This is a genomic window from Agrobacterium vitis (assembly GCF_013337045.2).
Taxonomy (GTDB): Bacteria; Pseudomonadota; Alphaproteobacteria; order Rhizobiales; family Rhizobiaceae; genus Allorhizobium; species Allorhizobium vitis_B.
The window spans coordinates 920,587-1,033,434 of the sequence record NZ_CP118259.1; the positions used below are offsets into that span (position 1 = coordinate 920,587).

At 57.8% G+C, this 112,848-nt stretch carries 104 protein-coding genes and 1 tRNA gene (2 of these 105 cut by a window edge); 56 read left to right on the forward strand and 49 right to left on the reverse strand.

Annotation, left to right across the window (positions count from 1 at the left end; translation table 11 throughout):
• Positions 1-1,089, reverse strand: partial view of an LPS export ABC transporter permease LptF gene (gene lptF, locus G6L01_RS04270; protein ID WP_070167375.1) — the 5' portion only. The gene continues 96 nt to the left of window position 1, outside the view; 1,089 of the gene's 1,185 nt are visible here — the first part of the coding sequence; it begins with the start codon at positions 1,087-1,089; its stop codon lies off the left edge, out of view.
• A 126-nt stretch (positions 1,090-1,215) separates the two neighbouring features.
• Positions 1,216-2,022 carry a phosphatase PAP2 family protein gene (locus G6L01_RS04275; RefSeq protein ID WP_174089193.1) on the reverse strand — a complete coding sequence of 269 codons (807 nt, stop codon included), beginning with the start codon at positions 2,020-2,022 and terminating at the stop codon, positions 1,216-1,218.
• A gap of 355 nt (positions 2,023-2,377) precedes the next feature.
• On the opposite strand from G6L01_RS04275, the gene G6L01_RS04280 reads away from it, so the two are divergent.
• Complete coding sequence (locus G6L01_RS04280) at positions 2,378-3,871, forward strand: leucyl aminopeptidase (protein WP_070167374.1); 1,494 nt, start codon at positions 2,378-2,380, stop codon at positions 3,869-3,871.
• Positions 3,872-3,885: 14 nt separating this feature from the next.
• The gene (locus G6L01_RS04285; protein WP_070167373.1) at positions 3,886-4,335 is read left to right on the forward strand and encodes a DNA polymerase III subunit chi; all 450 of its coding nucleotides are present in this window, start codon (positions 3,886-3,888) and stop codon (positions 4,333-4,335) included.
• Between the two features lie 103 nt (positions 4,336-4,438).
• Here the strand turns inward: G6L01_RS04285 and G6L01_RS04290 are convergent, their stop codons facing one another.
• Both G6L01_RS04290 and G6L01_RS04295 read right to left on the reverse strand, forming a co-directional pair.
• Complete coding sequence (locus tag G6L01_RS04290) at positions 4,439-6,346, reverse strand: HAMP domain-containing methyl-accepting chemotaxis protein (RefSeq protein WP_070167372.1); 1,908 nt, start codon at positions 6,344-6,346, stop codon at positions 4,439-4,441.
• 609 nt (positions 6,347-6,955) lie between these two features.
• Positions 6,956-8,839 carry an ABC-F family ATP-binding cassette domain-containing protein gene (locus tag G6L01_RS04295; RefSeq protein WP_070167371.1) on the reverse strand — a complete coding sequence of 628 codons (1,884 nt, stop codon included), beginning with the start codon at positions 8,837-8,839 and terminating at the stop codon, positions 6,956-6,958.
• Between the two features lie 160 nt (positions 8,840-8,999).
• On the opposite strand from G6L01_RS04295, the gene G6L01_RS04300 reads away from it, so the two are divergent.
• Positions 9,000-9,878 carry a hypothetical protein gene (locus G6L01_RS04300; protein WP_139190323.1) on the forward strand — a complete coding sequence of 293 codons (879 nt, stop codon included), beginning with the start codon at positions 9,000-9,002 and terminating at the stop codon, positions 9,876-9,878.
• A gap of 118 nt (positions 9,879-9,996) precedes the next feature.
• On the opposite strand, the gene G6L01_RS04305 is transcribed toward G6L01_RS04300, so the two are convergent.
• Positions 9,997-10,719, reverse strand: coding sequence for a Crp/Fnr family transcriptional regulator (locus G6L01_RS04305; protein WP_070167369.1), 723 nt, complete (start codon positions 10,717-10,719; stop codon positions 9,997-9,999).
• Positions 10,720-10,940: 221 nt separating this feature from the next.
• Between G6L01_RS04305 and G6L01_RS04310 the strand changes: the two genes are divergently transcribed.
• From G6L01_RS04310 to ndk, 4 genes are all read left to right on the forward strand, one after another.
• Entirely contained in the window at positions 10,941-11,660 is a 720-nt protein-coding gene (locus tag G6L01_RS04310) for a hypothetical protein (RefSeq protein WP_070167368.1), read from the forward strand.
• A 188-nt stretch (positions 11,661-11,848) separates the two neighbouring features.
• Positions 11,849-12,451 (forward strand): hypothetical protein, encoded by a 603-nt coding sequence (locus tag G6L01_RS04315; protein WP_070167367.1) that lies wholly within the window; start codon positions 11,849-11,851, stop codon positions 12,449-12,451.
• Between the two features lie 77 nt (positions 12,452-12,528).
• On the forward strand, positions 12,529-13,209 hold the full coding sequence (locus tag G6L01_RS04320; protein WP_070167366.1) for a glutathione S-transferase family protein: 681 nt from the start codon (positions 12,529-12,531) through the stop codon (positions 13,207-13,209).
• Positions 13,210-13,315: 106 nt separating this feature from the next.
• A complete protein-coding gene (ndk, locus tag G6L01_RS04325; protein ID WP_041696404.1) occupies positions 13,316-13,738 on the forward strand; it encodes a nucleoside-diphosphate kinase in 423 nt (140 codons plus the stop codon).
• 61 nt (positions 13,739-13,799) lie between these two features.
• Here ndk and G6L01_RS04330 read toward each other — a convergent pair whose 3' ends face one another.
• From G6L01_RS04330 to G6L01_RS04350, 5 genes are all read right to left on the reverse strand, one after another.
• On the reverse strand, positions 13,800-14,258 hold the full coding sequence (locus tag G6L01_RS04330; RefSeq protein ID WP_070167365.1) for a molybdenum cofactor biosynthesis protein MoaE: 459 nt from the start codon (positions 14,256-14,258) through the stop codon (positions 13,800-13,802).
• A gap of 4 nt (positions 14,259-14,262) precedes the next feature.
• Complete coding sequence (gene moaD, locus G6L01_RS04335) at positions 14,263-14,520, reverse strand: molybdopterin converting factor subunit 1 (protein ID WP_070167364.1); 258 nt, start codon at positions 14,518-14,520, stop codon at positions 14,263-14,265.
• Entirely contained in the window at positions 14,517-15,107 is a 591-nt protein-coding gene (gene pgsA / locus G6L01_RS04340; protein ID WP_070149510.1) for a CDP-diacylglycerol--glycerol-3-phosphate 3-phosphatidyltransferase, read from the reverse strand. Before pgsA ends, moaD begins: the two co-directional genes overlap by 4 nt.
• 194 nt (positions 15,108-15,301) lie before the next feature.
• Positions 15,302-17,362 carry an excinuclease ABC subunit UvrC gene (gene uvrC, locus G6L01_RS04345; RefSeq protein WP_070167363.1) on the reverse strand — a complete coding sequence of 687 codons (2,061 nt, stop codon included), beginning with the start codon at positions 17,360-17,362 and terminating at the stop codon, positions 15,302-15,304.
• On the reverse strand, positions 17,359-18,150 hold the full coding sequence (locus tag G6L01_RS04350; protein WP_070167362.1) for an SDR family oxidoreductase: 792 nt from the start codon (positions 18,148-18,150) through the stop codon (positions 17,359-17,361). The genes uvrC and G6L01_RS04350 overlap by 4 nt, the downstream gene beginning before the upstream one ends.
• 412 nt (positions 18,151-18,562) lie before the next feature.
• Here G6L01_RS04350 and G6L01_RS04355 point away from each other — a divergent pair, with 412 nt between their 5' ends.
• Positions 18,563-19,201: an outer membrane protein gene (locus G6L01_RS04355; protein WP_071204672.1), complete on the forward strand. Its 639-nt coding sequence runs from the start codon at positions 18,563-18,565 to the stop codon at positions 19,199-19,201.
• A gap of 89 nt (positions 19,202-19,290) precedes the next feature.
• Here the strand turns inward: G6L01_RS04355 and G6L01_RS04360 are convergent, their stop codons facing one another.
• On the reverse strand, positions 19,291-19,887 hold the full coding sequence (locus G6L01_RS04360; protein ID WP_070167361.1) for a glutathione S-transferase: 597 nt from the start codon (positions 19,885-19,887) through the stop codon (positions 19,291-19,293).
• Positions 19,888-19,919: 32 nt separating this feature from the next.
• Positions 19,920-20,771 carry a 23S rRNA (adenine(2030)-N(6))-methyltransferase RlmJ gene (locus tag G6L01_RS04365; protein WP_070167360.1) on the reverse strand — a complete coding sequence of 284 codons (852 nt, stop codon included), beginning with the start codon at positions 20,769-20,771 and terminating at the stop codon, positions 19,920-19,922.
• Between the two features lie 75 nt (positions 20,772-20,846).
• Between G6L01_RS04365 and G6L01_RS04370 the strand changes: the two genes are divergently transcribed.
• From G6L01_RS04370 to G6L01_RS04400, 7 genes are all read left to right on the forward strand, one after another.
• Complete coding sequence (locus G6L01_RS04370) at positions 20,847-22,961, forward strand: molybdopterin-containing oxidoreductase family protein (RefSeq protein ID WP_070167463.1); 2,115 nt, start codon at positions 20,847-20,849, stop codon at positions 22,959-22,961.
• Entirely contained in the window at positions 22,958-23,542 is a 585-nt protein-coding gene (locus G6L01_RS04375; RefSeq protein ID WP_070167359.1) for an NUDIX domain-containing protein, read from the forward strand. The genes G6L01_RS04370 and G6L01_RS04375 overlap by 4 nt, the downstream gene beginning before the upstream one ends.
• A gap of 148 nt (positions 23,543-23,690) precedes the next feature.
• Positions 23,691-24,977, forward strand: a complete 1,287-nt coding sequence (blh, locus tag G6L01_RS04380) for a bifunctional sulfur transferase/dioxygenase Blh (RefSeq protein WP_070167462.1) — start codon at positions 23,691-23,693, stop codon at positions 24,975-24,977.
• Positions 24,971-25,315 carry a sulfite-sensing transcriptional repressor BigR gene (gene bigR / locus G6L01_RS04385; protein ID WP_070149516.1) on the forward strand — a complete coding sequence of 115 codons (345 nt, stop codon included), beginning with the start codon at positions 24,971-24,973 and terminating at the stop codon, positions 25,313-25,315. The genes blh and bigR overlap by 7 nt, the downstream gene beginning before the upstream one ends.
• A complete protein-coding gene (locus G6L01_RS04390) occupies positions 25,315-25,722 on the forward strand; it encodes a YeeE/YedE family protein (RefSeq protein WP_070149577.1) in 408 nt (135 codons plus the stop codon). Before bigR ends, G6L01_RS04390 begins: the two co-directional genes overlap by 1 nt.
• Positions 25,719-26,153, forward strand: a complete 435-nt coding sequence (locus tag G6L01_RS04395; protein WP_070167358.1) for a YeeE/YedE family protein — start codon at positions 25,719-25,721, stop codon at positions 26,151-26,153. The genes G6L01_RS04390 and G6L01_RS04395 overlap by 4 nt, the downstream gene beginning before the upstream one ends.
• A complete protein-coding gene (locus tag G6L01_RS04400) occupies positions 26,150-26,929 on the forward strand; it encodes a sulfite exporter TauE/SafE family protein (protein ID WP_070167357.1) in 780 nt (259 codons plus the stop codon). The genes G6L01_RS04395 and G6L01_RS04400 overlap by 4 nt, the downstream gene beginning before the upstream one ends.
• On the opposite strand, the gene purN is transcribed toward G6L01_RS04400, so the two are convergent.
• Positions 26,919-27,608 (reverse strand): phosphoribosylglycinamide formyltransferase, encoded by a 690-nt coding sequence (gene purN / locus G6L01_RS04405; RefSeq protein ID WP_070167356.1) that lies wholly within the window; start codon positions 27,606-27,608, stop codon positions 26,919-26,921. The genes G6L01_RS04400 and purN overlap by 11 nt on opposite strands.
• Entirely contained in the window at positions 27,605-28,678 is a 1,074-nt protein-coding gene (gene purM / locus G6L01_RS04410; protein WP_071206499.1) for a phosphoribosylformylglycinamidine cyclo-ligase, read from the reverse strand. The genes purN and purM overlap by 4 nt, the downstream gene beginning before the upstream one ends.
• Before the next feature lie 272 nt (positions 28,679-28,950).
• Between purM and G6L01_RS04415 the strand changes: the two genes are divergently transcribed.
• From G6L01_RS04415 to ppx, 4 genes are all read left to right on the forward strand, one after another.
• On the forward strand, positions 28,951-30,090 hold the full coding sequence (locus G6L01_RS04415) for an AI-2E family transporter (protein ID WP_070167355.1): 1,140 nt from the start codon (positions 28,951-28,953) through the stop codon (positions 30,088-30,090).
• Positions 30,091-30,813, forward strand: coding sequence for a DnaA regulatory inactivator HdaA (hdaA, locus tag G6L01_RS04420; protein ID WP_070167354.1), 723 nt, complete (start codon positions 30,091-30,093; stop codon positions 30,811-30,813).
• 164 nt (positions 30,814-30,977) lie between these two features.
• The gene (locus G6L01_RS04425; protein ID WP_071207251.1) at positions 30,978-33,182 is read left to right on the forward strand and encodes an RNA degradosome polyphosphate kinase; all 2,205 of its coding nucleotides are present in this window, start codon (positions 30,978-30,980) and stop codon (positions 33,180-33,182) included.
• Between the two features lie 74 nt (positions 33,183-33,256).
• Positions 33,257-34,777 carry an exopolyphosphatase gene (ppx, locus tag G6L01_RS04430; protein WP_070167352.1) on the forward strand — a complete coding sequence of 507 codons (1,521 nt, stop codon included), beginning with the start codon at positions 33,257-33,259 and terminating at the stop codon, positions 34,775-34,777.
• Positions 34,778-34,822: 45 nt separating this feature from the next.
• On the opposite strand, the gene mntR is transcribed toward ppx, so the two are convergent.
• A complete protein-coding gene (gene mntR, locus G6L01_RS04435; RefSeq protein WP_070167460.1) occupies positions 34,823-35,308 on the reverse strand; it encodes a manganese-binding transcriptional regulator MntR in 486 nt (161 codons plus the stop codon).
• A gap of 286 nt (positions 35,309-35,594) precedes the next feature.
• Between mntR and G6L01_RS04440 the strand changes: the two genes are divergently transcribed.
• Positions 35,595-36,956 carry an Nramp family divalent metal transporter gene (locus G6L01_RS04440; RefSeq protein ID WP_070167351.1) on the forward strand — a complete coding sequence of 454 codons (1,362 nt, stop codon included), beginning with the start codon at positions 35,595-35,597 and terminating at the stop codon, positions 36,954-36,956.
• Positions 36,957-37,058: 102 nt separating this feature from the next.
• On the opposite strand, the gene G6L01_RS04445 is transcribed toward G6L01_RS04440, so the two are convergent.
• From G6L01_RS04445 to G6L01_RS04465, 5 genes are all read right to left on the reverse strand, one after another.
• Positions 37,059-38,036: a small ribosomal subunit Rsm22 family protein gene (locus G6L01_RS04445; protein WP_070167350.1), complete on the reverse strand. Its 978-nt coding sequence runs from the start codon at positions 38,034-38,036 to the stop codon at positions 37,059-37,061.
• Between the two features lie 76 nt (positions 38,037-38,112).
• Complete coding sequence (locus G6L01_RS04450; RefSeq protein ID WP_070167349.1) at positions 38,113-38,607, reverse strand: GNAT family N-acetyltransferase; 495 nt, start codon at positions 38,605-38,607, stop codon at positions 38,113-38,115.
• Positions 38,607-39,761: a ribonuclease D gene (gene rnd / locus G6L01_RS04455; protein ID WP_070167348.1), complete on the reverse strand. Its 1,155-nt coding sequence runs from the start codon at positions 39,759-39,761 to the stop codon at positions 38,607-38,609. Before rnd ends, G6L01_RS04450 begins: the two co-directional genes overlap by 1 nt.
• 252 nt (positions 39,762-40,013) lie before the next feature.
• A complete protein-coding gene (locus tag G6L01_RS04460; protein WP_070167459.1) occupies positions 40,014-41,426 on the reverse strand; it encodes a multicopper oxidase family protein in 1,413 nt (470 codons plus the stop codon).
• 85 nt (positions 41,427-41,511) lie between these two features.
• A complete protein-coding gene (locus G6L01_RS04465; RefSeq protein ID WP_071206481.1) occupies positions 41,512-42,747 on the reverse strand; it encodes an MFS transporter in 1,236 nt (411 codons plus the stop codon).
• A 219-nt stretch (positions 42,748-42,966) separates the two neighbouring features.
• Between G6L01_RS04465 and aspS the strand changes: the two genes are divergently transcribed.
• Entirely contained in the window at positions 42,967-44,772 is a 1,806-nt protein-coding gene (gene aspS, locus G6L01_RS04470) for an aspartate--tRNA ligase (RefSeq protein ID WP_070167458.1), read from the forward strand.
• Positions 44,773-44,776: 4 nt separating this feature from the next.
• Positions 44,777-45,307, forward strand: coding sequence for an FUSC family protein (locus tag G6L01_RS04475; RefSeq protein ID WP_070167346.1), 531 nt, complete (start codon positions 44,777-44,779; stop codon positions 45,305-45,307).
• 79 nt (positions 45,308-45,386) lie between these two features.
• Here G6L01_RS04475 and G6L01_RS04480 read toward each other — a convergent pair whose 3' ends face one another.
• Positions 45,387-46,610: an AsmA family protein gene (locus G6L01_RS04480; RefSeq protein WP_070167345.1), complete on the reverse strand. Its 1,224-nt coding sequence runs from the start codon at positions 46,608-46,610 to the stop codon at positions 45,387-45,389.
• 299 nt (positions 46,611-46,909) lie between these two features.
• Here G6L01_RS04480 and parC point away from each other — a divergent pair, with 299 nt between their 5' ends.
• On the forward strand, positions 46,910-49,186 hold the full coding sequence (parC, locus tag G6L01_RS04485) for a DNA topoisomerase IV subunit A (protein ID WP_070167344.1): 2,277 nt from the start codon (positions 46,910-46,912) through the stop codon (positions 49,184-49,186).
• 210 nt (positions 49,187-49,396) lie between these two features.
• Here parC and G6L01_RS04490 read toward each other — a convergent pair whose 3' ends face one another.
• Positions 49,397-51,421: a putative bifunctional diguanylate cyclase/phosphodiesterase gene (locus G6L01_RS04490; RefSeq protein ID WP_070167343.1), complete on the reverse strand. Its 2,025-nt coding sequence runs from the start codon at positions 51,419-51,421 to the stop codon at positions 49,397-49,399.
• 317 nt (positions 51,422-51,738) lie between these two features.
• Here G6L01_RS04490 and G6L01_RS04495 point away from each other — a divergent pair, with 317 nt between their 5' ends.
• Together G6L01_RS04495 and G6L01_RS04500 are read left to right on the forward strand one after the other, a co-directional pair.
• Positions 51,739-52,785 (forward strand): class I SAM-dependent methyltransferase, encoded by a 1,047-nt coding sequence (locus tag G6L01_RS04495; RefSeq protein WP_070167342.1) that lies wholly within the window; start codon positions 51,739-51,741, stop codon positions 52,783-52,785.
• Positions 52,786-53,253: 468 nt separating this feature from the next.
• Complete coding sequence (locus G6L01_RS04500; RefSeq protein WP_070167341.1) at positions 53,254-55,038, forward strand: sensor domain-containing phosphodiesterase; 1,785 nt, start codon at positions 53,254-53,256, stop codon at positions 55,036-55,038.
• 78 nt (positions 55,039-55,116) lie between these two features.
• On the opposite strand, the gene G6L01_RS04505 is transcribed toward G6L01_RS04500, so the two are convergent.
• From G6L01_RS04505 to hemB, 3 genes are all read right to left on the reverse strand, one after another.
• On the reverse strand, positions 55,117-55,878 hold the full coding sequence (locus G6L01_RS04505; protein ID WP_070167340.1) for an arginyltransferase: 762 nt from the start codon (positions 55,876-55,878) through the stop codon (positions 55,117-55,119).
• 336 nt (positions 55,879-56,214) lie between these two features.
• Complete coding sequence (locus G6L01_RS04510; RefSeq protein WP_070167339.1) at positions 56,215-56,673, reverse strand: RDD family protein; 459 nt, start codon at positions 56,671-56,673, stop codon at positions 56,215-56,217.
• A 104-nt stretch (positions 56,674-56,777) separates the two neighbouring features.
• Entirely contained in the window at positions 56,778-57,791 is a 1,014-nt protein-coding gene (hemB, locus tag G6L01_RS04515) for a porphobilinogen synthase (protein ID WP_070167338.1), read from the reverse strand.
• A gap of 212 nt (positions 57,792-58,003) precedes the next feature.
• Between hemB and G6L01_RS04520 the strand changes: the two genes are divergently transcribed.
• The 7 genes from G6L01_RS04520 (at position 58,004) to G6L01_RS04550 (ending at position 64,514) form a co-directional block, all read left to right on the forward strand.
• Positions 58,004-58,423, forward strand: a complete 420-nt coding sequence (locus tag G6L01_RS04520; RefSeq protein WP_070167260.1) for a DUF6163 family protein — start codon at positions 58,004-58,006, stop codon at positions 58,421-58,423.
• Positions 58,424-58,571: 148 nt separating this feature from the next.
• Positions 58,572-59,084: a transcriptional regulator LdtR gene (ldtR, locus tag G6L01_RS04525; RefSeq protein WP_015915576.1), complete on the forward strand. Its 513-nt coding sequence runs from the start codon at positions 58,572-58,574 to the stop codon at positions 59,082-59,084.
• A gap of 412 nt (positions 59,085-59,496) precedes the next feature.
• Complete coding sequence (locus tag G6L01_RS04530; protein ID WP_070167259.1) at positions 59,497-60,822, forward strand: L,D-transpeptidase family protein; 1,326 nt, start codon at positions 59,497-59,499, stop codon at positions 60,820-60,822.
• Positions 60,823-61,024: 202 nt separating this feature from the next.
• Complete coding sequence (gene glyA, locus G6L01_RS04535; RefSeq protein WP_060715809.1) at positions 61,025-62,314, forward strand: serine hydroxymethyltransferase; 1,290 nt, start codon at positions 61,025-61,027, stop codon at positions 62,312-62,314.
• A 9-nt stretch (positions 62,315-62,323) separates the two neighbouring features.
• Positions 62,324-62,800, forward strand: coding sequence for a transcriptional regulator NrdR (gene nrdR, locus G6L01_RS04540; protein WP_015915579.1), 477 nt, complete (start codon positions 62,324-62,326; stop codon positions 62,798-62,800).
• A 2-nt stretch (positions 62,801-62,802) separates the two neighbouring features.
• Complete coding sequence (gene ribD, locus G6L01_RS04545; RefSeq protein WP_070167258.1) at positions 62,803-63,903, forward strand: bifunctional diaminohydroxyphosphoribosylaminopyrimidine deaminase/5-amino-6-(5-phosphoribosylamino)uracil reductase RibD; 1,101 nt, start codon at positions 62,803-62,805, stop codon at positions 63,901-63,903.
• Complete coding sequence (locus G6L01_RS04550) at positions 63,903-64,514, forward strand: riboflavin synthase (RefSeq protein ID WP_070167257.1); 612 nt, start codon at positions 63,903-63,905, stop codon at positions 64,512-64,514. The genes ribD and G6L01_RS04550 overlap by 1 nt, the downstream gene beginning before the upstream one ends.
• A 61-nt stretch (positions 64,515-64,575) precedes the next feature.
• Here G6L01_RS04550 and G6L01_RS04555 read toward each other — a convergent pair whose 3' ends face one another.
• On the reverse strand, positions 64,576-64,944 hold the full coding sequence (locus G6L01_RS04555; protein WP_070167256.1) for a hypothetical protein: 369 nt from the start codon (positions 64,942-64,944) through the stop codon (positions 64,576-64,578).
• A 56-nt stretch (positions 64,945-65,000) separates the two neighbouring features.
• Between G6L01_RS04555 and G6L01_RS04560 the strand changes: the two genes are divergently transcribed.
• From G6L01_RS04560 to G6L01_RS04580, 5 genes are all read left to right on the forward strand, one after another.
• Complete coding sequence (locus tag G6L01_RS04560) at positions 65,001-65,177, forward strand: hypothetical protein (RefSeq protein WP_156584203.1); 177 nt, start codon at positions 65,001-65,003, stop codon at positions 65,175-65,177.
• Between the two features lie 298 nt (positions 65,178-65,475).
• On the forward strand, positions 65,476-65,934 hold the full coding sequence (ribH, locus tag G6L01_RS04565; protein ID WP_015915583.1) for a 6,7-dimethyl-8-ribityllumazine synthase: 459 nt from the start codon (positions 65,476-65,478) through the stop codon (positions 65,932-65,934).
• Between the two features lie 4 nt (positions 65,935-65,938).
• Positions 65,939-66,421: a transcription antitermination factor NusB gene (gene nusB / locus G6L01_RS04570; protein WP_015915584.1), complete on the forward strand. Its 483-nt coding sequence runs from the start codon at positions 65,939-65,941 to the stop codon at positions 66,419-66,421.
• Between the two features lie 26 nt (positions 66,422-66,447).
• Complete coding sequence (locus tag G6L01_RS04575; RefSeq protein WP_070167254.1) at positions 66,448-67,674, forward strand: MFS transporter; 1,227 nt, start codon at positions 66,448-66,450, stop codon at positions 67,672-67,674.
• A 339-nt stretch (positions 67,675-68,013) separates the two neighbouring features.
• Positions 68,014-70,152: a sodium-translocating pyrophosphatase gene (locus G6L01_RS04580; RefSeq protein WP_070167253.1), complete on the forward strand. Its 2,139-nt coding sequence runs from the start codon at positions 68,014-68,016 to the stop codon at positions 70,150-70,152.
• Positions 70,153-70,230: 78 nt separating this feature from the next.
• Here G6L01_RS04580 and G6L01_RS04585 read toward each other — a convergent pair whose 3' ends face one another.
• Positions 70,231-70,737, reverse strand: a complete 507-nt coding sequence (locus G6L01_RS04585) for an outer membrane protein assembly factor BamE (RefSeq protein ID WP_041697810.1) — start codon at positions 70,735-70,737, stop codon at positions 70,231-70,233.
• A gap of 334 nt (positions 70,738-71,071) precedes the next feature.
• On the opposite strand from G6L01_RS04585, the gene G6L01_RS04590 reads away from it, so the two are divergent.
• The 6 genes from G6L01_RS04590 to G6L01_RS04615 all read left to right on the forward strand — a co-directional run bounded on the left by G6L01_RS04590 (position 71,072) and on the right by G6L01_RS04615 (position 75,515).
• Positions 71,072-71,626, forward strand: a complete 555-nt coding sequence (locus G6L01_RS04590) for a ubiquinol-cytochrome C chaperone family protein (protein ID WP_070167252.1) — start codon at positions 71,072-71,074, stop codon at positions 71,624-71,626.
• Positions 71,623-72,186 (forward strand): YceD family protein, encoded by a 564-nt coding sequence (locus tag G6L01_RS04595; RefSeq protein WP_060715802.1) that lies wholly within the window; start codon positions 71,623-71,625, stop codon positions 72,184-72,186. The genes G6L01_RS04590 and G6L01_RS04595 overlap by 4 nt, the downstream gene beginning before the upstream one ends.
• Before the next feature lie 110 nt (positions 72,187-72,296).
• On the forward strand, positions 72,297-73,364 hold the full coding sequence (gene plsX, locus G6L01_RS04600; RefSeq protein ID WP_070167251.1) for a phosphate acyltransferase PlsX: 1,068 nt from the start codon (positions 72,297-72,299) through the stop codon (positions 73,362-73,364).
• A gap of 19 nt (positions 73,365-73,383) precedes the next feature.
• Complete coding sequence (locus tag G6L01_RS04605; protein WP_015915591.1) at positions 73,384-74,355, forward strand: beta-ketoacyl-ACP synthase III; 972 nt, start codon at positions 73,384-73,386, stop codon at positions 74,353-74,355.
• A 97-nt stretch (positions 74,356-74,452) separates the two neighbouring features.
• A complete protein-coding gene (locus G6L01_RS04610) occupies positions 74,453-74,791 on the forward strand; it encodes an integration host factor subunit alpha (protein WP_015915592.1) in 339 nt (112 codons plus the stop codon).
• Positions 74,792-74,969: 178 nt separating this feature from the next.
• The gene (locus G6L01_RS04615; RefSeq protein WP_015915593.1) at positions 74,970-75,515 is read left to right on the forward strand and encodes a MerR family transcriptional regulator; all 546 of its coding nucleotides are present in this window, start codon (positions 74,970-74,972) and stop codon (positions 75,513-75,515) included.
• Positions 75,516-75,525: 10 nt separating this feature from the next.
• Here G6L01_RS04615 and G6L01_RS04620 read toward each other — a convergent pair whose 3' ends face one another.
• Positions 75,526-75,789 (reverse strand): DUF982 domain-containing protein, encoded by a 264-nt coding sequence (locus tag G6L01_RS04620; RefSeq protein ID WP_070167250.1) that lies wholly within the window; start codon positions 75,787-75,789, stop codon positions 75,526-75,528.
• Between the two features lie 300 nt (positions 75,790-76,089).
• On the opposite strand from G6L01_RS04620, the gene G6L01_RS04625 reads away from it, so the two are divergent.
• The 4 genes from G6L01_RS04625 (at position 76,090) to G6L01_RS04640 (ending at position 80,203) form a co-directional block, all read left to right on the forward strand.
• Positions 76,090-76,881 (forward strand): PRC-barrel domain-containing protein, encoded by a 792-nt coding sequence (locus G6L01_RS04625; RefSeq protein WP_070167249.1) that lies wholly within the window; start codon positions 76,090-76,092, stop codon positions 76,879-76,881.
• Between the two features lie 235 nt (positions 76,882-77,116).
• The gene (locus tag G6L01_RS04630; protein WP_070167248.1) at positions 77,117-78,493 is read left to right on the forward strand and encodes a sensor histidine kinase; all 1,377 of its coding nucleotides are present in this window, start codon (positions 77,117-77,119) and stop codon (positions 78,491-78,493) included.
• 101 nt (positions 78,494-78,594) lie between these two features.
• A tRNA-Pro gene (locus G6L01_RS04635) sits at positions 78,595-78,671 on the forward strand.
• A 503-nt stretch (positions 78,672-79,174) separates the two neighbouring features.
• The gene (locus tag G6L01_RS04640) at positions 79,175-80,203 is read left to right on the forward strand and encodes an extracellular catalytic domain type 1 short-chain-length polyhydroxyalkanoate depolymerase (protein ID WP_070167247.1); all 1,029 of its coding nucleotides are present in this window, start codon (positions 79,175-79,177) and stop codon (positions 80,201-80,203) included.
• Positions 80,204-80,300: 97 nt separating this feature from the next.
• Here G6L01_RS04640 and G6L01_RS04645 read toward each other — a convergent pair whose 3' ends face one another.
• The 6 genes from G6L01_RS04645 to G6L01_RS04670 all read right to left on the reverse strand — a co-directional run bounded on the left by G6L01_RS04645 (position 80,301) and on the right by G6L01_RS04670 (position 86,432).
• Positions 80,301-80,450 carry a hypothetical protein gene (locus tag G6L01_RS04645; RefSeq protein ID WP_015915610.1) on the reverse strand — a complete coding sequence of 50 codons (150 nt, stop codon included), beginning with the start codon at positions 80,448-80,450 and terminating at the stop codon, positions 80,301-80,303.
• A gap of 111 nt (positions 80,451-80,561) precedes the next feature.
• Complete coding sequence (locus G6L01_RS04650) at positions 80,562-81,833, reverse strand: glycosyltransferase (RefSeq protein WP_070167246.1); 1,272 nt, start codon at positions 81,831-81,833, stop codon at positions 80,562-80,564.
• Between the two features lie 22 nt (positions 81,834-81,855).
• A complete protein-coding gene (locus tag G6L01_RS04655; RefSeq protein WP_070167245.1) occupies positions 81,856-83,079 on the reverse strand; it encodes an O-antigen ligase family protein in 1,224 nt (407 codons plus the stop codon).
• Entirely contained in the window at positions 83,076-84,626 is a 1,551-nt protein-coding gene (locus G6L01_RS04660; RefSeq protein ID WP_070167244.1) for an undecaprenyl-phosphate glucose phosphotransferase, read from the reverse strand. Before G6L01_RS04660 ends, G6L01_RS04655 begins: the two co-directional genes overlap by 4 nt.
• A 100-nt stretch (positions 84,627-84,726) precedes the next feature.
• Positions 84,727-85,863, reverse strand: coding sequence for a glycosyltransferase family 4 protein (locus tag G6L01_RS04665; RefSeq protein WP_070167243.1), 1,137 nt, complete (start codon positions 85,861-85,863; stop codon positions 84,727-84,729).
• Positions 85,863-86,432 carry a polysaccharide biosynthesis/export family protein gene (locus G6L01_RS04670; RefSeq protein WP_060716018.1) on the reverse strand — a complete coding sequence of 190 codons (570 nt, stop codon included), beginning with the start codon at positions 86,430-86,432 and terminating at the stop codon, positions 85,863-85,865. Before G6L01_RS04670 ends, G6L01_RS04665 begins: the two co-directional genes overlap by 1 nt.
• A gap of 177 nt (positions 86,433-86,609) precedes the next feature.
• Here G6L01_RS04670 and G6L01_RS04675 point away from each other — a divergent pair, with 177 nt between their 5' ends.
• Positions 86,610-88,853, forward strand: coding sequence for an exopolysaccharide transport family protein (locus G6L01_RS04675; protein WP_070167242.1), 2,244 nt, complete (start codon positions 86,610-86,612; stop codon positions 88,851-88,853).
• Positions 88,854-89,032: 179 nt separating this feature from the next.
• On the opposite strand, the gene G6L01_RS04680 is transcribed toward G6L01_RS04675, so the two are convergent.
• On the reverse strand, positions 89,033-90,247 hold the full coding sequence (locus tag G6L01_RS04680) for a GNAT family N-acetyltransferase (protein WP_070167241.1): 1,215 nt from the start codon (positions 90,245-90,247) through the stop codon (positions 89,033-89,035).
• A gap of 79 nt (positions 90,248-90,326) precedes the next feature.
• The gene (locus tag G6L01_RS04685) at positions 90,327-90,536 is read right to left on the reverse strand and encodes a DUF2842 domain-containing protein (protein ID WP_041696430.1); all 210 of its coding nucleotides are present in this window, start codon (positions 90,534-90,536) and stop codon (positions 90,327-90,329) included.
• 155 nt (positions 90,537-90,691) lie between these two features.
• Here G6L01_RS04685 and G6L01_RS04690 point away from each other — a divergent pair, with 155 nt between their 5' ends.
• The gene (locus G6L01_RS04690) at positions 90,692-91,786 is read left to right on the forward strand and encodes a COX15/CtaA family protein (protein ID WP_070167240.1); all 1,095 of its coding nucleotides are present in this window, start codon (positions 90,692-90,694) and stop codon (positions 91,784-91,786) included.
• On the opposite strand, the gene G6L01_RS04695 is transcribed toward G6L01_RS04690, so the two are convergent.
• The 9 genes from G6L01_RS04695 to rplM all read right to left on the reverse strand — a co-directional run bounded on the left by G6L01_RS04695 (position 91,766) and on the right by rplM (position 98,949).
• A complete protein-coding gene (locus tag G6L01_RS04695) occupies positions 91,766-92,593 on the reverse strand; it encodes a DODA-type extradiol aromatic ring-opening family dioxygenase (RefSeq protein WP_070167239.1) in 828 nt (275 codons plus the stop codon). The genes G6L01_RS04690 and G6L01_RS04695 overlap by 21 nt on opposite strands.
• Before the next feature lie 62 nt (positions 92,594-92,655).
• Positions 92,656-93,522: an aminoglycoside phosphotransferase family protein gene (locus G6L01_RS04700; RefSeq protein WP_070167238.1), complete on the reverse strand. Its 867-nt coding sequence runs from the start codon at positions 93,520-93,522 to the stop codon at positions 92,656-92,658.
• Positions 93,523-93,538: 16 nt separating this feature from the next.
• Complete coding sequence (gene argC, locus G6L01_RS04705) at positions 93,539-94,471, reverse strand: N-acetyl-gamma-glutamyl-phosphate reductase (protein ID WP_070167237.1); 933 nt, start codon at positions 94,469-94,471, stop codon at positions 93,539-93,541.
• Positions 94,472-94,540: 69 nt separating this feature from the next.
• Positions 94,541-95,494, reverse strand: a complete 954-nt coding sequence (gene speB / locus G6L01_RS04710) for an agmatinase (protein ID WP_070167236.1) — start codon at positions 95,492-95,494, stop codon at positions 94,541-94,543.
• Between the two features lie 159 nt (positions 95,495-95,653).
• Complete coding sequence (locus G6L01_RS04715; protein WP_234891983.1) at positions 95,654-96,442, reverse strand: CgeB family protein; 789 nt, start codon at positions 96,440-96,442, stop codon at positions 95,654-95,656.
• Between the two features lie 176 nt (positions 96,443-96,618).
• Positions 96,619-97,464, reverse strand: a complete 846-nt coding sequence (locus G6L01_RS04720; protein ID WP_070167279.1) for a CgeB family protein — start codon at positions 97,462-97,464, stop codon at positions 96,619-96,621.
• Positions 97,465-97,535: 71 nt separating this feature from the next.
• Entirely contained in the window at positions 97,536-97,868 is a 333-nt protein-coding gene (locus G6L01_RS04725; RefSeq protein ID WP_070167234.1) for an antibiotic biosynthesis monooxygenase family protein, read from the reverse strand.
• 146 nt (positions 97,869-98,014) lie between these two features.
• A complete protein-coding gene (gene rpsI, locus G6L01_RS04730; protein ID WP_015915627.1) occupies positions 98,015-98,482 on the reverse strand; it encodes a 30S ribosomal protein S9 in 468 nt (155 codons plus the stop codon).
• A 2-nt stretch (positions 98,483-98,484) separates the two neighbouring features.
• Positions 98,485-98,949 carry a 50S ribosomal protein L13 gene (gene rplM, locus G6L01_RS04735; protein ID WP_015915628.1) on the reverse strand — a complete coding sequence of 155 codons (465 nt, stop codon included), beginning with the start codon at positions 98,947-98,949 and terminating at the stop codon, positions 98,485-98,487.
• Between the two features lie 1,309 nt (positions 98,950-100,258).
• On the opposite strand from rplM, the gene G6L01_RS04740 reads away from it, so the two are divergent.
• The gene (locus G6L01_RS04740) at positions 100,259-100,723 is read left to right on the forward strand and encodes a CoA-binding protein (RefSeq protein WP_070167233.1); all 465 of its coding nucleotides are present in this window, start codon (positions 100,259-100,261) and stop codon (positions 100,721-100,723) included.
• Positions 100,724-100,805: 82 nt separating this feature from the next.
• Here G6L01_RS04740 and G6L01_RS04745 read toward each other — a convergent pair whose 3' ends face one another.
• Positions 100,806-101,150, reverse strand: coding sequence for a hypothetical protein (locus tag G6L01_RS04745; protein ID WP_322192752.1), 345 nt, complete (start codon positions 101,148-101,150; stop codon positions 100,806-100,808).
• 174 nt (positions 101,151-101,324) lie between these two features.
• Between G6L01_RS04745 and G6L01_RS04750 the strand changes: the two genes are divergently transcribed.
• Both G6L01_RS04750 and G6L01_RS04755 read left to right on the forward strand, forming a co-directional pair.
• Complete coding sequence (locus tag G6L01_RS04750; protein ID WP_174089194.1) at positions 101,325-101,780, forward strand: CoA-binding protein; 456 nt, start codon at positions 101,325-101,327, stop codon at positions 101,778-101,780.
• Positions 101,781-101,906: 126 nt separating this feature from the next.
• Positions 101,907-103,190, forward strand: a complete 1,284-nt coding sequence (locus tag G6L01_RS04755) for an O-acetylhomoserine aminocarboxypropyltransferase (protein WP_070167232.1) — start codon at positions 101,907-101,909, stop codon at positions 103,188-103,190.
• Between the two features lie 65 nt (positions 103,191-103,255).
• Here G6L01_RS04755 and G6L01_RS04760 read toward each other — a convergent pair whose 3' ends face one another.
• Entirely contained in the window at positions 103,256-104,386 is a 1,131-nt protein-coding gene (locus G6L01_RS04760; RefSeq protein WP_070167231.1) for a metallophosphoesterase, read from the reverse strand.
• Positions 104,387-104,776: 390 nt separating this feature from the next.
• Here G6L01_RS04760 and G6L01_RS04765 point away from each other — a divergent pair, with 390 nt between their 5' ends.
• Positions 104,777-105,121 carry a cupin domain-containing protein gene (locus G6L01_RS04765; protein ID WP_070167277.1) on the forward strand — a complete coding sequence of 115 codons (345 nt, stop codon included), beginning with the start codon at positions 104,777-104,779 and terminating at the stop codon, positions 105,119-105,121.
• Between the two features lie 11 nt (positions 105,122-105,132).
• Here the strand turns inward: G6L01_RS04765 and G6L01_RS04770 are convergent, their stop codons facing one another.
• Together G6L01_RS04770 and G6L01_RS04775 are read right to left on the reverse strand one after the other, a co-directional pair.
• Complete coding sequence (locus G6L01_RS04770) at positions 105,133-106,377, reverse strand: cytochrome P450 (protein WP_070167230.1); 1,245 nt, start codon at positions 106,375-106,377, stop codon at positions 105,133-105,135.
• A gap of 44 nt (positions 106,378-106,421) precedes the next feature.
• Complete coding sequence (locus G6L01_RS04775; protein WP_081357315.1) at positions 106,422-107,657, reverse strand: GGDEF domain-containing protein; 1,236 nt, start codon at positions 107,655-107,657, stop codon at positions 106,422-106,424.
• Between the two features lie 396 nt (positions 107,658-108,053).
• On the opposite strand from G6L01_RS04775, the gene clpP reads away from it, so the two are divergent.
• The 3 genes from clpP to lon form a co-directional block, all read left to right on the forward strand.
• The gene (clpP, locus tag G6L01_RS04780; protein ID WP_015915638.1) at positions 108,054-108,686 is read left to right on the forward strand and encodes an ATP-dependent Clp endopeptidase proteolytic subunit ClpP; all 633 of its coding nucleotides are present in this window, start codon (positions 108,054-108,056) and stop codon (positions 108,684-108,686) included.
• A gap of 288 nt (positions 108,687-108,974) precedes the next feature.
• Positions 108,975-110,252 carry an ATP-dependent Clp protease ATP-binding subunit ClpX gene (clpX, locus tag G6L01_RS04785; RefSeq protein ID WP_015915639.1) on the forward strand — a complete coding sequence of 426 codons (1,278 nt, stop codon included), beginning with the start codon at positions 108,975-108,977 and terminating at the stop codon, positions 110,250-110,252.
• A gap of 587 nt (positions 110,253-110,839) precedes the next feature.
• Positions 110,840-112,848, forward strand: partial view of an endopeptidase La gene (gene lon, locus G6L01_RS04790; protein ID WP_070167228.1) — the 5' portion only. The gene runs 412 nt beyond the window's last position; only the first 2,009 of its 2,421 coding nucleotides appear in the window; its start codon is at positions 110,840-110,842; the stop codon falls past the right edge of the window.

Here is a 112,848-nt window from a genome sequence, read left to right on the forward strand (position 1 = left end):
TTCTGGCAATTGCGATTTCTTCTGTCGCATGAGCATCAGGGTGGCAATCGCCGCGCTGGCGAGCGGTGTCGCATACATCAACACGATGAAGGCGGCATTCGATTCGGACTTGTTGGCGGCATAGAATGTCAACCAGCGCAGGATAAGCGCAAGGGTCAATGCCGAGACCATGGGATGCAGCCGTGCCTCTCGGTGGGAGCGCGCATCGCCAGCGATGGCCAGCGAAATCAGCGCGAAGGCAAACGGCAGGAGCCATTCGGTCATGCGCTTGTGCAGTTCCGCCCGGTATTCGCCCGGGTGATCCTTGTAATCGTCGTCATTTGTATCTGGATTGAGCAGAAAGCCCAGGCTGCGGTCGCTCGGCCGCATCTTTGCCTTGCCACGGGTTTCCGTCAGGTCGGACAGGTCGAAGGCATAGGAATCAAAGCGAACGATTGAAACCGTACCACCCGGTGCTTTGCGCTGGACCTCGCCGTCATGCATGATCAGGGCGGTCCCCGTCTCATCCACCGCGCCTTCGCGGGCATAATAGATCAGCGAATAGGCCGGGTCACGGTAATCGGCAACGAACAGGCCCTTCAGCACGCGTCCGGCCAGCCGCTGCGAAATCTGCACATAGAGACCATCTTCCACCTTGCGGAAGGTTTTTTCCTCGATCACCGTCGATAGAAGGTCAGCATAGGCATTGGCGATCATCTGACGCGCCGCCACTTTCACCTTTGGCTGCACTTCATTGGTGATAACAAGCGTTATGACGCTGATGGCCAGCGCAAACAGCAGGATCGGTCGCAGAATGACCGCGCGAGATGCACCAGCGGCGTCGATGACGGCCAGCTCGGAATCGTTGTTCATCGCCGTCAGGCTTTGGGTAATGCCAATAACCAGCGCGAATGGCATAACGATGGGAATGATGGTGGGAAGGATCAACGTTGCCAGTGTGGCGAAGGAGCCGATCGACTGCCCGGTATCGGTCACGAGATTGATGCGTGCCAGCACCTGCGTTGTCCAGATGATCGCCAGCACGGGCAGAAGTGCCGTCAGGAACATCTGCGCGACACGCCGCAATATATAGGACTCAAGAAGCTTCATGCCGGATCCTGCCAATAGCGCCTATTTGCCCATCGTCAGGGCAAAACACAAGAGCCGATGCTTCAATCACCTGTGCAGGACTTTTTAATGATGCTTCTCGGCAACAGGCGGATTTACGTGCCTGATTTAAAGATGGGGCTGGTTTCTGGCCCGCAAAAGCCCGCACCCGTTTGCCACCGCAAAGACGATGGCAAAGATAACAGGGGAAGATAGCCAGCCCAGAACCACGTCGGACAGGTAATGTGCTCCGAAGGCTAGCCGCAGCAGGGGCGAGGCAAACGACGCGAAGACCAGCGGCCAGCCGATGCGACGGCGCCAGGTGGCTGGCAGCAGGGGAACGATGCAGATGATCCAGCCTGCACCGGCGGCTTCGCCGGAAATGAAGGAACAGTTCTGGTCGCAGGCACCGGCAAAATTGCCCGCCGGTTCAAACCCATAGGGTCCGCCGAAAAACACGGTCTGATTGGGGCGTGGCCGACCGGACATGTCCTTCAAAAACACATTGACCAGCAGATAGGGGCCGATGGCCGTTGCCAGCAGCGACAGAACCAGCTTGACGATCTGTTCCTGCTGCCAGGCGGCGCGCGGCTGACACAGCTTGACGATCAGCGCTACCAGCACACCGACGCCAACCACATGCGGCATGTAGAACAGGATTTGCCTGATCGCCTTCAGGACTGGCTCGCGCGCAATGGGAAAGCCGCCGCAGATCGTGTTTGCCTCATGCGCCGTGCAATTGCCGGCGCGAAAGAACAATTCCGACACCGCGATATCGAAGCCGGGGGCTGAATAGAACACCACCAGCAGCATCACCCAGACGGTGGATAGCAAGGCGGCGGTGGTAAAGGAGGCCCTGGTGAGATTGGGAATACGACAGTGCCGTCCAAAGATATCCGTGACGGTCAGTTGGGGTTTGCGGGCACTGGTCTTCATCGTCAAACTCTTGAGGCTCGTCACAACTCGGGCTTGCCCCGGTTCTGGCTCGCCCCGGTGCTGATTTGCATCATAGCTAATGCTTATAGATGTTATAAGACAAAGACCAGTTGCGGGCAGGCCACGCATTACAAATCTTTACTCTGCTCATGGGTCTGAAGCGGCCAAATTAGGGTCTATCGGGCATGTGGAATTGTGATCGACGTCGACAGGGGCGGCGTTGGCAAAGCGCTTCTTTGATCGGGAGTGAGGACAAGGGGGCGAGCCCTGTTGCAATCATGCGTAAAACCGACATGATCGGCGCCCAGAGCAAATCGTGACAATCGCGATAAAACATGCAGTGCCGGAGTAAGCCATGTCCATGAAACTGGAAATTTCCTTTGCCCCATCCGCCTTAATCGAGACGGGTCTGGTTCTCAGCCTGAAGGAGGCCGAGGCCTCCTTGCCAGCCGGGGCGGCCACGGTCGATCCGTCCGGAATTTTCGTGAAGGCTGCCGCAACGGCTAAGTTCAAGGCCAAGGCCATGTCGGTTCTCGACATTATCGCGCCAACCGGTTCGCCGGCGGATCGGCTGATCGTCATCGGGGCTGGTAAGGCCGCCGACCTCGTCGATCATGACTGGCTGCGTCTGGGCGGTGCGGCTGCTGCCAATCTGAAAGGCTCGGAGACAGTAACAATCTTTCTCGATGCGGATGGGCTGGCCGTGACGGCGCAGGCCGTGCGGGATTTTGCCATCGGCATGCTGCTGCGCGCCTATTCCTTCGACGACTACAAGACGAAGAAGAAAGACGATGACGACAAGGCCCCGTCCGCCGTCCAGATCACCCTGGTAACTGCTGTGGCCGACGCTGCGGAACGGTTGTTTGCAGCTGAGGGCCGGGCAGTTGTCGATGGTGTTCTTCTGGCGCGCAACCTCGTCAACTTGCCGGCCAATGTGCTGGGGCCGGTGGAATTTGCCGACCGCGCCAAGGCGCTGGAAGCGCTAGGCGTCGAGGTGGAAATTCTCACCGAAACCGAAATGGCCAGCCTTGGCATGGGTGCGCTTCTGGGTGTGGCCCAGGGCTCGGTCCGTCCGCCGCGCCTTGCTGTCATGCAGTGGAAGGGCGGCTCGCCGGGTGGACAGCCCATTGCCTTTATCGGCAAGGGCGTGGTGTTCGACACCGGCGGCATTTCCATCAAGCCTGCGGGCGGTATGGAAGATATGAAGGGTGACATGGGCGGTGCTGCAGCCGTTATCGGGTTGATGCACACGCTGGCGGCCCGCAAGGCCAAGGTCAACGCGGTCGGCATTCTCGGCCTTGTTGAAAACATGCCTGACGGTAATGCGCAGCGCCCCGGCGATATCGTCACCTCGATGTCCGGCCAGACCATCGAAGTGATTAATACGGATGCCGAAGGCCGTCTCGTGCTGTGCGACGCGCTGTGGTATTGCAACGACCGTTTCAAGCCTGCCTTGATGATCAATCTGGCGACGCTGACCGGCGCCATCCTGGTGGCGCTGGCCAATCTGCATGCCGGGCTGTTTTCCAATGACGATGCGCTGGCGGACAATCTGTTGAAGGCCGGTCTTTCCACCAATGAGCGTCTGTGGCGCATGCCGCTCGGCAAGGATTACGACAAGCTGATCGACAGCAAGTTCGCCGATATGAAAAATACCGGTGGCCGGCATGGCGGCGCAATCACGGCGGCGCAGTTCCTGAAGCGCTTTGTTGGCGACACGCCCTGGGCGCATCTCGACATTGCCGGTACGGCAATGGCCTCGCCGAAGGACGAGATCAATCAGTCCTGGGCGTCGGGCTTTGGTGTTCGCCTGCTCGACCAGTTGGTGCGTGATGCCTATGAAGCGTAAGGGATAGCCCGGCCTTGACCGAGGTATTGTTCTATCACCTGACCGAGACCCGGCTGGAGGATGCGCTTCCGGCGCTTTTGGAAAAAAGCGTCGAGCGCGGCTGGAAGGTTGGTGTGGAAATGCGCGATCCGGAGCGGTGTGACCGGCTGGATCAGCATTTATGGACCTTTCGCGACGACAGTTTTCTGGCGCATGGCATCAGCACCGGCGAGCAGGCGGAGGCACAACCGATTCTTCTCTGCCTGTCCTCAGACAATCCGAATGGGGCGACGGTGCGCTTTTATATCGATGGCGCGGTGCCGGACCTGCCGCTTGTCTATGACCGGATCGTCTTCGTGTTCGACGGCCATGATCAGGGCGAGTTGGAAACGGCAAGAAGCGAATGGAAACGGCTGAAGGGCGAGGGCCACGCGCTGACCTATTGGCAACAGAACAACCAAGGCCGATGGGAAAAGAAGGCTTGAGTTTGCCAGATAAAAGTGGACCCCGGTTTTCCCGATAAGATAAACGAGACATTGACGCGGTTTCCCGCGTCAATGCGATTTTTGGGACGCAAGCGTTTCTGGCTCAGGCCGCCTGACGTTTCTGTCTTTGGCGTGCCCCGCCAGCTTCCAGCTTGAAATGCGAGATCAGCCGGGCGAGGTTCTGGGCGTCATCGGCCAGCTGGTTGGTGCTCGCAGTGGTTTCTTCCACCATGGCGGCATTGCGTTGGGTGACTTGGTCCATCTGGCTGACGGCGGAATTGACCTCTTGCAGCTTGAAGGACTGTTCCTTGGCGGCATTGGCGATCTGATGCACCTGCGCGTTGATATCCACCACATGATCGCGGATCTTGGAAAGCGCATCGCCGGTGGCGGTGACGAGCCGCACGCCTGCATTGACTTCCTCGCCCGATTTGGTGATCAGCGATTTGATGTCCTTGGCAGCACCTGCCGAGCGTTGTGCCAATTCGCGTACTTCCTGGGCAACGACCGCAAAGCCCTTGCCGGCTTCACCGGCACGTGCCGCCTCGACGCCGGCATTCAGGGCAAGCAGGTTGGTCTGGAAGGCGATCTCGTCGATGACATTGATGATCTTGCCGATCTCGCCGGAGGCCTGCTCGATCCGGCCCATGGCCGAGACGGCGTCATGGACGACGGAGGCCGACTGCTCGGTGCTGCGGCGGGCTTCATCCACCATGCGGCTGGTCTGCTGGGCGCGATCATTGGAGGAATGCACCGCCGTGGTGATTTCTTCCAAGGCGGAGGAGGTTTCCTCAAGGGTGGCTGCCTGTTGCTCGGTGCGCTTGGCCAGGTCGTCCGAGGCAAACCGCAATTCGCCGGAGCCGGAATTGATCATGTCGATGGAGGAGCGCACTTCGCCGACAATGCCCCGCAATGCGGACATCGTCCCGTTGACATTCTGCTGCAACTCGGCAAACGCGCCATGGAACTGGCCGCGCATCGTGTCGGTGAGGTCGCCATCCGAGAGGGCGGCGACGATGCGGCGGGTCTCGCCAAGGCCGGTATCGATCGACTGCACCAGTTTATTCATGGATGAGGCAAAGGCGTTCAGATCTTCGAAATCGAAATCCCGGGTGATCCGCTGGCTGAAGTCGCCGACGACGGCGGCAGCGACCACTTCGCCGATACTGTCGCGCAATTCATCGGACTTCTGCCGCATATGCAATTCCTGGGCATTCATCATCTGCACACGCAGGCCGTTCTGCTTGAAGATTTCGAGCGCCCGGGCCATGTCGCCGATCTCGTTGCCACGCTCCAGATAGAGCACTTCGGTTTGAAGATTACCGTCGGCCAGGCGACGCATGGACCGGGTCAGCCGTTCGATGGGGTTGGACACACCCTTGAAGACGAAAACCATCGCGCCAATTCCGGCCGCCGCTCCCAGCGCCAGCACCAGTCCATTGAGCAGCAGCGAGAGCCGGAAGGCCGCGGCGGCATTCTCATACATCCGGTTGGCCGCATCGACATTGGCGTCCCGGAAGATATCGGCCTGTTCGTCCATAGCGTTATAGGCACGGACCATGTCTCCGGTCAGCAATGCCGCAGCCTTGTCCTTTTCACCTTTGGACGAATAGGCCACCATCTGATTGTGCAGCGTGACATAAGACGCCATGGCCAGCTTGAAGGCATCATAGGCCTTGCGCTCTTCAGGTAGCGAGATCAGCGTTTCATAGGTTTTCATCCGCTTGTCCAGCTTCTGCATTTCAGTCTTCAGTGCGTCGTCGGCCTCGCGGATGGCCTGGGGTGTCGTGCTCAGAATATGGCGCATTTCAAGGCCACGCAGATTGGCAAGCGAAATGTTGAGGCGATTGGTAATATCGACCGACGGAACGGCGTCCTTCGCCAATCCCTCGACATTGTCAAACACGCCGGACATGGACGATAGGGCAAAGCAGCCCTGGAGGAGAAGGAGCAACATCAGGCCACTAAACGCGCTGGCCAGCGATGTCTTGAGCGAGAAATTCAGATGCATTGATCTGTTCCAATCGAGCCGATGGCAAAGATCATCTTTGTCCGACAGCGTGCTTGCACCATTCCGCACAATTCATTGCGCGGAGGCTTGGAGTTTCATCATGTGACACGTGCTGGAACAGCGCCGCGGTGGAATGGATATATAAAAGCTGTAGAGTGGTTGAACCTGCTGGCAGATATGACGCGACATTCACGCTGGGGCGAGCGTTGACAGCCGACGTAGGGACATAAAACCGGCATGTTTCTTGCTGGCCCGTCCTTGCCGAGGATGATGTTGTCTAATATTTAAAATATCTCTAATAGATAATTAACCCTGATATTTTAGGGGTTTATTGTCTTATCCTAAAAGATTCAGGGGTTTAGAGAGTTGCTTTGCTGCATTCAGTCGAATGGCTTTTGTTTGCGTTGCAAAAATAATAATAGAAAGGCGGGTTTCCGGAATTTATCTTTTATCCGATCGTTGAGTATCGGAATTGTGCATTGCTCGCTATAGTTAGTATTTAAAATTTAAAGTTGTTTTTTTATTTTGCGCATCTGTCGGCGATTTCGATGGCCGCTATAGCATCGATGGCTTCCAAGCATTCTGATAGATTACGATCAAAAAGACGGACTAACCCGCCATCGCCTCTTCATATTCGGTTGAAAGCTCCAGCCATTGCTCTTCGGCAGCGCTCAATTTTGCGGCAGCCTCGCCGCGCTGCTTGACCTTTTCCGCCGCCTTGGCCGGATGCTTTTCATAGAGAACCGGATCTGCAAGTTCTGCATCAAGACCTTGAATCACTGTCTCCAGTTTCTTGGTCAGCAACTCGATTTCGTTGATCTTTTTCTTCAGAGGCGCCAGCGCGGCCCGTTTTTCGGCATTGGCCTTGCGCTGGTCGGCTTTTTTCCCGGCTTCGACGGTTACGTCAATTTTTTCTTCTTTTTTTTTACCTGAGGAGACAATCAGGTCGCGGTATTCTTCCATGTCCCCTTCGAATGTGGTGACGGTGCCGTTATTGACCAGCCAGAGCCGGTCCACCGTCGCCTCGATCAGGTGGCGATCATGGGAGATCAGGATAACCGCGCCGTCATAATCGTTCAGCGCCTCGATCAGCGCGCGGCGGCTGTCGATGTCGAGATGGTTGGTCGGCTCATCGAGGATCAGCAGGTTGGGGGCGTGAAAGGCGGCAAGGCCCATCAGCAACCGGGCCTTTTCGCCACCGGACAAATCCTTGGCGGCGGTCGCCATCTTTTCGGTGGCCAGCCCCATCTGGGCGACGCGGGCGCGTACCTTGGCTTCCGGTGCTTGTGGCATCAGCCGGCGCACATGTTCCACTGGCGTATCCTCCGGCACCAGATCGTCCAACTGATGCTGGGCGAAGAAGCCGATCTTCAGGCTCGGCGCCAGCCGCAGGTCGCCACTTTCCGGCGGCAGACGACCGGAAATGAATTTGGCGAATGTAGACTTACCGTTGCCGTTCGATCCCAGCAGCGCGATGCGGTCATCCGCATCGATGCGTAGGTTGAGGTTTTTCAGGATCGGCTGCCCCGGCACATAGCCAACGGCACCGCCATTGATGGCGATGATCGGCGATGCTGGCTGCTTTTCCGGCTCCGGGAAGGTGATCGGCTGGACGTGGTCTTCAATAACCGCTGAAACCGTGCCCATGCGCTCCAGCGCTTTCACACGGCTCTGGGCCTGTTTGGCCTTGGAGGCCTTGGCCTTGAACCGGTCGATGAAGGCCTGAAGATGCTTGCGTGCCGCATCGCTCTTGGCCTTCGACTTCATCTGCAGTTCGTCGTTCTCGGCCTTCTGGCGTTCGAACTGGTCATAGCCGCCGCGATAGAAGGTCAGCTTTTTCTGGTCGAGATGGACGATGGCATTGACCGCGTTGTTGAGCAGGTCGCGGTCATGGCTGATGATGATGACGGTGTGCGGATAGCGGCGGATATAGTCTTCCAGCCACAGCGTGCCTTCAAGGTCGAGATAGTTGGTCGGTTCGTCCAGCAGCAGCAGGTCCGGCTCGGCAAACAGCACCGAGGCCAGCGCCACGCGCATCCGCCAGCCGCCGGAAAAGGCCGAGGCCGGGCGCAACTGCGCTTCCTGGTTAAAGCCGAGACCGGCAAGAATGCTGGAGGCGCGCGCTTCCGCCGAATGGGCATCGATATCCACCAGCCGCATCTGGATGTCGGCGATCCGGTTCGGGTCGGTGGCCGTCTCGGCCTCCGCCATCAGCGCGGTGCGCTCCTTGTCGGCAGCCAGCACGATTTCGATCAGGCTGTCCTCGGTGCCGGGGGCTTCCTGCGCCACCTGACCAATCTTGGCATTCTTGGGGATGGAGACCGAGCCGCTTTCAGCTCCCAGGTCGCCGGTGATCACCCGAAACAGGGTGGATTTACCGGCACCATTGCGGCCGACAAGACCCGCTTTCGTGCCTGTTGGCAGCGAAATGCTGGCGTGGTCAATCAGCAGGCGGCCTGCAATACGGGCGGAGACGTCATTGATGGTAATCATGGCTGGCGTTTTGGCGGATGATGGCTGGGAAAGCAAGAGGGCGACGATGGGAAGGCAGAGCGGTTGTCCCCGCCGGAACAGCCAAAGACCAAAGGCAGGACTAACGTTCTTCTTGCGCTGCAACTGTGCGGCGTGTCCCTCGTTTACAAAGGAGAACTTAATGAGCCCTTCATTCCGACACCTGATGCTTGCCCTTGCGGGCGCCATGACCGCCATGCCAGCGCCACTGCTTGCCAATGATAAAGTCACTTGCTGGGGGCTGAATACCAAAGAGTTGGCAGTGGCACCCGCCGATTATTGGACGGAGGAGCGGATGCACAAAGCCATATCCGAGCCGCTGGAACTGCCCTCGGACCAGAAAGGCTCTGGCTCCGCGTCGCCACAGGCGCTTGGCGATGCCGAGCGTGCTCCCATCAATGAAGCGCCTTACAAATTTGGCGGTAAGCTCTTCTACACTCGTGGAGGCAAGGACTACAAAGCAAGCGCCCAGTTCGTTGCGCAAGACAATATCGTCATCGGCGCCGCGCACAGTCTGTGGTATGGAGGTAAGGAGGCAACCAACATCCGCTTCATGCAAGGTTATAATGGCGGCGGCGGGACCCGCTACGACATCGATCAGGCCGCGGTGCTGACCGAATGGACGAAGGTCGCGGGCGAGGATCCAAGCGCGAAAAAATCCCAATATGACTATTCCGTCATGCGCACAAAGACGGCTAGCGCAGTTGGTCGCTATGATCTCGGCACTGCAAAAGTGAATGCCGCCGTGACCATTACTGGCTATCCAGGTCGACTGGAGGATGGCAACTATATGTATCGGGAAGGCGCGACAATCCTTGCTCAGGCAGGAACCTCTTTCGAAGCGAGACCTCATCCAATGTCTGGTGGCGGTGCAAGCGGTGGGGCTTGGTTCATCGGAGATTCAGGGTCCTTCAAGGCGGTAAGCGTCGTCGCCTCGGGGACAAGCGACTATGTCCGAGGTCCGGTCTTCACGGATGACACGACGGATATGATCGCCTACGTGAAGGGCGGCTGCAAATAGGCTGGACAAGCATGGCCGTCGTGGCGGCGGCCATGCTTCTCTGAACTCCTCCTCGGCGGGGTAGAAAATCGTTCAGACGAGGAGACGTCGCATAGGACGCCTTGCATTCCGTCTTGCCTCACCGCCGCTGGGGTGCGACGATTGACCATCCCGCCTTGCTCCGCAAAAGCTCCGGCTTGACGATCAGAATACGGTGCTGTTGCATCTGAATGACCTCCCGCGATTTCCAGATCTGCAATTGAATATTGACCTTGGGGCGACTGGCGTTGATCAATTGCCCTAGCAGGTGCTGGGGTATCACTCTGTCAATCAGTGTGCCAGCAGGGGTGGTGCGGCCATGGCGGTCTGCCAGTTCCAGCAGAACGCGCGCCAGACGGGTTTCCAGGGATTGCAGTGCCAGGCCCTCGGCAAATTGCAAGGCGGCCTGAAGTTTTCGGGCATTACTGTGTAGCCAGAAATGCGCGACCGGTGGCAGCTGTGCCAGCTTGGTGAAGGTTGCGCCTTCAATTTCCACCAGGCGAGTTTCCTCAGTTGCCGTGGCGCTCGTGCCATAGGTGCTACCCAGGGCCAATTCACTGTCGCCAATCATCTCGCCAGCACGCAACTCTCTGAAGATCACCTCATGGCCCGAGATTGACTGGAAGGACAGGTGTACGCCGCCGGAGAGAATGATGCCGACGGCATGACAGGCATCCCCCGCCTGGAATATTGTCTGTCCATTTAAGTATTTCCGAATGCGAAATGCCCGTTCATGCTCTGCCAGGACTTTTGGATCAAGCAAGGCAAAGGGTTCATGAGACCGCAAATTGCTGACGATAGGAATATAAGGCTGAAATGGCATGGTCTGAAAATGTCCGTTGAGAGGAATACCACAGAGTGCCAGTCATGATTGCGAAAAATCAGGATTCAACTGTAACGTAAGGAACATGATTGGAGGAAATATTTATCTATAGTTGCATTCACGGTTGGTTACGACCGTTGTTGGCCCATCAAGGTGGTTGGCCGACAGGCGGGACAGTGCATGGTGCGCTGACTGCCGATTAACGCGACTTGGAGAATGATATGACGATTTGGATGGGAAGAAATGCGATTGAATCACAGGCAAAGGTTGAAGCTGGTCAGCCTTATTCGCTTAAGATACTGAATGAAAACACGAAATTCCAGCAATTCGCGCTCTATCAAACGATCCCGAAGGTGATCGGCTCATCCTTTGATCCGATCTCGCTTGCCTGGATGGTGGGCGGAGCTGCCGGGGGAGCGCCGGACAATCCGAGCCAGTCGCAGTTCAGCTGGACCATCGACTATGCTGCAACTGCTGGCTACATTCAGGATCTTGGTACGACGACCCAGCCGCGCAGCTTCCAGACAGCCAGCCAGGTGGGGGTTCTCATCAACTCCGCCAACACGGTAGGCGTTACCTACCAGGGGCAGTTTCCCTATGGCGCGCCCGGTTTCCCCAACGAACCCGTCAACGGCACCCAAGGGGTGATCGTCATTAAGTCCGACAACTCGTTCCCGACCGTGGCTGTCCAGCGCAGCGAGAAAGTATCTGTGAATGTCGGTCTTGCCATGGCAGGGAAATCGGCAATTGCTGTGCAGTTGGAGCCGAACCTGACCTACCAGTTCACGCCAAAGCCGACCTATTACATTATCGCCGGCTCCTTCGTGCAAGGGCAGGTGATTGACACAGCCATTTCCAGCGCTGCCTACGAAGTAAAGTTCCAGGGCGTGACCAATATGACGGTTCGCTTTACCCAGCAAAACCAGTTTGAACCCGCCTGATTGACCCAGCCGCAGAGCGACCCAAAAGCAAACTGGACCCGGTGCGGAAACGCATCGGGTCTTTTGTTGTTTTCATCTTTTGAGTGTGGGGTTTGAAAATTATTGTTATGATGATTCTTCACAGACTGCGACGAGCTGCAAGGGGTTTTGGACGCCCGCGGTCCTGTTCATTTTGAAGGAGGAAAGTCTTGGGCAGTGAGGAGACAAAGAACCTATCCAACAAACAGGAATATACACTGACGATTCTCAACGAGAATACAAAGTTTCAACAGTTCGTGATATTTCAGAAGGTGCCGAGTGCATCATCCTATGATCCATTCTCGCTCGCCTGGATGGTGGGCGGAGCTTCTGTGGGCGCGCCGGGCAGTTTCGAGACGATCAGCCAGATGGGTGTTCGCATCAACTCTGCCAATACGGTGGGTGCTAACTATCAGGGGCAGTTTTCTGATGGGGTAACCGGCTTGCCCAACGAGCCCGTCGACGATACCCAGGCCGTGACCCATATCAATGCCGACGATGCGTTACCGACCGTGGCCGTCCGGCACAGCGAGAACGTATCTCTGAATGTCGGCCTTGCCATGGCCGGGAAATCGGCAATTGCTGTTCAGTTGAAGCCGAACTTGACGTACCAGTTCAAGCCAAATCCGACCTACTACATTATCGCCGGCTCCTTCGTGCAAGGGCAGGTGATTGACACAGCCATTTCCAGCGCTGCCTATGACACGGAGTTTCAAGATGACGGTGTGCGGCCGGCAGCGGGCAAGCCCTTCAGTCTTGATGTTGATGGCTGATATAAGCATTTTTGATTTGAATAGTTAGGAGGATTGACATCCGATAGTCGGATTGTTTCGACTGGAGGCAACCACTGATGACCCGACTTCTCTACTCACTTGCAGGCACGGACGTCACTCGTCCGTTTTCACCGCATTGCTGGAAGATCATCCTGGCGCTGCGCCACAAGGGATTGAGCTTCGAGGAAAAGCCGCTGGCTTTTACCGAAATTCCAACGGTGGAGGAGGGGGTCTCGAAGCTCGTGCCTATCTTGCGCGATGGCGATAAGGTGGTGGCGGATAGTTTCCAGATCGCGCTTTATCTGGAGGAGGCCTATCCGGATCGCCCAAGCCTGTTTCGCGGCGAAGGTGGCAAGGCGCTGGCACGGTTTGTGGAAGGCTATTCGCAATCCACTATCCATCCGGCCATCAGTGCCATCATCCTGATGGACATTTATAATATGATTTCTCCCGCCGATCAGGCGCATTTTCGCAAAACCCGCGAAGCGCTGTTCGGCAAGGTGCTGGAAGAGATTTTCCCGGATCGTGACGGTGCGATTGCGGCTTTTCCGGCAAAACTCCAGCCCTTGCGGCATATGCTGCGCTCGCAACCTTTTATCGGCGGGGAAAAGCCGTTGTTTGCCGATTACATCGTGTTTGGCGCGTTGCAATGGCTGAAGATTGTCACAGGCTCGATCTTCCTGCCCGAAGACGATCCGGCAGCGCAATGGTTTGAGCGCTGTGGCTCCCTTGGCCTGGCGCAGGCTGACGCGGCATAAAGGCCTCGTCATGTGACGGTGGCGTGAAATTCGCGCATCCCCCTTGTCTTCGCGAATCGGGGCAGGTAGAAACCGCCCACTTTCCCTACAAACAAAGGACGAGACGATGGCGATTGAACGCACCTTTTCGATGATCAAGCCGGATGCAACCAAGCGTAACCTGACGGGCGCGATCACCAAGGTTTTTGAAGACAACGGCCTGCGCGTTGTTGCTTCGAAGCGCGTCTGGATGAGCACGCGCGAAGCTGAAGGCTTCTACGCCGTTCACAAGGAACGCCCTTTCTTCGGCGAACTGGTTGAAGGCATGACCTCCGGCCCAACCGTGGTTCAGGTTCTGGAAGGCGAAGGCGCCATCCTCAAGAACCGCGAAATCATGGGCGCAACCAATCCTGCCCAGGCTGCCGAAGGCACGATCCGTAAGCAGTTCGCCCTCTCCATCGGCGAAAATTCCGTGCACGGCTCCGACGCCCCGGAAACTGCCGCTGAAGAAATCGCTTACTGGTTCGCAGCCACCGAAATCGTCGGCTGAGCCTCTTCGAGGCTTTTGCTTTCAGAATTAAAAAAACCGGAGCTGAGAGGCTCCGGTTTTTTCATGTCCATCTGTCGCGGGCCGCGTCGTCAGCGTCGCGGGCGGCGACCCAGCCGGCTGACGTGCCATCCTTGGCATGTTCCTTCTTCCAGAAGGGGGCGGCGGTTTTCAGGAAATCCATCACGAAATTGGCGCCGTCGAAGGCTGCCTGCCGGTGGCTTGAGGCGGCAATGACAAGCACGATCTGTTCGCCAGCGGCGATCTTGCCATAGCGATGCAGCACGGTCAGTGCCATCAGATCGAACCGCTCGATGGCAAGCGTGGCAATCCGGTTCATCTCGGCTTCTGCCATGCCGGGGTAATGTTCCAGCTCCAGCGCATCGAGCCTGCCCTGTTCATCACGGCAAAGTCCGACGAAGGACACCAGCGCGCCGATATCCGTTCGACCATCCGTTATCAACGCCGTCTCTGCCGAAGCGTCAAAATCGTCCTTCTGAACCCGGATGACAGGCGACACCATGGCCTCAACCACCGGTCATTGGCGGAAACAAGCCGATTTCGCGGGCGCCAGCCAGCGACTCGTCATGCTCGACATGTTCCTGATTGACGGCAATCCGAATGGCGTTTGGAAATTGCAGCGCCTCGGCGTAATTCTCGCCGCGTTCGGTCAGATAGGCGATCAGGTCGGTGCCGGTCTTTACCTGTTCGGGCAGCGCAAGCTCTTCCTCATCGAGGCCGATCTTTTCACGCACCCAGGCGAAATAGACAAGCTTGACGGTCATTCGTCCACCATATGTTTCACACCGGCTTTGAAATAGTCATAGCCGGTATACATGGTGAGAGCGGCGGCGATCCACAGCAGGCCGATGCCGATCTGGGTCGTGTAAGGCAGAACCTTGTCGCCTGCCGGACCAGCCAGCAGAAAGGCAAGTGCCACCATCTGCACCGTGGTTTTCCACTTGGCGATTCGCGTCACCGGCACGCTGACCTTCAGTTCGGCCAGGTATTCCCGCAGGCCGGAGACCAGGATTTCGCGGCAGAGGATGATGATGGCGGCCCAGAGCGACCAGCCGGCAATGGTTTTTTCCGTATCGGCAGCCATCAGCAACAGGCAGGTGGCGACCAGCAGTTTGTCGGCAATCGGGTCGAGCATCCGGCCGATATTGGAGGTCTGGTTCCAGATCCGGGCCAGATAGCCGTCGAAGAAATCGGTGATCGAGGCGATAACAAAGATCGCCAGAGCCGCCCAGCGGGCAAAGTCGGTGCTTTGCAGCTTGCCTTCCAGATAGAAGCACAGAACGATCAACGGCACGGCCAGAATACGGCCATATGTCAACAGGTTGGGAATGCTGTAGGTACGCGAAGCCATGATGCCCTGTCTTTGTTATGAAGCGCTGGAAGATGGCGCTTGGGAAGATCGATCGTCAAGCCGGTGCTAAGGTTTTTCCGGGGTCGAAAAGGCCATTTTATGCTCACTACAGCAAAGGTTTGTTGTAGCGCTTTATATTTGCTGCATAATTTTCTCCTTAAATCGAGTCCGATTTAAGGAATTAAGCAGCTTCACTATTCCCGGCTGTTTTCGTGAGAATGACCAGCATTTTCATGAAAATGATTGTAAACTTGTCGTGCAACGGCTTCCGAAATGCCATCCACCGCCATCAGATCGTTCATTGCCGCTCGCGAGACCGCCTTGGCCGTGCCGAAATGCTGTAACAGCGCCCGCTTGCGGGTCGGTCCGATGCCACCGATTTCATCCAATGGATTCTTGACCATTTCCTTCTTGCGCCGCGCCCGGTGCGAGCCGATGGCAAAGCGATGTGCCTCGTCGCGTAGCCGCTGGATGAAATAAAGCACCGGATCGCGTGGCGGCAAGGTGAAGTCCGGCTTGCCCTCAGCAAAGAAACGCTCACGGCCCGCATCGCGGTCAACGCCCTTGGCGACGCCGATGGCCGTGACGCAATCGGTAATGTCCAGTTCCTTCAGGATCGCCCTGACGGCGGTCATCTGACCCTGGCCACCATCGATCAGAATCACATCGGGCCAGGCCGGGAAAACCGCATCCGCGCCTTCCTCGGAAACAGTTTTGCGGTCCGGCTTGCCTTCTTCCTTCAACAGACGCGAAAAGCGCCGCGTCATCACTTCGCGCATCATGCCGAAATCGTCGCCAGGGGTGATGTCGGTCGATTTGATGTTGAACTTGCGATACTGGTTGCGCACGAAGCCTTCCGGCCCAGCGACCACCATGCCGCCCACCGCATTGGTCCCCATGATGTGGGAATTGTCGTAGATCTCGATCCGGCGTGGCACGTAACTGAGCGCGAACGTTTCGGCAAAGCCTTTCAACAAGCGTTCCTGCGAGGCCGTCTCCGCCAGCTTGCGGCCATGGGCCTCGCGGGCATTGCCATGCACATGTTCGACCAGATCCTTCTTCTCGCCGCGTTGCGGCACCAGGATCGTCACCTTGTATCCCGCCTTTTCGGAGAGCGCCAAGCTCAACAGGTCCTGCTCGTCAATCCCCTCCGACAGCAGCACTTGCCGGGGGCAGGGCTTGTCGTCGTAAAACTGTGCCAGAAAGGCGCTCAACACTTCCGCGCCGGTCATTTGCGGATCGGCCTTCGGGAAATAGGCGCGGTTGCCCCAGTTCTGTCCGGTCCTGAAAAAGAACACCTGGATACAGGTCAAGCCGCCCTCGTGGTGGATGGCGAAAATATCGGCCTCCTCGACGCCCGCCGGATTGATGCCCTGGTGGCTCTGCACATGGGAAAGGCCCGCCAGACGGTCGCGGAACACGGCGGCGCGCTCGAAATCCAGCTCTTCCGCTGCCTCGTTCATCGTCCGCGCCATGGCTTCCTTGACGTTCTGGCTCTTGCCGGACAGGAAATCCTTGGCCTCCTTCACCAGCACGCCGTAATCGGCATCGCTGATTTCATGGGTGCAGGGGCCGGAACAGCGCTTGATTTGATAAAGAAGACAGGGCCGCGTGCGGCTCTCAAACACGCTGTCAGTGCAGGTGCGCAACAGAAACGCCCGTTGCAACGAATTGATGGTGCGCCCAACAGCGCCCGCCGAGGCGAAGGGGCCGAAATAATCGCCCTTGCGGGCGCGCGCACCGCGATGCTTGTAAATGGCGGGGGCGCGGCCATCGCCGGTTACCAGGATATAGGGAAAGCTCTTGTCGTCGCGCAACAGCACGTTATAGCGCGGCCGCAAGCGCTTGATCAGGTTGGCTTCGAGCAACAGCGCTTCGACCTCGGTTCGGGTCGTGACGAATTCCATATGGGCGGTTTCGCGCACCATCCGGGTCAGGCGGTTGGAATGCAGGCGGCCTTGCGCGTAATTGCTGACGCGCTTCTTTAGGCTGCGGGCCTTGCCGACATAGAGCACGTCGCCGTCGCCATTCATCATCCGGTAGACGCCGGGATTGTTGGGTAGTTTCTTGACGAATTCCGCAATCAGGTCGGCACCGGTCAGGCCGCTGCCATGCAGGGCACCCTCGTTCCAGTCGATCGGCGGCAACACGGCAGCGACCGCGGGGTCGATTGCGCCGTCTGCCGCAATGTCGTCCTCGTCGTCTTCCGTGCCATCATAGAGAATGCCGCCTTCCGGCTGCTTCCCTGGGGTCATTCCGCAATCTCCGTACCGTTTGCGCCGGGCCAAATCAGATGTTGCCCGCCATCAAGGGCGAACATTTGGCCGGTGATCGATGGCGTGTCAAAAAGAAAGCGGATGGTGCGGCCGAATTCGTCAAGACCCGCGCCCTGCTTCAGCGGCAGGCTGTCGATCTGCGCCTGGAAATCCTTCTGCTCCTGCCGCTCGCTTTTCAGCGTCGGGCCGGGGCCGATGGCATTGACCCTGATCTGTGGGGCAAAGGCCTGCGCCATGGTTCTCGTCGCCGTCCACAAGGTGGATTTCGACAATGTATAGGAAAAGAAGGTCGGTTTCAGGGCCAGCACCCGCTGATCGATGATGTTGACGATCAGGCCTGCACCATTGTCCGGCACCTGCCGATGAAATTCAGCTGCCAGAATGGTGGGGGCGCGGACATGAATGTCGAAATGTGCTGCGAAACGCTCCGCGTCGAACTTCTCGGCTTTATCATCCAGAAACACCGAGGCGTTGTTGACCAGCAAGCCGAGAGGGCCGAGGGCTTGAGTGGCGTTTGCGATCAGCGCCTGGGTCTCGTCAATGTCGCGAAGGTCGGCTTTCAGCGCCACCGCCTTGCCGCCCTTGGAACTTATTCGGTCCGCCAGAGTTTCAGCTTCGTCAAGAGAGGCATGGGTGTGGATGGCGACGGCAAATCCGTTGTCTGCCAGATCCTCCGCAATGGCGCGGCCAATCCGTTTGGCGGAAGCGGTGACAAGTGCGGTTCTTGGGGCTGTTCGTGGCGCAGCTGTTGGACGAGGGGCGGACATGCTCTTCACCTTTTATTATCTCCGGTTTTGTATGGACTGGCGAGACACTCGCGGCGCCGCTGTCATCACCTGCAAGATATATGGCAGGGGGTGGCTAAGTTGAAGGTCGCCGATCTTGGATTTCCAACCCTTTGTTATTTGATGTCACACTGCATTTGCGAAAGTAAAATGCCGTGAGCGTAAAGTAATATCTTGTTGACGATTTATTAGGGTTAACAAATCACCTGTTGCACGAAAGCAACGTCTAAATTTTGCCTAGTGTTTGCCTAAAATATTTCACAATTCGGCTCTTCCAATTCCGCAATTGAGGGCCATTTTCAACACTGAAGCGGGCAGGGACATCCGTGCAAGTATTCGAACCGCAAGAGACGACATGATCGCCATCGGTTCGTTTTATAAAGGAGAATTTGGTATGCGTACTCTCGTTATGATTTTGCTGGCATCGTCTGCTGGTCTTTCCCTCGTTACCGGCGCTCACGCTGCCGATGCCGTCATGTCGGTGCCGGAAGCACCCGCAGCCGTCGATATGCCGGCTCCGGTCAGCAACTGGGCCGGTGCTTATGTCGGCGGTGCCGGCACCTATACAATGGGTCGTTCGCACGGCAGCAAGTTCAGCGCCCGTGCGTTCGGCGGCCAGGTCTATGGCGGCTACAACATGCAGAACGACAAGATCGTTTACGGTGGTGAAGCTGACATCGGTTATGACGGCAATGGTAGCCGCTCCGGCGCTGGCCTGACCGGCAAGCAGGGCGTGAACGGTTCTATTCGTGGCCGCGTCGGTTACGACCTCAACCCCTTCATGGTTTATGGCACGGCCGGTGTGGCTGCGGCTGATACCAAGATTTCCGGTGCAGGCGGTTCCGACAGCAAGGCTGCTCTCGGCTACACGGTTGGTGCAGGTGTCGAAGCCATGGTGACCAACAACATCACCACCCGCGTCGAATACCGCTACACCGACTACCAGAACAAGGACTACAATATCGGTGGTTCCAAGGTATCGCGCGGCTTTGACGACCAGAGCGTCAAGGTTGGTATCGGCATGAAGTTCTGATCTGTCCGATCAGTGTACGTTTGAAAAGGAGCCCGGCCTTAGCGCCGGGCTTCTTGATTCTGGGAAGACTTTCAAGCTTGGAAAAACTTTCAGGCCTGCGGGCGCAGCAACTGATACCCGTCGAATTTCTTGGCAAAAAGCGCTGGCCATTCGGTCAGCGCCACATGACCATTTTCCCATTCGCCGGGAAAGCGCAGCATCAGGTAGCCGAGCAGGCCCGCCATGGAAAAATGGCCGCCGTTCAGCTTCTTGCCCATTTTCGGCATATGGGTTTCCAGATAGTCCAGCCCGCGTGTGACCTTTTCCCATTGCCGGTCGATATAGGGCTGGTGAATCTTTTCCGGCGGATGCAGGCGCTTCTCATAGACGATTGCCAGAAGGCAATCAGTGATGCCATCGCATAGCGCTTCGAGCACCTCGGCCTCGGTGCGCTTCTCTTCCTTTTTGGGATAAAGCCCACCGTCCGAGATCCGATTCAGATAGTGCATGATGGCGCGGCTGTCATAAATCGCCTGGCCGTCGTCGGTGATCAGGGTCGGGATCTTGCCCAGCGGATTGTTGTCGATCAGGTCGGACGGATTGGCATTGGTGTCGACCTTGATTTCCTCAAGAGTGATGCCGGTGGCGCGGGCGGCCATCCTGACCTTGGAGGAATAGGGTGAGGCGGGAGCATAAAGCAGCTTCATCGGTTTGGTCCTGTTCGCGTGTCAGGTGGAGTTTACTCTTCGCCGCGCAGCCAGAAGCAGCGCTGCGAGGCATAGCGGTCCTGCGCAAGCACCCGCTTCAATTCGGGCAGCAGCGCATGCAATTCATCCTTGAGGGTGAAGGGAGGGTTGACGACGATCAGGCCGGAGCCGGACAGACCGGTCAAATCCCGGTCGCTTTTCACCGACAGTTCTGCGCAGAGCATCTTGGGAATGCCTGTTTCTTTCAAGGCCTCGTGGAAAGCGGCAATCGGCGCGCCTTTCTTGATTGGATACCAGAGGCAATAGACACCGGCGGAAAACCGGCGATAGGCCCGCGCCAATCCGTCGACCAGCCGTTCATATTCCCCGTCCAGCTCGAACGGTGGATCGACCAGCACGATACCGCGTTTTTCCTTGGGCGGCAGATGGGCGCCCAGCGCCAACCAGCCATCCAGTTCGGTGATTCGCGTCTGGTAATCGCCTTCGAACAGCCGGGAAAGTGTGCGGCAATCGTCCGGATGCAATTCCATGGCCGACAGACGGTCCTGTGGACGAAACAGGTCGCGCGCCAGCTTCGGCGAGCCCGGATAGCGGGTCAGACCGCCATCCGGGTTCAGTGCCCGCACCACGTCGAGATAGGGTTGCAGCACCTGCGCTGCTGCGGGCGTCAGCTCGGCGTCGAGCAATTTGCCGATCCCGCCCAGCCATTCACCGGTTTTTTGCGATTCGTCTGAGGATAGATCGTAAAGACCGATGCCCGCATGGGTATCCAGCACACGGAATGCCTTGTCCTTTTGCTGGAGATAAATGACCAGCCGCGCCAGCACGGCATGCTTCAGCACGTCCGCGAAATTGCCTGCGTGGTAGATGTGGCGGTAATTCATGCGCTTTTCCGATGGGTCCAGTGATTTTTTGGAATGGGGCTTTTGAGCCTTGAGGGCTTGGCCTATAACTTTGCCATGAACATCATCAGCCCCGCCTTGAAAACTTCCGTTGGTCATACGGCCTGTCCGCATGACTGTCCATCCACCTGCGCGCTTGAGGTCGATCTGACGCCGGACGGCAGGATCGGACGGATGCGCGGCGCGCGCGACAATAGCTATACCGCTGGCGTGATCTGCGCCAAAGTGGCGCGCTATACCGAGCGGCTCTATCACCCCGACCGCTTGCTGGTGCCGCAGCGCCGCAAAGGCGCCAAAGGGGCGGGCAGTTGGCAGGAAATTTCCTGGGAGGCGGCGCTGGATGAAATCGCCAATGCCTTCGTCAAAGCCGAGCAGGTGCATGGCAGCGAGGCCGTCTGGCCTTATTTCTATGCCGGGACGATGGGGCAGGTGCAGCGCGATTCGATAGAGCGGCTGCGCCATGCCAAGAAATATTCCGGCTTTTTCGGTTCGATCTGCACCAATCTGGCCTGGACCGGCTATGTGATGGGCACCGGCGCGCTGCGTGGCCCCGACCCGCGCGAAATGGCGGTTGCCGATTGCGTGGTGATCTGGGGCACCAATGCGGTGGCGACCCAGGTCAATGTCATGACCCATGCGGTGGCGGCGCGCAAAAATCGCGGCGCGAAAATCGTCGTCATCGATATCTACGATAATCCGACCATGAAACAGGCCGATATGGGCCTCATTCTGCGCCCCGGCACCGATGCGGCGCTGGCCTGTGCCGCAATGCATATTGCCTTTCGTGACGGTTATGCCGACCGGGATTATATGGCTGACTTTGCCGACGATCCCGCTGGGCTGGAAGCGCATCTGAAGGACAAGACGCCGGAATGGGCCGCCAGCATTACCGGTCTTTCGGTTGAAGAGATCGAAGGCTTCGCCAGATTGGTCGGCGAGACCAAAAAGACGTTCTTCCGCCTCGGCTATGGCTTTACCCGCAGCCGCAACGGTGCGGTTTCCATGCATGCTGCCCTGTCGCTTTCGACTGTTCTGGGCAGCTGGCAATATGAAGGCGGCGGCGCGTTTCATTCCAACAGCGATATTTTCAAGCTCAATAAGGCCGAGTTGATGGGGACGGCGTTTGTCGATCCTGATATCCGCATGTTGGACCAGTCGCAGGTTGGCCGGGTGCTGACCGGCGATGCGGAGGCGCTGCGCCATCGCGGACCGGTGACGGCGATGCTGATCCAGAACACCAACCCGGTCAATGTTGCGCCGGAACAGCGGCTGGTGAAGCAGGGTTTTCTGCGCGGCGATCTGTTTGTGGCCGTGCATGAGCATTTCATGACCGAGACGGCGGAGCTTGCCGATCTGGTTCTGCCGGCAACGATGTTCGTTGAGCATGACGATCTTTATCGCGGCGGTGGCCAGAGCCATATGCTGATTGGGCCAAAACTGGTCGAGCCGCCGGACACGGTGCGCACCAATCTCTTTGTTATTGAGGAACTGGCCAAACGGCTCGGCGTGTCGGATCTTCCGGGTTTCGGCCTCAGCGAACGCGAGCATATCGACCATATCCTCGCCGCTAGCGGCAAGCCGGATTTTGCCAGTTTCGAGCAGGATAAGTGGCTGGATTGCCAGCCGCCGTTCGAAGACGCTCATTATCTCAAAGGTTTTGCCCACCCCGATGGCAGGTTCCGCTTTAGGCCGGATTGGGAAGGCACGCCCGCGCCCAACAAACCGCCACGGGCAATGGGTTCGCAGGGGCCGGTGGCCGCGCTTCCGGTTTTCCCCGATCAGATGGATGTGATCGAGACAGCGGATAGCGAGCATCCGTTCCGGCTGGCCACGTCACCCGCCCGCAATTTCCTCAACTCGACCTTTGCCGAGACCAAGACCTCGCGTGATAAGGAGGGCAGGCCGGAGGTGATGGTCAATCCGGCTGACGCGGCGGCACTGGGTATCGGCCATGGTGATGTGGTGCAGATCGGCAACCGGCGCGGCGCCTTGCGTATCCACGTCAACGTCACCGATGCGGTCAAGCCCGGCGTGCTGGTGGCGGAAGGTCTTTGGCCCAACAAGGCGCATCTGGACGGCGAGGGCATCAACGTGTTGACCGGTGCCGACGCGCCCGCCCCGCATGGTGGGGCGGCGTTTCACGATAACAAGGTTTGGGTTCGGGTATCATGAGCAAGTTTGACGCGACCGGCATTACCATTGTCGAGGACAAGACCCTGTGGAAGGGCTGGAGCCATCTGCGCAAGATGGTGTTCGATTATGCGAAACCGGATGGCACCACCCAGCGCCTTAGCTGGGAAGTCTTCGATCGCGGCCATGCCGTGGCAATCCTGCTGCATGACCCGTCGAAGAGAACCTTGCTGCTGGTGCGGCAGTTTCGCATTCCCGCCTATATGATGGGTGATAAACCCTTTCTGCTGGAAGTGCCTGCTGGCATGACCGATGGCGAGGACGCCGAAAAGGCAGTGACCCGCGAAGTTGAAGAGGAGACCGGCTATCACATTGCCGCGCCGCGTTTTCTGTTCACCGCCTATATGTCGCCGGGAGCGGTGACGGAAAAGATCCACTTCTTCTACTCACCCATCGATGAGGCGCAAAAACTGTCGCTCGGCGGCGGGCTGGAAGCCGAACACGAAGATCTGGAACTGGTGGAAGTGCCGCTTAAGGATGCAATTTCGATGATCGAGCGCGGCGACATCGTCGATGGCAAAACGATCATGCTGCTGCAATGGGCGGCGCTTAACCTGGCCTGAGGGGAGCGGTCGGGGAACGTTCCGACCAAGGCAATTCACTCATCGTTTTGAGAGGCCGGGAGGACGCATGGCCTGCGTCATTCTGGCTCTTGCGCCTTCTATCAATATACATTATATGATATTGTATATTGATAGAAGGCGCACCACCATGCCGAACCACATCTCCGATACGTTTACCATTTCCAGCCAACCCTCCATGGGTGAGATTGCCGCACTGGCGGCCGACGGGTTTACCACGCTCGTCAATCTACGCCCTGATGCTGAAGAAGGGGCCCCCGGAACGAAAGCCGAGCGTGAGGCCGCGCAAAAGGCCGGGCTGGACTATCATTTCATTCCGGTCACCATGGCCGATATTACCGAGGCTGATGTGGAGGCTTTCCGGGCAGCGTCTCAAGGCAAGCTTAAGGTCTTTGCCCATTGCCGCAGCGGCCTGAGGGCGCTGACCCTGCATGTTCTAAGTGAAGTCCTCGATGGCCGCATGAGTGTGGACGAGGTCCCATATTTCGGTTCTGCTCATGGCATGGATCTGAGCGCCGCCGTCGCCTGGCTCAATCGCCGGGCCGAGCGTCGGCCGCAGGTCAAGGGCTTCTTCGACCCGCGCACCTGGAGTGTGCAATATGTGGTGTCCGACCCTGCAACGAAAGTCTGCGCCATCATCGATCCGGTACTGGATTACGATGAGAAATCCGGCCAGACCTCGACCGTGAATGCTGATCGCATCCTTCGCCATATCGAGGACGAGGGGCTGACGGTCGCCTGGATTCTCGACACCCATCCCCATGCCGATCATTTTTCTGCTGCCGACTATCTGAAGGGCAAGACCGGCGCGCCAACGGCGATTGGTGCACATGTGATCGATGTGCAGGCCCTGTGGAAGGGCATCTACAATTGGCCGGCGCTGAAAACCGATGGGTCGCAATGGGACCGGCTATTCAGCCATGGTGAGACCTTCAAGCTCGGCTCCATCGATGCGAAGGTGATGTTTTCGCCGGGCCATACGCTGGCATCTGTCACTTATGTCATCGGCGATGCGGCCTTTGTGCATGACACGATGTTCATGCCTGACAGTGGCACGGCGAGGGCCGATTTCCCCGGTGGGGATGCCCATATGCTGTGGCAATCCATGCAGGATATTCTGGCCCTGCCTGACGACACCAGGATTTTTACCGGCCATGACTATCAGCCGGGCGGGCGCAATCCGCGTTGGGAAAGCACTGTTGCAGCGCAGAAGGCCGCCAATCCGCATCTGGCCAATACGGATGAGGCCGGGTTCATCGCCCTGCGTCAGGCTCGCGACCGCACCCTGCCGATGCCGAAACTGATTCTCCATGCCTTGCAGATCAATGTGCGTGGCGGGCGGTTGCCGGAACCGGAAGACAATGGCCGCCGCTACCTGAAAATTCCGCTTAATGTTCTGGAGGGGGCCCCATGGTAGATCCGTTTGCTGAGATCAAACGCCGCGTCGGCATGACGCCGAAGGCGATGGAAGAGCGGGCCGATGAAGTGGCCGGGCATTTGAAAACACTCGCCCATCCGGTGCGCCTCATGCTGGTCTGTACGCTGGTCGAGGGCGAATGGTCGGTGGGTGAGCTGGAGGAAAAGCTGGATATTCACCAGCCGACCCTGTCGCAGCAGCTTACCGTGCTCCGCGAGGCCGGGATCGTCGAGACCCGGCGCGAGGGCAAGCAGATATTCTACCGCCTGACGGAGGCGAAGACCCAGCGGTTGATTGCCGCGCTGTTCACGATTTTCTGTGCGGAGGACGAAGCATGATGCAGACCTATCTTCCTTCGCTTGCGGGCGGCGTGATGATCGGTGCCTCGGCCATCCTGTTTCTGGTGATGACGGGCCGGATTGCCGGAATCAGTGGCATTGTCGGGCGCCTGGCCCAAGGGGGGAGCATCGCTATCAATAGCGCATTTGTCGTTGGGTTGATGCTTGGTCCCATCCTGTTCCTTGCCCTGTTTGGGGCATGGCCGCAGGTGACGATGACGGCCAGCCTGCCGCTGGCGGTTGTTGCTGGCCTGCTGGTCGGTTTCGGTTCGCGCATGGGCTCAGGCTGCACCAGTGGCCATGGCGTTCTGGGGCTGGCGAGACTGTCGCCGCGCTCCTTCGTTGCGGTCGTCACCTTTCTCTTCACCGGCATTGTCACCGTGACGATCATGAGGGGCAGCCTATGAAAACCGTCCCCTTGCAGGCTGCTGCCGCGCTCCTATCCGGCCTGCTGTTCGGCTTCGGCCTGTCCTTGTCCGGCATGCTGGACCCCGCCCGTGTCCAGGGCTTTCTTGATATTTTCGGCGCTTGGGACCCGAGCCTGATCTTCGTGTTGGGCGGTGCGGTTGTCACGGCTTTCGCCGGTATGGTGCTGATGCGCCGTATGGCCCGTCCCGTGCTGGCGGATCGTTTCGCCATGCCGACCGCGACCCGCATCGATTTGCCGCTGGTGGCAGGCTCGGCCATTTTCGGTATCGGTTGGGGCCTTGGAGGGTTCTGTCCCGGTCCGGCGCTGGCGGCTTTGCCGCTCGGCTATGGAGAAAGCCTGATCTTCGTCGTTGCCATGGTGATCGGCATGGTCGTGCATGATCGCCTGATGACGGGAGGTCGCCAATGAACACACTTTTTGCAGCCATCGGCTCAGGCAGCGTGGTCGGCTTCACCCTTGGCCTGCTGGGGGGAGGCGGGTCTATCCTGGCGACCCCGCTGCTGCTCTATGTGGTGGGCGTGTCGCAACCGCATGTGGCGATCGGTACCGGCGCGCTGGCGGTGTCGGCCAATGCCCTTATCAATTTTGCCAGTCACGCCCTGAAAGGCAATGTCCGCTGGCGCTGCGGCGCGGTGTTTGCAGCGCTGGGTGTGCTTGGCGCGTTGGCCGGGTCCTCGCTTGGCAAGGCGATGGATGGCACGAGGCTTCTGCTGTTGTTCGGTATTGTCATGGTGGCCGTCGGCCTGTTGATGCTGCGACCCAGAAAAGCCATAGCCGTCGTACCGAAACCGGTGGATCTCAGCATGTGCCTGATGACAGCATTTGTCGCGCTGGTAACAGGGGCGGCTTCCGGCTTTTTCGGCATCGGCGGTGGCTTCCTGATTGTGCCAGGCCTGATGCTTGCCACGGGCATGCCGATGATCAATGCGGTCGGCACGTCGCTGCTGGCGGTGGCGGCCTTCGGGCTGGCAACAGCAGTGAATTACGCGCTATCCGGGCTGGTGGACTGGGCATTGGCGGGGGAATTCATTCTGGGTGGGCTGCTGGGCGGTATCGTCGGCACCCTCTCGGCAACACGGCTCGGCGCGCATAAAAACACCCTCAACCGCATTTTCGCGGTGATGATTTTCCTGGTTGCCTTCTATGTGATCTACAAAAGCTCCAGCGCGATCATTACGCGCTGAGCAGCCGCGCCTCAGCATCCGCGACAAAGCCGGAGCGCTCAATGCGTCCATCTTCCAGCATGGTGACGGTGCCGCCTGCCACTAGCTGCAAGGCGACCGGATAGATGCGATGCTCCACCGTCAGGGTGCGGGTCGCCAGCGTCTCGGCAGTATCGGTCGGTAGTACGGGCACAGCGGCCTGGGCGACAATTGGACCTTCGTCCATGCCTTCAGTGACGAAATGCACGGTGCAGCCAGCAATCTTCATGCCCGCATCCAGCGCCCGTTGATGGGTGTGCAGGCCCGGAAACAGCGGCAGAAGCGACGGGTGAATATTAAGAATGCGGCCCTGATAGCGGCGAATGAAATCGCCCGACAGCAGCCGCATATAACCGGCAAGACAGATCAGATCGGGCTGCACCTGATCCAGCGCGGCCAGAATGGCGGCTTCGTGGTCCGCCTTGCTGGCATAGTCCTTACGGGGAAAGGCGGCAGCGAAAATGCCGAGATCGCTGGCCTTGGCCAGACCGCCAGCCTCCGGCTTGTCGGAGAATACGGCAACGATTTCCGCCGGGTAATCCTCTGCTTCACAGGCCTTGGCCAGCGCCACCATATTGGAGCCGCTGCCGGAAACCAGCACGGCGACACGCTTTTTGGCGTGAGATGGCCTTTCGACCGCCGATGATGGTGCCGAACTCATAGGCCGAGCGTTCCCTTGTAGACGGTACCGGGCGCGCCTTCCTCACGGGAAATCATCCGGCCAAGACGGGCGACGGTCTCGCCTTCGGCTTTGAGAACAGCGGTGACCGCATCGGCGTTTTCGGCGGCGACCACGACGATCATGCCGACGCCGCAGTTGAAGGTGCGCAGCATTTCATTCTGCGCCACGCCACCGGTTTTCGACAGCCAGGAAAACACGGCGGGCACCGTGATCGAAGTAAGGTCGATTTCAGCGGCCAGATGCTTGGGCAGAACACGCGGGATATTTTCCGGAAAACCACCGCCGGTAATATGGGCCAGTGCTTTCAGGGCCTTGGTCTCGCGGATTGCCTTCAACAGCGGCTTCACATAAATCCGGGTCGGGGTCAGAAGGGCAGCGCCAAGTGTTGCGCCTTCTGCAAACGGTGCCGGTGCGTCCCAGCCAAGGCCGGACAGCTCGACGATCTTGCGGACCAGCGAAAAGCCGTTGGAATGGACGCCGGATGAGGCAAGACCAAGAATGACATCGCCCTCGGCAATATCACCCGCAGGCAGAAGCTCACCACGTTCGGCAGCGCCAACAGCAAAACCGGCCAGATCGTAATCGCCGCCGGAATACATGCCGGGCATTTCAGCAGTCTCGCCGCCAATCAGCGCACAGCCTGCCTCGAGGCAGCCCGCCGCAATACCGCCGACGATGGCAGCACCCTGGTCGGGATCGAGCTTGCCGGTGGCGTAATAATCGAGAAACAGCAGGGGTTCGGCACCCTGCACCACGAGATCGTTGACGCACATGGCAACGAGATCGATACCGACAGTGTCATGCAGGCCCGCATCGATGGCGATCTTCAGCTTGGTGCCGACGCCGTCATTGGCCGCGACCAGTATCGGATCGGTAAAGCCTGCCGCCTTCAGGTCGAACAATCCGCCGAAGCCGCCGATCTCGCCATCGGCACCGGGGCGGCGGGTGGAGCGAACCGCAGGCTTGATCTTTTCGACCAGAAGATTGCCCGCATCGATATCGACGCCTGCATCGCTATAGGTCAGACCGTTTTTCCCCGACTGGCTCATCCGTTCGTCTCCGCTGGTTGGCAGGGTTTGGCTCATTTCGCCCGCCATGGCATGGGTGGGGCCGCGATGCAAGCGCAAGGGCTGGAAACTGCCGCTTTTTCATCGTTTTCCAAGGACTGTGGTGGTTGCATATGCGAATTGCGGTCGTGCCACCTTGACCCTTGACGAAACACCATCCTATCTCATGTTCATCGGCATGATGATAGGATGGCCTGTTGCGGCCCGCATATCCAGTTTGCAAAAAGGCAATCCGCCGGGAAGGACAGTAAGTCATGATCAAGCGCGTCAGCGGCCCCGTTTTCTGGCGGCAGGTTCTTTTCGGCATCGGCACGCTGGCGGTGGTCATCGTCTTTTTGCTGACCTTCAGCTCCATTCTGCTGCCCTTCGTGGCTGGCATGGCGCTCGCCTATTTTCTCGATCCGGTCGCCGACCGGCTGGAGCGGCTGGGCCTGTCGCGGATGATGGCCACGGTGCTGATCCTGGTGTCTTTCGTGGTGATTTTCGTCTTGTCGCTGGTGATCATCATTCCGGTCCTCGTCACCCAGCTCAATGACTTCATCACCAATATTCCCGATTATGTCAGCCAGTTGCAGGCGCTGATTGCCAAATCCAACGCATCCTGGGTGCCGAAATGGCTGAATGGTCAGGTGAGCACCCAGATGGCGGCGATCAAGGGCAATTTTTCCCGCTATCTGGCAGAAGGGGCAGGCTTTATCGGCACGCTTCTGTCGCAATTGTGGAATTCCGGCAAGGCGCTGTTGGACATCATTTCCCTGCTGGTGGTGACCCCTGTCGTCGCCTTCTATCTTCTGCTCGACTGGGACAGGATGATGGCCAAGCTGGACAGCCTCATTCCGCGCAATCAGGTCGGTGCCGTGCGGGAAATCGCCCGCGAGATGAACCGCACCATTGCCGGTTTCGTGCGTGGCCAGGGCTCGCTCTGCCTCATTCTCGGCATTTATTACGCGGTCGGCCTGTCGCTGATCGGTTTGAATTTCGGCCTCCTGATCGGCTTTTTCACCGGCATGATCAGCTTCATTCCCTATGTCGGCTCATCCGTTGGTCTTATTCTGGCGCTCGGCATGGCGGCGGTGCAATTCTGGCCGGACTATCTTTGGGTGGTCATTACAGGCGTATTCTTCTTCACCGGCCAGTTTCTGGAAGGCAATGTCCTTCAGCCCAAGCTGGTCGGCTCCAGCGTTGGCCTGCATCCCGTCTGGCTGATGTTTGCGATGTTCGCCTTCGGCTCGCTCTTCGGTTTTCTGGGGGTTCTGGTCGCGGTTCCCTGCGCGGCGGCGGTTGGCGTGCTTGTCCGCTTTGCCGTGCGGCGATATCTTGACAGCGATCTATACTATGGTGAGGAGGCGACCGTGATCAAGGACGTCCGCCCTCCAGTCATTTCAGAGACGTAAATGCGTGACATCGACAAGACAGCGGTGCGGCACCCAGCATATGAAGGCAAAACGGGCGAACAACTACCGCTCGCCTTGGGCCACAGCCCGGCATCGGGCCGCGACGACCTTTTGGTCTCGGACCGGCTGGCGGCTGCCGTATCTGTTGTCGATGCCTGGCCCAGCTGGCCGTCACCGGTGGTTATCCTGTCAGGGCCGCAAGGCTCAGGAAAATCGCATCTGGCGGAAATCTGGCGGTCGCAAAGCGGGGCTGCTGATATTCTCCCCGTGGCCGGTGCAGAGAGCTCCCTGACCGCATCCAAGGGACCGGTGCTGTTTGAGGACGCTGACCGGGCGGATTTCGACGAGGTCGAGCTGTTTCATGTGATCAACAGCGTCAAGCAGCATGGTACGAGCCTGCTGATCACCTCGCGCACCTGGCCATTGTCCTGGCCGGTCAAGCTGGCCGATCTGCGTTCCCGGCTGAAGGCCGCGACACTGGTTGAAATCGGCGAGCCGGACGAGGCTTTGCTGTCGCAGGTGATCGTCAAGCTGTTTGCCGACCGCCAATTGGCGATTGACGAACGGGTCGTTGATTATATCGTTCAGCGTATGGAACGGTCGCTGGCTGCTGCGCAGACCGTGGTCGAGCACCTTGATCGGCTGGCACTGGCGCGTCGGGTCAAAATCTCGCGGGCGCTGGCGGCGGAGGTTCTGGATTCTCTCTCTGCAATCGACGGCTAACGGTTGTCACAGGAACGTCGTGTTGCTGGTATAGTTGGGCAAGTCTGTGACTCCCTCTGAGTTTTAGCGGGATTTGCAATCAATAGAAGTGTCATGGCTTGCATTGCGTTTTGCATGAAGCTGGGACGCCATGCCGCAAGGCATTGAAAACGAAGGCGGGAACAATGGAATCGGTGACGGAATCGGCGGTATCTCAGGAAACGGTTATCCTGGCGGGAGAAGAGGTCGCGCGCGAGGAATTGCTCTCCAGCCCGCATCGCTTCATCAATCGTGAATTTTCCTGGCTGCAATTCAATCGGCGGGTGCTTGAGGAAACCCTGAACACCGCCCATCCGCTTCTGGAGCGTGTGCGCTTCCTGTCGATTTCCGCCGCCAACCTGGATGAGTTTTTCATGGTGCGCGTCGCCGGGCTGGAAGGCCAGGTGCGCCAGGGCATCGTCATCAAGAGCCCGGATGGACGCACGCCCGTCGAGCAATTGGAAGATATCCTCAAGGAAATCGACAATCTGCAAATGGAACAGCAGGCGTCACTGGCCGTCTTGCAGCAATATCTCGCCAAGGAAGACATTCTGATTGTCCGGCCCTCCGCTCTTTCCGAGGAAGACCGCCTCTGGCTGGGGACCGAATTTGAGCAGTCGATCTTTCCTGTCCTGACGCCGCTGTCCATCGATCCGGCCCATCCGTTCCCCTTCATTCCCAATCTCGGCTTTTCCATGGGGCTGCAACTGGAAAGCCTGCATGGCAAGGAGCCTATGACGGCACTGCTGCGCCTGCCGACCGCGCTGGACCGCTTCATTCGCCTGCCCGACGACAAGAACACCATCCGTTATATCACGCTCGAAGATGTGGTCGGCATGTTCATCCACCGGCTCTATCCCGGTTATGAGGTCAAGGGTTACGGCACGTTCCGCATCATCCGCGACAGCGATATCGAGGTCGAGGAAGAGGCCGAAGATCTGGTCCGGTTTTTCGAAACGGCCCTGAAACGCCGTCGTCGCGGCAAGGTGATCCGCATCGAAACCGATTCGGAAATGCCAGCGGCGCTGCGCCAGTTCGTGGTACAGGAATTGAATGTGCCGGATAACCGCGTCGCGGTTCTGCCGGGGCTGTTGGCGCTGAATACCATATCTGAAATCACCAAGGCCCCGCGTGAAGATTTGCGGTTTGAGCCTTACAATGCCCGGTTCCCGGAGCGGGTTCGTGAGCATATGGGCGATTGCCTGGCGGCCATCCGCGAAAAGGACATGGTGGTTCACCACCCCTATGAAAGCTTTGATGTCGTGGTGCAGTTCCTGCTCCAGGCTGCCCGCGATCCCGACGTGCTGGCCATCAAGCAGACGCTTTACCGTACCTCGAATGATAGCCCGATTGTCCGCGCCCTGATCGATGCCGCCGATGCCGGAAAATCGGTGACGGCGCTGGTGGAGTTGAAGGCCCGGTTTGATGAAGAGGCCAATATCCGCTGGGCACGCGACCTGGAGCGGGCTGGCGTGCAGGTGGTGTTCGGCTTTATCGAGCTGAAAACCCATGCCAAGATGTCCATGGTGGTGCGCCGTGAAGACGGCAAGCTCAGGACCTATTGCCATCTCGGCACCGGCAATTATCACCCGATTACCGCGAAGATCTATACGGACCTGTCGTTCTTCACCTGCAATCCGAAGATTGCCCATGACATGGCCAATGTCTTCAACTTCATCACCGGCTATGGCGAGCCGGAGGAAAACATGAAGCTGGCGGTGTCTCCCTACACGATGCGCTCGCGTATTCTGCGGCATATCGAGGAAGAAACCAGCAATGCCAAGGATGGCAAGCCGTCCGGCATCTGGATGAAGATGAATTCTCTGGTCGATCCTGAGATTATCGATGCGCTTTACCGGGCCAGTGCCGCTGGCGTCGAAGTGGATCTGGTCATTCGCGGCATCTGCTGCCTGCGGCCGCAAGTGGCGGGTCTCTCGGAAAATATCCGGGTCAAATCGATCATCGGACGTTTCCTTGAACATAGCCGGATTTTCTGCTTCGGTAATGGCCATCGTCTGCCCTCCGAAAAGGCGCTGGTCTATATCGGCTCGGCCGATATGATGCCGCGTAATCTGGATCGGCGTGTCGAAACCTTGGTGCCGCTGGTCAACCCAACGGTGCATGAACAGGTTCTCTCGCAGATCATGCTGGGCAATCTGATTGACAACCAGCAGAGCTACGAGATATTGCCCGATGGAACGTCGAGGCGCATCGATGTGCGCGCAGGCGAGGAACCTTTTAACGCGCAACAGTATTTCATGACCAATCCCAGCCTGTCCGGGCGAGGAGAAGCCTTGAAGTCGAGCGCGCCGAAGCTGATCGCCGGGGTTGTTTCCGGTCGGAAAAGCTAAGCAGGTTTTCCGAAAGGCGGGTGACCGGCTTTCGGATAGACCTGCAAAGCAAGTGAACGCCAAACTGGATACGCATGACCCAATCCGAAGCGCAGGGGCGTCTCCCCGGAATTTCCCCTGTTTCCGTTGTCGATATCGGTTCGAATTCCATTCGTCTTGTCATCTACGAGGGCCTGTCGCGGGCGCCTGCCATTCTCTTTAACGAGAAAGTGCTGTGCGGCCTGGGCAAAGGCCTCGCCAAGACCGGCAGGATGGATGAAGAGGGTGTCAGGCGCGCGCTTTTGGCGCTGAAGCGTTTTCATGCCTTGTCGCAGCAGGCCCGTGCGGTGTCCATGCATGTTCTGGCAACGGCTGCGGCGCGAGAGGCGCAGAATGGCCCCGCGTTCATCGCCGAGGCCGAAGAGATCCTCGACCATAAAATCGAAGTTCTGTCCGGCGAGGAAGAGGCGCTCTATTCCGCCTATGGCATCATCAGCGGCTTTCACGACCCGGATGGCATTGCCGGCGATCTGGGTGGCGGTTCTCTCGAGCTGGTCGATGTCAAGGGGCAGGTGATTGGCAAGGGAATTACCCTGCCCCTCGGCGGCTTGCGGCTATCGGAACTATCAGAAGGCTCCCTTGAAAAGGCGGCCAGTTTTACCCGCAAGCAGGTTCGCTCCGCCAGCCTTTTGAAAAATGGCCAGGGCCGGACCTTTTATGCGGTCGGTGGCACATGGCGCAATATCGCCAAGCTGCATATGGAAATCCGCAATTACCCCCTGCACATGATGCAGGGCTATGAAGTGTCCACAGCCGAGATGATGCAGTTTCTCGACGAAATCATCACCGGTGTCAGCGCCCGCGCGCCCGCTTGGCAGACCGTCTCCAAGAGCCGCCGCACATTGATTCCTTTCGGTGCGGTTGCCCTTCGCGAAGTGCTGGAGGCCATGCAGCCCGCCCGGGTCTGCTTTTCCGCCCAAGGCGTGCGCGAGGGCTATCTCTATTCCAAGTTGTCGGACGAGATCCGTGCGCTGGACCCCTTGCTGGAAGCCGCCGACGAATTGGCAATCCTGCGCGCCCGCTCACCGGAACATGCGCGTGAGCTTGCGCAATGGTCCGGCGCGATGATGCCGTTTTTCGATGTCGTGGAAACTGAGGAAGAGGCGCGCTATCGTCAGGCCGCCTGCCTTCTGGCTGATCTGAGCTGGCGCGCCCATCCCGATTATCGCGGCTTGCAGGCGCTGAACCTGATTGCCCATTCCTCCTTTGTCGGCATCAGCCATCCGGGCCGGGCCTTTATCGCGCTCAGCAATTACTACCGGTTCGAAGGCCTGCATGATGATGGGCAGACGGGGCCGCTCGCCACCATTGCCACGCAGAGACTGCTGGACCGGGCAAAGCTGTTGGGCGGTTTGCTGCGTGTGGTCTATCTGTTTTCCGCCTCGATGCCCGGCGTGGTCCATAACCTGACGTTTGAGCGCTCAAAGCGCCCGGATCTCGACCTCGAATTCGTGGTGCCGAAGGACTATCACGATTTTGCCGGTGAGCGCCTGGACGGACGTTTGCAGCAATTGTCGAAACTGACCGGCAAGCGGCTGGCATTTCGGTTTGAGTGATCCGGTCCAGAAAAAGTGCGACGTGGTTTTCCGTTCAGGAATGCTCTATCGCTCACTGATGTCTGGCGTCTTTGCCAATGACAACGGCACGCCCTCAGCCAATGCCTTGCGAAAAGCCGCGAGCGTTTCAGCGCTGACATAGTGCTCGATGCCTTCGGCGTCGATCCGGGCGGTCTTTTCGCAAACACCAAGCATTTTTAGAAAATCCTCGACGGTTTCATGCCGCTCCCGGCTTTCCTGCGCCAGCTTTTCTCCTGCCTCGGTCAAAAATACACCCCGATAGGGCTTGCGGGAAATCAGGCCGCCTTCAGTCAGCCGGGCCAGCATTTTGGCCACGGTCGGCTGGGCTACGCCGAGCCGTTGGGCGATATCCACCTGTCGGGCCTCCTGACCTTCAGCGATCAGATCGGCAATCAGTTCGACATAGTCCTCCACCAAAGCGCTGCGCTGCGCCTCACGCGCCTGTCGGAACCCTTCGGAATGGGCGTCGGCATCCGGCAGGGCGCTGGTACGGGGCTTTGAAGGTGACATGCGCGCCAAATGCGGGTCCTCGTGTTCAATTGCTCGTTCGCCCTGCACCATTTTGGGCGCAACCGCGCGCTGTGCCTAGTTCGGGCGAAACAATGCAGTAGCAAGTCTTGGCCGTGATGGCCAGAGTCTGTCAGGCTTCGATAAAGACACCGAGTTGTAGGGTGTCGCCCCTTGGCCAAAGGCATCGAACAAAGCCAAGGCAATAGAATATAGCCTATTGCATAATTCAAAAAACCGGCGCAGATTGTTGCGAATTAATCGCAATAAAAACAGGCTACGGGCACTTATGTCGAAATTGGAAACTAGTCCCGCCCCGAAAGGGGCCTGGGGTTTTGCGCGGCCGGGAGATGACCGCGCCAGTCTGCCGGAAGTACATGCCTCTATCCATGTGCCGAAGATTGGTTCGTGGATGCGCAAGCTGATGGCCTTTGCCGGGCCGGGCTATATGATTTCGGTTGGCTATATGGACCCCGGCAATTGGGCGACGGATATCGCCGGTGGGTCGCAGTTTGGCTACACGCTTTTGTCGGTCATCATGATTTCCAACCTGATGGCGATCCTGTTGCAGGCGCTGTCAGCCCGGCTTGGCATTGCCACCGGGCGGGATCTCGCCCAGGCCTGCCGCGACCATTATTCGCCGCCGGTGCGCATCTGTCTGTGGCTGGCTTGCGAAGTGGCGATTATCGCCTGCGATCTGGCGGAAGTGATCGGCACGGCCATTGCGCTGCAATTGCTGTTCGGCATTCCGCTGATCGGCGGCGCGCTGATTACCGCGCTCGATACGTTTTTGCTGTTGCTATTGATGAACAAGGGGTTTCGGTTTCTGGAAGCCTTCGTGGTGTCGATGCTGACGATTATCGCCCTGTGTTTTATGGCGCAGATCATCGCGGCCCAACCGCCAGTCGCCGAGATTCTGTCGGGCTTCATTCCGTCCACGGAAGTGATCACCAATCGCGAAATGCTCTATGTCGCTATCGGCATTATCGGCGCGACGGTCATGCCGCATAATCTCTACCTGCATTCCTCCATCGTCCAGACCCGCGCCTATGAGCGCAATGACCGTGGCCGCAAGGATGCGATCAAATGGGCGACGCTGGATAGCACGATTGCGCTGATGCTGGCGCTGTTCGTCAATGCCTCGATCCTGATCATCGCCGCCGTGGTGTTTCATGCCAATGGCCGCACCGATGTGGCTGAAATCGAGCAGGCGCATCAATTGCTGTCACCGCTTCTGGGCTTCGGCCTTGCCTCCACCCTGTTTGCCGTGGCGCTGCTCGCCTCCGGCATCAATTCCACTGTCACGGCAACGCTGGCCGGGCAGATCGTCATGGAAGGGTTCCTGCGGCTGACCATCCCCAATTGGGCGCGCCGCCTGCTGACCCGCTGTCTGGCAATCATTCCGGTGGTGATCGTCACCTGGCTTTACGGCAACAAGGGAACGGCGGAACTGCTGGTGCTCAGCCAGGTCATCTTGTCTATGCAATTGCCCTTTGCCGTCGTGCCGCTGGTGCAATTCGTCAGCGACAAGCGCAAGATGGGGTCGTTCGTCATCTCCCGCTGGACGGCGGCCTTGGCCTGGGTGATTGCCGCGATCATCATCGCGCTCAATCTCAAACTGCTTTGGGATGTCTTCAGCGGGGCTGTGTAAGCGCCAGTACGGCAAAGCTTGCAAGCCAATGCTCGCCCATATGTCAGCATGTCACATGGGCGAGTGCGGCTTCGATATCGAACATCCTCTGCGGCATGGTCATCAATCTTCCTGCTCCGCGATCAGCAAGTCACCCCAATCGGCCCGGCGTGCCGCCTTGAACAGAGCGCCATCACGGCGGCTGAGAGTGGTTTCCGCTGCCGTTCCATCGCCTTGGCACAGTTTCAGCTTCACCATGCCGCTGGCCAGCCTGGGCGGCAACAGCACCCGCGCTCCAGATAGGGTCACAGGCTGGCGCGAGGCGGCGATGAAAATGTATTTCTCGTCTTCCCACGGCACTTCGCCCTGTTTCACCTGCCGATGCAGGCGAGAACGGGCGACGCGCCTTGAAAAGTGGCACCAGTCCGGGCTGGTGATCGGACAGAGCTGCTGGTGAGGGCAGGGTGCAAGCAGATGGGCGCCCGCATCGAGAAGTGCCTGCCGTGCCGTGACGATCCGCTGCCAGCCTGCCGGCGTGCCGGGCTCGACAATGATGATCGTGCCGCCGGTCAAGGCCCAGAGCTTTGCCGTCATGCTTGCCACCGCATCGATAGGCAATTCATCGAGCACATAGGCAAGTGTCACCAGATCGGCAGGAGCCATAGGCGGCAGGGTCTTGGTGAGATCGCCCGCCTGCCAGTCGCAGGCAAAGGGCAGCGCCAGCGACAGGCTTTTGCCGATGGCGCGAATGGCGGGGCTGGCCTCGATCAGCGTCGCCTGTTGCAATTGCGGCCAGCAATCGGCGGCGGCCCAGAGGGCGGTGCCGGGGCCGGAGCCAAAATCGCTCAAGGTTCTGGGCGCAAAATCCGCCTGCACTTCGGCCACCATCTCCATTGCCGCCCTGACGGCGGCGAAGGTGGCGGGCAGGCGGGCGGCCAAATAGGCGTGGGCGGCGAGATCATCGCTGATATGCAACTGCCCGTCGCGCACTTCCTTACGGTAGCGCTGCGACAGGCGCTCGGCAGCCTTCATCAGCGGTGCCAGCGGCTGGTTTTCCAGCAGGCGCTCGACGGCGCTTTTCAAGGGTGAGGGGAGTTCCACGGCAAGGGTCCGGCAGGTTGAAGAGTTGGGAAGTAGCAGCGATTATTGAGCGGACTGTGAGTCAATATCAGTCTTATCAGCCGGACGTTACGCTGTCCCATTCCGGTTTCAGCAGTGACATCTGCACGAGATCGCCGCGCTGGTCCTGACGGTGGCCATAGGCCCCGCGCAGCACGCCTTCCTGCTGAAAGCCAAGCTTGCTGTAAAGCGCGTGGGCGCGCCGGTTGTTTGGTATGTGGGTCAGCCAGATCCGGTAGGCGGAGGTACTGGTGAATGCCCAGGTGAGCGCAAGCCGCATCATCGCTGTGCCGGTTCCCTTTTCGGGCGCGGCAACCACGACGCGCTTGATATAGAGATTATCCTGCGGATCGTTGATGTCACGGAACAACACGAAGCCGAGGGGCTCGCCACCCGGCGACACGGCGATCCGATAGGCCTTCGCCGGGTCATTGAGATTGGCAAGGTGTTCCGCCGCGCTGAACCGACCGACCAACAGGTCGTAGCCGGGCTGGCGCTCCGCTGACATCATGAAACCGATATCTGCCTCTGTGGCCGCGCGCAGCGACACCATCAGGGTTCGATAAATTCGACGGCTTCGATCTTCTTGCCGACGAAGCGAAGGGCAACGCCGCCATTGATCAGCTTTAGCGCCGACTCGCCGAACAGATCACGCCGCCAGCCGCGCATGGCCTGCACATCGGCCTGTTCGCCCTCAACGGCAATCTTTTCCAGATCGTCGGTATTGGCAATCATCTTGGCGGCGACACCATGCTGTTCGCAGGTCAGGCGCAGCAGCACCTTGAGCAATTCCACCGCCGGTGCCGTGCCTTCCGGCACGTGGTTCTGGCGCTGGACCTGCGGCCATTCGGCCTTGGGAATTGCCAGCGCGGCATTGACCGCCTCGATGATCGCGCCGCCCGGCGTCGAGCGCTCCCAACCCTTCGGAATGGTCCTCAGCCGTCCCAGCGCCTCGACATCCCGGGGCTGCTGTTGGGCGATTTCGAAAATGGCGTCGTCTTTGATCACTCGTGAACGCGGCACGTTGCGGGCGCGGGCCTCCCGCTCACGCCAGGCGGTCACGGCCTTCATCACCATCAGTTCCTGCGGTTTTCTCAGACGCATCTTCAGCCGTTGCCAGGCGTCGTCTGGATGGAGGTCATAGGTGTCGCGGGATTCGAGAATGGCCATTTCTTCGCTCAGCCAGCTGGCGCGGCCTTCACGCTCCAACTCGGCCTTCAGCGTCAGATAGACATCGCGCAGATGGGTGACATCAGCCAGCGCATAATCCAGCTGCTTTTCAGAGAGCGGACGGCGGCTCCAGTCGGTAAAGCGCGAGCTTTTGTCGATATGGATATTCTTGATCTTCTGGACCAGCTGGTCATAGGACACGCTATCGCCAAAGCCGCAGACCATGGCGGCGACCTGGGTGTCGAAGATCGGATGGGGAATGAGATTGCCCAGATGAAAAATGATTTCGATGTCCTGGCGCGCGGCATGAAACACCTTGATCACATCGCCATTGGCCATCAGCTTGAAAAAGGGAGCAAGATCGATCCCGTCAGCCAGCGGATCAACAATGACTTCCAGATCTGGACTGGCCATCTGGATCAGGCACAGCTCCGGCCAGAAGGTGGTTTCGCGCAGGAATTCGGTATCGATGGTGATAAATTCAGATTTGGCCAGTTTTTCGCAAGCGGCTTCTAAATCTTGAGTTGTGGAAATCATTTGGCCCCGGCATATTTCTTCGAATTCATATCTTTCCTTTCCGCTTGTGTCCTGGTTGTCAAGTTGATGACAAGGTTTGAGCCTGCCAAGCTTTAAAACTCCCCGGTTTTTCACTGAAGGTGACGGTTTTGTGACCTGCTTGCAACGCTGGCCGTCAAGCAATTCATTCAATGCGCTCCGCCATGATTGGCGGCATGTTTCCACTTCTGGACGAAAACGGACATCATGGCATTGCGGCGCGGCAGGGTCTTTTTACGCCACCCGGATATAGCTTGTCATGCCAGTCTTCTGATGCTCGATGATATGGCAATGCAAAACCCAGTCGCCGGGATTGTCAGCCACGAAAGCCAGTTGAACCTTTTCATCGGGCATGACCAGATAGGTATCGGAGATCAGCGGTACAGCAGGGCGGTTGTTGGAGGCGATCACCTGGAAATTCATGCCATGCAGATGGATGGGATGGGCGTGCGGCGTGTCGTTCACGAGGTCGAAGATATAGCTCTTGCCCAGCTTCAATTCCGCCAGTGGCGCGGTCGGGTCCGGGGTGTCGCCCGGCCAGGTCACCTTGTTGATCGCCCAGAAGGAATAGCCGAGCGTGCCGCAGATTGACTCTTTCGCGCCGTTTTCCGCCGTGGCGGAAAGCACCAGCGGAATATGCTGGGCGGATGAAAGATCGGGCTTGTCGAAAGGATTGGGCCGCAGCGGTGGCACGTCCTTCAGATCGCGTTTTAAGGACGCGCCGGTGGCGCGGAAGCTGACCACGGTTTTTGGCGTGCTGGGGCGAATATCGGTCAGCCGCGCCTCGCTGCCTTCGCTGTCGGGCATTTTCAGGATGATGTCCATGCGCTGGCCGGGGGCAACGATGGCAAGCTCCATCGGCAGGATCGCTGGCACCGGCTGGCCGTCCAGCGCGACGATCACCGCCTGCGCGCCTTCCAGCTTCAGCGTATAGATCCGCGTCACGTCGGTATTGACGATCCGCACCCGGGTAAAGCCGCCGCTGGGCGCATCGTAGCGCGGCTCCACCTGCCAATTGGCGGTGCGCACGGTGCCGAAGGTTCCGGCCCGGGCCGTGTCGCGTGGCTTGAATAGCGCGATGAACTGGCCATCGTCGCCCAGCCGCCAGTCGCGCAGATTGAGATCGATTTCCGCGTCGAAGACCGGGTCATCGCGGTCCTCGACCACGATCATTCCGGTCATGCCCGTCGCCATCTGGGTCAGCGTGTTGCAATGCGGGTGATACCAGAACGTACCGGCATCGGGCGGTGTGAAGGCGTAATCGAAGCTGTCGCCCTGATAGACATAAGGCTGGGTCAGGAAAGGCACGCCGTCCATGGCATTAGGAATCCGCAAGCCATGCCAGTGAATAGTGGTGGCATCGTCGATATGGTTGATGAGTTTTGCCGCGAAAGGCTCGCCCCGGCGCATGCGGATGGTGGGTGGCATTGCCGCCGTTTGGCCAGGCAAAGCAAAGCTCATCAGCTTTTTCGTCTCATGGCTGCCGTCGAGGGTAGCCGAGGTAAACCTCGCCTCGATTTCCAGCGGCTTGGGGGCGGCAAACGCCATGCGTGGGCCTTGGAAGCGGCTGGCAATGCCGAGGCCCGCGCCATAGGCACCGGCAACAACGGAGGCTTTCAACAGGGTGCGGCGGGAGAGAATGGGCATGATGGGCGGTTCCAGCGTCGGACGGGACGCAGATCTTTTAAAGTTGATTGTGGAAATCAGCAATATCTTAAGGCCGCCGCCGAGCCTATTTCCGCTTTGTCCGGACGGGTGCTGCGAGCTTGCTGAAAAAGGCCGAGGTGCGCAGCAGCGCCCGGAAGGGATAGCGCCGCTCCTCCGTCGGGACCGCCTCGCGCGCCCGCATCCGCAGCAGGGTATAGAGGATGAACAGTGCCAGCACGACGACCATATAGCTAAACAGCGCCCTTGGTCCGAAATGGTCGAGCAGGACGGAGGCAAACATCGGCCCGACCACGGCCCCGCAGGACCAGAAGAACAGCGTGCCCGCCGAGACCAGCGCATGCTGGCCGGGGGCTGCGTGGTCATTGGCATGGGCCGAGCACAGCGAATAAAGCGGCATGGCAAAGGCACCGAACAGGAAAATCCCGATGAAATTGAGGATCTCGCTCGCTCCCGCCACGAAGGTCAGGAACAGCCCAGCCAGCATGGCACCGCCTGCGGCCACCAGAATGATGGTGCGCCGATCCAGCTTGTCGGAATAATGGCCGAGCGGATATTGCAGCACCACGCCCGCAAAAATCCCGATGCTCATGAATGTGACGATGGCCGTGACCGACATGCCGATGCCTTCGGCATAGATCGGTCCGAGCGACCGGAAACTGGAATTGGTCAGCCCCACCACAATGCAGCCGATGGTCGCCAGCGGCGAAATGCCCCACAGGGCCTTGATGTTAAACTCCACATGCCGGGGCGGGGTGGGGCTGGTGCGGTCGGCAAAGGAAATCGGCACCAGCGACAGGGACAGCGCCATGGCGATCAGCGCAAACAGATCGACACCGGAAATCCCCACGGCCGGAATGATATATTGCGCCACGGTGACCGAGCCGAGATCGACGAAGCGGTAGATGGACAAGGTGCGCGCCCGGGTGTCGTTGGTGACGCGGGCATTGAGCCAGCTTTCCACCACGGCGAACAATCCGGCAAAGCAGATGCCCTGGATCAGCCGCATCGAAAACCACGCGGCAGGGTGGATGAAGATCAGCATGGCGATGGAGGCGGCAGAGGCAATTGCCGCCAGCCCGGCAAACGCCCGGATATGGCCGATTTCCCGGATCAGCCGGGTGACATAGATGCAGCCGATAGCAAAGCCGATATTATAACCGGTGCCGACCACGCCGATCATTGTCGTCGAGAACCCTTCTTCAAGGGCGCGCAGCGAAATGAACGTGCCCTGCAAGCCATTGCCGCCGATCAGAATACCGGCGGTGACGAGCAGGGGCAAAAGCGGACGGATATTGTTCATGATGGGCCGGATTTTCAAAAGCAGGTGAGTCGGGCTATAACAGCATGCGACGTTTACCCCGGCAGGAGATGCCGATATAGCGTAAATCCAAAGCGTAAAAGCCTGTAGCCTTGACAAATCGGGCCGGCCATGCGCTTTTCCGCCCGATTTTCCATGCCAGCCAAGCGCGCATTCCTTGCGTCCGTGCTGACCTTTTACACATGTCCAGGATCGTTCGAAATGCATCGTTACCGCAGCCACACCTGTGCCGCTCTCCGCAAGTCCGATGTTGGTGCCACCGTGCGCCTTTCCGGCTGGGTCCACCGCGTCCGCGACCATGGCGGCGTTTTGTTCATCGACCTTCGTGACCATTACGGCATCACGCAGGTGGTGGCCGATCCCGATAGCCCGGCTTTCAAGCTGGCCGAGACCGTGCGCGGTGAATGGGTGATCCGCATCGACGGCGTGGTCAAGGCTCGCGCCGATGAGACGGTCAACAAGGCCATGCAGACGGGCGAAATCGAGCTGTACGCGCAGGAAATCGAAATTCTGGCCGTGGCCAAGGAATTGCCGCTGCCGGTGTTTGGTGAGCCGGACTATCCGGAAGATGTCCGCCTGAAGTATCGCTTCATCGATCTGCGCCGCGAAACCCTGCACAAGAACATCGTCAAGCGCACCCAGATCATTTCGTCCATGCGCAATGGCATGAGCGAGCTTGGCTTTGCCGAATACACCACGCCAATTCTCACCGCCTCTTCGCCGGAAGGTGCGCGCGACTTCCTGGTGCCGAGCCGCATCCATGAAGGCCAGTTTTTCGCTCTGCCGCAGGCTCCGCAGCAGTATAAGCAGCTGTTGATGGTGGCTGGTTTCGACCGCTACTTCCAGATCGCACCTTGCTTCCGGGATGAAGACCCGCGTGCCGACCGTCTGCCGGGTGAGTTCTACCAGCTCGACGTGGAAATGAGCTTCGTGACCCAGGAAGATGTCTGGACCACGATGGAACCGATGATGACCAAGGTGTTCGAGCAGTTTGCCGAAGGCAAGCCTGTGACGAAGCAATGGCCACGCATTCCCTATGATGAAGCGATCCGCAAATACGGCTCCGACAAGCCAGACCTGCGCAACCCTATTGTTATGCAGGCTGTGACCGAGCATTTCGCGGATTCAGGCTTCAAGATTTTCGCAAGCATGATTGCCTCCAACCCGAAGGTTGAGGTCTGGGCGATCCCGGTCAAGCATACGGAAGCAACGGGCGCGATTGGCCGCGCCGTTTGCGATCGCATGAATGCCTGGGCGCAATCCACCGGCCAGCCGGGCCTTGGTTATATCTTCTGGAAGGAAGAAGACGGCAAGGTTGGCGGTTCCGGCCCTCTGGCCAAGAACATTGGCGAAGAGCGCACAGCTGCCATCGCCGCCCAGCTTGGCCTTGGCGCTGGCGATGCCTGCTTCTTTGTCGCGGGTGATCCGGCCAAGTTCTACAAGTTTGCTGGCGAAGCCCGCACCCGTGCAGGCGAAGAGCTGAACCTTGTTGACCGCGACCGTTTCGAAATGTGCTGGATTGTCGACTTCCCGTTCTACGAATGGAGCGAGGAAGAAAAGAAGATCGATTTCGCCCACAACCCGTTCTCCATGCCGCAGGGCGGCTTGGAAGCCTTCGACAGCCAAGACCCGCTGACACTCAAGGCTTACCAGTATGACGCCGTCTGTAACGGCTTTGAAATCGCTTCCGGCTCGATCCGTAATCAGTCGCCGGAACTGATGGTCAAGGCGTTTGAAAAGGTTGGTCTCAGCCAGACGGACGTTGAAGAACGCTTCGGCGGCCTCTACCGCGCCTTCCAATACGGCGCACCGCCGCATGGCGGCTGCGCATTCGGTATCGACCGTGTGGTCATGCTGCTGGTGGGCGCCAAGAACCTGCGCGAAATCTCGCTGTTCCCGATGAACCAGCAGGCGCAGGATCTGTTGATGGGCGCACCGGCTCCGGCAACGCCGACCCAGCTGCGCGAATTGGCGCTGCGCGTGGTGCCGACGCCTAAGAAAGACTGAACCGATGTGGTCCCGGTTTGCTAGCCATATCCGGGATGCCTTCAGCCATGCGACCGCCGCAGCCTTAGCTGCGGCGGTCGCATTTTATGGTGCACACTGGCTGTTCGGCCACCAGCAGCCGATCTTTGCCGCGATAGCCGCGATCATCTGTCTGGCTCCGGGCATTCCCAATCACCTGCGCCAAGGTATCAATGTTGTCATTGGCGTGACCATCGGCATCGCGGTCGGCGAGCTGATCTTTCTCCTGCCGATAAGTGTGCTCGGCATCCAGATTTCGCTGGCCATATTCGCCGCGATGTTTCTGGGCGCGCTGGCCAATCTGGCACCCGTTACGCCTATCCAGGCTGGCGCCTCAGCACTTCTGGTCATCCTGCTTGGCCCTGCGACCGGCGGGCTGGTGCGCTTTCTCGATGTCATCATCGGCGTCTCCACCGGTCTTGTCTTCGCGCTCATCCTGTTTCGCAATGCGACGAAACTTCATGATACTGCTACCGCGCCCAGCAAGGATGCAGGGCAGGGGCCGCAGGAAAAATAGCGCAATCTGCAATAACGCATTCCACAAAAAAGCCGCCAGTCTGGCGGCTTTTATCGTCTGTGTTCGAGCTTGACGCTCCTCAGTCGTTCGACGTTACCTTTGCGCCGAGCACCTTGGGCAGGGTCTCCGGTGCGCCCATGGCTGCGCCGACGATCATCGGGAAGGGGACCGGGTTCTGCGGTTCCGCGGAGATTGTCAGGCTCTTCGGATTATCGATATAGGCATTGACGGCTGACGTGACGACGTTCTGGAAATCGCCAAGCTTGGCCTGGGCCAGCATCAAAGGCGTCATGGCCTTGACCATCTGGCCCATATCCTTGCCCGAGACGCCTTGTTGGCTGCCGCTATAGGCCAGCGCCCGCTCAGTAATGCCAGCGTCGTCGAAGCGGATATCGGCGCCCAGGAAGGACATTTGCTGCATCAGGCCGAGAATGGCGATGCCGGAGGCCTGCTGCGCTTGCGGGTCCTTGGCATTGGTTTCCATGGCCCGGGCGGTTTCCTGAAGTTGCTTGACCAGGTCCAGGGTATAACCGGACAGGCCGAGCGCCACCGTCAGCTTACCGACATTCTTGAAATCGAGCGTGTAGTTTTGAACGTCAATCGTTCCCGATTGCAGTTCCCAGCTGCCTTTCATGGTCATGCCGCCATCCAGCATGCTGATCCCGAGCTTTTCGATTGCATCGCGGCTCTTTGGATCATCGACGGTGGACAGATCGAGTTTGAAACCTTTGACAGACCCCTCGAAGGCAAGGCTGGCGCCATCGTCCTCGATTGCCGTTGTCGCTTCGGCCTCGGCCATGGACAACACTTCCTTGCCATCCGCCTTGACGCTGATCGGGCCGCTATGGGCTTTTTCATAAAACAGCATGGAGGCGAGATCGCCGCCATCGGTCTTGGCCGGCACGGTAACGCCGGACAGATAGAGATCGGAGGCGGTGACGGTCGAGTTGTTTTCAACCAGATTGAGCGGCTGAAAATCGACCCGGTCGATCTCGTAGGAGCCGTCCTGGTTTTCAATCACGCCGCTCATCTTCACGTCGCCGATCGAGACTGGTGTCGAATCCGGGCCGGTGTCCGACGCCTTGGCCGGCTTCAGCTTGGTGCCGCGCAGGGTGACGACATCGCCGTTGATGTCGATGGAACTGGCGGTAATGGCGGCATTGCCCCCGGTGTAGGATTTATTGATCTTGGCGAGCAAATCCTGGCCATCCAGCGCGAAAGCTGCCGAGGGAAGCACGAGAATGGCGGCACTGGCCGAGAGGATACGGCGCAGGACGGGCCCGGCGGATTTATGCGTCGTCATAACAATTCCCTCTAAGAACAAAAGGATATGCGCGATTGCGCGGTCATGATCCTTTATAAGACAGTACGGAAATCCGCCATGCTTTTTGTCGTACTACTGCATAATTCCTTAAATCGGGTTCGATTTAAGGAGAAAATTATGCAGCAGATATAAAGAGCTACAGCGCCGTGCGCCCTATAGGGCGCACGGCGCTGTAGTTTGATTTTGTCTCATAGACCGTAAAGGCCCGGATCGGATAATCCACAGGTGCATCCCCCGGAATCCTTGCCGTGCAAGGGGTTCTCGGCTACGCAAGGGGCATGGGAAAAAGTCTTATACCGCCTGGCGACGGTGGCGATAACGTCACACCGATCGATCTGAAATACGCGCTGGAAGAGCGCTACCTGGCCTATGCGCTGTCGACCATCATGCACCGGGCTCTGCCTGACGTGCGCGATGGCCTCAAGCCCGTGCATCGGCGCATCATCCATGCGATGAGCGAAATGGGGATCAGGCCCAATTCCGCCTTCAAGAAATGCGCCCGTATCGTTGGCGATGTCATCGGTAAATTTCACCCGCATGGCGACCAGTCCGTTTATGACGCGCTGGTGCGGCTCGCCCAGGATTTTTCGCAGCGTTATCCCGTTGTCGATGGTCAGGGCAATTTCGGCAATATCGACGGCGATTCGGCGGCGGCCTACCGGTATACCGAAGCACGGATGACCGACGTTGCCGGGCTTCTACTGGAAGGTATCGAGCAGGATGCGGTAGATTTCCGCCCGACCTATAACGAGGAAGACGATGAGCCGGTGGTTTTGCCCGGCGCCTTTCCCAATCTGCTTGCCAATGGCGCCTCCGGCATCGCGGTCGGCATGGCAACGTCTATCCCGCCGCACAATGCCCATGAGCTGTGCGATGCGGCGCTCTATCTGATCAAGAACCGCGACGCTTCTGTCGAAGAGCTGTTTGCCGATCCGGCTCATCCGCAGCGCGGCGGCATCGAGGGACCGGATTTCCCGACCGGTGGCATTGTCATCGAAAGCCGCGAAAGCATGCTGGAAACCTACCGCACAGGGCGCGGCGGTTTCCGGGTCCGGGCCAAATGGGAGACGGAAGACCTCGGGCGCGGCGGCTACCAGATCGTCATCACCCAGATCCCGTTCCAGGTGCAGAAATCCCGGTTGATCGAAAAGATCGCCGAATTGCTGATCGCCAAGCGCCTGCCGTTGCTGGAAGACATTCGCGATGAGTCAGCTGAAGACGTTCGCGTCGTGCTGGTGCCGAAGAGCCGGACCGTCGATCCGACTATCCTGATGGAATCGCTGTTCAAGCTCTCTGAGCTGGAAAGCCGCATTCCCCTGAACATGAACGTCCTCTCCCAGGGTAAAGTGCCGAAGGTGATGGCGCTGAACGAGGTGCTGCTGGAGTGGCTGGACCACCGGAAGGATGTGCTGGTGCGCCGGTCGCGCTTCCGGCTGGCGGCCATTGACCGGCGGCTTGAAATTCTCGGCGGGTTGTTGATCGCCTATCTCAATCTCGACGAGGTGATCCGCATCATCCGCGAGGAAGACGAGGCCAAGGACGCGCTGATTGCCCGCTTCGAGCTGACCGACAACCAGGCCGAGGCCATCTTGAACATGCGGTTGCGCAATTTGCGCAAGCTCGAGGAATTCGAGATCCGCAAGGAGCATGATGCGCTCTCCAAGGAAAAGGCAGAGATCGAGACATTGCTGGCCTCTGACGACCTGCAATGGGGGACCGTTGCCTCGGAAATCGGCGAGGTGAAGAAGAAATACGCCAAGGCGACCGACATTGGCCGCCGCCGCACGCTGTTTGCCAATGCGCCGGACGCAGATATCGGTGCCATCCAGCAAGCGATGATCGAGAAAGAGCCGATCACCGTCGTCATCTCCGAAAAGGGCTGGATACGGGCGCTGAAGGGCCACAGCTATGACAAGGCCAGCCTGACCTTCAAGGAAGGCGATGCGCTGCGCGTGGCCTTCCCGGCCCAGACAACAGACAAGATCCTGCTGGTGACCACCGGCGGCAAGGTCTACACGCTTGGTGGCGACAAGCTGCCCGGCGGGCGCGGCCATGGCGAGCCGATCCGCATCATGGTCGATATGGAAAACGATCAGGATGTGCTGACGGCCTTCGTTCATGACCCGGCTCGCAAGCTGCTGATCGCCTCGACCGGTGGCAATGGCTTCATCGTCGCGGAAAGCGACATCACCGCCAATACCCGCAAGGGCAAGCAGGTGATGAATGTCGGCATGCCGGATGAAACCAAGCTGGTCGTGCCGATTTCCGGCGACCATGTGGCTGTGGTTGGCGAAAATCGCAAAATGGTGGTCTTCCCGCTGGCCCAGATCCCGGAAATGAGCCGTGGCAAGGGCGTGCGTCTGCAACGCTATAAGGACGGCGGTGTCTCCGACATCAAGTGCTTTACCCTTGCAGACGGGCTTTCCTGGGAAGACAGTGCGGGCCGGAGCTTTACCCGCAGCAAGGACGAACTGTTGGAATGGCTGGGTGACCGGGCCGGGTCCGGACGGACGGTTCCCAAGGGCTTCCCGCGCAGCGGCAAATTCAGCGGCTGATTGCCCGTTTCGCCCTGCGCACCATGCAGCGCGCAGGGCCGCCGGTTCTGTTTTGCCTACGGCTCATGCTGTAGAATATTTCTGCATTTCCAAGAAATATTGAATGCCCTAGAGCATCGGACCGAAAATAGGAATCGGACCGATGCTCTAGGTTTTTGTTTACGCATCGGATTCATCCGAAAACCGGTTCCCACTTTTCGGTCCGATGCTTTAGCTGATAAAATGGGTAATCAGCGGCGCATCTGCGCTTTCCGTCTCAGCTGGGCTAAAATGGTTCAGGGGCTTGGACTTGAATACATCCAGGGTTGCAGGGCGGCCGATGTAGAAACCCTGCACATGATCGATGTCGAATTGCCGCATCAACTCCAGCTGGTCAGCGGTCTCGATGCCTTCGACAAGAATGCGGTGGCCACGATTGCGGACCAGCGCGATGATGTCGCGCAGCATGGAGCGTCCCTTCGGCGTATCGCTGTCCTGAAGGAAGGACCGATCGATCTTCACCGTGTCGAAATTGAAGAGCCGCAGCCAGGACAGGCCAGCGAAACCAGTACCGAAATCATCCAGCCAGATGCGGATGCCCATATTTTCAAGGTCCTTGATGCAGCGCAGGATGTCGGATTGACGATCCATACTGATGCCTTCGGTGATTTCGAAGGCGACATGCTGCCCATCGACGCCGGTATCGATCAGGATTTCAGCCACGGCGGCGGCAAAGCCACGGGTTTTCAATTGAATAGGGGAGACATTGATACTGACGACCGGCGCGTGGCCGGGAACGAGAATTTCGTTGCAGGCCTGCCGCAGCGTCCACAAGCCGAGATCGAGGATCGACCCTGTCCGCTCGGCAATCGGGATGAAAACTGAAGGCGTTACAGGCGTCCCATCCAGCAGTTTCAGCCGCATCAGGGCTTCCGCAGCGTCGATCTTGCCGGTCGTGAGGTTGAGGATCGGCTGATAGACGAGGGAAACAAGGTTATTGGCTACAGCCACCCGCAACAGGGCGGCTATGTGTTCGCTATCGTCGCTGCTTTGCGGGTCGTTCGGGTCGAACAACCGCGCGCAATTACGACCATTGGCCTTTGCCGAATAGAGCGCCCGGTCCGCCTCGGTAATGATCTTTTCCAGCCGTGGACCGAAATGAGGGCGTGTAAAGGCCGCGCCGACGCTGACCGTGACGACGTTGATGCCATCCTTGCGCTGATCGTGGACCAGCGACATTTTTTCCACGGTATTGCGAATCATCTCAGCCAGCAGCCCAACATCATCACGGCTAGCGGCTGCAGCCAGAACGATAAATTCCTCGCCGCCATAACGGCCAATGGAGGCATTGAAGGGCAGGAGGGCTGTTTTTAGAGCATTGGCGACCAGGACCAGACAATGGTCGCCAGCTTGATGGCCGTAATAGTCATTGTATTTCTTGAAAAAATCGACGTCGACCAGAATTGCGGCAAAGCCGGTTCCGGAGCTTTGCCATTCAGCCCAATTGTCCCGCAATCGCTGATCGATGGCACGCCGGTTTTCAACGCCGGTCAGATAGTCTGTATTGGAAAGGCGCAGCAGCGCTTTGCCGCGTTCGATCGCTTCCCGATGCTGCTTGCGTGCCTCCAGCGCGTTCAGGAAAACATGGTAGCGCTCCTTGTTCAGTCGCCAGTTTACATAGCTGGTGAAGACGAAGCACAAGACATAAAACGTCGCGAAAGCAATGATGTAAGACGTCTCTCGACCGAAAACACTCGTAACAACCCAGAGAAACAAGGCAAGTACTGAAGCAGAGGTGACAATCGACAATAGGAAATACAGGCCGAAAAACAGGTTGGCACCCATCATGAAAATCGCGCCAAACACCATGTAATAGCGAAAATTCTCAACCGAATCGGTCATTGATGCCGGAAAAAGCCAGCCACCATAGCCGATGATGAGCGCCAGGGCGCAGGTCAAGTCTATCATATTGGCTCTCGGGCCAAAGAATATTTGGGCTTCCAAAATGGCGAGAGACAAAACGCCAACCGCAAAACGGCTGATCAGCAAGGTTGATGCAACGTCAGGAATGAGAATGTAATCCATCCCTGAAAACATCAGATAGACGATCACAGCGATCCAAAGGCCATGGCGTGCTGCGGCAATGCGCTCGGATTCGGTCTGGTCTCGATACAGCTTCACGACTTCTGCAGTTCGCTTTCTGTCAGGGGTGCCACGCCGACCGGTTTTCATTGGGTCCGACCCGGGGTGCTTCATGCTGGATTGTTCCACTGAGTTTTACCGTCGTGAACAGGAATGCAAGCTATTCCTTCATGCGCGCTATTCACACACTCAGCACGATACACTTTTTATTTTAACCCCGAATCTCTAATGTGATACAGCGCACAATTACCCTTAAATTTAATTGGAATTTAGACAAGCGTCAAACCTCTGTATCACGCTGAATATGACGCACTCTCATCTATTAACCTTAATAGAAAATTGCCCAAATCGCCAGTCGTAATAGTTAGAATCAGACTTTATAGTTATCAAGCATTTAATTTTGTCGATAAAACATTAGAGGTAGATCGGATATGCAGTATATAGAAACTGTCTTAGACGGCGAAAGCTTGGTCACTCCAGATGCAATTGCAGCAGAGGTTTTTTCGCCAAAAGGCAAGAAAATCGATGATCGCGAGCGAGTTTTAGCGGAATCCGAATTGGCCCTGGCTCTCAACATTGCCTATCAGCAATTTGAGCACGGTAGAGATCCAGCTGCTATCATTGCAATGATGGCTGGAGCGCTTCATAATCTCCGCAGTAAGGTTTCTCCTGTCTTATGGCAGTCACTGATACCGATGGCGCAAAATCATAAAGTATCTAAGTATTTTCTTGAGGATCCTTTTACGCGCTGGTCTTGCGTCAAGCCGCGCGGCTATTCAGGGGATGCACAATTACTTGATTTTATTTACGGCCATGAAAGCGTTGCGAATGAAATTGCCGCTGCTTCGCCTCTCGGGCTGGCGCTGTATGATTACACCAAGGATGCGTCGTCATCTGTCGCCGTACGGGAGCGCCGCGATCTCCTGACCCAGCATGTCGATGAAATTGCCACGTCACGCGGGCCGGATGCAGAAATCCTGACCATTGCCGCAGGCCACCTACGCGAGGCCAATCGTTCAGTCGCTCTGAAAGAGGGCAGAATCAAGCGCTGGATCGCACTGGATCAGGACCCTGTGAGTGTCGGCTCCATCCGTCGGGATTTCGCAAACACCTGCATTGAGCCTATTGATGGATCAGTCCGTAGCCTCTTGACCAATCAGCATGACCTTGGAACTTTCGATTTCGTCTATGCGTCGGGCCTTTATGACTATCTTAACGACAAGGTAGCTGTAAAGCTGACGAAGAAGTGCCTGTCCATGCTGAAGCCGAATGGTGTCTTTATGTTCGCCAATTTTGCGGAAGATATTGTCGTCGACGGCTATATGGAAACCTTCATGAACTGGGCGCTTTTACTGCGCAGCGAGCAGGACATGTGGCGCGTTATTCATGCAAGCACGCCGGAAGGCGATATCGATGCTCAGGTCCGTTTCGGTGCCAATCGCAATATTGTCTACGGCTTTATCCGCAAGATTGGCTAGGTTAGGCTGGGATTTACTGTATAAGTTCGTGAATATAATATATTTTCGGCTTTGTGCGGAATCCATGAGACGTTACATGAGCCTGCGTCTTACATTTCGGGCGCGTGACTCGTTAAAGAGAATCGATTTCAGCTATTTTGCAGCCAGCATATCTCCCAAATGACTGGCCGCCATTATTCAAACCCAGAATTCTTCGGAATTCTGGGTTTTGTTTTGCATGAAAACAATGCTTCATGATGCTATAACCATAGATAAATTCAAATTTTTTGCAGTTAACATCATCACTTGGTTTTAATCCCTTCTGCTCCATATGGAACAAAGGCTGTGCCCGTGCGTTTTTGATTTCAAACCGTGCTCAATACGCAAGCCGGAAGAGTTTTTTGCCTGGCTGCGCCTTTCGGAACCGCGTTTCTGCGTGGCTGGCTTTCGGCATGATAATCAAATGCTTCGAGCCCTACCAAGAAGGCGATGACTGTGAACCAAAAGCGCGAACTGGCAAGACTGACCAGCCTACGCAACCTGAAAATACTCGATACCCTGCCGAGCGAAAGCTTCGACAGGATTACTCGAATCGTATCGGAATTTTTCGGATTGCCGGTCGCGGCAGTGTCGCTGACAGACGTGGATCGCCAGTGGTTCAAGTCCAAAGTAGGAATCGAGCATAACCAAATTCCGCGGTTCAAGGCGCCCTGCGCTGAAGTCGCGGAAACCTGTCGGCCGCTGATCGTCAACGATTTTCATAATGACGCCTTTTATGTCGATAGTCCCCTCGGGCAGGCTGGCGTTCGGTTTTATGCCGGTGTGCCGCTGATGACGACGGATGGTTATTCCCTGGGCGCGCTCTGCGTTCTTGATAATGAGCCTCACACGGTTGGCGACAGGGAAATGGCTGTGTTGTCAGATATGGCGGCCATGGTCATGGCGCAGATAGAAATGCAGCATGCCGTTGGCCGTATTGAGGCCGCCAGCGGCCTGCCCAACCGTTTCCAATTGTTGAGCGACCTTGCCGATATTGGCAGGCACGGCGCTAGCAAGGAACGGTTGATCGGCGTTCTCGATCTGGCGCGCACCATGCAGTTCGACCGGTTGTCGCGTGTCATGGGCCCATCGCATCTGGATGGTGTCATCCGCTCCGTGGCGCAGTTCCTGCAGAGGTCGATGGGTGATCATACCGCCTCCTATCATATTGGCGCGATGCAGTTTGCCTTGATCCCGCCGGAGGATGCCACATCCGAAAGCTTGCTGCCTGTGCTGGAACGCTTACTGTCTGATGTCGGCGAGGTGGGAAATCTTCGTTTGACGATGACGCCCTCGCTTGGGGTGACCTGGTTCAATCCGGGCGCAATGGAGCCTGAAAACGTGCTGCGCTCGCTGCAAAGTGCGGTTCAAGACGCGCGCGACAGCGAAACCGGCATTGCCTTTTTTTCCGACGATCATGATTTGCTGCATCGCCGTAACTTCCGCCTTTTGCAGGATTTTCCTGTCGCTCTGGCGTCTCAGGATCAATTGCATCTGGTTTTCCAGCCGCGGCTGTCTTTGAAAACCGGTCAGGCGGAATGCGCCGAAGCGTTGCTGCGCTGGAACCATCCTGAACTGGGGTCGATTTCACCAGCCGAATTCGTGCCGGTTATCGAAGCGTCCGATCTGGTGCGCGCCATGAGCGCCTGGGTGATCGACAAGGCGCTGTCCCATCTGGCCATCTTACGGGGACAAGGCATCGACATACGATTGTCGATCAATATTTCGGCTCTCAATTTGAATGAGCCGGAGTTTCTGGAACTCCTGAAGGAGAAACTAGAGAAATACGATGTCCTGCCGGGTCAGATCGAATTTGAATTGACGGAAACAGCGATGATGGGGGAGACTGAAAAATCACTCGACCTTCTTCATGCGCTGAGCGCCCATGGCGTCCGGTTGGCGATCGACGACTTCGGCACTGGCTATAGCAGCTTGGCCTATATGCAGAAATTGCCTGCTGATGTCGTGAAAATCGACCGTTCTTTCGTCGCGGATATGGCAAAAGGCAATCGCGAGCGTGTGTTGGTGCGATCGATGATCGACCTCTCGCACAGTCTTGGTTATGAAGTGGTGGCGGAAGGCGTCGAAACGCTTGAGGCCGCTGATCTCCTGCAAACCATGGGATGCGATGAAATTCAGGGCTTCTGGCTGTCGCGTCCCATGGCAGCGGAAGTTCTGCCGGAATGGCTGCGCAATCGCCGTGAGGTTGCCGATCAAGCGGCGCGAGTCGCCTGATCCATACCAGCCCTCCAGGATGCTGGCGCATCCTCCTCTTGAGGAGACTGTAAAGGAAAACGAAGAGTGAGCTTCGGTTTACTCTTCGCCGCCGCTTTCTGGCTCATAACGGGTCCAGCCCTGGCTGAGCAGATGTTCCTGCGGCAGGAAGCGGATTTTATATCCCATTTTACGGGAGCCGTTTACCCAATATCCGAGATAGACATGGGGTAGGCCCATCTCGTTGGCACGGCGGATATGGTCGAGAACCATGAAGGTGCCGAGAGAGCGTTTTTCCATGGCCGGATTGAAAAACGAATAAACCATCGACAATCCGTCGCTGAGGATATCGGATAGCGCCACGGCCACCAGTTCGCCGGGGCGGTCGCTGTCCTCGTCCAATTTCGGTAGGCGATATTCAATCACCTTGGTCTTCACATGGCTGTCTTCCACCATGATCGCAAAATCGAGCGCGGACATATCCGACATGCCGCCCTGCTGGTGGCGATGATCAAGATAGGTGCGAAACAGTGAGAATTGTTCGGTCGAAGGCTGGGCTGCAAAGACGCTGCCGGTGAGATCGGCATTGACGCCTGCTACGCGACGCATGGTCCGGTTAGGCTGGAATTCCCGGGCGACGATCCGCACGGAAATGCAGGCGCGGCAGGTTTCGCAGGCTGGACGGTAGGCGATATTCTGCGACCGGCGAAAGCCGCCCTGCGTCAGGAGATCGTTCATTTCCGGCGCGCGTGGTCCAACAAGGTGCGTGAAGACCTTCCGCTCCATTTCCCCCGCCAGGTAAGGGCAGGGCGCGGGCGCTGTCAGATAAAACTGCGGAGACGTAGCAGCCTGCGTGTTCATGCTTTGTCTATGCGTCCTCTCAGGCACCCGGAAAAGCGCGCTGGCTTCATTGGCCGGGAATGCACATTACACCAAGACATCGAAGGTGCTAACGCATCCTCACCTTGCAGGAATGTCGAATATCTCAAATGCATCAAGCGCTTGAGCTATCCAAAAATGCAATACCAAAAATCATTTTCAATGATTCCCGGTATTGCCCATGACCTTCAAGTTCATGTCTAGCATGGCTCAAGATTTCAAAAGGTCAACTATTTCATTTCACGATTTGGTTGTTCAACGCGAAATTGTAAGCGTTCCCTTCGTGACTACCAATTTTTGGTCGGCATTGCCTGTCACTCAGCCAGCGCGGAGCGCAGCGGTGCCGAGCAGCAAGTCATGGACCAGTCGCGAGCGATCGGTAAACAGGCCCGCCAGCAGGATCAGCGGCGTCAGCACGGAATTGAGGATCCAGAATAGTGCCAGATGGGCAATGGCGGTTACGAAATCGATCTTGCTGCCATCCAGGCGAATCATGGCAATTCCCATGGCCCGCATGCCAGGTGTGGCCTGAGTGCGTCCAGCCAGCGACAGGCCGAAATAAAGGCCCGCGACAATGAAAAACAGAATGGGATACAGGAGCCAGCCGAGGCCAAGCGTGATGACGCCAAGGAAAAACACCACGACGGCGGCGGGAACCCAAAGGAGCCCGACCAGGACATAGTCGATGATGAAGGCAAAGACCCGGCGCGATAGCACGCCGCTATAGGCGCGCCAGTCGGTGGGAGCCACGGTGGTCATATTCGGATCGAAGCTCATGATCGTCTCCTTGGTCGATCACGATGATATGGGATGCCCCGGTCCAAAATACAATTGTCTTCTATCGGGGACCCTTGCATGGGGCAGCGTCCCACCGAAAACCGTTAGCTTTTGGCGAGCCGCTTTGCTGCTTCCACGGCGAAATAGCTGAGAATGCCATCGCATCCGGCCCGTTTGAAGCAGAGCAGGGTTTCCATCATCACCCGTTCCTCGTCGATCCAGCCGTTCAGGCCTGCCGCTTTGATCTGCGCATATTCGCCTGACACTTGATAGGCAAAGACCGGCAGGCTGAAGGCTTCCTTGAGGCGCCAGCAAATATCCAGATAGGGCAGGCCGGGCTTGACCATCAGCATATCCGCCCCTTCCTCGACATCCATGGCAGCATCGCGCACCGCTTCGGTGCCATTGGCCGGGCTGATGTAATAGCTGTTCTTGTCGCCCTTCAGCAGGCCTGCGGTGGAAATCGCCTCGCGATAGGGGCCGTAATAGCCGGAGGAGAATTTCGTCGCATAGGACATGATGCCGACCGACTGGTGACCGGCAGCGTCGAGCCCGCGGCGGATGGCACCGATTCGCCCATCCATCATTTCGGACGGGGCGATAATGTCGGAGCCGGCATCGGCCTGCAGGATGGCGGCCTTGACCACCTGATCGACCGTTTCGTCATTGACGATATCATCGCCGCGCAAAATACCGTCATGCCCATGGCTGGTGAACGGGTCCAGCGCCACATCGGTAATCACCCCGATGTTGGCGACGGCTTTCTTGATGGCGGCTGTCGCCTGATTGAGCAGGTTATTGGCTTCCAGGATATGGGAACCCGTCTGGTCGCGCAGGTTCATCTCGATATTCGGAAAGGTGGCAATGGCGGGAATGCCGAGATCGGCGGCTTCCTTCACCGCTTCGACGGCCTTATCGACACTCATCCTGTTGACCCCCGGCATGGCGGCGATCGGCTCGACGATGCCGCTGCCGGGCACGAGAAATATCGGCCAGATCAGGTCGTCCACCGTCAACCGGCTTTCCTGGACCATCCGGCGCGTCCAGTCCGCCTTGCGGTTGCGGCGCATGCGCCGGTGGCCGGTAATATCGTCGACGAGGTGGGTCTTGTTGGTCATCGCGGTCTCCAGTCTTCAGGCCTGCTCTCTTATGATGCCGTTTATCATGCACAGGGATGTTTGCCCACTGCGGCAACCTGACCGCCCCCACCCCCACACCCACCCCCGGGCATAGCGATGCTCGGATAAAACCGTCCGCGGATTGTTTGTCTCCCCATAAATTTCACCTGTCGCCGATACCGGTCCGGTCAATTATGCGATATCGTTGCACAATGATTGATGATGTCGTCCATACGCCAAAACCCAGCCTCGTAGACCTGTTGTTCGTGCTCTTCCTGCGCGTTGTTGCGCTTGCCTGCCTTTGGCTGGGCTTACAGTTCTGGGGCCTGCTGGTGGGCTTTGCCGGTGACGGCCTTGGGCGGTTCGACCTGATGAATGTGCCTTGGCGCATTGCCAGCTGCGGGCTGGCCGTGATGCTGCCGGTGGCAGGGGTTGGGTTGTGGATGACGGTCTCCTGGGGGCCTGTCATCTGGGTGATTGCCGCCAGCGGCCAGATCCTGATGCATGCCGTGTGGCCGGGCATTTTCGGACGCGATCCGCTGATCGTCGCATTCCATCTGATTGTCGCCGTCGTTTATATCGCTTTCCGCCTGGCAATCCTGATGCAAAAGCGCCGGCGCGTCACGGCATAAGGAATGGTTTACCCTGATACAAGCAGGCTGAATGGTAAGCCTCTGTTAAGCCTGCGTTTTAAATAGAATTTTATCTGCATTCGATATTGTCACTCACAAGGCGGTTGGAAACCAACAAGGCCGCCACCCAAACAGTGAGGCAGACGATATGACCACGACAAAGATCAAACCGCAGGTGTCCGCTATCGATCACGAAGAGCAGACCATCCGTTCTCTCTATCTTGATTCCCTGCATCTGGTGGAGCGCCTGCACCGCCGCCTGCTCGACGTCATCAAGGACGAATTCGACCGTCAGGGCCGCAACGACGTCAATGCTGTTCAGGCTTTGCTGCTGTTTAACATCGGCAATTCCGAGCTGACGGCCGGTGAATTGCGGTCTCGCGGTTACTACCTCGGCTCCAACGTTTCCTATAACGTCAAGAAGCTGGTTGACCTCGGTTTCATCAATCATTCCCGCTCGCGTGTCGACCGCCGTTCGGTCCGTATTTCCCTGACACCGGAAGGCCAGGACATCGCCGAAACCGTCGCCAAGCTCTATGAGCGTCACGTCGGCTCCATCCAGAAGGTCGGCGGCATCGGTCCTGACGAATTCAACCAGATGAACAGGTTGTTGCAGCGTCTCGATCGCTTCTGGAACGACACGATCGCCTATCGGATGTAGGCCAACCGGCTGCAATGTCTGGCTTTGCTGCCTTGATCGACCGGTAACGGTCATCAATCCCGGCAGATCGATATCGCCTCGCTTCGTTTTGATGCGCGGATGCTTATTCAACACAGTGTTGTGAGCGCCTCGGGCCTGACAAGCTTTGGCCATATTGATATGGGACCGCCAGACTGTGGAATAAGCTGGTTGTTCGACCCGCGCTAAGCCTTGCCTTCGCCCGGGTTCAAAAGAAACTCTTCAGGGCAGAGGGCTTTTGGAACAAGCGATAGCGGCAAACGTTTCTCGCGATGAAAACAATGATTGCGGAACGCCTCCGGCTTTATTAAGCACAATGCCTTCATGGGACCTGATCGTCTCCCATGGGCTAAAGCGTTTCGGGATCGGTGGATCGGTAGGGAAATAGAAGACTATGGCGGACAAGATTAAACTGGTTTCGGTCTCTCGCAGAGCATTGTTGAGAGGCGCGGCATTGGTGGGAGCATCCACGCTGGCCGGGACCGCCATGGCGCAATCTGCCGTCGACGAGCTGATCAATGCTCGCTCGCGGGGCAATTGGGACGACCAGTTCGATGCCCAAACGTCACGTGCTGTCGCCTCGGTGACATCAAATTCGCCGATGTTGAGCGCCACGAACCTGCCGAACCTGCAATTGGCCATTTCCGCCTATCAGCAGATCGTCGCCCAGGGCGGTTGGCCGCAGGTCAATCCCTCGGTGAAATTGAAGCTCGGGTCCGTTGATCCGACCGTGCAGCTACTGCGCCAACGCCTGATGATCTCAGGCGATCTTGGCCAGGAAGCAGGCATGTCCAACTCCTTCGATACCTATGTTGATGGTGCCGTGAAGCGTTTTCAGGCTCGTCACGGTCTTCCAACCGACGGTGCACTCGGCGAATATACGCTGAAAGCCATGAATATCTCTGCCGACGTGCGCCTCAACCAGCTCAATACCAATCTGGTACGCCTGCAGGCAATGTCCGGTGATCTCGGCAACCGGTATGTCATGGTCAACATTCCCTCGATGTCTATCGAGGCTGTCGAAAATGATCGCGTCGCATTGCGCACCAATGCCGTTGTTGGACGTATCGACCGCCCGACCCATTCCATCAATTCCAAGATCTATGAAGTCATCCTGAATCCCTACTGGACTGCGCCGCGCTCGATCGTCGAAAAGGACATCGTGCCGCTGATGCGCAAGGACCCGACGTATCTGACGCGCAATAATATCCGTCTCTTCGATGGCAAAGGCCAGGAAGTGGCTCCGGAAACTGTGGATTGGAACGCGCCAAAGGCGCCGAACCTGATGTTCCGTCAGGACCCTGGCAAGATCAACGCCATGGCCTCGACGAAGATCAACTTCCACAATCCGAACAATGAATATCTGCACGATACGCCGCAGCAGGGGCTGTTCAACAAGCTGATGCGCTTTGAATCCTCCGGCTGCATGCGTGTCCAGAACGTGCGCGATTTGATCACATGGTTGCTGAGGGATACGCCCGGCTGGAACCGTCAGGAAATCGAACGGGTCATCTCGACGCGCCAGAACAACGTGATCAAGCTTTCGCAGGAAGTGCCTGTCTATATCGTTTACATCACGGCGTGGTCTGCCAAGGACAATGTCGTGCAGTTCCGTGATGATATCTACAAGCGTGATGGCGATGCTCAGTTGGCCCTGCAAACCAATATTGGTGTCGAGCAAAATCCGGGCCGGATTGAGGATGACAATTTGCCGCAGTAAGTCTTGCTTCCAAGCATTTTTATCAAGGGCCGCGCTCAAGTTGCGCGGCCTTCTGCGTTTTTACGCGGGCAGCAGGCCGGGTGATACAAGAACAAGTATCGTCTTCCGCGCTTTGACCCGCAAATGTCGTTCTGTTGTCTTGCTCTTGGGGCGCGAGGACGTTAAGACGCGCACGCATCAACGCTTTCAGGAGACTGCGATCATGGCCAATACCGATGCTTTCTTTTCCCGTCCGCTTGCCGAAACCGATCCGGATATTTTTGGTGCGATTGAAAAGGAGCTCGGTCGTCAACGCCATGAAATCGAGCTGATTGCTTCTGAAAACATCGTCTCGCGCGCCGTGCTGGAAGCGCAGGGCTCGATCATGACCAACAAATATGCCGAGGGCTATCCGGGCAAGCGCTATTACGGTGGCTGTCAGTTCGTGGATATTGCCGAGGAATTGGCGATCGAACGCGCCAAGAAGCTGTTTGGCGTCAATTTCGCCAATGTTCAGCCCAATTCCGGTTCGCAGATGAACCAGGCCGTGTTCCTGGCGCTGTTGCAGCCCGGCGATACCTTCATGGGTCTCGACCTGAATTCCGGGGGCCATCTGACCCACGGTTCGCCGGTCAACATGTCCGGCAAGTGGTTCAACGTCGTCTCCTATGGCGTGCGTCAGGACGATAATCTTCTGGACATGGATGCGGTGGCTGAATCCGCCCGCAAGCACAAGCCCAAGCTGATCATCGCCGGTGGCACAGCCTATTCGCGGATCTGGGACTGGAAGCGCTTCCGCGAAATCGCCGATGAAGTTGGCGCCTATCTGATGGTCGATATGGCTCATATCGCCGGTCTGGTTGCTGGCAATCAGCATCCGTCGCCGTTCCCGCATTGCCACGTCGCCACCACCACGACCCACAAGTCGTTGCGTGGCCCGCGTGGCGGCATGATCCTCACCAATGACGAGGATCTGGCCAAGAAATTCAATTCGGCTGTCTTCCCTGGCCTCCAGGGCGGCCCGCTGATGCATGTGATCGCCGCCAAGGCGGTTGCCTTCGGCGAAGCCTTGCAGCCGGAATTCCAGGATTATGCCGCTCAGGTGGTCAAGAACGCCAAGGCTCTGTCCGAAACCCTGGTCAAGGGCGGCCTCGATATCGTCTCTGGCGGTACCGACAACCATTTGATGCTGGTCGACCTGCGCAAGAAGAACGCCACCGGCAAGCGCGCCGAGGCAGCCCTTGGCCGCGCCTATGTCACCTGCAACAAGAACGGCATTCCGTTCGATCCTGAAAAGCCTTTCGTCACCTCGGGTGTTCGCCTCGGCACACCGGCTGGCACGACCCGTGGCTTCAAGGAGGCCGAATTTATCGAAATCGGCAATCTGATCGTTGAGGTGCTTGACGGTCTGAAGGTTGCCAATTCCGACGAGGGCAATAGCGCCGTCGAGGCAAGCGTGCGCGACAAGGTCGTTGGCCTGACCGGCCGTTTCCCGATGTATCCTTACCTGTAAGGCGAAGAGATGCGGTGCCCGTTTTGCGGTTCGGACGATACCCAGGTCAAGGATTCACGCCCGGCGGAGGACAATAGCGCCATCCGCCGGCGTCGGATCTGCCCGGATTGCGGCGGCCGCTTCACTACGTTCGAGCGCGTGCAGCTGCGCGAGCTGACCGTGTTGAAAAAGACGGGTCGCAAGGCGCCTTTCGATCGCAACAAGCTGGTGCGGTCTTTCGAGATCGCCCTTCGCAAACGTCCCGTCGATCGGGACCGGATCGAGCGGGCGGTTTCCGGCATCGTGCGGCGGCTGGAAAGCTCCGGCGAGACGGAAATTTCCTCCGAACAGATCGGCTTGCAGGTGTTGGAAGCGCTGAAAAGCCTCGATGACGTGGCTTTCGTGCGTTACGCCTCGGTCTATCGCGATTTTTCCCATGCCGAGGATTTCGAGCAGGTCATTTCCGAAATTACCGCCAAGATCTCCCAGGATCACGAACCGGGGTAAACATGGTGCGCGAACAGCCTGACGATCAGCGGTTTATGGCAGCGGCGATGAGGCTTGGTCGCAGTCATCTGGGACAAACCCTGACCAACCCGTCGGTCGGCTGCGTGATCGTTGCCGATGGAACCATTGTCGGCTCCGCTGTCACAGCGATTGGCGGACGCCCGCATGCAGAGCGTCAGGCCCTTGCTGTGGCTGGCGAAAAGGCCCGCGGTGCGACGGCCTATGTGACGCTTGAACCCTGTTCCCATCATGGCAAGACCCCGCCTTGTGCTGACGCGCTGGTTGAGGCTGGCGTTGCACGGGTTGTGGTTGCCGTCACCGACCCGGACCCGCGCGTTTCAGGCCGTGGCCTGTCCATCCTGACGGACGCGGGAATCGAGGTGCTGACCGGCGTGCTGGAGCGCGAAGCCCGCTATGGTCTCGCCGCCTATTTGACCCGCCAGACAAAACAGCGCCCGCATGTAACGCTGAAACTGGCTTTGTCGCGCGACGGCATGATCGGTCGGGCGGGCGAGGGGCAGGTGGCGATCACCGGACCACTGGCCCGTACCCAGGTCCAATTGCTGCGCGCCGAGAGCGATGCCATTCTGGTCGGGTTCGGCACGGCAAAAGCTGATGATCCAGAACTGACGGTGCGGCTGGCTGGACGGCATAATCTGTCGCCGCTGCGCATCGTGCTCGACCGGCGGCTGGAACTGCCCCTCGGTTCGAAACTGGTGCAAACGGCGGGGCAAGTGCCGACGGTTTGCGCCTGCGGCGAGCCTTCCACCTTTACCTGCACGGAAAGTTTCGAGGCGTGCCGCACGGCGTTGCAGGCTGCGGGCGTTGATGTCTGGCCGGTGGCCGATCTTGACGATCTCCTGCGTCAACTGGCTGTGCAGGGCATGTCTTCCCTGCTGGTCGAAGGTGGGGCTGCTGCGGCAAAGTCCTTCCTGGACACGGGCCTGGTGGATCGCATCCATCTTTACCAGGGGCCGGATGAAATCGGCCGTAGTGGTCTTGCATCGCCGCTCACGCCTGCCAATATACCTGAAAATTTTCGTCATCTGCGCAGTGTGACCTTCGGCGCGGATCGGTTTTATGAATATGAGCGGGATTTCTGATGTTTACAGGCATTGTCACCGATATCGGCACCGTGGAAGACATCGTACCTTTGAAGGAAGGCGTGAAGCTGCGCATCGCCACAGCCTATGATCCTGACACAATCGACATGGGCGCTTCAATCGCGCATTCCGGCACCTGCCTGACGGTGACTGGTCTGCCTGAAACAGGCAGCAATGCGCGGTGGTTTGAAGTCGAAGCCTGGGAAGAAGCCCTGCGGCTAACCACCATCGGCAGCTGGCAAAAGGGCACGCGGATCAATCTGGAGCGCTCTTTGAAAATCGGCGATGAGCTGGGTGGGCATATCGTCTCGGGCCATGTCGATGGCAAGGCCGAAATCCTGGCGATCAAAGCCGAAGGCGATGCAACCCGCTTCACCCTGCGGGTGCCTGAGCACCTGGCTCGCTTCGTCGCCCCAAAAGGGTCGGTTGCGCTGGATGGCACCTCGCTGACCGTTAATGGGGTCGAGGGCTGCGACTTTGACATCCTGTTGATCCGCCACACGCTGGAAGTGACCACATGGGGCGACCGGCAAGTCGGCGATTTCGTCAATTTCGAAGTCGATACTATGGCGCGCTATGCGGCAAGGCTCGCGGAATTTCCAAAGGCGTAAAAACTTACGCGCTTTTTGAGAAAGGGCGGAAGGGCCGGGCAGCTCCTTCCGCGCATATCCATCAAGCCGAAGCGGTAAACACCGAGATGCTGCCGTCGTCTACCGTGACCATGCCGACAATGGTGGTGACATCGACGCCTTGGCCATCGAGCTGACGCATCAGTTTCGGATTGGCAATAATAGCGGCCTGCAACTTGCGCGCCTGGGCGGAATGTGGGTCCTGCGAATCCAGCGCCTGGCGCATCGGGTCGGATATCTGTAGGCCACGCAGCGGCACGACTGTCAGTCGGTTGCCGACGACGGGTTGTACGGATTGTACGGATTGGGGCCGACCATCTTCGCAGGCCACTTCAACAGCGGCCTGGGATGCGCCACCGAAAGAGATGGCAGCAACGGTGGAAGCACTGAATACATGTCCGATACGGTTCATCGGTAATCTCCTGATCCAAATTATCCCCCGGCTTATCTCGTTCAAGACGCTTGCCGGTGATCAATGATGTGCGTTGCAACAAAGGCAATTTCCAGCCCGCAAACTGCCTTGATGGGTTACAAATCCGTCATCTTGATTTTCATCAAATCGCCATTTTTAGCGCGGGCGAAAGTGTGGCCGTTGACCAATCATCATTACCGCTTTTCTGGCGCGGATTTTCGCAAGATTGCTGATATTTATCAGTAGGTTGACGAAGCGTGTCCTCTGTTGAGGCCATCTCATTGGCGCGCCTTTCAATGACTGATGAGTCAGTAAGATGTCTGCACCTGCCGCAAAACCGGTCCTTTGCAGGCTAGGTCACAATAATGTGCAATAGCGCTTGCGGTGCCGAAGCTGAGGGAGCCGGATTGCAAGGCTTTGGCGGCATTTCGGCGGGTTTTTCGGAAAAACACTTGCCATTCGGGGTAGGGCATGGTTTGACCCCGCATCCAATCATTGCCATTTTCTCCATCCGTTCCGGGGTGACCGCTTATGTCTGACCAGTATTCCGCACCGCACCTTCTTATTGTCGAGGCCCGTTTCTACGACGACATGGCCGATGCGCTTCTGGACGGCGCCAAGGCGGTGCTGGATGAGGCAGGTGCCAGCTATGACATCGTCACCGTCATGGGCGCGCTCGAAGTCCCCGCGGCTATTTCCATGGCGCTCGACGGCGCCGACAATGGCGGCGTGGTCTATGATGGCTATGTGGCTCTCGGCATGGTTATCAGGGGTGAGACCTATCACTTCGATATCGTCGCCAACGAATCCTCCCGCGCCCTGATGGATCTTTCCGTGTCAGAATCGCTTGCCATCGGCAACGGCATCCTGACGGTAGAGAATGACGAACAGGCTTGGGCCCGCGTCAAGCGGACAGACAAGGACAAGGGTGGCTTTGCCGCTCGCGCCGCTTTGACGATGATTGCCCTGAAGCAGAAATTTGGTGGCTGAACCGATGACGACCGAAAATAACAAACCGCCGGTCAAGACCGCCAACCAGCGCGGCGCCGCCAGACTTGCCGCCGTGCAGGCCCTCTACCAGATGGATATCGGCGGCACCGGCGTTCTTGAAGTCGTTGCAGAATACGAGACCCATCGTCTCGGTCAGGAAATCGACGGCGAAACCTATCTGAAGGCCGATGCCTCCTGGTTCCGCTCCATCGTGGCCGGTGTGGTCCGCGACCAGACCAAGATCGATCCGCTGATCCGTCAGGCCTTGCAGGACGATTGGTCGCTGGCCCGGGTCGATAGCACCGTGCGGGCCATTCTACGCGCTGGCACATTCGAATTGCTGGAACGCAAGGACGTACCCATTGCGGTGATCGTCACGGAATATGTCGAGATTGCCCACGCCTTTTTCCAGGAAGACGAGCCCAAGCTGGTCAATGCGGTACTGGACCGGATTGCAAAGCAGGTCCGGGTTCCCGCAGTCAAGTAACAGCCCTTCGGGGGAAGGGCAGGGACATGGCAGTGGAAAGCAGCACTGGCCTTGAACATCAGTTGCGAGGCGCAAAGCGCACCGTTGCTATCCTGACCGCTGCCCAGGCGGTTCTGGGCTCTGTTGCCCCCCTGTCCTTTTCCCTGGGCGGGCTTGCCGGTTACCAAATGCTGGGCGCCGATAAATCGCTGGCGACAGCGCCGCTCACCGGCTTCAACATTGGTGTTGCCCTTGGTGCGGTGGCAATTGCCATTGCGTCCCGCTTGTTTGGCCGCAAGGCTGCATTCATCATGGGAGCTGGTTCGGCGGCGATTGGCGGATTGGTCGCCACGCTGGCGTTGTTCAGGATCGATTTCTGGCTGTTTGCCTTTGGCCTGCTGCTGATTGGCCTGTCCAGCGGCTTTACCCAGAAGATCAGGTTTGCCGCCGCCGACAGTTCGCCCAGCTATTTCAAGGGCGAGGCCATTTCCTGGATTCTCGCAGGCGGCATTGTTTCGGCGATCCTTGGTCCGCAATTGGCGATCTGGCTGAAAGATCTGTTCGAGCCGGTGTTGTTTGCCGGTGCATTCCTGGCGCTGGCACCGCTGATGCTGCTGGCCATTGCGATTCTCAGCTTCGTTCATCTTGGGCAGCCGCTCGGCCACCAGGATGACAGCGCCAAGCCCGCTCGCCCGCTGCGTGAGATCGTGTTGACGCAACGGTTCATCACCGGGATGATCTGCGGTATCTGCACCTATGCGCTGATGACCTTCATGATGACCGGCGCGCCGCTCGCCATGGTGATCGGCTGCGGCTTTACCTCCGATCAGGCGACACTCGGCATTCAATGGCATGTCATCGCCATGTTTGCGCCAAGCTTTTTCACCGGACGGCTGATCCGCCGGTTCGGAGCGGAAAAGGTCGTTGCCGCCGGTCTGCTGATCCTGATGGGCTGCGCCGTCGTTGCGCATATGGGCGTCGAACTCTGGAATTTCTGGGGCGCGCTGGTGCTGCTCGGCATCGGCTGGAATTTCGGCTTCATCGGCGCGACAGCCATCGTAGCCTCCTCCTATCGGCCGCAGGAAGCTGACAAGGTTCAGGGTTTCCATGACATCATCCTGTTCAGCACGGTTGCCCTCTCGTCCTTTTCTTCCGGCAAGGTGTTTACCGCCTATGGCTGGTCGGTGATGAACCTGGTGATCTGGCCGGTAACCGTACTTTGCCTCGTGTTGATTGCGCTGCAATTGCTTGCCGAGCGTCGCGCCAAGGCCTGACGGCTCCTAGTACCCTCCAACAAAGCCCTTCACGGCGGAACATTTCCCGACGGTTGTTGATTGCGTTCAGGCATGGCAGGGCGCTTTGAAATCCGGTTGCACGCTCTTGACCTTTGCAGCGTGAAAAGCGCACTCTGCCTTACAGTCTGTTCAAGAATTGCTGCTGGCCTGGCGAAAATGGTGATTTCGAGAACCGGAACGGAGCGTACTTAACGTACGTGAGTACCGGAAGCGCAGAAATTGCCATTTGCAGACGGACAGCGGCGATTGTTGGATAGACTGTTAGAAACAGGCAACGTCCTTGGAGGAGAGGGCGGTGTCCAACAGGGAGGCGTTGGAATGGCAGTTCTGTTAGGCGTAATTCTATGTGGCTTGATTTCGGTGGCCTATGCGGTCTGGGCAACACAGGCGGTATTGGCTGCTGACCAGGGCACGCCGCGTATGCAGGAAATCGCAGGCTATATCCGCGAAGGGGCGCAGGCCTATCTGGCCCGTCAATATCTGACCATCGCTATCGTTGGCGCCGTGGTGTTTGCAGGCGTCTGGTACCTGTTGTCGGGAGAGGCTGCCATTGGCTTCCTGATCGGCGCGGTCCTCTCAGGTGCAGCGGGCTTTATCGGCATGCATGTGTCGGTGCGCGCCAATGTCCGCACCGCGCAGGCCTCGGCCCAGAGCCTGGCCGCCGGTCTCGACATTGCCTTCAAATCCGGGGCGATTACCGGCATGCTGGTGGCTGGTCTCGCCCTTCTCGGCGTCTCCGTTTATTATCTCATCCTGACCTATGGTCTTGGCCATGCAAGCGGCTCGCGCGATGTCATCGATGCGCTGGTGGCGCTCGGCTTCGGCGCTTCGCTGATCTCGATTTTCGCCCGGCTTGGCGGCGGTATCTTCACCAAAGGTGCCGATGTCGGCGGCGATCTGGTCGGCAAGGTTGAGGCAGGCATTCCTGAGGATGATCCGCGCAACCCGGCCACCATTGCCGATAATGTCGGTGACAATGTCGGCGATTGCGCCGGCATGGCCGCCGACCTGTTTGAGACCTACGCGGTCTCTGTGGTTGCCACCATGGTGCTGGCGGCGATTTTCTTCGCGGGCAGCGCGATACTGGAAAGTGCCATGATCTATCCGCTGGCGATTTGCGGCACCTGCATCCTGACCTCGATTGCCGGTACGTTTTTCGTCAAGCTCGGCGTCAACGGTTCGATCATGGGCGCGCTCTACAAAGGCCTGATCGTCACTGGCCTGCTTTCGATCATCGGTCTGGCCGTGGCAACCCAGCTTACCATCGGTTGGGGCGCGATTGGCAGCGTTGCGGGTCAGGCCATCACTGGCGTCAACCTGTTCATTTGCGGCATTCTCGGCCTGGTCGTGACCGCGCTGATCGTTGTGATCACCGAATACTATACCGGAACCAACAAACGCCCGGTCAATTCCATCGCCCAGGCGTCGGTGACCGGCCACGGCACCAACGTTATCCAGGGTCTGGCGGTTTCCCTTGAGTCAACCGCGCTTCCGGCGCTGGTGATTATCGGCGGCATCATCTCCACCTATCAGCTGGCCGGTCTGTTTGGCACGGCCATCGCCGTCACCACCATGCTGGGGCTGGCGGGGATGATCGTCGCGCTCGACGCTTTCGGTCCTGTGACCGACAATGCTGGCGGCATCGCCGAAATGGCGCATCTGCCGCCGGAGGTGCGCAAGGTTACCGATGCGCTGGACGCGGTTGGCAATACGACGAAAGCCGTTACAAAGGGCTATGCCATCGGTTCGGCAGGGCTTGGCGCGCTGGTGCTGTTTGCCGCCTATTCCAATGACCTGCAATATTTCGCCGCCAATGGCGACCAATACCCCTATTTCGCCGGGATCGGCGACATATCCTTCAGCCTCTCCAACCCTTACGTAGTGGCCGGGCTGATTTTTGGTGGTCTCATTCCCTATCTGTTCGGCGGTATCGCCATGACGGCAGTGGGACGAGCCGCTGGCTCCATCGTTGAGGAGGTGCGCCGCCAATTCCGCGAAAAGCCCGGCATCATGCAGGGCACCGAGAAGCCGGATTATGGCCGGGCTGTGGATATCCTCACCAAGGCGGCAATCCGCGAAATGATCGTGCCGTCGTTGTTGCCGGTGTTGGCACCCATCGTCGTCTATTTCGGTGTGCTGATGGTCTCCGGCTCCAAGGCCTCGGCCTTTGCGGCGCTGGGGGCATCCTTGCTCGGGGTGATCGTCAACGGCCTGTTCGTGGCAATTTCCATGACATCGGGCGGCGGCGCCTGGGATAATGCCAAGAAGAGTTTTGAGGATGGTTTTGTTGACAAGGATGGGACAACGCATCTGAAAGGGTCAGACGCCCATAAGGCGTCGGTGACAGGCGATACGGTTGGCGATCCCTACAAGGATACGGCAGGTCCTGCCGTCAATCCGGCCATCAAGATCACCAATATCGTTGCTCTGTTGCTGCTGGCCATTCTTGCCGGTTAAGAGTGTTTGATACACCGCAGACATAGAAAAACCCGCGACCGTGAGGCCGCGGGTTTTGTTTTGATATCGAGGCTCTGCTTATTGGAAGCCGAGCATGTTCTTGACGCTGTTGGCAGCGCCGTTGCCGCCCGACAGAATCTGTTGCAGGAAGCTGAGGTCCTTGCCGCCGGTTGGCGTGGTGCGCGACACCATGTCGAAGACCTTGCCGTCCTTCATGCTGTAGTTGGCGCGCTGTACGACCGTGCCGTTCTTGTCGAAGTAAATCGCCAGAACCTGCTGATCGACCAGCTGCTGCTTCATGAAGGCCACGGGGCGCTTGCGGGTCTGGGAGATATAATAGAATACCTCGCCATCGAAGGTCGCCGTAGTGGACGGCGTGCCGAGCGATAGCAGGACCTGTTCGCGGCTGGCCCCGACCGGCACCAGATCGAGCGCCTTCGGGTCCACAATATAGCCGTTATGGAAAACTTCGCCGGTCGTGCAGCCGGTCAAGCCGCCGGTTGCGATCAGCAAAGTCATCGCGGCCAGGCCGATTGCCCTGGCGTCGGGCCGGAAATACCGTCTCTTCAATGATGCATCTCCCATCATGCTCTCTTCTTCCCGCCTGCAGGCCAGGTTCGTTCTTGCGCCAGCCATTTCTTGCGCCAGTCGCTTCTTGTGCTTATCCGCTTGCGTCTTGCCCATATCATTGTGGCCTTTCCGGGGAAACCGAAAAGACGGAGCAACGATATGTTTCAAGCTCCAACCCGCTTTGGCCGATACGATTGCCATCGGCAGGGCCGGTCCGGTAAAACGGCATTGCAATTCATGACTGCTTCGGTAAACCAGCTTTAGCCATCATGCAACATCGGTCGGGCCGTCGCGCCTCTTTCTCCAGGGATCGGACGAATAGCCGGCAACACGTAAAATAGGCGCTGCGATGATTTTTTCCCTGTTCAAGACCCGCCGCAACAACCGCCAGATTATCGACCGCCAATATGCGGTGCTGATGGAAACCGCCCGCGTGCCGCTCTTCTATGAAGCGTTCGACGTGCCGGATACCGTGATGGGCCGTTTTGAAATGCTGTCGCTGGTGCTGATTCTTTATCTCCGCCGCACGGCGAAATCTGAGCGTAGCGGCCAGGAAGTGGCCCAGGAAATCATCGATGCGTTTTTTCAGGATGTCGATCATTCCATCCGGGAATTGGGGGTTGGCGACCAGACCGTGCCCAAACGGATGAAAAAATTGGCGGGAATGTTCTATGGCCGCCTTGAAACCTACGGCAAGGCACTCGATTTGAAGGATAAGAATGCGCTTGCCGCCGGCTTTCGGCGCAATATCCATCCAGACGTGCCGGAAGCCGCTCTCCCGGTCATGACGGATCTGGCCGATTGGGCCATCACAGCGGAAACATATCTTTTACAAACGACGGAAGAGGCCGTGATCACCGGATCGCTGGCATTTCCTCTTCCAGAGCAGCAGGTTCATCGATGAAATCGCAAGGCCAAACCCTGGCAAACACGCCTTTTTCCTACCATGTCAAGGTCGGACATGTCTCCGCCAATGCCGTGCGGGTGCGCCTTGAGGCCAATGACGCCGAGCGCCAAGGCCTGGCGCAGCTGTGGAAAGTGCTGGCTGTCCGTTCCCTGAAGGCTGAACTTCAGATCAGCCGCTGGAAGCGCGATGGTGTGCGCATCAAGGGCGTGGTGGAAGGCGAGATCGAGCAGGCCTGCGTCGTGACGCTGGAGCCGGTGCTGACACAGATTAGCGAACAGGTGGAACAGGTCTTCGTGCCTGAAGGTTCCAAGCTTGCCCGCATTGTGCTGGACGGCCAGGGCGAAATGGTGCTGGACCCGGACGGACCGGACGCCCCGGAACCCTTCGTCGGTGACACGATCGATGCGGGTGCGCTGGTCGCTGAATTTGCCGCCATGGCAATCGACCCCTATCCGCGCAAGCCGGGTGTTGAATTTTCAGGCCATAATGAGGATACAGGCGCGCAGATCATTCGCCCATCGCCTTTTGCCGCTCTTAAAGACTGGAAAAAGGACTAGATTGACCGTCGGGCCTTGACGGTGAACCACAAATAAGTTGTACGCCAGACCAAAACCGGTATTTTGGCCGAAAATTTCACCTGGGGGTGAAAAAGAAGGGATTAAGACGCGTGGTCAAAATTTCTCTCGACGTCATGGGGGGCGATTTCGGTCCCGAAGTCGTTATTCCGGGCGCCGCTCGGGCGCTGGAGCGCCATCCGGAGATTACATTCATCCTGTTTGGCCAGCGGGAAAAGTGCGAGCCTTTTCTTGTCAAATATCCAAAATTAAAGGCAAAATCCGTCTTTCACGATTGCGAAGTGGCAATCGCCATGGACGAAAAGCCAAGCCAGGCGCTGCGGCGTGGCCGCTATGTCTCCAGCATGTGGCGCTCAATCGAGGCCGTCAAAACAGGCGAGGCCGATGTCGTGGTGTCTGCCGGTAATACCGGTGCACTGATGGCAATGGCCAAGTTCTGCCTGCGCACCATGGCCAATGTCGAGCGCCCCGCGATTGCCGGGATCTGGCCGACCCTGAAGGGGGAAAGCATTGTACTCGATATCGGCGCCACCATTGGTGCCGATGCGCAACAACTGCTGGATTTCGCCGTGATGGGCGGCGCTATGGCCCGGGCTTTATTCCAGATTGATCGTCCTTCGATTGGCTTGTTGAATGTCGGCGTCGAGGAAATCAAGGGTCAGGAAGAAGTGCGCGAAGCGGGTCGCATGTTGCGTGAGGCAGGTCTGGACACCCTAAACTATGCCGGTTTCGTCGAGGGAGACGATCTCGGCAAGGGCACAGTCGATGTCGTTGTCACGGAAGGCTTCACCGGCAATATCGCCCTGAAGGCTGCCGAAGGCACGGCGCGCCAGATTGCCACCTATCTGAGGGCGGCGATGTCACGCAGCCTGATGTCGAAGATCGGCTATTTCTTCGCCAAGGGGGCGTTCGATGCGCTGAAGGACAAGATGGACCCGCGCAAGGTCAACGGCGGCGTCTTTCTCGGTCTGAACGGCATCGTCATCAAGAGCCATGGCGGTACGGACGCGGAAGGTTTCGGTTCGGCCATCGAGGTTGGCTATGACATGGCGCGCAATGGTTTGACCCAGAAAATTGAAAATGATTTGAAACTTTATCACACTCGCTTTCCATCGACGTCCAGGGCTGGTTCCACCAGCGCCGGGCCGGAAGCAGCGTGAAGGACAGGATAAATATAAAATGATTCGTTCAGTTGTTCGCGGTGTTGGCTCGGCTTTGCCCAAGCGGCTATTGAGTAACCGCGAAATGGAAACGCTTGTCGATACGTCGGACGACTGGATCGTTCAACGCACCGGCATCAAGCAGCGCTATATTGCAGGCGAGGGGGAGACCACCGCTTCGCTTGGCGCTGAAGCTGCCTTGAAGGCGCTGGAGGCCGCGGGCCTCGCGCCCGCCGATATCGACATGATCATCTGCGCCACATCAACGCCCGACAACACCTTTCCGTCGGCTGCGGTGAATATCCAGAACCGGCTTGGCATGACCCACGGGTTTGCCTTTGACGTTCAGGCCGTCTGCACAGGGTTCGTCTATGCCATGACGACGGCAGACGCCTATATTCGTGGCGGATTGGCAAAGCGGGTGCTGGTTATCGGTGCGGAGACCTTTTCGCGTATTCTCGACTGGCAGGACCGTACCACCTGCGTGCTGTTCGGCGATGGCGCTGGCGCCCTGGTGCTGGAAGCGGTCGAAGGGCAGGGAACAATTGCTGATCGCGGCGTGCTGACGGCGCATCTGCGCTCGGACGGCTCGCACAAGGACAAGCTTTATGTGGATGGCGGCCCTTCCACGACAGGCACTGTCGGCCATTTGCGCATGGAAGGCCGTGAAGTCTTCAAACATGCCGTCGGCATGATCGCCGATGTGATCGAGCAATCCTTTGCGGCGTCGGGCCTGACGGCTGAGGATGTCGATTGGCTGGTGCCGCATCAGGCCAACCGCCGCATTATCGACGGTGCTGCGAAAAAACTGGATATTCCCCTGGAAAAAGTTGTGATCACCGTCGATCAGCACGGCAATACATCTGCCGCTTCGATTCCCTTGGCGATTTCGGTTGCAGTTGCCGATGGGCGGATCAAGCAGGGCGACCTGGTGCTGTTGGAAGCCATGGGCGGCGGCTTTACCTGGGGCGCGCTACTGCTGCGCTGGTAGTTGCCGCAAAAACAAGTTGTTAACGGCGCTTGACCGATTGCGTTCATATCAATAGTCTCTGAGTATAACGATCAGAATTGATGATGGACGGGGTGCTATGGCTGGCAAAACGGTAACACGCGCGGATTTGGCTGAGTCGGTCTTCCGCAAGGTTGGTCTCTCCCGGACGGAATCCGCCGAACTTGTCGAAACGGTTATCGATGAGATTTGCAATGCCATTGTGCGTGGCGAAATGGTCAAGCTTTCCTCATTCGCCACCTTCCAGGTGCGCGCCAAGAATGAGCGGATCGGCCGTAACCCGAAGACCGGCGAAGAAGTGCCGATTTCGCCCCGCAAGGTGATGACGTTCAAAGCCTCCAACGTTTTGAAGCAGCGTATCCTTCGCTCGCATCTGGCCCGCAAAGCCAAGCAGAAACCGGCCAATCCGGCTGCTTGATGGCCTTGCGGCCAAGGCAGCGTTCCGGCAGGTTTTAAGCTTGATTATGTCAGTCTCTATCGGTTTCGAGCGGTCTTCTGGATGGATGGCGCACTGAATAGTCTTCAAAACACTGGCCGAAAGACAAGATGATACAGCTTCCGTTTCTGATGAGAGACATGCTGTCGTTGAGAGTGACATGATGGAGCCCGTCTTGGATAAGAGCCCTGATGCCTTCCGCACGATCAGCGAAGTGGCGGACGATCTCGATTTGCCGCAGCATGTGCTGCGATTCTGGGAAACCCGGTTTCCGCAGATCAAGCCGCTGAAGCGCGGCGGTGGGCGACGCTACTACCGTCCTGACGATATCGAACTGCTGAAGGGCATTCGCCATCTGCTCTATGATCACGGCTACACGATCAAAGGTGTGCAGAAGCTTCTGAAAACCAATGGCAATAAATTCGTCATGGCTGTCGCTTCTGGCGATCTAGCGACGATGGAAGCCCTGGTTGCCGCCGGCCAATCCAGCAATGACGATCCCAAACTCGGTAGCGACGACGATCAGGTCGTCGGTCATGCAAAATCGCGTACCAGCAGCCGGTTTTTTAACTTTGGCGGTGGCGACGATAGCGCTCTCGACATTTCCGCTGGCCGTGGTTCGGTCGGCAAGGAAGACCGGGCGCTCCTTCAGGAAACCCTGTTCGATCTGTTGGAATGCAAGCGGCTATTGGATCAGGTCCGCTAGAGAACCACCCTCACGCTGCCAGAGTGTGATCAGGGGCAATCGCCACATTACCGCGATGCGCGGCAATGATCAGCGCGCGCCGCGCATAGGTGGCGGAACGCCGTCCTTCCAGAGCTGCTGCGCACGCAGACAAGGCCTTACGGAAATATTCGCAGGAAAAATCCGGCCATTGATCGGCGAGCAGCCAGGCTGCTTCACGAATCGACCTTACCATGTGGGTGGTTCCGGCAATGACCAAGGCGACCGGCCGCTGAAAGTCTCTGTCTAATGTCATGTCATGTTCTCCACCGCTCATAACGCCACGGTTAACCATTGGTTCCGCAGAAAAAATCCGATGTGAATAATAAGTTTAGTGTTGGCATCACGAGTTGCGTAATAGACGTCAGAGGCCGGTCTGGAGTGTGTTTTGGCAATCCGAAAAGAATGTCAAAAAGGAATATTTTCTTAAATTTCGGAACAAATCAGGATGGCGTGCGTTGTGCTTTGTGAAGAACAGCGTCATGCGGTGCGCCTCCTTCCGATCAGTGTGCTGGGCAACACGAAGTCATAGCAAAACCCGCCGATCGGACCAGGAATGACGTTTATGAAATCAGCCGCGGCTGGAGCGCTTCTGCTTGCGCTTTGCAGCACGCCAGCGCTCGCCGCCTGCAATATTTCTGACGCAATGCTTGAAGAGGCCATTCTGGAAAAGCCTGAATTCCGGGATCCTCAAAATCGTTATCTCGTGCATGACCTGCGTAAATTGCGCGATGCGGCCTTTCTTCTTTGGAATTACGGGCTGGAAAAAGATTGCGAGCGGTTGCTGGGCAATATTCGGGAATTGATCGCATCCCCGTTCATGGCGCGGTTGGGTACCAATGACGAAGACGCGACCGACCAGCAATTGGCCGCCGGTGAGCCGCAATGGCATAGGCTGGGCCAGGTCAAGGGAAGCCGTGGCACTGCCAATGAGGGGGCATTGATCAGCATCAACGATCTCGATCCTGGCTTGCTGGTCAATGAAATTGTCGGGGCCGAGGTTCGGACCGCCGATGACAAGATCGTCGGCGAGGTTCGCAATGTGGTCATCGGCACCAGGGACCGGCAGGATTACGCAATCGTTGCGGCTGGCGGGTTTTTTGTACCGGGCAAGGATAGTCTCGTGGTTCCGCTTCGCTACGTGCTTGTCGATCGGGAAAGGAAGAGCTTCTTTCTGCGGATTTCGAATGCGCAGGTAAAGGCTGTCCCCTTGATGCCGGACCAGGATTATCAATGGTTGACGGACGAGACATGGCGCAAGACAAATGATGCGATTTTTGAGAGTTTGATTGCGGGCCCCGGGCCTGATCAACCCACGAAAACCTCGAGAGACAGTGCCACCAAATAAGCGGTTAAGCCAAAGCATGCTCTTACGGACGGGGACAAGCCGCCGGTTGCCGTGCATGCCGTTTTGGTCGTCCCATGCAAATGTTTCATTAAAAACGATGTTTGCTATTCCACTGATCTCTATCCAAAGCCAGTGATGCATTGGTATCTTTGGACCGTGGTATAGCTCACCTATTTCACGCGCGGCATAGCCGCACCTGGAAACAGCCTATCTCATCTTAGAAAAGCGACACCCCTTGACCAATCTTCCGCTCAACGAAATCCTGCCTCAGGACATTATCGATACCTCCCGCGACGCAGTGCTGATTCTGAGCCAGGATCTGACTGTCCTTGCCGCCAATCAAGCTTTTTACGCCAATTTTGAGATCGCTTCCGAGCAGACGCTGGGGCGGCAACTCTACGATCTGAAGGGCGGCCATTGGAATATTCCTGGCCTTCGATTGCTTTTGGAGCAGCTCGTTCCGCAGGACACCGTCGTCAATGCTCATGAAGTTGACGTGGTTTTCCCGGATCTGGGCCATAGGATCATGATGGTCAATGTCCGTCGGGTTCAACGCGCGAGTGATGCCGCAAACCTGTTTTTAATGTCAATTGACGACGTTACAGAAGCGCGTCTTGCCAGCGCCGAGGCCGAGCGCAGCTGGATACTTGCGCAGAATATTGTCGATACGGTCCGCGATCCACTGCTGGTGCTGGAGCATGACATGAGCGTTGTATTTGCCAGCCGTTCTTTTTTAAAGCTCTTCGGTGTTCAATCCACGGAGGTTGTCGGCCAGCAGTTGAAAACGCTGGGGGACGGCCAGTGGAATGTGGCTGCGCTCAACGATCTTCTGGAACGGGTGCTGCCTCGCGACGAGCATGTCGATGGTTTGCTGCTGGAGGATGATTTTCCTGGTTTGGGCCGGCGTGTGTTCAAGATCAATGCCAGGAAAATATTTCGGCCCGGCAACCATGTCACCCGGATGCTCGTCGTGTTCGAGGACGCGACGGAGGCCGTGCTGCTCGACAGGCACCGGGATATATTGGCGGCAGAACTGGCCCACCGTATCAAAAACAGCCTGCAGATCATTTCCTCCTTCGTCTCTCACGAGATTCGCCGTGCCGCAGAACCCTGCGCTGAAGGATATAAGGCCATGCAGGCGCGAATCAGGGCCGTTGCTGAACTGTATGACGTCATTGCTCAATCCAGTGCCTTTGGCCCCGTCAACATGGAAACCTACCTGAGAGGCATCAACACCACGATCCGTAAGAGCCTTTTGAGCCCGAATTCGAACATCACGATCAGCACGAAAACCGAGCCGTTGAGCATTCAACCCGATTATGCCGTATCGATCGGCTTGATCGTCAATGAGCTTGCCACTAATGCCGTAAAATATGCCTTTCCATCGGGGCAGGGCGAGGTTGTTCTCGGCTTTCAGCGCCGGGAGGGTGAGGTCGCACTGACCGTCAGCGATAACGGAATCGGCCTCAGCGGCAAATCGGAGGGGTCGGGACTTGGCACCCAGTTCGTCAAAGCTTTCGTCAAGCAACTCGGCGGTTCCCTGGCCAGCGCGACGAGCTCCAGTGGCACGACGTATACCGTCAGGCTTCCACCGTCGATCTTGGCGGATTGAGTTTTGAGGTGTGTTTTGCGTGTTTTTGATCTGTCCGGGCAAAATTCCGCTTGCGCCCGAAAGTCAAAAACTCTAAGTGAACCTTGCTCTTAGGAGCGGGTCGGGGCGTAGCGCAGCCCGGTAGCGCACTTGACTGGGGGTCAAGGGGTCGCAGGTTCAAATCCTGCCGTCCCGACCATTTATTTCAATCACTCCCCCCAACTTGGGTGATTGTCTCTCTTCAAGCCATATGCCTGTTTTGAGTGTTACAGCGCCTTGCACTCAGGTTTGCTGAAGCCGTTCTATTTTGGGGAGAGGCGGCGGCTTTGTGCTTGCGTAATCCTTTCAGGGCGTAAGCTAATCTCAAGAGTTTTATGTTTATAATGTATAATTCTTTTTTTGCGGTGCACGTAATAGACAGATGTTTTCCGTAACCATCTATATTCTAAGGGTTATTATCAGATTTTCTGGGCTTTGAAGAGGCTGGACAGGCTACAAAAGCGCCGAATGGTGTAGCGCTGGTATCGATAAAGTCCGGTCTCTGCCTTATATTGGGTGCAGTGCAGCAATATGCCGTGTCGTTGGTCCTCATAACCTTCGAGATTAGCATGAGACGATATTCACCATGAGTTTTTGAGGGCCAGAAGTATTGGCGGCTTGTGAAGCAGACGAGAGAATGCAGCCGTCAGGAAGGCAGATGTGATGCGATTGAATGTTCCAAAATCGGTGGCCGCCATGGTTCGCCGCCAAAAAAAGTTACAAAAGGCATTTGTGGATCTGGTTGAGAGCACCACGCCTCGCGAAAAGGTTGCGCCGAAACCGAGAAAGCCCGCCCAGCCACGCCTTGTTGAAAACACCAGCTTCGGCAGCAATCCCGGACATTTGCGGATGATGACCTATGTGCCGCCCGGCTTGCCGCCGAGCGCGTCGCTGGTGGTCGTGCTGCACGGCTGTGGACAGACGGCCAAGGATTTCGATGATGGCAGCGGCTGGAGCCGTCTGGCGCGTCAGCATGGTTTCGCACTGCTCTACCCCGAACAGCGCAGCTCCAACAATCCGAATGGCTGTTTTAACTGGTTTCGCCCAAGTGCTGTTGCGCGCGACCGTGGCGAGACTGGCTCAATACGCCAGATGATTGACACCATGGTTGAGGCCCATGGCCTCAGCACCGACAATGTTTTCATCATGGGCCTGTCGGCTGGTGGTGCGTTGGCCGCTGCGGCTCTCGCCGCTTACCCCGATATATTCAAGGCGGGTGCCGTGGTTGCCGGCCTGCCGGTTGGTGGCGCGCGGGATGCGATGAATGCCTTGAACATCATGCATAATGGCGTGGCGAAAGCCCCGGATGAATGGGCGCAACTGGTCTATCAGGCCGCGCCAGAAGGCCGGGATTGGCCAAGGATTTCGATCTGGCAGGGCAGGGATGACAATGTCGTCCATCAGAAGAACGCCGATGCGCTGGTCATCCAATGGCTTGCCGTGCATGGCTTGCTGGACGGCAAGGCAAAGCCCGTCGCCTATGGCCGGAGCGACGGCTATGTCTGGCATGACGAAGACGGTGCGATCAAGGTGGAATATGCCGTAATGGATGGCCTGGGGCATGGTCTGCCGATCAAGGCGGGCGAGGGGCAGGAAATGCCCTATATGCTACCTGGAGACCTGCATTTGCCATCCCTGCTTGTGGAAAGCTGGGGTCTCGACAGGGCGGAAGGCAAACGCAAGGTCGCGTGATTTGCCTCCACTTGAGAATTATTCAATAGTATAAAGCCTTACAGCACTGGCGTTTTATAATACGGCAGTGCTGTAAGGCAAACGCGCTGGCTGGAGATTATTTCTGTTCGACGGCAACGCCGTCTTTTCCAATGCTGAGTTCCACGCCCTTGGGCTTGGTTTCCTCATGATAGGCATAGGCGCCGAGGCCAACCACGATGACGACCAATGCGCCGATGATCAAATAAAGACCGTTTGTGCGGTTCATGCTGTCCCTCTTCTGTCCGTCCGCCAACTGCTTCGGCTGAACGCGCTGCTTAATGCGACAGAAGAGAAATTGTTCCATGCGTGTGAAAAAATACCTGCCAGTCTTCCTGGGTCATTCACCAATCTGATTGGCGAGCCGCAAGGTCGTGTGGTCTCCGGGCGTTCGAAGTCTGCTGTCGGTTTCGTGTTTGATCACCGGGCATGGCGTGGTTTGCGGCAGTAGGTCCCGGTAGATTGCCAATGTTTCGGCCACCATTTTTTCAAGCCGGTAGTTGTTACGGCGGCTCAAGGCGCCAGCCGCAAGCTGCGCCCGCATCAGGGGATCGCGAAAGGCGGCCATGGCGTCTGAAAGCGGCTTGATCTCATCGCTATTGGGAACGGCAAAGCCGTTGACGCCATTCTCCAGCACAACGCTCGTTCCACCCACTGCTGTCAAAACGAGGGGAAGGCCACCGGCTGCGGCCTCCAGCATTGCATAGGACATGGCCTCGTAGCGGCTCGGAGCAACCAGGATGTCGAAAGCCTGGATGGCATCATGTCCGCTCATATCGCTACGGATCTGTGCCTTGCCATCAAGACCGAGGATATGGATCAAGTTGCGCAGTTCCGCCTCCCGCTCGCCGCTGCCAATCATCACCAACCGTGCCTGAGGCATCAGGTCTGCAATGCTGGCAAAGGCGTGGATCAGCCGCTCCGGAGCTTTCTGGGCGACGAGCCTGCCGATGAAACCGAAAACCAGGTGCTCATGGGCAATGCCGAAGCGTGTGCGTGTCTCCGAGCGGGCGTCGCCGGGCGGATATTTGACGCCATTGGCGACAATGCGGAGTGTTCGCGCCGGAATGCCCAGCGCCACGGCATGATGATATTCGTCCGGCGAAACGCAAATCACCCGGTCGCTGAAGAACCTCCCAAGCAGCCGTTCCACGCCGCCATAGACCAGACGGCCTTTGGAGCCGAGCGTCGGGTCCATGGTGCGGAAGGCGTGGGGCGTGTAAAGCACGGGTGGATTGCGCCCGGGCAGGGTTGCCAGTCGGGTCAGCGCGCCGGCCTTTGAACTGTGGCCATGCACGATGTCGAATGGGCCTTTGTCGCGGATCAGCCGCCGCAGCGCGCTATAGGAGGCCAAATCCCAGGGGCCGACCGCACGGTGCATGTCCAGCGTAATGATCTCGTGCAGCGGCAGCGCCAGCAATTCGGCAACGAACCGGCTTTCGGCTCTTAAAGGAGAATAGACAGCGGTTACCGTTTGGCCGCAGGCAGCGAGGCCTGCACAAAGATCGATAAAATGACGGCCGGAGCCACCGCCGCTCGGCTCCAAGACCTGCAAGATTCGCAGATGCTGCCCATTGGCAATTCCCTGGCCATCCCTGACGTTTTCCTCCACTAAACGCGTCCCCCGATGTTCCCTAGTGTCTTTGCCAATTGATTTCCAGTGCTCTGCATCCCCAAAGGATTCCGAACAGCAGGTACACATGTCGCCAATGATCGATATCGATGACATTGCCGATCAGGGCATGGCCGATCAGCACGATCCAGGCAATCATCAGATAGGGTTGCCAAGGGCGGTCATAGAGCAGACATTTGAAGCCGAAGCAAATGCTCCAGATCAGCATGGCGATAAAACAGACGAAGCCGAGCCACCCATAGGATGTCAGGGTTTTCAGCCAGATATTGTGCTCGTCCTCCGGAAAGATCTTGCTGAACACCATCGGCCCGATCCCGAGTGGCTTTTCCATCGACATCAGAAAGCCGATCTTGTGACGCTCGAAGCGGCCGAGATGGCCGCCATCATAGTCTTGCACAAGCTGGGTGCGGCTGGAAAACAGGTCACGCACCTGCTGGAATTGCAGGGCGACGGTCAGCGCCACAACGAGAGCGATGGCCGCCGTCAGCGCCAGCAGCACGATCTTCAGGCGGAAGGCACTGCTGCGCTCCTTGATCAGCAGGATCAGTACCATGGCAATGGCGCTAAATAGGAAAAGCGCCCAGGCCGCCCGTGAAAAGGACAGGAAAACCCCAAGTGCGAGGATCAGCAGACAGAGGATTTTCCAGGGTGCGTCCAACAGCCTGCCAGTCAAAAGCCCATGGATGAGATAGAGCGACGGAGCAATCAGAAACGGACCAAACACATTGGGGTCCTGGAAAGCCCCCATGGCCCGATCATAGCGTGTAAACATTTCAGCGCCGGGAAAGGCGTGGAAATAGCCCAGGATTCCCAGAAGGGACGTGGCGACAGCGGCTAGAACCCAGGCATTGAAGATCAATCGTAGACGTTCATGCCGGTCCTCAATGATGGCCGCATAGAAAACCGAGGTCACGGCGAGGAAGGTCGAGACGGCAACATAGAGCGGGCCTTCATCAAGGTCCGTCATTGTCGTCAACGAGATCATGCCGCCGACATTGAAGGTGAGCATCAGCGCCAGAAGCGGTGCGACGCTGCGGGAAATTTTCAGGCCCAGCAGGAACCATAGCGGGATCTGCGCCGCCATGAACAATTCGTAAGGGGCTGGCTCCATGAACACGAAGCCGAGCAGAAACACGCCAAAGCCGACCAGCGCCGATCCGGTCAGGGTAATGGCTGCAAAGCCTGGCCGGAAAGGCGGGCTGCTGTGGTGGCTGACCGCGCTCAATAAGCGTTTTCCGTGTTGAAAAGGCTGATCGGCGTCATCAACAGGATCTTCAGGTCAAACAGTAGCGACCAGTTCTCGATATAATAGAGGTCATGGGCGGTTCTGCCCTTGATCTTGTCGTCGGTATCGATCTCGCCACGCCAACCCTTGATCTGCGCCCAGCCGGTGACACCGGGCTTGACCCGGTGGCGGGCAAAATAGCTCTCGACGATTTCGCTGTAATGGCGGTTGCGGGTTTGCGCCATGACCGCATGCGGGCGAGGCCCAACCAGCGAAAGATCGCCGCGCAACACATTGAACAATTGCGGCAATTCATCCATCGAGGATTTGCGCAGCCAGCGGCCGACGGGCGTGACGCGCGGATCGTTCTTGGTGACGGCCAGTTTGGCGGTCGGGTCGCTCATTTCCGTATACATCGAGCGGAACTTCAGGACGTTGATGACCTCGTTGTTGAAGCCATGGCGCTTCTGCACGAACAGAACCGGCCCTTTCGATGTGGATTTGATAGCGATGGCGGCGAGCGCCATGACCGGCCAGAACACGGCCAAGGCCGCCAGACTGAAAATGATGTCGAAGGCTCGTTTGGCAACCTGGTCCCAATCACGGATCGGCTTATCGACCAGATCCAGCATCGGCAGGTCGCCGACATGGGAATAGGCGCGGGGCCTGAATCTCAGGCTGTTGGAATGGGCCGCCAGCCGAATATCCACCGGCAGGACCCAAAGCAGTTTCAGCAATTCCAGAATACGCGCTTCCGCGCTGATCGGCAGGGCGATGATCAGCATGTCGATCCGTGTTTCCCGCGCAAAGGCCACCAGTTCGGCAACGGTGCCGAGCTTGGGATAGCCCGCGACGATGTTCGGCGACCGGTCGCCTTGTCGATCGTCGAAAATACCGCAGATACGGATATCGTTATCCGGCTGGCTTTCCAGCGTGCGGATCAATTGTTTGGCAGGCTCTCCACCGCCAACCACCACGGCGCGTCGCTCTATAATGCCGTTACGGGTCCAGCTGCGAATGGCCAGTGCCATGCCATAGCGTTCAAGCAGGAGAAACAGGGCAGCGGTTGCCGCCCAGGTCGCCAACCAGGAAACGGTAAACAGCTGGGCATTCCAGGCAAAGTGAATGCCGACCATCAAGGCGATAACCAGAAGCCAACTGGTCAGGGCCCGCTTTACCGAGCGGATTGGACGGCGCAGCGTGTGTATCTGGTAGCCGTCGGCAAATTGCGTGAACAGGACAAAAACAATCGCTCCAAGGGCGCCGAACGCACCAAGGGGCAGGAGTGTGTCGAGCGGTCCGTCCATCGTCAACCAGCCAGAGAGCAGGCTGGTGGCAATCAGCCAGGAAAATTCCAGCAGGCCGAACTGCCCCAGCATGATGCTGGGCGAGCGATTGGCACGGCGTAATTGATCGGCCACCCGGCTGGCGAGTGGTGACAATTCGACTGTTGGCGACGATGCAGAGCCGCTTGCGCGGGTCTGTTCAGCCTCTTCCTTCAGTTTTTGACGGAGCTTTGCTACATCCAAAGTCTCTAGCGCCCTCATCGCGGCAATTCATTTTGCAACGTTGGATTACCGCAAATGTGCTAAAAAACCTTTAGCTTTGGCAGGACCCGTCCCACGATGATGCAGGTCGCGGCGGCTGTCAAACCGAATGAGCGTGGTAGAGCGCCAGCATTTGTGTAGCCATGGCAGAGGCAGAAAATCGCGAATGGAAGAGGATCGGGTCAGGCATGACCGCCTGTTTCCAGTCGGGTTGGGTCAGAGCCTGCACCATGGTAGCGGCTAGTTCCTCGACGTTGTCGGGCGCAACAAGTGCGGCGCTGGTCTTGCCCAGGGCTTCCGGAATGCCGCCGACGGCGCTGGCAATCACCGATTTTCCGGCGGCAATTGCCTCCAGCACGATATAGGGCATGGATTCGGCCCTGGAGGGGACGACGACAATATTGCTGAAGGCAAAGGCTTCCGAGACCCGCATGGCAGGCAGCAATTGCATGCGAAGGCCAAGGCCGCGCTGGTGAATCTGCTGCTCATATCTGTCTCGGTCCGGGCCATCGCCGATGACAGCGCCGGTCAGAGGACGCCCCAGCAACCGTTCCGCCTCCAGCACGGCGTTGATGAAGACGTCAGGGCCTTTCAGATCCCGCAACATGCCGATGAAGACGAAGTCCACGGATGCGTCACGGAGTGGTACAGGTCGAAATTCACTCTCGCTGATCCCATTCAAAATCAATCGGGAGTCGCAGCTCGGTTTTCCCACCTTTTGCCCGTAGGACCATTGCTCGAAGCCGCAGACAAAGGCGATGGCTTCGGTCTGGCGTTCCAACAGCTTTTCCAGGGCAAAGATCAGTCTGCCAACCGGACTGTTGCGGCGATAATGCAGGCTGCCGCCATGCGGTGAATAGATGCGGACAACCTTTGATCCCTGCATGCGAAGCGCCGTGCCAATGATGCGGGCGAGGGCGCCGCCCTTGGCACCGTGACCATGCAGTATATCGGGCTTCAGGCTCTTGATATGCCGATAGCAGGAGCGCACCGCGCTGATATCGTCAAAGCCAATGGCGCGCCGGATCGGTTGGCGAATAAGGCCGAGCTTCAGGCGGGGCATTAATTCCGCAAACAGGGCGTCCTCATGATCGCCGCCGGTGCTGCTGTCGCAGATGATACCGACAGAATGGCCGAGCGCGTCGTGATGCTCGACCAGATCGCGCACATGCCGGAAAATGCCGCCAATTGGCGAGCGGAAGCAATGGATGATCCGCAGCCCGTCTTCATCCGGCATCAGAACAGCCGTTCGCGCACATAAACCGTGTCACCGGCAATGATTGGGTCGGTGATCGGCACCCGGCCCGTGGCGATGGTGCCGTTGACCTTGCGGGTCACATCTACGTCGCGCTCGTTGGCGCGGCTGGTGAACCCACCGGCAACGGCGATGGCATTTTGCACCGTCATGCCCGGCACATAGGAATACTGCCCCGGCTGGCCAACTTCGCCCATGACGAAGATCGAGCGGTAGCGGTCGATCTCGATGCTGACATCGGGATCGCGCAGATAGCCCTTGCGCAGCCGCTGGGCAATGGTGCCTTCCAGCTGTGGCATGGTGGTGCCGCGCGCCGCGACCTGGCCGATCAGCGGAAAGGCGATATAGCCGGCCTGATCCACGGTATAGGTATTGCTCAGATTGGCCTGGTCGAACACGGTGATGCGCAGCCGGTCGCCGCTGTCCAGCCGGTAGGGCTGGATCGTTGCTTCCTGGAAGACTTTCGAAGCCGGCTTATAGGTGGCGCAGCTGGAAAGCGCCGCCAGCAGGGTGACGGCAACAGCCAGCAAGATCTGTTTGGCGGTGACCATGCGCACGCTCCCATAGAAGATAATCATGTTCTTATCGGCCAGTATGGTTAAGGGAGTGTAAAGATCGGAGCGCAAGTCCGGCAAGCTTATCCTGCAATCTCCGCGATGACCACAGGCGGTTAACGCTTGAGTTACTATGTTCGTTTACGCTCCGGACAGATTTGAAGGAGGGATGGAATGTCGGGTCAGCCGGTCGCCGCCCATCAGGACGTAGATATCGATCTCTTGCAGCTGTTTCGCGCCGTCTGGCAGCGAAAGGGCAGAGTGTTGCTTGTCACTTGTCTGGCCGCAGGCGTCGCCTTTGCCGGGGCCAGCATGATCCGTCCGACCTACCGCGCCGAAACTACGGTCTTGATCGAGCCGCGCGCACCCAATTACGATGCGGAAAACGCCAAGTCGGCGGCCTCCGAACCGGTTCTGGACGAGCTGAATATTGCCAGTCAGGTGCAGCTGTTCCGATCTGTCGATCTGATCCGCCAGGTGGTGAAGGATCTCAAGCTCTATGAACTGACGGAATTCGACCCTGATCTGCATCCCTCCGCCCTGTCGGACCTGATGGTGATGCTGCATCTGAAAAAGAACCCGCTCGATCTGGCGCCTGAAGACCGGGTGATCCGCACCTTCCTGGAAAAGCTTCAGGTCTATCAGGTGGAGAAGTCACGGGTTATCGGCATCGAGTTTTCCTCCAAGGATGCAAGGCTCGCCGCTGCCATTCCCAATGAAATGGTCAAGGTCTATCTGGCGATCCAGAGCGGCGCCAAGCTTGATAGCAATGAGGACGCGGCCCGCTGGCTGGAGCCGGAAATTTCCAATCTGCGCCAGAAGGTGTCCGACGCGGAAAAGAAAGTCGCGGATTATCGCCGCAATGCCGATCTGCTGTCGACCGGCGAGGGCGGTACATTCGCCTCCAAGCAGCTCAACGATATATCGACGGAATTGGCGCGGGTGCGCACCGACCGTGCCAGTGCCCAGGCACGAGCTGAAAATGCCAAGGCATCGCTGAAAGCCGGGCGGTCGACCGACAATCTCGATATCGTCATGGCCTCTCCTGCCGTGCAGCAGTTGAAACAGGCGGAAGCCGCCGTACAGGCACAAATCTCCGACCTCTCCACCAGTCTTCTGGATGGTCACCCGCGCATCAAGGCGCTGCGGGCCCAATTGGCCAACCTGCGCCAGCAATTGGCCGAGGAGACCAGAAAAGTGGTTTCCAGCCTGGAAACCGAGGCCAATGTGGCGCGGATGCGCGAAGCGGAGCTTGACCGGCAACTGACCACCCTCAAGGCACAAAGCGCCAAGGCTGGGGACAGCCAGGTCGGGCTTGCCGCGCTCGAGCGCGAAGCCAGCGCCCAGCGGCAATTGCTGGAAACCTATCTTGCCCGCTACCGCGAAGCCACCAGCCGGCTGGACAGCAATGCCAGCCCTGCCGATGCCCGGGTGATTTCCCGCGCCTCCGAGCCGAGTGAACCGAATTTCCCCAAGGTCCTGCCGATCACAGTTGTGGCCGCCATGGCGGCTCTGGTGTTGAGCGTGATCGTCATCATGTTGGCGGAACTGTTCAGTGGCCGGGCGCTGAAGCCTGTCGGCCCTGTTGATCCAGACCGCAGCGGGCGGTTTGCGCAGGAATATCCCCGCCGCCGGACCGGTGAGCCTGCCTTTGACGAACCAGCAGCCGCGCCTGCAAAGCAGAAGCCAAGACTGGATGCGGCGGCGGCTGCTATCGCAGCGACGGCAGCAGCCGAACGGATCGAAAAGGAAACTCCGCCCATCGCACCGGCAGATCCTGAAGGTGAAAGCGATCAACATCCCGCGGCCCTTACCGATGCCGATCATGAGTTTTCAATCGCGTCGGTGGCGCGTTATCTGACGCGGCATGGTATTTCCAAAGCGGTGGTCATCTCGCCTTCCGGCGATGACGGATCGGCGGCAACGGTGCTTTTGGCACGCGCCGTGGCCAAAGCCGAACGCACGGTGATCCTGATTGACATGACCGGCTCCGGCTATCCGACAGCGCTGATGGCCGAGCGAAACGATCTGCCCGGCGTGACCGATCTGCTCTGCGGCGACGTTGCCTTTGGTGAAACCATCCATTCCGACCGATTGTCAAACGCCCATATCGTGCCGAAGGGCAATAGCGATATCCGTCAGGCGCTGCGTGGCATCGAGCGGCTGTCCATGGTGGTCGAGGCGCTTGCCGACGTTTACGACTTGGTCCTGATCGAATGCGGCCCGGCCAGCGCCGACAATGTCGTTGGCCTGTGCAAGGCCCAGGACCATGAAGTCATCCTCTCTGCGCCCAATCCGGACCGCAAGCAATTGGCGCAAATCATGACCGCCTTCGAAGCCGTGGGCTATAGTGATCTGGTGCTGATGAGTGACGACAGTGCGGTGCCACCGGATGATGGTGGCCAGCGGGTGGCTTGAAATTTGTCAGGGGAACGTGGAAACCGGTTTTCTTGGAGAGGTAAACGACAATAAGAAGATCTAAAGTGTGTGTGGTTCAATTGTCGAGGTACACGACGCAAACATCCTCTCGGCTGCGCACCCGAAAAACTTTTGCGTTCTGTACTATGGTTCAATCTTAACCTAACAAACTCAAGCCTCTAATCCTTGCCCGGATCATCCGCCTGCGCATTGCTACGGGCGCGGATTTTTTGCAGGGCGCTATAGAGTTGGGGATGCCCCTTGATGAACGCCTTGGAGCGGACCAGGCTCCGCTCCGCTGTGGCGGCGAGGTGGCCGAGAGGGGTCACAGGCAGCAAAATATCGTGTTGCACGGTTTCCATAGGGCACCAGCTTCGCTTGTAGATCTGGTCGCCGAGGCCGAAGTCGAACAGGGCGGCGCCTTCGGCGCAGCATTGTTCAATCATCAGCCAGAACAGCAATTCGCCGGGGCTGGTCTCCGGGGCAATGCTTTCGTCTATCGAGCCGAACTGGCAGATAACATGATCACCCTTGCGTGACAGACCGGCAATGGCGGCAATCTTGCCGTTATGATGGCTGCCCGATAACCGCAGTGCATGCAGTTCCAGTGGCACGTTCAATCCGCCTGCCTCGCTTTGCAGCAGCAATTGGAAGAATGCTTGTGTCTCCGGCTCCTGGAACACGTCCGGCAGGCCGAGGGTTTCGAAGCGGATCGCTTTTTGCCGGAAAAACAAATCCAGCAACCAGGCCTTCTGCTCCTCACCGCATGCAATAATATGTTCAAAGCCGCCGCTCGCTTCCATCTTGCGGACTTGATTGCGGTATTTCTTGCGGCGACGCTTGGCGTTGATCTGGGAGAGCGTCTGCTCAAAGTCGCCTAGAACAGGCAGTTGGAAGGCATGGTTCTGATGTTCGACAGCCGGTAGGCTGGCCATAGGATGAGACAATCCACGCCAGGAGAGCGGAATATTGCCGAGGTGAACGAGATCGGCATGCCCCGTCATTGCCTGGACAATCTGCTTTCCCAACTGTTTGGCCGTGTCCGACTCGATTTGCTGGAAAAAAGCCGGGTCAAACAGGCCAGTATTGATATTGGTGAAGCGGGTGGCAATGAAGCTTGCCTTGCGGATCATGGCGTGACGGGTGATTTCCAGCGGCAGGATGAACAGGCTGCGTCCGTTGCTGCGGCCATGCAGGATGGCCAGCGGATTGCCATGGGTTTTCACCCAGGCGCGGCACCAGTCGTAACCTTGATGCAGCGACAGATGGTTGTTGCGCTCGAGACAGCGCCAGTCGGCCTCCAGCGGCTCCATCGCGGGCAAAACGTCCACGGCGATATCTGCCGCAGAGACTTGGCCGCTGGCGGTTTCAGTCAGCCGTTTCGGATCGATCATCGCCACGCTGCATTCTCCGGTCCTGTCGATGCAGCACCAGTTTACCCGGTTTGTATTTAAGGATTATGCAATGCGTGGATTATTTGCGAACCGGACCCGCCATCCATTTGATGATCGCCATGGCTGGCAGGATCCAGACCACACCCGACAGCAGGAAATAGGTGAGATGCACCCACCAGGGTGATTGTGCTAATGTCAATGTGGCAATGGTGGTGGCCAGCACCGCGTAAAGCATGACAAGCACGACGATCAAAATCGTCCCGATGAATTTGCGCAGTCTGACCGGCATGCTATGACCCTGATTGCAGGACGCGACGCGATGTCGCAAACCTTCCGCCCTTGTTTTGCACCGGGTCCTGATGCAAATCAACCGGAATGCACCAGTTCCGCCTGCAACACAGCGTTCGGACCGGGATTATGCCGTAGAATGGAGAGATTGGACCGATGACCATCGCCAGCACCGCTTCACCCGTCCCGGCGGCAGCCGCCCTTGACCGGCAAAGCCGCAACCGCCGCGCCCTGCGCATCTGGCTCGGCCTGGTGATTCTCGCGCTGTTTGCCCTGGTTCTGGTCGGTGGGGCAACGCGGCTGACCAATTCTGGTCTGTCGATTACCCAATGGAAGCCGATCCACGGTGTCATTCCACCGTTGAGCGCGGCGGAGTGGGAGGAGGAGTTCAAGCTCTACCAGCAGATCCCGCAATATGAGCTTGTCAACAAGGGCATGACGGTCGAAGCGTTCAAGACGATTTTCTGGTGGGAATGGGCGCATCGCTTCCTGGCCCGCAGCATCGGCGTGATCTTTGCTTTGCCGCTGGCGTTTTTCTGGGTCACCGGACGGATCGAGAAGCGTTTGCGCTGGCCGCTGGTCGGTATCTTGGCGCTCGGCGGCTTTCAGGGCTTTATCGGCTGGTGGATGGTATCATCGGGCCTGTCGGAGCGCACCGAGGTCAGCCAATACCGGTTGGCCACCCATCTGGTCACGGCCTGTCTGATCTTCTCATCCTGTGTCTGGGTGATGCGTGGGCTTGCCCGCCATAGTGCCGATCCGGCCCCGACCGTGCATTCGAGGCATTGGGCAATTGCGCTGCTGTGCCTTGTGCTGTTCCAGATCTATCTGGGGGCGCTGGTGGCAGGGCTGGATGCCGGCATGTCCTACAATACCTGGCCGCTGATGGATGGGGCGCTGATCCCCGGCGATCTGCTGGTCCAGCATCCCGTCTGGCTGAATTTCTTTGAAAACCCGAAGACGGTGCAGTTCGTGCATCGCATCGGCGCTTATACCGTGTTTCTGGTGGCGCTCTATCACATGGTCTCATCGCTGCGGGCGGCACCGGGAACGACCCATGCGCGCCGCAGTGTCGTGCTGTTTGCCATCGTTTGCTGTCAGGCCGCGTTGGGGATTTCCGCGCTGCTCATGCAGGTGCCGCTGCATGCGGCGCTCGCCCATCAGGGCGGCGCGCTGATCCTGCTCGGCTTTACGGTGGCGCATCTGCGCGGCTTCTATGGCGCCTATCCGCTACCCAAACCGGTAGCCTGAATAGGCCTTGCCCAGCGCCAGACCATTGAACGCCCGCACGCCTTTGTCCGCGCCCGCAGCCCCTGCGGCCACAAACAGCGGCACAAGATGGTCATGGTCAGGCACATGGCAGGCAAGCGCATCCGGGTTTTGATTCCAGAGGCTGAGCGTTGCGGCACGGGCATCCGGGTCGGGTATTTCTACCGCTGCCGTCAGCCAGTCATCGAACCGTTTGGCAACTGCTTCGTGGTCGGCATCGCGGCGGCGGAACATCTGCATATTATGGTAGCTCATGCCGGATGCGATGATCAGCACATTATCATCGCGCAGCGACTGCAAAGCCTTGCCGATCTCCAGATGGCTTTCCGCATCCAGTGTGTTCTTCAGCGACAGCATCACGACAGGCACATCCGCATCCGGATAGGCAACCATCAGCGGAATGAACACACCATGGTCGAAGCCGCGCGTATCGTCCCCCGCTGAAGCGATGCCTGCCTGTTGCAGCAACTCGCGGACATGGGCGGCCAGCGCCGGATCGCCCTTGGCGGGATAGGTTATCTCATAGGTATGGGCGGGAAAGCCGTAATAATCATAGAGCATGCCAGGGGCTGCTGCCGTGCTGACGGTGACCTGGGGTTCCTTTTCCCAATGGCCGGAGACGATGAGAATGGCTTTCGGCGTGACGCCGAGATCGGCAGGCAGGCCTTGCAGAAAGGCCGCAAGATCGTCCCAGGGGCCTTTGCCCTGGTCGTCTTTCGGAAAATCCATGAAGGGCCAGGGCCCGCCGCCATGAGGGATGAAATAAACGGGAAGACGGCTGTCGGTCATGGGATGCTCCTGAAGATATGACCCGAATATACGCCGTGGCGGCAACCAGCACGAGAGGCGGATCAGTCGACAAACTGTTCAGCAAGTATGGACCGTGCCAGCCGGGCAAAGCCAAGCCGCTCGCCAAGATTGGTATTGCCGGATGCGGTCAGCGGGCGGCTCAGCGTCCACGCGCAGGAGAGACCCGCATGAGCTGCGGCATAGCTGAGGATTTTGCGCGGCGAACAGCCCAGCGCCACCGAAAACCGCTGGCTGAGATCCATCGCGCGCCGGGGATCGAGAACCAGATCCGGGGCGTGGAGCGGATTGCCGAAGACATTGGCGACATCATAGGCCGTATCGCCCAGCAGACCCTGCGGATCGATGGCCAGCCAATTGCCACTGTCATCGCCGATGACATTATCGTGGTGTAGGTCGCCGTGTAGCGGCTTGATATCCTGTTGCTCGTCAAGCAGGCTGCGGGCAAGTGCTGCCGTCCAATGGATGATCTCGGCGATGGCCGGGTCAGACATAGTTTTCTCAAGCGCAAACAGCTCGCTGAAATGGACCTCTAGAGGCGTCAGCGCATAAGGAACAGGGGCGGGCGAGGGCGCATGCAGGCGCGCCAGCACCTTAACGATGATCTCCGTCGCTGCCGGATCTCCAACCTTGCCAAGATGATGGCGCAGCAGCAGGTCACCCGCATCGTCCAGCAGGGCGATGTCGTCGGCCTGATCGATGAGCCGGATTGCACCATTGCCAGCCCGCCAGCGCAAAAAATCAAGGCCGGGCCGTTCACCGCTACCCTCCGGCTTCAGCGACTTGACGACCACGGGGCGTTGGTCCTGCATGGCTCGGTAAACGAGGCTGCTGGGGGTATCGGCGATCAGCCTGAGATGCGAAAGCCCCCATTTCTCCATCAGAGATGGAGGAAAGACGGGGGCTTTCAAAGGGCTACTCAAACGATTAAGCCGACAGCATCAGGTCCATGTTCTGGACGGCTGCACCGGACGCACCCTTGCCGAGATTGTCCAGCACGGCAACGAGATTGACATGGTCGGTGCCCGGATTGCCGAACACGAAGAGTTTCATTGTGTCCTGGCCCACCAGTTCCTCGGCATCGACGCGACCGAGCTTGGCGCTGTCTTCGAGAGCGACGACCTTGACGATGTCCTGCCCGGCGTAATGGGCGCAAAGTGCCGAATGGATGCTCTCCACGGTCGCACCATCGGCCAGATCCTCCAGGAACAGCGGGACCTGCACGATCATGCCCTGGGGGAACCGACCGACCGACGGCGAAAACAGCGGCGCGCGATCCAGCAGGCCGTGGGCCTTCATTTCCGGCACATGCTTGTGCTTGAGGTTCAAGCCATAGACGTAGTTATTGACGGTCAGATGCTCGGGATGGCTCTCGTCTTCCATCTGCGCGATCAACTGCTTGCCGCCGCCGCTATAGCCGGACACGGCATTGACGGACACCGGATAGCCGTTCGGCAGGATGCCAGCAGCCCGAAGCGGCCGGATCAGCGCGATGGCGCCCGTCGGGTAGCAGCCGGGATTGGCAACGCAGCGCGCCGAGCGGATCTTGTCGCCCTGGTCCTTGTCCATCTCGGCAAAACCATAGGTCCAGTCCGTTGCAACGCGGAAGGCGGTGGACGTATCGATGATCCGCACACTGTTGTTGCCAGCCAGCATCGACACGGCCTCTTTCGAGGCATCGTCGGGCAGGCACAGAATGGCGATATCGGCGCTGTTGAGCATGTCCTCGCGCAGGGCGGCATTGCGGCGCTGCTCTTGCGGGATCGACAGCAATTCCACATCGCGGCGGTCGGCCATGCGGCTGCGGATTTGCAGACCGGTGGTGCCGTGTTCGCCGTCAATGAAGATTTTCGCTGTCATTTTACCCTCTCTTTTCAGGAGATTGTCCGCTTTTGCGGATTCAAATCCTGAATTGCTTGAATCAGTTTATCAACCAGATCGCGCCAGTCGTTCAGCGCGCAGACCCAGCATATACATCGCCACCGTTGCCCCTGCAATGGCGGTGATATCGGCATGGTCATAGGCGGGCGCTACCTCGACTATATCGGCTCCTCTTATGTCGAGCGGATGAAGGTTTTGCAGAACCGAGAGGATTTTTGCGCTGGATGGTCCACCTGCCACCGGCGTGCCGGTGCCGGGGGCAAAGGCAGGGTCGAGGCAATCGATGTCGAAGGTGAGATAAGCGGGCTGGCCCGCCGTGTGATCGAGGATCAGCGCGGCGATCTCGGCAGCGCGCATTTCCTCCACATGATGACCGTAAAGCATGCGGATGCCGCAATCATCAGGCGCATGGGTGCGGATGCCAATCTGGATCGAACGGGATGGGACGATCAGGCCTTCGCGCACCGCCCGCCCGACGAAGGAACCATGGTCGATCCGGTTGCCATCATCGAACCAGGTATCCTGATGGGCATCGAACTGCACCAGCGCCAGCGGCCCATGTTTGGCGACATGGGCCTTCAGCAGCGGCCAGGTGATGAAATGGTCGCCGCCAAGCGTCAGCAGGAAATTCGCCTTTGAGAGAACATGGGCGGCTTCCTTTTCAATCGTGGCCGGTGTTTCCCAATGATTGCCATAGTCCAGGCGGCAATCACCGTAATCCACGGTGGGCATGGCCGCGAACAGGTCGCGCTCGAACGGATATTGCGGGTCGTTGTCGAAAATGGCCGAGGCACGGCGAATGGCCTGCGGCCCAAACCGGGCGCCGGGCCGGTTGGAGGTGGCGGCATCGAAGGGAATGCCCCAGACCGCCGTGTCCACCCCATCCAGCAGTTTGGTATAGCGCCGGCGCATGAAGGAGAGCACCCCGGCATAGGTCGGGTCAGTGGCTGCCGATGTGAGATCGCTAGCCGTGAAGGCGTGGTCTATGGATTTATCTGCCAAGGTATTTGATCCGCATCCGGTAATCTAGAGTCTGTCAGGTTCATATTGAACCAGACAAACTCTAGCTTCTCTTGTTTTCGTTTGTCTTTTCGCGAAAACCGGGTTCCACTTGTCTCTGACAAACTTTATGCAGCAATCCTATAGAGGCCTCGGCCTGTGTCAAAGCAGCATTTGCGTAAAGACAGTCTGCGGATAAGGCGTGATGGCATCGCGGGCGATGATGCGCTGCCGTGCAAGCCTTTCGGGATCGCGCACCAGCTTTTCGGTGACATCAATCAGCTCGTCATAGGGTGCGGCCACGATGCCCTGGGTAAAACGCTCCTCGATCTGCGTCGCCTGTCCGTTGACCTCGCCGACAACAGGCACGCCATTGCTGAGCAGATAGAAGACCCGCACGACCTCGAAAATCTGCGCGTCGAAAAAATGCATGTTCAATACGGTTTTGGAACGGGCGATCCAAATGTCACGGTCGCGTCCATAGGCGTTGAACAGGCGCTTGACGGCAAGGCCCCGGTCACGCAGGCCATCGATGATGGCGGCACGCCGGTCGTTCATCGAGCCATAGAACAGCACGTCGATATCCTGGTGCGGCGCAGGAGTAATGCGATCCAGTTCATTCTGGAAGCCCAATTGCAGATATTTCGCAGGCCGTCCGCCGATCTGGCTGAGGATCTCGATATTGGCCCGGCTGTAATCCCAGATTTCCAGGCCGGTCTGAAGCCATGTGAGAATGCGCTCACGCACCGGCGCGTCAATCGCCGAGAGCGGTTCGGCATTGACGATGACAGTGTTCGGCTTGAGATCGGCGATATCCTGCGGCGTCAGCAGATGGGCGCCGAAAATGATGTTGATTGCGTCATGCGCGAAGGCATTGAAATTCACCACCGATTGATGCCCTAGCGCTCGCAGCGAATAGCCCAGCGCCTCAGCGACCTCCACGAAAGCCATAGAGTGTATGAAGCCATCAGGCCTCACGATACAGATATTATATTTTTCAGAACCCATGTCACCGACCAGTCGTTACGAGGCCGTCATTGACGCGTGGTGCATGACGGTAAAGGCTGTAACCATCACGCATCAGGCTTTCGCAAAGCTGTAGGCCGTCCACGTTTGCCACCAGGATATTAAAGAAGCTGCCGGGTGAAGGTCACTTGCGGATAGCGCTTGATGGCGTCGCGGGCGAGGATGCGTTGTTTCTCGAGCCTGGCAGCATCGTGCACCAGCTGTTCCGTAACGTCGATCAAATCACCATAGGGTGCGGCGACGATGCCCTGCGCAAACCGATCATCGATCAGCGTTTCTGGCCCATTCACTTCGCCGACGACGGCCACGCCATTGATGAGCAGATAGAATACGCGCACGACTTCGAAAATCTGCGATTCCAGCAGATGCATGTTCAAAACCACTTTGGATCTGGCGATCCAGGCGTCGCGCTCACGTCCATACACATCGAACAGATGCTCGATGACAAGTCCCCGGGCTTGCAAGCCGTAGAGAATCTCTGCGCGACGTTCATTCATCGAGCCATAGAAAAGCACGTCGATATCCCGGACCGGGGCGGGCGCTATGCGGTTCAGTTCTTTCTGGAAGCCCAATTGCAGATATTTGGCTGGCCGCCCACCGATTCGGTTGAGGATCTCGATATTGGCGAGGCTGTAATCCCAGATTTCCAAACCGGCATTGAGGCAGATGAGAACCCGGTCACGTGTCCGTTCCGAAGTTGCCGACAGCGGTTCGGCATTGACAATGATCGTGCTTGGGTGAAGGTCGTGAAGGTCCTGCAAGGGGAGGAGATGCGCGCCGAAGATGATGTTGACGGCGTCGTCGGTCACTCTGTTGACAGAAAGAGCCGTTGGATACCCCAATTCTTTCAAGGAATAGTCGATGGCCTCGGCGACTTCCTCGAAGGCTTTGGAGTGACCGAAGCCTTTCGGCTCCACGATGCAAATATTGTAAGGCCGTTTGATCATTTTCAATTCCAAGGTTCCGTCCGCTGCATCGGTCAAAATGAAGCCGATGGCACCACGCAATCCTTGCTTTGTCAGCCTTTCGCAAAGCTGTAGGACCGCTCCACTTTTGCCACGCGCACCTCATAGCGGCTGTACCATTCCGCACGACCCTGGTTTTGTGCGGCCAGATGATCCACGACCTTTTTCCAGGCGCGGATTGAGGCTTCATCGCTCCAGTAGGAATTGGTTATGCCAAACCCTGTCGAATCACGAGCGGATTCCACACCGAGAAAGCCTGGCTGTTGGCTGGCAAGCGTAACCATGGCTTCGGCCATGTCATCGTAGCCATTGTCACCTTCGGTTCTGACCGAAGAAAAACAGACGACGTAATAAGGGGGAGAAGGCAGCTTGGCAAAACGTGACATCGCTTGCGGCTTTCGGCTCGAGTGAGGAGTGGCATGCCGCCAGTTTGCTCCTTCAGTCGAAATAGACCAATTCAAATTGGTGATCGGACAAATAAAAAAGCGGAGCCGAAGCCCCGCTTTTCCAATGTAAAATTCCAGAGACGCGATTAACGCTTGGAGAACTGGAAGGACCGGCGAGCTTTTGCCTTGCCGTACTTCTTACGTTCAACAACGCGGCTATCGCGGGTCAGGAAGCCACCCTTCTTCAGAACTGAGCGCAGGCCCGGTTCGAAGTAGGTGAGGGCCTTGGAAATGCCGTGACGCACAGCGCCAGCCTGGCCGGACAGACCACCACCGGTAACGGTGGCGATAACGTCGAACTGACCGGTGCGGGCAGCAGCGACGACTGGCTGCTGCAGGATCATCTGCAAAACCGGACGTGCGAAGTAAACCGGGAAGTCGCGGCCATTGACCGTGATCTTGCCGGTGCCGGGCTTGACCCAGACGCGGGCGATTGCGTTCTTGCGCTTGCCGGTCGCGTAGGCGCGGCCTTGAGCGTCGACCTTACGGACGTGAACGGGAGCCGAAGCTTCCTGCGCAGTGCCGAGATCCTTCAGGGAAGAGAGGTCAGCCATACTTAGGCGCTCCTTACGTTCTTGCTGTTCAGCTTGGCCACGTCGAGAGCGACAGGCTGCTGGGCTTCGTGGGGGTGTGCAGACCCGGCGTAAACGCGCAGGTTCTTCATCTGGCGACGGCCAAGCGGACCGCGGGGAATCATACGTTCGACAGCCTTTTCAAGAACGCGCTCCGGGAAGCGGCCTTCGATGATCTGGCGCGCCGTGCGTTCCTTGATGCCACCCGGATAGCCGGTGTGCCAGTAATAGGTCTTGTCGGTGTATTTCTTGCCGGTCAGGACGACCTTTTCGGCATTGATGACGATGACATTGTCGCCATCATCGACGTGGGGAGTATACGTGACCTTGTGCTTGCCACGCAGATAGGTGGCGATCACGGTGGCGAGGCGACCAACAACGAGCCCTTCGGCGTCGATGATGACCCACTTCTTCTCCACCTCTGCAGGCTTCTGAACGAAGGTAGACATGAGGTTCAACTTTCTTTTGGACCCTTTCAGCCCTTAAGGGCCGGTCGGGCGTTTCTTGTTGCTTGTCTTGTGCGTTTTGATGCGCACAAAAAGAATGCGGTCCATAAGGGCCGCAAGCTGGCGGCTTTATAGTCGCGGCGCCGGGTTCGGTCAAGGATGGTTGATTGGCGACAGCGTTCGAAAAGCCAATAGAAAACAAGTGATTAGCTATGTGGTATTATTTTACCGCAAAATACTTTGCCGTCTTGTTTGAATTTCGACCTTTTCATTGGTGCAAACGGCGGGGCGGTCACGCTGAACTTGCCAGGGTTGCGACGAGAAGGCTCATCCGCGGCACCCGGTTTGAGGTCATGGTGGCAGAGAAGTCTGCATTATTTGAAAGTGCTCACCAGCTGCTTTCTAACTCTGAGACGCACTTATCTTTTCCTCTCGGACGAGAGGGGAGATGCCCATGTGCGATGCCTAATGGTTTCTGTAGACGGCGTGAGGCGAGTGCTTCGTTTTGAGACAAATCGCTCTGTTGCTCCGGCTTGTTTCGGGATGAGGATTTTGCAATCAATGGTGGTACTGACTAGCCGTTGAGATGCGTAACTCGAGGCTCTTGCGTCAACACAGGCTTACGCAATGGGGGTGATCGATAATCAAATCGATTTAAATTCTGGCACGTCTAACGACATTTCGAGTGAAATAATTTTTACCTAAAACTACTTGTAATCATTAGGGAATTCAATGTTTGAGGGTGCTAAAATGCACATGAACAAAATATGAACAAAAAGCGAACATAATAGCATTCATCTTTATGAATGTGATGCTGATCACATCAAGCTTGAAAATTCCCTTAAAAAGAGCATACTAATGATAGCGATAACATGACGACCGCTTCCATGTCTCCTCGAAAGGCGGAGAGAGTATTGGTGCGTCATTATCTCTTAGGTTGTGTTGAGCTTGTCGATTCTTGGTTGGCAGAGGTATGGTTGTGCAAAAAAAGGTTACTTAATCGAGAAAATGGTCTCGCGCATGGCACTGTGTAATGTGTCATTGCGGGACCTTGCGTCTTTGCAAACAGTTAAGCCAAATTTGCTATCCTGTGACCGGGACCTAGAGTTTGCCTTAGGAAGAGTGAAGCCCGGTTTTCCTGAAAAGACAAACGGCAGCACGAGAGCAAAGCATATCTTCAGAGTAGCTTTTCACGCTTTGAATTTTTGTTTTGCCGCATGTCGTTATCGCAAAACCGCTGCCCACTTTTGAGCGACAGGTTTTAGGGACGGATTGTCTGGAGAAACGGCTGTCGAGCCGGGAAGGATAAGCCATGAGCCACGACCACTATTCCGATGACTATCTCTGCACGATTCTGGCGCGCACCCGCACTGTCGCGCTGGTTGGAGTGTCCGCACGCGACGACCGGCCCAGCCATTGGGTGCTCGGTTTTCTGCTCGGTAAGGGCTATCAGGTCTTTCCCGTCAATCCCGCGCTTGCTGGCACCACAATTCTTGGCCGCCCTGTGCATGCACGCCTCGCTGATATAGGCGTGCCAATCGATCTCGTCGATGTGTTTCGCCGCTCGGAAGCCCTCAGTGAGGTGGTGGATGAAGCCATGGCTCTGGAGAGACGACCAAAAGCGATTTGGGGTCAATTGGGTGTCCGCGATGATGAAGCGGCGGCAAAAGCCGAGGCGGCAGGCATCGATGTGGTGATGAACCGAGCGCTGGTCGCTGAATATCCGCTGGTCTACCAGGCCAGTCATATTGCCCATCGCTCCCCAACCGCCGCCTGATAGCAAGCGGCACCGGCGATAATCGCGCTGCCTTGCGCGGTTAGCGCCGTCTTGGTGGTTTATCCGCGGGCCGGGTGTTCTCTTAGAGGGAATAATGCGGGACGAAGCGGATAAAGCCGTCCTGCAGGTTTTCCACCGGTTTGCAGTTCAGCACCGGGCAGGCAGGATTGTCGCGTGTCGGTACCGTGGCACGTTCGGCATACTCGCCTGGCGAACAGGAATTGGTGTTGCGAACGTAGCGATCGTAAAGCGCCATGCCCGGCACACGCTTCGAGGGATAGCGCAGCACGGCAGCGCCCTGGTCTCTCAGGATTTGCCGGACATTTTCGCAGGCAAGCGTGGTCGAATTGTAGCGCTCGATCGCCAGCGCACTGCTGCCCCATAAGGAAATGGCAACGCAAAAGCTCAACCGTATCATCGGGTTCATCGGAACATCTCCATCAAATACATTCGCCAATCCCTATAGCATGTCCTTGTCCCAAGCCCGCCGCACACTTACTGATGACATGCTGTATATCTCTTCTTAACTGGGGCGGTTGTGCTTACGATCAAGACAGGGTGCAATTCCAGAGGATCACAGCAGCGTGCTTGGGAGAATGACATGCAGCATGACGTTTATGAGAGCGCTTATCTCAAGACCATTCTGGAAACGGTCAAGACTATTGCCCTGACCGGGGCCTCGCCCAATCCGGCGCGGCCAAGCCATGGGGTCATGCATTTTCTGCTGAACCAAGGCTACCGCGTTATTCCGGTCAATCCGGGGCAGGCGGGAAAGGACATTCTGGGGCAGACTGTTTTTGCTTCGCTTGCGGATATTCCTGAACCGGTCGACATGATCGATGTGTTCCGTGCTTCCGAATATCTACCCTCCGTGGTGGATGAAGCCTTGGGGCTCACGCATGTGCCGAAAGTGATCTGGGCTCAGCTTGGCGTGCGTGACGACCAGGCCGCCGCCCGCGCCGAGGCCGCCGGGATCAAGGTGGTGATGAACCGCTGCCCGGCCATCGAATATCTCAAGCGAAACTGGAGCCGGACAGTCACTAGGCCGATCGGGTAAGAGATCTATAGCCATCAAAAGTCTGTGCAATTCTCCAAAAAAGCCCGGACTTTCAAACAGGGCATGAGGTAGCGTTTCATCGGCATCGGTGTAATGCTCTGCCGCACTATTTCAGGGAGGATAACCATGGCAAACAACAATCCGGGCTTTGCGACACTGGCGGTGCATGCTGGTGCTCAGCCGGACCCGACGACCGGCGCACGCACGACGCCAATTTACCAGACGACGGCCTTTGTGTTCGAAAATGCCGATCACGCCGCCGCCTTGTTTGGCCTCAAGCAATTCGGCAATATCTATACAAGGATCATGAACCCGACCCAGGGCGTGCTGGAAGAGCGAGTCGCTGCTTTGGAAGGCGGCACGGCGGCATTGGCGGTGGCATCGGGCCACGCGGCGCAGATGTTGGTCTTTCATACCCTGATGCAGCCGGGTGATAATTTCGTTGCCGCCAAAAAGCTCTATGGCGGGTCGATCAACCAGTTCGGTCACGCCTTCCAGAATTTCGGCTGGCAGGTGCGCTGGGCCGATACCGACAATCCGGCAAGCTTTGAGGCGCAAATCGACGAGCGAACCAAGGCGATCTTCATCGAAAGCCTTGCCAATCCCGGTGGTACATTCGTCGATATTGCCACTATTGCCGATGTTGCGCGCCGCCACGGACTGCCGCTGATCGTCGATAATACCATGGCCAGCCCTTATCTGGTCCGGCCTTTGGAATACGGTGCCGATATCGTCGTGCATTCCGCCACCAAATTTCTCGGCGGCCATGGCAATTCCATGGGCGGGGTGATCGTCGATGGTGGAACGTTCGACTGGTCGCAATCGGACAAGTTTCCGAGCCTGTCACAGCCGCGCAGCGAATATGGCAATGTGGTTCTGCATGACGCCTTCGGCAATATGGCGTTTGCCATTGCCTGCCGGGTACTCGGGCTACGCGACCTCGGACCGGCGATTGCGCCGATGAATGCCTTCCTCATCCTGACCGGCATCGAAACCTTGCCGCTGCGCATGCAGCGTCATTGCGACAACGCCTTGAAGGTGGCGCATTGGCTGAAGGCCCATGCCAAAGTCGCCTGGGTGCATTATGCGGGCCTGCCGGATGATCCGAACCATGCGCTGCAACAGCGCTACGCGCCAAAGGGGGCTGGCGCCGTTTTCACCTTCGGGCTGAAGGGCGGCTATGAGGCGGGCAAGGCGCTGGTGGAGGGATTGCAGCTGTTTTCCCATCTTGCCAATATCGGCGATACCCGCTCGCTGGTCATTCATCCCGCCTCGACCACCCATGCCCAATTGACCCCGGAGCAGCAGGTGGCGGCCGGTGCAGGGCCGGAGGTTGTGCGTCTGTCCATCGGGATCGAGGACCCCGACGATATCATTGCGGATCTTCAACAGGCCTTGTCAAAGCTCTGATGGGGCTTGCCGACGATGGTTGCTTTCAGAGGATTTCAGCGTTTGCATGGAAACGCTGAAATCCTCTATATCCCGCTGGGCCTCTTTGCTCTGAGGGTAATCCTGGTCAGTTCTGACGGCACGCCGAGCCTGAGCGCAAAGCCGGGCCAGAGTGCCGTCCCATTGTTCACATAGAGCGTCATGCCGCCAATGATATAGCGGCCCGAAACAAAGCCGTTATTGGCACGGGCGACTAGCCGGTCAAGGCCCAGAACCATGCCACCATGCGTATGACCCGACAGTTGAAGCGCAACCCCTGACGCCGCCGCCTTGGCTGCCGACATCGGCTGATGGTCGAGGAGAATGATTGGCGCATCTGCAGGTGCTCCCTGGAGTGCCGCTGCAAGGTCCGGGGCGGATGCTCCGTGCGCGGCGGCGGAGCGATCCGTCACGCCTGCCAGCACGATTTTTGTATCGCCTTTTGTGATCACAGCATGGGCATTGGAGAGCATGTTCATCTTCAAAGTCGCGAGATGGGCCATCCAGCCCTGGAAATTGAAGAAGTATTCGTGGTTGCCAGGAATGGCATAGACGCCGTCGCGTGCCTGCAAGTTTGCAAGCGATGCGACATCATCCCGCCGGCTCGCAACGTCACCGTCGATAAAGTCTCCCGTGATGACGATGAGGTCGGCGTCCAGTTCGTTGGTTTTCGATACGACTTCCTCGGTCCAGCGGGCAAGGAACAGGCGGCTGATGTGGAGGTCGGTCAGTTGAACGAGGCGGTAGCCGTCAAATGCTGGCGGTAGTCCTGCAATAGGAATTTCGATGTCCTTTAACGGCGGCACCCGGATTGCCTGGCTGACCGCGTATGCGGAAAGGCACAGCGCTAAGGCTCCAAGGACGTACCGCAGACTGGCTGGGATGGACGGGAAATTGCCTTTGAACAGCATGATCGCAAAGGAAATAACGTCCAGCACGATCTGGAACACGGCGAGCAGGATGATCGCGCCAAACAGGAGATTGAACGCGATGATCAGCGGACGGGGAAACTCGGGCGAAAACACCGAACCGGACGAAAGGCGGCTGAAGAAATGATATTGCGAGGCGATTAACAGGAGAACCGCCAGCGCCACCTTCGCCGACCAGATCCAGGGCAAGGGCTGGATGAAGCGGATGACGACGATCAGCCAGGGAAGTCCAAATATCAGATGAAACATTAATTGTATTCTTTCGGGGTGTAGACGGGCAACGCGACCTGTTCCGTGTTGTTGTTTCCGGCTTCTTCATTGTCGAGATCGGATGTCGCAGCATGTAGCGACTTGATTTGGTCAAGGTCTTGAATGTTGTTCCCACGAGTGCGTTAGACAAGAGCCATCGTCTACAACGGCGGAAACGCCGATCTGGATCAGTGATGCTGCTGCATGAGTCTTTGAACGGGTTACTGCTGAAGAAAAAAATCATGCAGCTTGCTGTCGTACAGATGCGGAAGTCGCTGTCTTGGTGGAGACATTTGGCGCAGCAGAGTCTATTCTCCAATTAAATCAACCCTGCCGACAATCTATGGCGTTGGCGAACACATCATTTGATGAATGCGCGAGACAGAGATCATGATCACATCGCTTCGCTTCGATTTGTCCGCCGTTCAGCCGGAAGAGGGCGCTCCCGCGCCGGACCGGCTGGTCGCCGGAGATCCGCGCTTTCTCACCTGGAGTATCGATGAGCCCGGTCAAGGGCTCTATGCCGGGGTCTGGCAGTCCACGCCCGGCACGTGGCGAATCGTCTATGACGAATGGGAATATTTTTCCGTTTTGGAAGGCTATTCCATCGTCACGGAAGACGGCGGGGAGCCGATGCATCTGCGCAAGGGTGACAGGATGATTCTTCGTCCCGGCTTCACGGGCCTATGGGAAGTGGTGGAAACCACAATGAAGGATTACGTCGTTCGGTTTTGAGGCGGCTGCCGCTACCAGACGAGATCGAGCTTTTCCAACCCGTGGAAATGATAGAGGTCCTTGACTTTTGGGGTCCCTGCCAACGCCAGACCCGGCAGGCGCTGGAACAGCAACGGCAGCACCAATGACAGTTCCAGCCGGGCGAGGGGCGCGCCGATGCAGAAATGAATGCCGGCGCCGAAAGAAAGGTTGGCGCCATCATTGCGCTGCGGCTTGAAGGTCAGAGGATCAGGAAACTTGCGCGGGTCGAGATTGGCAGCGGCCAGGATCAGGCCGATCTTATCGCCTCGGCTGAAGGAGACACCGTCGATCTCGCAGGGCTCCAGGCAGTAGCGCTGGAAAATATGCACCGGCGCGCAGATCCGCAGACATTCCTCAACCGTGCGCTCCGTGGCGGCGGTATCGCCAAACAACCCCTTCGGGTCCAACCCGCTCTCTAGGATGATCCGCACCGCATTGCCGATCTGGTGCACGGTTGCTTCATGTCCGGCATTGAGCAGCACCACGGTCGTCGAGATCAACTCGTCATCGGTGAGATACTGGCCTTTATGCTCGGTATGGATCATGTGGCTGAGCAGGTCGTCACGCGGCTCGCTACGACGCTCGGCAATGACACCGCGCAGATAATTGGAGAACTCCCGGGCAGCGCGCTCTGCGGCATCCTCATGGGCGCGGGTGCGGTTGAAAACATACATGCCGACATAATCATGGCTCCAGGCCAGCAATTGCGGCCCCATTTCGTCGGGAATGCCGATCATCCGGGCAATCATCGTCACCGGAATGATTTCGGCGAAGGAAGACAGCAATTCCGTTTTGCCTTGCGCTTCGAAATTATCGATCAGCCTGTTGGCGAGCGCGAGAATGTCAGGCGTCATTTTCTCGACATGGCGGGACACGAATGCGCGGTTAACCAGCGTTCGCAGCCGTGTATGTTCCGGCGGCTCCAATTCCAGCAGTGACCAGGCCTCGGCGGCATCGAAGGCTCTCGTATGATCGGCAGGCTCCGGCCAGCCGAGTTCTTCGCGGCTGGCGATCTGCAGGATCTGCCGACCGAACCGCTTGTCGCGCAGCAAACCATTGACCAGATCGTAACCGGTGAAAAACCATTGCTGCTGCTCACGCCAGAAAAATGTCGGCGCCTGCGCATGCAGCATGGCATAGACCGCATTCGGGGCTTCGAAAAAACCGGGATGGCCAGTGTCGAGACTGACCGATCTCTGGTGGGGATCGACGGAGAAAAACGAGGAATGCGGCATGATCGGTTCGCGGATTCTTTCTTGACGAGGCTGAAAGAGCCTCCTTACTCGAGATGTTGCTGTGTCGAACGCTGGCTGAGGCGGCGCAGGGCTGCGACCTGACGGTCTGCCTCATTGTCGATTGCCGCCGGTGTGCCGCGCTCCTCGTTGGGCGTCAGGCAAAAAACGCTTTCGCCACGCGCCACGGCAGTTCTGTTACGACCATCGGCCTTGGCTGTATAGAGGCCGTGATCGGCCTGGCGCATGGCTGTATCGAAGTCGAAGGCGTCGGCGGAGGCCGCCGACAGGCCAATGCTGGTGGTCAGCCTGACAACGCCCTGTTCTGTCGTGATCGGGGTTGAGGCGATCATGTAGCGGATCCGCTCGGCAACGCCGGCAGCTTGGCGCAGGTCCGCAACAGGGATGACAGCACAGAATTCCTCGCCCCCGGAGCGGGCGAAAATCGCGTCATTTCCAAGCGCGCTACCTGTCATCTGCGCGAAGTTGGACAAGACCGTATCGCCGGCCTGATGGCCGAATGTATCATTGATATGTTTGAAATAATCGAGATCGAACACAAGAAGGGCCAGAAACCGGTCTCTGGCGACAGTGTGTTTCAGCTCGCCTACGGTCTCGATCAGGCCACGCCGGTTCAATACACCGGTGAGGGGATCGGTGCGCGACAATTGCTTCAGTTCCCGTTCGTTCCGGTCCATGACGATCCGGGCCAGAAGCACCATGGCCGAGACCAGGCAGACAATGACGAACAGGCCGATATAGTCGCTGAGGGCAACCTCATGCTGGCCTTCCGGCATGCCGATCAGGCTGGCGGAACCGATCACCGCACATGACAGCGCTTGCAGTGTCCACAAGGCCGCAAGCATCCGACGATATTTCCGTGCTGTCATGCGCGACGTCATGGCCGTGACCGCGAGCATCACGAAACAAAGCATGCTGGCAAATTGATGGGTCGCCAGACGATAGGCGTAGGTATCCCGTATAACCGGATGGATCAGGAGGAGGCCCCAGAGCAGCAGCGGTGCCGCGATCCACCAGCCGGGTTTGCGCCCGTCAAACAGCCGCAGCGCACAGATCCAGAAACAGAAGCCGCATAGTACGATGGCGTTGCCGCCGTAAATTGCCACAGGCGGCGGCAGGTCGTTGCGAAGCGCGATCAGCATTGCGCCAATGCCGTGACAGGCAAACCCGATGGCCATGTAACCATAATAGCGATGCCGTGGCGCGCGCAGCCATATGGTGATCAGCAGGACCGCCAGCGTGATCGCCTGGGTCCCCCACATCAAAAAAGCTGTCTTGATGTCGAGCAAGGCGGTCGGCCCTCGTCATTCTCTGGTTTTATGCTTCCGAATGAAAGCCGGGATGATCTATCGGTGATCATAATCGATTTTTTCTTTTGGTTGCAAATTCCGATTGGACCTATCACGCCCTATTCACCATGTTGTCGATTTTCTGTGTATGGCTTGGCCGGGCAAGCCACCGCCCATGGGGCGCTTTCGGTAAAACAGCGAGAATGCGAGAACCAATCCATGCAAGCGATTAAGGATATCGTGTGCTCGCGTCTTGAAGTGTTGGGGGCGAACACTCTATGTAGGGATTGACAGCATTTGAATTGATTCCCTCAGCCCGGATCGGCATCGGGCCTGACAGGCTTCGGGAATGGGTTGAAAAGGACGGACATGAGAAATCCAGTTGATACCGCCATGGCTCTGGTGCCTATGGTTGTGGAGCAGACCAATCGCGGCGAACGGTCCTACGACATCTACTCGCGTCTGTTGAAGGAGCGCATCATTTTCCTGACCGGACCGGTCGAGGATCATATGGCGTCGCTTGTCTGCGCCCAGCTGCTGTTTCTGGAAGCGGAAAATCCGAAGAAGGAAATCGCGATCTACATCAATTCTCCCGGCGGCGTCGTGACTGCCGGTATGGCGATTTACGATACGATGCAGTTCATCCGTCCGGCCGTCTCGACGCTGTGCGTCGGCCAGGCCGCCTCGATGGGATCGCTGCTTCTGGCGGCCGGCGAAAAGGGCATGCGCTTTGCGACCCCCAACGCTCGCATCATGGTGCATCAGCCGTCCGGCGGTTTCCAGGGTCAGGCCTCCGACATCGAGCGTCATGCCCGCGACATCATCAAGATGAAGCGTCGCCTGAACGAGGTCTATGTCAAGCATACTGGCCGCACGCTGGAAGAAGTCGAGCACACGCTGGACCGCGACCACTTCATGGAATCCACGGAAGCCAAGGACTGGGGTCTGATCGACAAGATCCTGACGACGCGTTCAGAAATCGAAGGGGTAACGCCTTCTTGATGTCTTTTGGCGGCGGGCTTTCGATGGAAACGCAAGGCCGGATCCATCCAGGGGGTTTAAACTGCCGCCGAAAGCGCTAATAGTTATTAAGGCTATGTTGAGCTTTTATGACATAGCCTGAATATTCTCAGAGGTTCTCGTTGCCGTCAGCTCATGAATATGACTTTTGAGAGCTGAATAGTACCTCTGAACCGAATGTCGCCCGGATGGCCGGGCGTGCGGTATCGGGCGACATGACTAGACCGCGAGCCGGTAAATGGCGGTGCGGCGTGCTGGAAGGAAAAAGTTATGAGCAAGGTCAGCGGAAGCAACGGCGGTGACTCGAAGAATACCCTGTATTGTTCGTTCTGCGGCAAAAGCCAGCACGAGGTCCGGAAACTGATTGCCGGCCCGACGGTTTTCATCTGCGATGAATGCGTCGAACTCTGCATGGATATCATCCGCGAGGAAAACAAGAGTTCGATGGTCAAGTCGCGCGATGGCGTGCCGACACCGCAGGACATCATCAAGATCCTCGACGAATATGTGATCGGCCAGAGACAGGCCAAGAAGATCCTGTCCGTCGCGGTCCACAATCATTACAAGCGCCTGTCGCATGCCTCCAAGGGCGGCGATGTGGAGTTGGCGAAGTCGAACATCCTGCTGGTCGGGCCAACCGGTTGCGGCAAGACCTATCTTGCCCAGACTCTGGCGCGCATCATCGATGTGCCTTTCACCATGGCGGATGCGACAACGCTGACGGAAGCCGGCTATGTCGGTGAAGACGTTGAAAACATCATCCTGAAGCTGCTGCAATCGGCCGATTACAATGTCGAGCGCGCCCAGCGCGGTATCGTCTATATCGACGAAGTCGACAAGATCAGCCGCAAGTCCGACAATCCGTCGATTACCCGCGACGTGTCTGGCGAAGGCGTGCAGCAGGCGCTTCTGAAGATCATGGAAGGCACTGTCGCTTCGGTTCCTCCCCAGGGCGGTCGCAAGCATCCGCAGCAGGAATTCCTGCAGGTGGATACGACCAATATCCTGTTCATCTGCGGCGGTGCTTTTGCCGGTCTCGACAAGATCATCTCGGCTCGTGGCGAAAAGACCTCGATCGGCTTCGGCGCGACGGTTGTGTCGCCGGAAGATCGCCGCGTCGGCGAAGTGCTGCGCGAACTGGAGCCGGAAGATCTGGTCAAGTTCGGCCTGATCCCGGAATTCATCGGTCGTCTGCCGGTTCTGGCGACGCTGGAAGACCTGGACGAGGACGCGCTGATCCAGATCCTGTCCGAGCCGAAGAACGCGCTGGTCAAGCAGTATCAGCGCCTGTTCGAAATGGAGGACGTCGAATTGTCCTTCCACGAGGACGCGCTGCGCGAAATCGCCCGCAAGGCGATTACCCGCAAGACCGGCGCTCGTGGCCTGCGCTCGATCATGGAAAAGATCCTGCTCGACACGATGTTCGAACTGCCTGAGCTTGAAGGTGTGCGCGAAGTGGTGATTTCCGATGAAGTGGTGCGCGGTGCCGCCCGTCCGCTCTACATCTATGCGGATCGCCAGGAAGAAAAGGCCAACGCTTCGGCGTGAACCTCCGCAAATCTCTGAACAGCTTTGAAGCCCGCCGCGTGCGGGCTTCTGCGTTTCTACAGGGTGGGGCCGTATCGGTGCTTGGATCTATGGTTCTCGTCGTTTGTCTTTTCGGCAAAACCGGGTCCCACTTTTCCCTGCCAGACTCTAAGTCGTTTGCAGGGCGTTTTTGAATAGTTTATGACTATCACAAGGTGCTTCGCGCGATGTGACAGATTCGGTCGAAGGCAGGTTTGCCCCAGGCGAGTGTTTGATCTCTTCGGATGCTGGAATGCCTGGCACGCGTATCAGGGTAGGGCGGCTTCGGTCGCCGTGGTTGGGCAGTGCCGGTGCGTTTTGTTGTTGCTTGCTGTCGCGTCAATCAACCGTTTGTATTGTGTTTCCGCATGATGGGCTCGACCCAAATGGGTCTGAGCCGGATTCATGCAGCAGGCCTCAAGCTGTTACGCCACAGTGGTGGCTGAGCGCTGAAAGGCTTGAATTTTAGATCTTGGGTCTCCACTTTAACCGGTGAGACAGGACCATGTCCCCCGCGGCTTTTGAGCGCGGATTTGGGTCCCGGCAACGGGACGATGAAAGGAACTGGAATGACTAAAGTGACCTCTGTCACCGGCGAAACCAATACCTATCCGGTATTGCCGCTGCGTGACATCGTGGTGTTCCCGCACATGATCGTGCCGCTCTTTGTAGGGCGCGAGAAGTCTATTCGTGCCCTCGAAGAAGTCATGGGCTCCGACAAGCAGATCATGCTGGCCACCCAGATCAATGCAAGCGATGACGATCCATCGTCAGATGCCATCTATGAGGTTGGCACCGTCGCCAATGTGTTGCAGCTTTTGAAATTGCCTGATGGCACCGTCAAGGTGCTGATCGAAGGCAAGGCGCGCGCCCGGATCTCTGGCTATACCGGACGTGAGGACTTCTATGAGGCCCATGCCGATCTGCTGCCCGAACCCGCTGAAGATCCGGTTGAAGTCGAGGCTTTGAGCCGGTCGGTGGTGTCGGAGTTTGAAAATTACGTCAAGCTGAACAAGAAGATCTCGCCGGAAGTGGTGGGTGCTGCCAGCCAGATCGAAGACTATTCGAAGCTGGCCGACACGGTTGCCTCGCATCTGTCGATCAAGATCACCGAAAAGCAGGAAATGCTGGAAACGGTGAGCATCAAGACCAGGCTTGAAAAGGCGCTCGGCTTCATGGAGGGCGAAATTTCGGTTCTCCAAGTGGAGAAGCGTATTCGCTCGCGCGTCAAGCGCCAGATGGAAAAGACCCAGCGCGAATATTACCTGAACGAGCAGATGAAGGCGATCCAGAAGGAACTCGGCGACGGCGAGGAAGGCCGCGACGAGATGGCCGAACTGGAAGAGCGCATTGCCAAGACCAAACTGTCGAAGGAAGCCAAGGACAAGGCCGAGGCTGAGCTGAAAAAGCTCAAGCATATGAGCCCGATGTCGGCGGAAGCCACGGTCGTGCGCAACTATCTCGACTGGCTGCTTGGCCTGCCCTGGAACAAGAAGTCCAAGGTGAGGATCGACCTCAATGCAGCTGAAAAAATCCTCGACGAGGATCATTTCGGTCTGGACAAGGTCAAGGAACGGATCGTCGAGTATCTGGCTGTGCAGGCCCGTGCCACCAAGCTGAAAGGCCCGATCCTGTGCCTCGTTGGTCCTCCGGGTGTCGGCAAGACCTCGCTCGCCCGCTCGATTGCCAAGGCCACGGGACGTGAATATGTCCGCATGGCGCTGGGCGGCGTGCGTGATGAGGCCGAAATTCGCGGTCACCGCCGGACCTATATTGGCTCCATGCCCGGCAAGGTCGTGCAGTCGATGAAGAAGGCCAAGCGGTCAAACCCGCTGTTCCTGCTCGACGAAATCGACAAGATGGGCCAGGATTTCCGTGGCGATCCGTCATCGGCTCTGCTCGAGGTGCTGGATCCGGAACAGAACTCGACCTTCATGGACCATTACCTGGAAGTCGAATACGATCTGTCCAACGTGATGTTCATTACGACCGCCAATACGCTGAATATTCCCGGCCCGCTGATGGACCGCATGGAAATCATCCGGATCGCCGGTTACACCGAGGATGAAAAGCTCCAGATCGCCAAGCGGCATCTTCTGCCCAAGGCGATCAAGGAACATGCGCTTCGCCCGGAAGAGTTCTCGCTGGCGGATGATGCGATCGTCTCGATCATCCAGCAATATACCCGCGAGGCCGGTGTGCGCAGTCTCGAGCGTGAATTGATGAAGGTCGCCCGCAAGGCTGTGACCGAAATCATCAAGGGCAAGTCGACCTCTGTGGCCGTCACGGCGGCCAGCATCAATGATTATCTCGGCGTGCCGCGTTATCGTCATGGTGAGGCCGAGGGCGAGGATCAGGTCGGTATCGTCACCGGTCTTGCCTGGACGGAAGTGGGCGGCGAATTGCTGACCATCGAAGGCGTGATGATGCCGGGCAAGGGCCGCATGACGGTCACTGGCAATCTGAAGGAAGTAATGAAGGAATCGATTTCGGCGGCGGCATCCTATGTCCGCTCGCGCGCCGTCGATTTCGGCATCGAACCACCGCGCTTCGACAAGTCGGACATTCACGTCCACGT

What these genes read in the sequence shown, in the direction of transcription:
- G6L01_RS04275 (WP_174089193.1), bottom strand. Translation starts at nt 2,022, where the DNA reads ATGAAGACCAGTGCCCGCAAACCCCAACTGACCGTCACGGATATCTTT.
- G6L01_RS04280 (WP_070167374.1), top strand. Translation starts at nt 2,378, where the DNA reads ATGTCCATGAAACTGGAAATTTCCTTTGCCCCATCCGCCTTAATCGAG.
- G6L01_RS04290 (WP_070167372.1), bottom strand. Translation starts at nt 6,346, where the DNA reads ATGCATCTGAATTTCTCGCTCAAGACATCGCTGGCCAGCGCGTTTAGT.
- G6L01_RS04295 (WP_070167371.1), bottom strand. Translation starts at nt 8,839, where the DNA reads ATGATTACCATCAATGACGTCTCCGCCCGTATTGCAGGCCGCCTGCTG.
- G6L01_RS04300 (WP_139190323.1), top strand. Translation starts at nt 9,000, where the DNA reads ATGAGCCCTTCATTCCGACACCTGATGCTTGCCCTTGCGGGCGCCATG.
- G6L01_RS04305 (WP_070167369.1), bottom strand. Translation starts at nt 10,719, where the DNA reads ATGCCATTTCAGCCTTATATTCCTATCGTCAGCAATTTGCGGTCTCAT.
- G6L01_RS04310 (WP_070167368.1), top strand. Translation starts at nt 10,941, where the DNA reads ATGACGATTTGGATGGGAAGAAATGCGATTGAATCACAGGCAAAGGTT.
- G6L01_RS04320 (WP_070167366.1), top strand. Translation starts at nt 12,529, where the DNA reads ATGACCCGACTTCTCTACTCACTTGCAGGCACGGACGTCACTCGTCCG.
- ndk (WP_041696404.1), top strand. Translation starts at nt 13,316, where the DNA reads ATGGCGATTGAACGCACCTTTTCGATGATCAAGCCGGATGCAACCAAG.
- G6L01_RS04330 (WP_070167365.1), bottom strand. Translation starts at nt 14,258, where the DNA reads ATGGTGTCGCCTGTCATCCGGGTTCAGAAGGACGATTTTGACGCTTCG.
- moaD (WP_070167364.1), bottom strand. Translation starts at nt 14,520, where the DNA reads ATGACCGTCAAGCTTGTCTATTTCGCCTGGGTGCGTGAAAAGATCGGC.
- pgsA (WP_070149510.1), bottom strand. Translation starts at nt 15,107, where the DNA reads ATGGCTTCGCGTACCTACAGCATTCCCAACCTGTTGACATATGGCCGT.
- uvrC (WP_070167363.1), bottom strand. Translation starts at nt 17,362, where the DNA reads ATGACCCCAGGGAAGCAGCCGGAAGGCGGCATTCTCTATGATGGCACG.
- G6L01_RS04350 (WP_070167362.1), bottom strand. Translation starts at nt 18,150, where the DNA reads ATGTCCGCCCCTCGTCCAACAGCTGCGCCACGAACAGCCCCAAGAACC.
- G6L01_RS04355 (WP_071204672.1), top strand. Translation starts at nt 18,563, where the DNA reads ATGCGTACTCTCGTTATGATTTTGCTGGCATCGTCTGCTGGTCTTTCC.
- G6L01_RS04360 (WP_070167361.1), bottom strand. Translation starts at nt 19,887, where the DNA reads ATGAAGCTGCTTTATGCTCCCGCCTCACCCTATTCCTCCAAGGTCAGG.
- G6L01_RS04365 (WP_070167360.1), bottom strand. Translation starts at nt 20,771, where the DNA reads ATGAATTACCGCCACATCTACCACGCAGGCAATTTCGCGGACGTGCTG.
- G6L01_RS04370 (WP_070167463.1), top strand. Translation starts at nt 20,847, where the DNA reads ATGAACATCATCAGCCCCGCCTTGAAAACTTCCGTTGGTCATACGGCC.
- G6L01_RS04375 (WP_070167359.1), top strand. Translation starts at nt 22,958, where the DNA reads ATGAGCAAGTTTGACGCGACCGGCATTACCATTGTCGAGGACAAGACC.
- blh (WP_070167462.1), top strand. Translation starts at nt 23,691, where the DNA reads ATGCCGAACCACATCTCCGATACGTTTACCATTTCCAGCCAACCCTCC.
- bigR (WP_070149516.1), top strand. Translation starts at nt 24,971, where the DNA reads ATGGTAGATCCGTTTGCTGAGATCAAACGCCGCGTCGGCATGACGCCG.
- G6L01_RS04390 (WP_070149577.1), top strand. Translation starts at nt 25,315, where the DNA reads ATGCAGACCTATCTTCCTTCGCTTGCGGGCGGCGTGATGATCGGTGCC.
- G6L01_RS04395 (WP_070167358.1), top strand. Translation starts at nt 25,719, where the DNA reads ATGAAAACCGTCCCCTTGCAGGCTGCTGCCGCGCTCCTATCCGGCCTG.
- G6L01_RS04400 (WP_070167357.1), top strand. Translation starts at nt 26,150, where the DNA reads ATGAACACACTTTTTGCAGCCATCGGCTCAGGCAGCGTGGTCGGCTTC.
- purN (WP_070167356.1), bottom strand. Translation starts at nt 27,608, where the DNA reads ATGAGTTCGGCACCATCATCGGCGGTCGAAAGGCCATCTCACGCCAAA.
- purM (WP_071206499.1), bottom strand. Translation starts at nt 28,678, where the DNA reads ATGAGCCAGTCGGGGAAAAACGGTCTGACCTATAGCGATGCAGGCGTC.
- G6L01_RS04415 (WP_070167355.1), top strand. Translation starts at nt 28,951, where the DNA reads ATGATCAAGCGCGTCAGCGGCCCCGTTTTCTGGCGGCAGGTTCTTTTC.
- hdaA (WP_070167354.1), top strand. Translation starts at nt 30,091, where the DNA reads ATGCGTGACATCGACAAGACAGCGGTGCGGCACCCAGCATATGAAGGC.
- G6L01_RS04425 (WP_071207251.1), top strand. Translation starts at nt 30,978, where the DNA reads ATGGAATCGGTGACGGAATCGGCGGTATCTCAGGAAACGGTTATCCTG.
- ppx (WP_070167352.1), top strand. Translation starts at nt 33,257, where the DNA reads ATGACCCAATCCGAAGCGCAGGGGCGTCTCCCCGGAATTTCCCCTGTT.
- mntR (WP_070167460.1), bottom strand. Translation starts at nt 35,308, where the DNA reads ATGTCACCTTCAAAGCCCCGTACCAGCGCCCTGCCGGATGCCGACGCC.
- G6L01_RS04440 (WP_070167351.1), top strand. Translation starts at nt 35,595, where the DNA reads ATGTCGAAATTGGAAACTAGTCCCGCCCCGAAAGGGGCCTGGGGTTTT.
- G6L01_RS04450 (WP_070167349.1), bottom strand. Translation starts at nt 38,607, where the DNA reads ATGGTGTCGCTGCGCGCGGCCACAGAGGCAGATATCGGTTTCATGATG.
- rnd (WP_070167348.1), bottom strand. Translation starts at nt 39,761, where the DNA reads ATGATTTCCACAACTCAAGATTTAGAAGCCGCTTGCGAAAAACTGGCC.
- G6L01_RS04460 (WP_070167459.1), bottom strand. Translation starts at nt 41,426, where the DNA reads ATGCCCATTCTCTCCCGCCGCACCCTGTTGAAAGCCTCCGTTGTTGCC.
- G6L01_RS04465 (WP_071206481.1), bottom strand. Translation starts at nt 42,747, where the DNA reads ATGAACAATATCCGTCCGCTTTTGCCCCTGCTCGTCACCGCCGGTATT.
- aspS (WP_070167458.1), top strand. Translation starts at nt 42,967, where the DNA reads ATGCATCGTTACCGCAGCCACACCTGTGCCGCTCTCCGCAAGTCCGAT.
- G6L01_RS04475 (WP_070167346.1), top strand. Translation starts at nt 44,777, where the DNA reads ATGTGGTCCCGGTTTGCTAGCCATATCCGGGATGCCTTCAGCCATGCG.
- G6L01_RS04480 (WP_070167345.1), bottom strand. Translation starts at nt 46,610, where the DNA reads ATGACGACGCATAAATCCGCCGGGCCCGTCCTGCGCCGTATCCTCTCG.
- parC (WP_070167344.1), top strand. Translation starts at nt 46,910, where the DNA reads ATGGGAAAAAGTCTTATACCGCCTGGCGACGGTGGCGATAACGTCACA.
- G6L01_RS04490 (WP_070167343.1), bottom strand. Translation starts at nt 51,421, where the DNA reads ATGAAGCACCCCGGGTCGGACCCAATGAAAACCGGTCGGCGTGGCACC.
- G6L01_RS04495 (WP_070167342.1), top strand. Translation starts at nt 51,739, where the DNA reads ATGCAGTATATAGAAACTGTCTTAGACGGCGAAAGCTTGGTCACTCCA.
- G6L01_RS04500 (WP_070167341.1), top strand. Translation starts at nt 53,254, where the DNA reads ATGACTGTGAACCAAAAGCGCGAACTGGCAAGACTGACCAGCCTACGC.
- G6L01_RS04505 (WP_070167340.1), bottom strand. Translation starts at nt 55,878, where the DNA reads ATGAACACGCAGGCTGCTACGTCTCCGCAGTTTTATCTGACAGCGCCC.
- G6L01_RS04510 (WP_070167339.1), bottom strand. Translation starts at nt 56,673, where the DNA reads ATGAGCTTCGATCCGAATATGACCACCGTGGCTCCCACCGACTGGCGC.
- hemB (WP_070167338.1), bottom strand. Translation starts at nt 57,791, where the DNA reads ATGACCAACAAGACCCACCTCGTCGACGATATTACCGGCCACCGGCGC.
- G6L01_RS04520 (WP_070167260.1), top strand. Translation starts at nt 58,004, where the DNA reads ATGATTGATGATGTCGTCCATACGCCAAAACCCAGCCTCGTAGACCTG.
- ldtR (WP_015915576.1), top strand. Translation starts at nt 58,572, where the DNA reads ATGACCACGACAAAGATCAAACCGCAGGTGTCCGCTATCGATCACGAA.
- G6L01_RS04530 (WP_070167259.1), top strand. Translation starts at nt 59,497, where the DNA reads ATGGCGGACAAGATTAAACTGGTTTCGGTCTCTCGCAGAGCATTGTTG.
- glyA (WP_060715809.1), top strand. Translation starts at nt 61,025, where the DNA reads ATGGCCAATACCGATGCTTTCTTTTCCCGTCCGCTTGCCGAAACCGAT.
- nrdR (WP_015915579.1), top strand. Translation starts at nt 62,324, where the DNA reads ATGCGGTGCCCGTTTTGCGGTTCGGACGATACCCAGGTCAAGGATTCA.
- ribD (WP_070167258.1), top strand. Translation starts at nt 62,803, where the DNA reads ATGGTGCGCGAACAGCCTGACGATCAGCGGTTTATGGCAGCGGCGATG.
- G6L01_RS04550 (WP_070167257.1), top strand. Translation starts at nt 63,903, where the DNA reads ATGTTTACAGGCATTGTCACCGATATCGGCACCGTGGAAGACATCGTA.
- G6L01_RS04555 (WP_070167256.1), bottom strand. Translation starts at nt 64,944, where the DNA reads ATGAACCGTATCGGACATGTATTCAGTGCTTCCACCGTTGCTGCCATC.
- ribH (WP_015915583.1), top strand. Translation starts at nt 65,476, where the DNA reads ATGTCTGACCAGTATTCCGCACCGCACCTTCTTATTGTCGAGGCCCGT.
- nusB (WP_015915584.1), top strand. Translation starts at nt 65,939, where the DNA reads ATGACGACCGAAAATAACAAACCGCCGGTCAAGACCGCCAACCAGCGC.
- G6L01_RS04575 (WP_070167254.1), top strand. Translation starts at nt 66,448, where the DNA reads ATGGCAGTGGAAAGCAGCACTGGCCTTGAACATCAGTTGCGAGGCGCA.
- G6L01_RS04580 (WP_070167253.1), top strand. Translation starts at nt 68,014, where the DNA reads ATGGCAGTTCTGTTAGGCGTAATTCTATGTGGCTTGATTTCGGTGGCC.
- G6L01_RS04585 (WP_041697810.1), bottom strand. Translation starts at nt 70,737, where the DNA reads ATGGGAGATGCATCATTGAAGAGACGGTATTTCCGGCCCGACGCCAGG.
- G6L01_RS04590 (WP_070167252.1), top strand. Translation starts at nt 71,072, where the DNA reads ATGATTTTTTCCCTGTTCAAGACCCGCCGCAACAACCGCCAGATTATC.
- G6L01_RS04595 (WP_060715802.1), top strand. Translation starts at nt 71,623, where the DNA reads ATGAAATCGCAAGGCCAAACCCTGGCAAACACGCCTTTTTCCTACCAT.
- G6L01_RS04605 (WP_015915591.1), top strand. Translation starts at nt 73,384, where the DNA reads ATGATTCGTTCAGTTGTTCGCGGTGTTGGCTCGGCTTTGCCCAAGCGG.
- G6L01_RS04610 (WP_015915592.1), top strand. Translation starts at nt 74,453, where the DNA reads ATGGCTGGCAAAACGGTAACACGCGCGGATTTGGCTGAGTCGGTCTTC.
- G6L01_RS04615 (WP_015915593.1), top strand. Translation starts at nt 74,970, where the DNA reads ATGATGGAGCCCGTCTTGGATAAGAGCCCTGATGCCTTCCGCACGATC.
- G6L01_RS04620 (WP_070167250.1), bottom strand. Translation starts at nt 75,789, where the DNA reads ATGACATTAGACAGAGACTTTCAGCGGCCGGTCGCCTTGGTCATTGCC.
- G6L01_RS04625 (WP_070167249.1), top strand. Translation starts at nt 76,090, where the DNA reads ATGACGTTTATGAAATCAGCCGCGGCTGGAGCGCTTCTGCTTGCGCTT.
- G6L01_RS04640 (WP_070167247.1), top strand. Translation starts at nt 79,175, where the DNA reads ATGCGATTGAATGTTCCAAAATCGGTGGCCGCCATGGTTCGCCGCCAA.
- G6L01_RS04645 (WP_015915610.1), bottom strand. Translation starts at nt 80,450, where the DNA reads ATGAACCGCACAAACGGTCTTTATTTGATCATCGGCGCATTGGTCGTC.
- G6L01_RS04660 (WP_070167244.1), bottom strand. Translation starts at nt 84,626, where the DNA reads ATGAGGGCGCTAGAGACTTTGGATGTAGCAAAGCTCCGTCAAAAACTG.
- G6L01_RS04665 (WP_070167243.1), bottom strand. Translation starts at nt 85,863, where the DNA reads ATGCCGGATGAAGACGGGCTGCGGATCATCCATTGCTTCCGCTCGCCA.
- G6L01_RS04670 (WP_060716018.1), bottom strand. Translation starts at nt 86,432, where the DNA reads ATGGTCACCGCCAAACAGATCTTGCTGGCTGTTGCCGTCACCCTGCTG.
- G6L01_RS04675 (WP_070167242.1), top strand. Translation starts at nt 86,610, where the DNA reads ATGTCGGGTCAGCCGGTCGCCGCCCATCAGGACGTAGATATCGATCTC.
- G6L01_RS04680 (WP_070167241.1), bottom strand. Translation starts at nt 90,247, where the DNA reads ATGATCGATCCGAAACGGCTGACTGAAACCGCCAGCGGCCAAGTCTCT.
- G6L01_RS04685 (WP_041696430.1), bottom strand. Translation starts at nt 90,536, where the DNA reads ATGCCGGTCAGACTGCGCAAATTCATCGGGACGATTTTGATCGTCGTG.
- G6L01_RS04690 (WP_070167240.1), top strand. Translation starts at nt 90,692, where the DNA reads ATGACCATCGCCAGCACCGCTTCACCCGTCCCGGCGGCAGCCGCCCTT.
- G6L01_RS04695 (WP_070167239.1), bottom strand. Translation starts at nt 92,593, where the DNA reads ATGACCGACAGCCGTCTTCCCGTTTATTTCATCCCTCATGGCGGCGGG.
- argC (WP_070167237.1), bottom strand. Translation starts at nt 94,471, where the DNA reads ATGACAGCGAAAATCTTCATTGACGGCGAACACGGCACCACCGGTCTG.
- G6L01_RS04715 (WP_234891983.1), bottom strand. Translation starts at nt 96,442, where the DNA reads ATGGCTTTCGTGGAGGTCGCTGAGGCGCTGGGCTATTCGCTGCGAGCG.
- G6L01_RS04720 (WP_070167279.1), bottom strand. Translation starts at nt 97,464, where the DNA reads ATGATCAAACGGCCTTACAATATTTGCATCGTGGAGCCGAAAGGCTTC.
- G6L01_RS04725 (WP_070167234.1), bottom strand. Translation starts at nt 97,868, where the DNA reads ATGTCACGTTTTGCCAAGCTGCCTTCTCCCCCTTATTACGTCGTCTGT.
- rpsI (WP_015915627.1), bottom strand. Translation starts at nt 98,482, where the DNA reads ATGGCTGACCTCTCTTCCCTGAAGGATCTCGGCACTGCGCAGGAAGCT.
- rplM (WP_015915628.1), bottom strand. Translation starts at nt 98,949, where the DNA reads ATGTCTACCTTCGTTCAGAAGCCTGCAGAGGTGGAGAAGAAGTGGGTC.
- G6L01_RS04740 (WP_070167233.1), top strand. Translation starts at nt 100,259, where the DNA reads ATGAGCCACGACCACTATTCCGATGACTATCTCTGCACGATTCTGGCG.
- G6L01_RS04745 (WP_322192752.1), bottom strand. Translation starts at nt 101,150, where the DNA reads ATGAACCCGATGATACGGTTGAGCTTTTGCGTTGCCATTTCCTTATGG.
- G6L01_RS04750 (WP_174089194.1), top strand. Translation starts at nt 101,325, where the DNA reads ATGCAGCATGACGTTTATGAGAGCGCTTATCTCAAGACCATTCTGGAA.
- G6L01_RS04755 (WP_070167232.1), top strand. Translation starts at nt 101,907, where the DNA reads ATGGCAAACAACAATCCGGGCTTTGCGACACTGGCGGTGCATGCTGGT.
- G6L01_RS04760 (WP_070167231.1), bottom strand. Translation starts at nt 104,386, where the DNA reads ATGTTTCATCTGATATTTGGACTTCCCTGGCTGATCGTCGTCATCCGC.
- G6L01_RS04765 (WP_070167277.1), top strand. Translation starts at nt 104,777, where the DNA reads ATGATCACATCGCTTCGCTTCGATTTGTCCGCCGTTCAGCCGGAAGAG.
- G6L01_RS04770 (WP_070167230.1), bottom strand. Translation starts at nt 106,377, where the DNA reads ATGCCGCATTCCTCGTTTTTCTCCGTCGATCCCCACCAGAGATCGGTC.
- G6L01_RS04775 (WP_081357315.1), bottom strand. Translation starts at nt 107,657, where the DNA reads ATGTGGGGGACCCAGGCGATCACGCTGGCGGTCCTGCTGATCACCATA.
- clpP (WP_015915638.1), top strand. Translation starts at nt 108,054, where the DNA reads ATGAGAAATCCAGTTGATACCGCCATGGCTCTGGTGCCTATGGTTGTG.
- clpX (WP_015915639.1), top strand. Translation starts at nt 108,975, where the DNA reads ATGAGCAAGGTCAGCGGAAGCAACGGCGGTGACTCGAAGAATACCCTG.